Annotated in this window: 101 protein-coding genes (2 of these 101 only partly in view); 41 read left to right on the forward strand and 60 right to left on the reverse strand. The window is 74.4% G+C overall.

From position 1 onward, the window contains the following. The 6 genes from WCD41_RS18725 to WCD41_RS18750 all read right to left on the reverse strand — a co-directional run. Positions 1–9: the beginning of a TetR family transcriptional regulator gene (locus tag WCD41_RS18725; protein WP_337715123.1), read on the reverse strand. The gene continues 687 nt to the left of window position 1, outside the view; 9 of the gene's 696 nt are visible here — the first part of the coding sequence; the start codon lies at positions 7–9; its stop codon lies off the left edge, out of view. Positions 10–101: 92 nt separating this feature from the next. After that, positions 102–236, reverse strand: coding sequence for a hypothetical protein (locus WCD41_RS18730; RefSeq protein ID WP_337715125.1), 135 nt, complete (start codon positions 234–236; stop codon positions 102–104). Between the two features lie 429 nt (positions 237–665). Continuing rightward, complete coding sequence (locus tag WCD41_RS18735) at positions 666–1910, reverse strand: serine hydrolase domain-containing protein (protein WP_337715126.1); 1245 nt, start codon at positions 1908–1910, stop codon at positions 666–668. Between the two features lie 8 nt (positions 1911–1918). Then, positions 1919–2791: an alpha/beta fold hydrolase gene (locus tag WCD41_RS18740; protein WP_337715128.1), complete on the reverse strand. Its 873-nt coding sequence runs from the start codon at positions 2789–2791 to the stop codon at positions 1919–1921. Positions 2792–2824: 33 nt separating this feature from the next. Then, positions 2825–4102 carry an FAD-dependent monooxygenase gene (locus WCD41_RS18745; RefSeq protein ID WP_337715130.1) on the reverse strand — a complete coding sequence of 426 codons (1278 nt, stop codon included), beginning with the start codon at positions 4100–4102 and terminating at the stop codon, positions 2825–2827. A 111-nt stretch (positions 4103–4213) separates the two neighbouring features. Continuing rightward, positions 4214–5023 (reverse strand): phosphatase PAP2 family protein, encoded by an 810-nt coding sequence (locus WCD41_RS18750; RefSeq protein WP_337715132.1) that lies wholly within the window; start codon positions 5021–5023, stop codon positions 4214–4216. A gap of 115 nt (positions 5024–5138) precedes the next feature. On the opposite strand from WCD41_RS18750, the gene WCD41_RS18755 reads away from it, so the two are divergent. Continuing rightward, entirely contained in the window at positions 5139–5999 is an 861-nt protein-coding gene (locus WCD41_RS18755; protein ID WP_337715135.1) for a hypothetical protein, read from the forward strand. A gap of 57 nt (positions 6000–6056) precedes the next feature. Here WCD41_RS18755 and WCD41_RS18760 read toward each other — a convergent pair whose 3' ends face one another. Both WCD41_RS18760 and WCD41_RS18765 read right to left on the reverse strand, forming a co-directional pair. Beyond that, positions 6057–6230, reverse strand: coding sequence for a CsbD family protein (locus WCD41_RS18760; protein WP_337704471.1), 174 nt, complete (start codon positions 6228–6230; stop codon positions 6057–6059). Positions 6231–6299: 69 nt separating this feature from the next. Next, a complete protein-coding gene (locus tag WCD41_RS18765; protein ID WP_337715137.1) occupies positions 6300–8048 on the reverse strand; it encodes an MFS transporter in 1749 nt (582 codons plus the stop codon). Between the two features lie 59 nt (positions 8049–8107). Between WCD41_RS18765 and WCD41_RS18770 the strand changes: the two genes are divergently transcribed. Further along, on the forward strand, positions 8108–8482 hold the full coding sequence (locus WCD41_RS18770; RefSeq protein WP_337715139.1) for a VOC family protein: 375 nt from the start codon (positions 8108–8110) through the stop codon (positions 8480–8482). Between the two features lie 28 nt (positions 8483–8510). Here WCD41_RS18770 and WCD41_RS18775 read toward each other — a convergent pair whose 3' ends face one another. Genes WCD41_RS18775 through WCD41_RS18785 form a run of 3 tightly spaced genes read right to left on the reverse strand, consistent with a single transcriptional unit; the run spans position 8511 to position 10859 of the window. Next, complete coding sequence (locus WCD41_RS18775; RefSeq protein ID WP_337715141.1) at positions 8511–9404, reverse strand: LLM class F420-dependent oxidoreductase; 894 nt, start codon at positions 9402–9404, stop codon at positions 8511–8513. Positions 9405–9439: 35 nt separating this feature from the next. Beyond that, on the reverse strand, positions 9440–10147 hold the full coding sequence (locus tag WCD41_RS18780; protein WP_337715142.1) for a VC0807 family protein: 708 nt from the start codon (positions 10145–10147) through the stop codon (positions 9440–9442). Between the two features lie 55 nt (positions 10148–10202). After that, positions 10203–10859 (reverse strand): MerR family transcriptional regulator, encoded by a 657-nt coding sequence (locus WCD41_RS18785; protein ID WP_337715144.1) that lies wholly within the window; start codon positions 10857–10859, stop codon positions 10203–10205. 85 nt (positions 10860–10944) lie between these two features. Between WCD41_RS18785 and WCD41_RS18790 the strand changes: the two genes are divergently transcribed. Then, the gene (locus WCD41_RS18790) at positions 10945–11442 is read left to right on the forward strand and encodes a DUF4188 domain-containing protein (RefSeq protein ID WP_337715146.1); all 498 of its coding nucleotides are present in this window, start codon (positions 10945–10947) and stop codon (positions 11440–11442) included. 2 nt (positions 11443–11444) lie between these two features. On the opposite strand, the gene WCD41_RS18795 is transcribed toward WCD41_RS18790, so the two are convergent. From WCD41_RS18795 to WCD41_RS18845, 11 genes are read right to left on the reverse strand one after another with little or no spacing between them, the layout of a single operon-like run. Further along, positions 11445–12785 carry an acetyl-CoA carboxylase biotin carboxylase subunit gene (locus tag WCD41_RS18795; protein WP_337715148.1) on the reverse strand — a complete coding sequence of 447 codons (1341 nt, stop codon included), beginning with the start codon at positions 12783–12785 and terminating at the stop codon, positions 11445–11447. Positions 12786–12787: 2 nt separating this feature from the next. Then, positions 12788–13330 carry an acetyl-CoA carboxylase biotin carboxyl carrier protein gene (locus WCD41_RS18800; protein WP_337715150.1) on the reverse strand — a complete coding sequence of 181 codons (543 nt, stop codon included), beginning with the start codon at positions 13328–13330 and terminating at the stop codon, positions 12788–12790. Further along, positions 13327–15042 carry an acetyl-CoA carboxylase, carboxyltransferase subunit beta gene (gene accD, locus WCD41_RS18805; protein ID WP_337715152.1) on the reverse strand — a complete coding sequence of 572 codons (1716 nt, stop codon included), beginning with the start codon at positions 15040–15042 and terminating at the stop codon, positions 13327–13329. The genes WCD41_RS18800 and accD overlap by 4 nt, the downstream gene beginning before the upstream one ends. Further along, positions 15042–16835 (reverse strand): acyl-CoA dehydrogenase family protein, encoded by a 1794-nt coding sequence (locus WCD41_RS18810; RefSeq protein ID WP_337715154.1) that lies wholly within the window; start codon positions 16833–16835, stop codon positions 15042–15044. Before WCD41_RS18810 ends, accD begins: the two co-directional genes overlap by 1 nt. After that, positions 16832–18370 carry an acyl-CoA dehydrogenase family protein gene (locus tag WCD41_RS18815; RefSeq protein ID WP_337715156.1) on the reverse strand — a complete coding sequence of 513 codons (1539 nt, stop codon included), beginning with the start codon at positions 18368–18370 and terminating at the stop codon, positions 16832–16834. Before WCD41_RS18815 ends, WCD41_RS18810 begins: the two co-directional genes overlap by 4 nt. Then, positions 18370–19938: a PfaD family polyunsaturated fatty acid/polyketide biosynthesis protein gene (locus WCD41_RS18820; protein WP_337715158.1), complete on the reverse strand. Its 1569-nt coding sequence runs from the start codon at positions 19936–19938 to the stop codon at positions 18370–18372. Before WCD41_RS18820 ends, WCD41_RS18815 begins: the two co-directional genes overlap by 1 nt. Beyond that, entirely contained in the window at positions 19935–27020 is a 7086-nt protein-coding gene (locus WCD41_RS18825; protein ID WP_337715160.1) for a beta-ketoacyl synthase N-terminal-like domain-containing protein, read from the reverse strand. The genes WCD41_RS18820 and WCD41_RS18825 overlap by 4 nt, the downstream gene beginning before the upstream one ends. A gap of 26 nt (positions 27021–27046) precedes the next feature. Continuing rightward, positions 27047–33277: a beta-ketoacyl synthase N-terminal-like domain-containing protein gene (locus tag WCD41_RS18830; protein ID WP_337715162.1), complete on the reverse strand. Its 6231-nt coding sequence runs from the start codon at positions 33275–33277 to the stop codon at positions 27047–27049. A gap of 23 nt (positions 33278–33300) precedes the next feature. Beyond that, a complete protein-coding gene (locus WCD41_RS18835; protein ID WP_337715163.1) occupies positions 33301–34164 on the reverse strand; it encodes a thioesterase domain-containing protein in 864 nt (287 codons plus the stop codon). After that, positions 34161–34433 carry an acyl carrier protein gene (locus WCD41_RS18840; protein ID WP_337715165.1) on the reverse strand — a complete coding sequence of 91 codons (273 nt, stop codon included), beginning with the start codon at positions 34431–34433 and terminating at the stop codon, positions 34161–34163. Before WCD41_RS18840 ends, WCD41_RS18835 begins: the two co-directional genes overlap by 4 nt. Beyond that, positions 34430–35761: an NAD(P)/FAD-dependent oxidoreductase gene (locus tag WCD41_RS18845; RefSeq protein ID WP_337715167.1), complete on the reverse strand. Its 1332-nt coding sequence runs from the start codon at positions 35759–35761 to the stop codon at positions 34430–34432. Before WCD41_RS18845 ends, WCD41_RS18840 begins: the two co-directional genes overlap by 4 nt. A gap of 350 nt (positions 35762–36111) precedes the next feature. On the opposite strand from WCD41_RS18845, the gene WCD41_RS18850 reads away from it, so the two are divergent. From WCD41_RS18850 to WCD41_RS18865, 4 genes are read left to right on the forward strand one after another with little or no spacing between them, the layout of a single operon-like run. Beyond that, entirely contained in the window at positions 36112–36858 is a 747-nt protein-coding gene (locus WCD41_RS18850; RefSeq protein WP_337715169.1) for an SCO6745 family protein, read from the forward strand. A 25-nt stretch (positions 36859–36883) separates the two neighbouring features. Beyond that, on the forward strand, positions 36884–38275 hold the full coding sequence (locus tag WCD41_RS18855) for a flavin-containing monooxygenase (RefSeq protein ID WP_337715172.1): 1392 nt from the start codon (positions 36884–36886) through the stop codon (positions 38273–38275). Between the two features lie 38 nt (positions 38276–38313). Further along, positions 38314–38664 carry a hypothetical protein gene (locus WCD41_RS18860; RefSeq protein ID WP_337715174.1) on the forward strand — a complete coding sequence of 117 codons (351 nt, stop codon included), beginning with the start codon at positions 38314–38316 and terminating at the stop codon, positions 38662–38664. Between the two features lie 11 nt (positions 38665–38675). Continuing rightward, entirely contained in the window at positions 38676–39050 is a 375-nt protein-coding gene (locus tag WCD41_RS18865) for a hypothetical protein (protein ID WP_337715176.1), read from the forward strand. A gap of 25 nt (positions 39051–39075) precedes the next feature. On the opposite strand, the gene WCD41_RS18870 is transcribed toward WCD41_RS18865, so the two are convergent. After that, positions 39076–41187, reverse strand: coding sequence for an AfsR/SARP family transcriptional regulator (locus tag WCD41_RS18870; protein ID WP_337715178.1), 2112 nt, complete (start codon positions 41185–41187; stop codon positions 39076–39078). Positions 41188–41469: 282 nt separating this feature from the next. On the opposite strand from WCD41_RS18870, the gene WCD41_RS18875 reads away from it, so the two are divergent. Next, a complete protein-coding gene (locus WCD41_RS18875; protein ID WP_337715179.1) occupies positions 41470–42033 on the forward strand; it encodes an RNA polymerase sigma factor in 564 nt (187 codons plus the stop codon). A gap of 22 nt (positions 42034–42055) precedes the next feature. On the opposite strand, the gene WCD41_RS18880 is transcribed toward WCD41_RS18875, so the two are convergent. The 5 genes from WCD41_RS18880 to WCD41_RS18900 all read right to left on the reverse strand — a co-directional run bounded on the left by WCD41_RS18880 (position 42056) and on the right by WCD41_RS18900 (position 49380). Next, a complete protein-coding gene (locus WCD41_RS18880) occupies positions 42056–43561 on the reverse strand; it encodes a DHA2 family efflux MFS transporter permease subunit (RefSeq protein ID WP_337715181.1) in 1506 nt (501 codons plus the stop codon). A gap of 73 nt (positions 43562–43634) precedes the next feature. Continuing rightward, the gene (locus WCD41_RS18885) at positions 43635–44414 is read right to left on the reverse strand and encodes a TetR/AcrR family transcriptional regulator (protein ID WP_337715183.1); all 780 of its coding nucleotides are present in this window, start codon (positions 44412–44414) and stop codon (positions 43635–43637) included. 187 nt (positions 44415–44601) lie between these two features. Further along, positions 44602–45750 (reverse strand): acyl-CoA dehydrogenase family protein, encoded by a 1149-nt coding sequence (locus tag WCD41_RS18890; protein ID WP_337715185.1) that lies wholly within the window; start codon positions 45748–45750, stop codon positions 44602–44604. Further along, complete coding sequence (locus tag WCD41_RS18895) at positions 45747–47720, reverse strand: acetyl/propionyl/methylcrotonyl-CoA carboxylase subunit alpha (protein WP_337715187.1); 1974 nt, start codon at positions 47718–47720, stop codon at positions 45747–45749. The genes WCD41_RS18890 and WCD41_RS18895 overlap by 4 nt, the downstream gene beginning before the upstream one ends. 115 nt (positions 47721–47835) lie before the next feature. Further along, the gene (locus tag WCD41_RS18900; protein ID WP_337716072.1) at positions 47836–49380 is read right to left on the reverse strand and encodes a carboxyl transferase domain-containing protein; all 1545 of its coding nucleotides are present in this window, start codon (positions 49378–49380) and stop codon (positions 47836–47838) included. A gap of 126 nt (positions 49381–49506) precedes the next feature. Here WCD41_RS18900 and WCD41_RS18905 point away from each other — a divergent pair, with 126 nt between their 5' ends. Both WCD41_RS18905 and WCD41_RS18910 read left to right on the forward strand, forming a co-directional pair. Next, a complete protein-coding gene (locus tag WCD41_RS18905) occupies positions 49507–50064 on the forward strand; it encodes an SACE_7040 family transcriptional regulator (protein ID WP_337715189.1) in 558 nt (185 codons plus the stop codon). A gap of 76 nt (positions 50065–50140) precedes the next feature. Next, positions 50141–50530: a YbjQ family protein gene (locus WCD41_RS18910; protein ID WP_337715191.1), complete on the forward strand. Its 390-nt coding sequence runs from the start codon at positions 50141–50143 to the stop codon at positions 50528–50530. On the opposite strand, the gene WCD41_RS18915 is transcribed toward WCD41_RS18910, so the two are convergent. The 4 genes from WCD41_RS18915 to WCD41_RS18930 form a co-directional block, all read right to left on the reverse strand. Then, positions 50527–50964 carry a hypothetical protein gene (locus WCD41_RS18915; RefSeq protein WP_337715193.1) on the reverse strand — a complete coding sequence of 146 codons (438 nt, stop codon included), beginning with the start codon at positions 50962–50964 and terminating at the stop codon, positions 50527–50529. The two genes, WCD41_RS18910 and WCD41_RS18915, sit on opposite strands and share 4 nt — an antisense overlap. A 169-nt stretch (positions 50965–51133) precedes the next feature. Next, the gene (locus WCD41_RS18920) at positions 51134–52678 is read right to left on the reverse strand and encodes an acyl--CoA ligase family protein (RefSeq protein ID WP_337715195.1); all 1545 of its coding nucleotides are present in this window, start codon (positions 52676–52678) and stop codon (positions 51134–51136) included. 39 nt (positions 52679–52717) lie between these two features. Beyond that, complete coding sequence (gene gdhA / locus WCD41_RS18925; RefSeq protein ID WP_337715197.1) at positions 52718–54073, reverse strand: NADP-specific glutamate dehydrogenase; 1356 nt, start codon at positions 54071–54073, stop codon at positions 52718–52720. Between the two features lie 58 nt (positions 54074–54131). Beyond that, on the reverse strand, positions 54132–54971 hold the full coding sequence (locus WCD41_RS18930) for an Fpg/Nei family DNA glycosylase (protein WP_337715199.1): 840 nt from the start codon (positions 54969–54971) through the stop codon (positions 54132–54134). Positions 54972–55065: 94 nt separating this feature from the next. Between WCD41_RS18930 and WCD41_RS18935 the strand changes: the two genes are divergently transcribed. The 4 genes from WCD41_RS18935 to WCD41_RS18950 all read left to right on the forward strand — a co-directional run bounded on the left by WCD41_RS18935 (position 55066) and on the right by WCD41_RS18950 (position 58450). Continuing rightward, positions 55066–55497 (forward strand): nucleoside deaminase, encoded by a 432-nt coding sequence (locus tag WCD41_RS18935; protein WP_337716075.1) that lies wholly within the window; start codon positions 55066–55068, stop codon positions 55495–55497. Further along, positions 55494–56468 carry an isopenicillin N synthase family dioxygenase gene (locus tag WCD41_RS18940; protein WP_337715201.1) on the forward strand — a complete coding sequence of 325 codons (975 nt, stop codon included), beginning with the start codon at positions 55494–55496 and terminating at the stop codon, positions 56466–56468. The genes WCD41_RS18935 and WCD41_RS18940 overlap by 4 nt, the downstream gene beginning before the upstream one ends. A 13-nt stretch (positions 56469–56481) precedes the next feature. After that, positions 56482–57882: a purine-cytosine permease family protein gene (locus WCD41_RS18945; RefSeq protein WP_337715203.1), complete on the forward strand. Its 1401-nt coding sequence runs from the start codon at positions 56482–56484 to the stop codon at positions 57880–57882. 154 nt (positions 57883–58036) lie between these two features. Further along, positions 58037–58450 (forward strand): DUF6069 family protein, encoded by a 414-nt coding sequence (locus WCD41_RS18950; RefSeq protein WP_337715205.1) that lies wholly within the window; start codon positions 58037–58039, stop codon positions 58448–58450. Here WCD41_RS18950 and WCD41_RS18955 read toward each other — a convergent pair. Next, positions 58434–59120 carry a TetR-type transcription factor C-terminal domain-containing protein gene (locus tag WCD41_RS18955; RefSeq protein WP_337715207.1) on the reverse strand — a complete coding sequence of 229 codons (687 nt, stop codon included), beginning with the start codon at positions 59118–59120 and terminating at the stop codon, positions 58434–58436. The genes WCD41_RS18950 and WCD41_RS18955 overlap by 17 nt on opposite strands. Positions 59121–59204: 84 nt before the next feature. On the opposite strand from WCD41_RS18955, the gene WCD41_RS18960 reads away from it, so the two are divergent. The 10 genes from WCD41_RS18960 to WCD41_RS19005 all read left to right on the forward strand — a co-directional run bounded on the left by WCD41_RS18960 (position 59205) and on the right by WCD41_RS19005 (position 71397). Continuing rightward, positions 59205–60704, forward strand: coding sequence for an acyl-CoA synthetase (locus tag WCD41_RS18960; protein WP_337715209.1), 1500 nt, complete (start codon positions 59205–59207; stop codon positions 60702–60704). 38 nt (positions 60705–60742) lie between these two features. Next, complete coding sequence (locus tag WCD41_RS18965; RefSeq protein WP_337715211.1) at positions 60743–61924, forward strand: acyl-CoA dehydrogenase family protein; 1182 nt, start codon at positions 60743–60745, stop codon at positions 61922–61924. After that, complete coding sequence (locus WCD41_RS18970; protein WP_337715213.1) at positions 61921–62778, forward strand: TIGR03084 family metal-binding protein; 858 nt, start codon at positions 61921–61923, stop codon at positions 62776–62778. Before WCD41_RS18965 ends, WCD41_RS18970 begins: the two co-directional genes overlap by 4 nt. Before the next feature lie 83 nt (positions 62779–62861). Further along, positions 62862–64400 (forward strand): acyl-CoA carboxylase subunit beta, encoded by a 1539-nt coding sequence (locus WCD41_RS18975; protein WP_337716077.1) that lies wholly within the window; start codon positions 62862–62864, stop codon positions 64398–64400. 81 nt (positions 64401–64481) lie between these two features. Further along, complete coding sequence (locus WCD41_RS18980; protein WP_337715215.1) at positions 64482–66443, forward strand: ATP-binding protein; 1962 nt, start codon at positions 64482–64484, stop codon at positions 66441–66443. After that, positions 66440–68251, forward strand: a complete 1812-nt coding sequence (locus tag WCD41_RS18985) for an acyclic terpene utilization AtuA family protein (RefSeq protein ID WP_337715217.1) — start codon at positions 66440–66442, stop codon at positions 68249–68251. The genes WCD41_RS18980 and WCD41_RS18985 overlap by 4 nt, the downstream gene beginning before the upstream one ends. Continuing rightward, complete coding sequence (locus WCD41_RS18990) at positions 68248–69300, forward strand: TIGR03617 family F420-dependent LLM class oxidoreductase (protein ID WP_337715219.1); 1053 nt, start codon at positions 68248–68250, stop codon at positions 69298–69300. The genes WCD41_RS18985 and WCD41_RS18990 overlap by 4 nt, the downstream gene beginning before the upstream one ends. Continuing rightward, positions 69301–70443 carry an acyl-CoA dehydrogenase family protein gene (locus WCD41_RS18995; RefSeq protein WP_337715221.1) on the forward strand — a complete coding sequence of 381 codons (1143 nt, stop codon included), beginning with the start codon at positions 69301–69303 and terminating at the stop codon, positions 70441–70443. Positions 70444–70498: 55 nt separating this feature from the next. After that, a complete protein-coding gene (locus WCD41_RS19000) occupies positions 70499–70981 on the forward strand; it encodes a GNAT family N-acetyltransferase (RefSeq protein ID WP_337715223.1) in 483 nt (160 codons plus the stop codon). A gap of 14 nt (positions 70982–70995) precedes the next feature. Continuing rightward, positions 70996–71397 (forward strand): hypothetical protein, encoded by a 402-nt coding sequence (locus WCD41_RS19005; RefSeq protein WP_337715225.1) that lies wholly within the window; start codon positions 70996–70998, stop codon positions 71395–71397. Positions 71398–71400: 3 nt separating this feature from the next. On the opposite strand, the gene WCD41_RS19010 is transcribed toward WCD41_RS19005, so the two are convergent. Beyond that, the gene (locus WCD41_RS19010) at positions 71401–71634 is read right to left on the reverse strand and encodes a metallothionein (RefSeq protein ID WP_337715227.1); all 234 of its coding nucleotides are present in this window, start codon (positions 71632–71634) and stop codon (positions 71401–71403) included. An 87-nt stretch (positions 71635–71721) separates the two neighbouring features. Between WCD41_RS19010 and WCD41_RS19015 the strand changes: the two genes are divergently transcribed. Together WCD41_RS19015 and WCD41_RS19020 are read left to right on the forward strand one after the other, a co-directional pair. Next, positions 71722–73035 carry an O-acetylhomoserine aminocarboxypropyltransferase/cysteine synthase family protein gene (locus WCD41_RS19015; RefSeq protein WP_337715229.1) on the forward strand — a complete coding sequence of 438 codons (1314 nt, stop codon included), beginning with the start codon at positions 71722–71724 and terminating at the stop codon, positions 73033–73035. Then, positions 73032–73499 (forward strand): CoA-binding protein, encoded by a 468-nt coding sequence (locus WCD41_RS19020; RefSeq protein ID WP_337715232.1) that lies wholly within the window; start codon positions 73032–73034, stop codon positions 73497–73499. The genes WCD41_RS19015 and WCD41_RS19020 overlap by 4 nt, the downstream gene beginning before the upstream one ends. 12 nt (positions 73500–73511) lie before the next feature. Here WCD41_RS19020 and WCD41_RS19025 read toward each other — a convergent pair whose 3' ends face one another. The 9 genes from WCD41_RS19025 to WCD41_RS19065 all read right to left on the reverse strand — a co-directional run bounded on the left by WCD41_RS19025 (position 73512) and on the right by WCD41_RS19065 (position 81596). After that, positions 73512–73913: a hypothetical protein gene (locus WCD41_RS19025; protein ID WP_337715234.1), complete on the reverse strand. Its 402-nt coding sequence runs from the start codon at positions 73911–73913 to the stop codon at positions 73512–73514. A gap of 70 nt (positions 73914–73983) precedes the next feature. Further along, positions 73984–75639 carry an Hsp70 family protein gene (locus tag WCD41_RS19030; protein WP_337715237.1) on the reverse strand — a complete coding sequence of 552 codons (1656 nt, stop codon included), beginning with the start codon at positions 75637–75639 and terminating at the stop codon, positions 73984–73986. Continuing rightward, positions 75636–76001 carry a hypothetical protein gene (locus tag WCD41_RS19035; RefSeq protein ID WP_337715239.1) on the reverse strand — a complete coding sequence of 122 codons (366 nt, stop codon included), beginning with the start codon at positions 75999–76001 and terminating at the stop codon, positions 75636–75638. Before WCD41_RS19035 ends, WCD41_RS19030 begins: the two co-directional genes overlap by 4 nt. Beyond that, entirely contained in the window at positions 75998–77821 is a 1824-nt protein-coding gene (locus tag WCD41_RS19040; protein ID WP_337715241.1) for a dynamin family protein, read from the reverse strand. The genes WCD41_RS19035 and WCD41_RS19040 overlap by 4 nt, the downstream gene beginning before the upstream one ends. Next, complete coding sequence (gene grpE, locus WCD41_RS19045) at positions 77818–78159, reverse strand: nucleotide exchange factor GrpE (RefSeq protein ID WP_337715242.1); 342 nt, start codon at positions 78157–78159, stop codon at positions 77818–77820. The genes WCD41_RS19040 and grpE overlap by 4 nt, the downstream gene beginning before the upstream one ends. A gap of 14 nt (positions 78160–78173) precedes the next feature. Further along, the gene (locus WCD41_RS19050) at positions 78174–78518 is read right to left on the reverse strand and encodes a hypothetical protein (protein WP_337715244.1); all 345 of its coding nucleotides are present in this window, start codon (positions 78516–78518) and stop codon (positions 78174–78176) included. 163 nt (positions 78519–78681) lie between these two features. Further along, entirely contained in the window at positions 78682–79515 is an 834-nt protein-coding gene (locus tag WCD41_RS19055; protein WP_337715245.1) for a serine/threonine-protein kinase, read from the reverse strand. A gap of 18 nt (positions 79516–79533) precedes the next feature. Beyond that, on the reverse strand, positions 79534–81045 hold the full coding sequence (locus tag WCD41_RS19060; RefSeq protein WP_337715247.1) for a dynamin family protein: 1512 nt from the start codon (positions 81043–81045) through the stop codon (positions 79534–79536). Further along, entirely contained in the window at positions 81042–81596 is a 555-nt protein-coding gene (locus WCD41_RS19065) for an RNA polymerase sigma factor (RefSeq protein WP_337715249.1), read from the reverse strand. The genes WCD41_RS19060 and WCD41_RS19065 overlap by 4 nt, the downstream gene beginning before the upstream one ends. A gap of 326 nt (positions 81597–81922) precedes the next feature. Between WCD41_RS19065 and hrpA the strand changes: the two genes are divergently transcribed. Next, entirely contained in the window at positions 81923–86002 is a 4080-nt protein-coding gene (hrpA, locus tag WCD41_RS19070) for an ATP-dependent RNA helicase HrpA (RefSeq protein WP_337715250.1), read from the forward strand. Positions 86003–86034: 32 nt separating this feature from the next. On the opposite strand, the gene WCD41_RS19075 is transcribed toward hrpA, so the two are convergent. Next, a complete protein-coding gene (locus WCD41_RS19075; protein ID WP_337715252.1) occupies positions 86035–86325 on the reverse strand; it encodes a DUF3040 domain-containing protein in 291 nt (96 codons plus the stop codon). 92 nt (positions 86326–86417) lie between these two features. On the opposite strand from WCD41_RS19075, the gene glsA (WCD41_RS19080) reads away from it, so the two are divergent. Genes glsA (WCD41_RS19080) through WCD41_RS19090 form a run of 3 tightly spaced genes read left to right on the forward strand, consistent with a single transcriptional unit; the run spans position 86418 to position 88614 of the window. Next, complete coding sequence (gene glsA / locus WCD41_RS19080; protein ID WP_337715254.1) at positions 86418–87419, forward strand: glutaminase A; 1002 nt, start codon at positions 86418–86420, stop codon at positions 87417–87419. 18 nt (positions 87420–87437) lie between these two features. Further along, positions 87438–88427 (forward strand): glutaminase A, encoded by a 990-nt coding sequence (glsA, locus tag WCD41_RS19085; protein WP_337715257.1) that lies wholly within the window; start codon positions 87438–87440, stop codon positions 88425–88427. Between the two features lie 4 nt (positions 88428–88431). Next, on the forward strand, positions 88432–88614 hold the full coding sequence (locus WCD41_RS19090) for a DUF1707 SHOCT-like domain-containing protein (RefSeq protein ID WP_337715259.1): 183 nt from the start codon (positions 88432–88434) through the stop codon (positions 88612–88614). Here WCD41_RS19090 and WCD41_RS19095 read toward each other — a convergent pair. Continuing rightward, positions 88583–89440: a slipin family protein gene (locus tag WCD41_RS19095; RefSeq protein WP_337715260.1), complete on the reverse strand. Its 858-nt coding sequence runs from the start codon at positions 89438–89440 to the stop codon at positions 88583–88585. The two genes, WCD41_RS19090 and WCD41_RS19095, sit on opposite strands and share 32 nt — an antisense overlap. Positions 89441–89524: 84 nt before the next feature. Further along, positions 89525–89704: a PspC domain-containing protein gene (locus WCD41_RS19100; protein ID WP_133828514.1), complete on the reverse strand. Its 180-nt coding sequence runs from the start codon at positions 89702–89704 to the stop codon at positions 89525–89527. 226 nt (positions 89705–89930) lie between these two features. On the opposite strand from WCD41_RS19100, the gene WCD41_RS19105 reads away from it, so the two are divergent. From WCD41_RS19105 to WCD41_RS19135, 7 genes are all read left to right on the forward strand, one after another. Next, positions 89931–91115, forward strand: coding sequence for an inositol-3-phosphate synthase (locus WCD41_RS19105; protein ID WP_337715265.1), 1185 nt, complete (start codon positions 89931–89933; stop codon positions 91113–91115). 11 nt (positions 91116–91126) lie between these two features. After that, complete coding sequence (locus WCD41_RS19110; protein WP_337715267.1) at positions 91127–92044, forward strand: hypothetical protein; 918 nt, start codon at positions 91127–91129, stop codon at positions 92042–92044. Beyond that, positions 92041–93210 carry a class I SAM-dependent methyltransferase gene (locus tag WCD41_RS19115; protein WP_337715270.1) on the forward strand — a complete coding sequence of 390 codons (1170 nt, stop codon included), beginning with the start codon at positions 92041–92043 and terminating at the stop codon, positions 93208–93210. The genes WCD41_RS19110 and WCD41_RS19115 overlap by 4 nt, the downstream gene beginning before the upstream one ends. Further along, positions 93204–94181: a Gfo/Idh/MocA family protein gene (locus tag WCD41_RS19120; RefSeq protein ID WP_337715272.1), complete on the forward strand. Its 978-nt coding sequence runs from the start codon at positions 93204–93206 to the stop codon at positions 94179–94181. Before WCD41_RS19115 ends, WCD41_RS19120 begins: the two co-directional genes overlap by 7 nt. Continuing rightward, positions 94172–95002, forward strand: a complete 831-nt coding sequence (locus WCD41_RS19125; protein WP_337715273.1) for an MBL fold metallo-hydrolase — start codon at positions 94172–94174, stop codon at positions 95000–95002. Before WCD41_RS19120 ends, WCD41_RS19125 begins: the two co-directional genes overlap by 10 nt. After that, complete coding sequence (locus WCD41_RS19130) at positions 94999–96498, forward strand: YcaO-like family protein (protein WP_337715275.1); 1500 nt, start codon at positions 94999–95001, stop codon at positions 96496–96498. The genes WCD41_RS19125 and WCD41_RS19130 overlap by 4 nt, the downstream gene beginning before the upstream one ends. Positions 96499–96598: 100 nt before the next feature. Further along, positions 96599–97522, forward strand: coding sequence for an IclR family transcriptional regulator (locus tag WCD41_RS19135; protein ID WP_337715277.1), 924 nt, complete (start codon positions 96599–96601; stop codon positions 97520–97522). Here the strand turns inward: WCD41_RS19135 and WCD41_RS19140 are convergent. From WCD41_RS19140 to WCD41_RS19205, 14 genes are all read right to left on the reverse strand, one after another. Then, complete coding sequence (locus WCD41_RS19140; protein ID WP_337715279.1) at positions 97503–99362, reverse strand: sigma-54-dependent Fis family transcriptional regulator; 1860 nt, start codon at positions 99360–99362, stop codon at positions 97503–97505. The genes WCD41_RS19135 and WCD41_RS19140 overlap by 20 nt on opposite strands. Before the next feature lie 160 nt (positions 99363–99522). Beyond that, positions 99523–100059 (reverse strand): bifunctional nuclease family protein, encoded by a 537-nt coding sequence (locus WCD41_RS19145; RefSeq protein WP_337715282.1) that lies wholly within the window; start codon positions 100057–100059, stop codon positions 99523–99525. A gap of 11 nt (positions 100060–100070) precedes the next feature. Continuing rightward, positions 100071–100337: a hypothetical protein gene (locus tag WCD41_RS19150; protein WP_337715284.1), complete on the reverse strand. Its 267-nt coding sequence runs from the start codon at positions 100335–100337 to the stop codon at positions 100071–100073. Beyond that, on the reverse strand, positions 100334–100939 hold the full coding sequence (locus WCD41_RS19155; RefSeq protein WP_337715286.1) for a hypothetical protein: 606 nt from the start codon (positions 100937–100939) through the stop codon (positions 100334–100336). Before WCD41_RS19155 ends, WCD41_RS19150 begins: the two co-directional genes overlap by 4 nt. Then, complete coding sequence (locus WCD41_RS19160; RefSeq protein WP_337715287.1) at positions 100936–101577, reverse strand: hypothetical protein; 642 nt, start codon at positions 101575–101577, stop codon at positions 100936–100938. Before WCD41_RS19160 ends, WCD41_RS19155 begins: the two co-directional genes overlap by 4 nt. A 34-nt stretch (positions 101578–101611) precedes the next feature. Further along, on the reverse strand, positions 101612–102322 hold the full coding sequence (locus WCD41_RS19165) for an iron-sulfur cluster assembly protein (protein WP_337715289.1): 711 nt from the start codon (positions 102320–102322) through the stop codon (positions 101612–101614). Continuing rightward, the gene (locus tag WCD41_RS19170) at positions 102319–103365 is read right to left on the reverse strand and encodes an amidohydrolase family protein (RefSeq protein WP_337715291.1); all 1047 of its coding nucleotides are present in this window, start codon (positions 103363–103365) and stop codon (positions 102319–102321) included. The genes WCD41_RS19165 and WCD41_RS19170 overlap by 4 nt, the downstream gene beginning before the upstream one ends. A 45-nt stretch (positions 103366–103410) precedes the next feature. Then, a complete protein-coding gene (locus WCD41_RS19175; RefSeq protein ID WP_337715293.1) occupies positions 103411–104439 on the reverse strand; it encodes an NAD(P)-dependent alcohol dehydrogenase in 1029 nt (342 codons plus the stop codon). 37 nt (positions 104440–104476) lie between these two features. After that, positions 104477–106165: a chaperonin GroEL gene (gene groL / locus WCD41_RS19180; RefSeq protein ID WP_337715295.1), complete on the reverse strand. Its 1689-nt coding sequence runs from the start codon at positions 106163–106165 to the stop codon at positions 104477–104479. 123 nt (positions 106166–106288) lie between these two features. After that, entirely contained in the window at positions 106289–106609 is a 321-nt protein-coding gene (locus tag WCD41_RS19185) for an MmoB/DmpM family protein (RefSeq protein WP_285649280.1), read from the reverse strand. A 56-nt stretch (positions 106610–106665) separates the two neighbouring features. Next, complete coding sequence (locus WCD41_RS19190) at positions 106666–107856, reverse strand: ferritin family protein (RefSeq protein WP_337715298.1); 1191 nt, start codon at positions 107854–107856, stop codon at positions 106666–106668. A 2-nt stretch (positions 107857–107858) separates the two neighbouring features. Further along, entirely contained in the window at positions 107859–108911 is a 1053-nt protein-coding gene (locus WCD41_RS19195) for an NADH:ubiquinone reductase (Na(+)-transporting) subunit F (RefSeq protein ID WP_337715299.1), read from the reverse strand. Between the two features lie 162 nt (positions 108912–109073). Continuing rightward, entirely contained in the window at positions 109074–110726 is a 1653-nt protein-coding gene (locus WCD41_RS19200; RefSeq protein WP_337715301.1) for a ferritin family protein, read from the reverse strand. Between the two features lie 114 nt (positions 110727–110840). Next, positions 110841–111443, reverse strand: a complete 603-nt coding sequence (locus WCD41_RS19205; RefSeq protein WP_337715303.1) for a helix-turn-helix domain-containing protein — start codon at positions 111441–111443, stop codon at positions 110841–110843. A 260-nt stretch (positions 111444–111703) separates the two neighbouring features. Here WCD41_RS19205 and WCD41_RS19210 point away from each other — a divergent pair, with 260 nt between their 5' ends. The 4 genes from WCD41_RS19210 to WCD41_RS19225 form a co-directional block, all read left to right on the forward strand. Further along, complete coding sequence (locus tag WCD41_RS19210) at positions 111704–112567, forward strand: sugar phosphate isomerase/epimerase family protein (RefSeq protein ID WP_337715305.1); 864 nt, start codon at positions 111704–111706, stop codon at positions 112565–112567. After that, positions 112564–113808: a glycosyltransferase family 4 protein gene (locus WCD41_RS19215; RefSeq protein ID WP_337715307.1), complete on the forward strand. Its 1245-nt coding sequence runs from the start codon at positions 112564–112566 to the stop codon at positions 113806–113808. The genes WCD41_RS19210 and WCD41_RS19215 overlap by 4 nt, the downstream gene beginning before the upstream one ends. 67 nt (positions 113809–113875) lie before the next feature. Beyond that, complete coding sequence (locus WCD41_RS19220; protein WP_337715309.1) at positions 113876–114628, forward strand: PIG-L deacetylase family protein; 753 nt, start codon at positions 113876–113878, stop codon at positions 114626–114628. Next, positions 114625–115343: the 5' portion of a spore photoproduct lyase family protein gene (locus tag WCD41_RS19225; protein WP_337715311.1), read on the forward strand. Its footprint extends 337 nt past the window's final position; only the first 719 of its 1056 coding nucleotides appear in the window; its start codon is at positions 114625–114627; its stop codon lies off the right edge, out of view. The genes WCD41_RS19220 and WCD41_RS19225 overlap by 4 nt, the downstream gene beginning before the upstream one ends.

The raw sequence follows: 115343 nt of genomic DNA on the forward strand, positions 1-115343 counted from the left end.
GTCGGACATCGGCGGCCACGGTAGCGCGACGTCCCTTCACCCACGCGCAGTACACGGGCATTCGTCCAACCTCGGACGATCCCGTGGAGGGAAGGCGCTGGTCAGCGCCGGACGGGTGGCGGGTCGCCCCCCTCGCCGATCAGCCCGAGCATGTCGAGCAGCTCGCGGCAGTCCTCGGAGTCGAGGGAGTTGCGCGCCACCGCGATCCGCGCGCGGTGCACCTGGTCGTCGCTCACCCCGTACACGTCCGCCGCGGTGCGCTGCGTGGGGACCGACGGCTCCTCGGCCGTCGTCCGCTCCGGATGAGGTCCGTTCGGTCGTCGCCGAGGTCCCGACGTCGCATTCATGCTGGCTCCCGGTGGCCGCCTCGTCCCGACCCGCTGCCACACCACACGCGGCGGGATCACTCGCTACGGGGACACGACCGGTCACGGTGCGTGCCCGGGGACGTCCCTCGTCCGAGTCGCGCCGACGCTACCCACACGACCGCGCTGATGCAGCCCCCTTCCCGAGTGACGACCCCTCGGTTCTCAGGCAACCCTCATCGCCCTCGATCGGTCACGGAACGTGAGAGCCCTCGGCTGAGGGGCCGTCGCACGGGACCGCCGGACGTGCGCGGTCCGGCGGACGGGCACGGAGCGAACGGGCCAGCCGGTGCGGCCCGGTCAGTCCACCAGGGCCTGGTACACGAGGCCGCGCAGCTGCGTCCGGATCGGATGGGCGCTCGAGGGCACCAGCTGGGTGAAGAACATCGTCGTGATGCGCTCGACCGGGTCGACCCAGAACGCGGTGCTCGCGGCCCCGCCCCACGACATCTCGCCGACGCTCGCGAGGGTGCGGTAGCGCACCGGGTCGAGCACCACCGCGACGCCGAGACCGAAGCCCACGCCGTCGAAGGGCATCTCCGCGAACAGCGGCCGCCCGACCTGCTCGAGGTCGAGCCCGCCCGGCAGGTGGTTGCGGCCCATGTAGTCGACGGTGCGCGAGCCGAGCAGGCGGACACCGTCGACCTCGCCGCGACCGAGCAGCAGCTGGGTGAAGCGGTGGTAGTCGGCGGCGGTGGAGACGAGCCCGCCCCCGCCGCCGAGCCACGTCGGGGCCAGGACCTCGCGGGCCAGCGCCCCCATCCCGGCCGCCTCGGCGCCGACGTAGCGGCCGGTCGCCGGGTTGTTGAGGTAGAGCGTCGCCAGCCGGTCGGGGTCGTCGACGACGAATCCGGTGGCCGTCATCCCGAGCGGCGCGAAGATCTCCTCGGCGAGGAACGTGTCGAGCGGCTTGCCGGACACGACCTCGATCAGCCGGCCGAGCACATCGGTCGAGTGCCCGTAGTTCCACTCCGAGCCGGGCTGGAACACCAGGGGCAGGCCCGCCCACGTCTCGACGTGCGTCGCGAGGTCACCCTGCTCGGGGGCGGACCACTCGAAGCCCTTGGCCCGGTACATCGCGTCGACGGGGTGGGCGTGCTGGAAGCCGTAGGTGAGCCCGGCGGTGTGGGTGAGCAGGTGCCAGACGCGGATCGGCTCGGTGGCCGGCTCGGTCAGCGGCTTGCTCGACGACCCCTTGACGTAGACGCGCGGGGCGGCGAACTCGGGCAGCCAGCGGCTGATCGGGTCGGTGAGCTCGAAGGCGCCCCGCTCCCAGAGCATGAGGGCCGCGACCGAGGTGATCGGCTTGGTCTGCGAGTACATCCGCCAGCGGGTGTCGTCGGTGACGGCGAGGCCGGCGTCGACGTCGCGGTGGCCCGCCGTCGACGAGTGCACGACGCGGCCGTCGCGGGCCACCACGATGTGCCACCCGGCGAGCCGGCCGTCGTCGACGTAGCGGGCGAAGTGATCGTCGATGCGGGACAGGCGGGCCGGGTCGAAGCCCAGCTCCTCGGGATCGGACTCGACCTTCAGCGGGCTGCTCACTTCCGCCACTATGCCTCCGCGAGGAACCTCCGCAACTCGTCGACGACCTCCTCGGGCCGCTCCTCGGGCACGAAGTGGGCGCACCGCTCGATTGCCCGGCCGCGCACGTCGTCGGCGTACTCCCGCCACAGGTCGAGCATCGGCAGCGTCTGGCCCATGACGCCCTCCGCGCCCCAGAGCGCGAGCAGCGGCTGGGTCAGGCGGCGGCCCGCCGCGAAGTCGGCCTCGTCGTGCTCGGCGTCGACCGGGTCGGCGCGGTAGTCGTCGAACCCGCAGCGCAGCGCCCCGGGCTGGGAGAAGGCGCGGACGTACTCCGCGACCGCGGCGGGCTCGAGGCCCTCGCGGGCGTAGGTCCACTTCTCGAGGAAGTAGCGCAGGTAGCCCTCGACGTCGGCGCCCGCGAGGCGCTCGGGCAGGTCGGGCTGGAGGTGGAAGAGCCAGTGCCAGTACTTGGCGCCGAGCGCGGCGTCCATCCGCTGCCAGGTGGCCCGCGTCGGGGCGATGTCGAGGACGGCGAGGCGCGTGACCTCGTCGGGCCGGTCGAGAGCCCAGCGGTGCCCGACGCGCCCGCCGCGGTCGTGCCCGACGACGGCGATCCGCTCGTGGCCCAGCCACCGGACGAGCGCCGAGATGTCCGCGGCCATCGTGCGCTTGTCCATGCCGCCGGTGGGCTTGTCGCTGGCGCCGTAGCCGCGCAGGTCCGGGACGATCACGGTGTGGTCGGCGGCCAGCGCGCCGGCGACGTGGCGCCAGCAGTGCCCGGTCTGCGGCCAGCCGTGCAGCAGCACCACCGGCGGGCCGGAGCCGCCGGCACGGAAGTGCAGCCGCACCCCGTTGGCGACGACGGTGTCGGGGGTCAGCTCAGGCACGGAGGCAGTCACGTCGGCCGATCCTGCCCGTTCGGGCCACGGAGGTCAGCCGGCGATGTGTCCGGCGGACCCGTCGGGCCCGGGCGGCATCTCGTGGGCGGCCACGACGCCCGGCCGCGGGGACGTCGGGGGCATCGGGACCCCGGGGCGGTGCCCGTCGCCGTCGAGGGCGGACGCCGGGGACGGGACGCGGGCCGCGTCGACGATGGCCGCGGTGGCGTCGACGGACGTGGTGCGCCACAGGCGGTCGCGCATCCGGCGCACGAGGCCGTCGGCGTGGCAGAGGAGCGCGAAGTCGTGGGCTCGGCGGGCCACCGCGGCGCGGGGGTGCTCGCGCACGTACGCGTACTCCTCCAGCGCCGGCACGATCCGCCCGTCGGCGTGGTCGAAGGCGCGCCCCAGCGTCGCGGCGTCGAGGATCTCCATCGCCACGGCCTGGGCGGTGTGCGGCAGCATCGGCTGCGCGGCCCCGCCGACGACGGTCATGCGGTGCCGGGCGCCGCGCTCGAGCGGGGCGTGATGGCGGTGCACCCGCGAGGGCGCGGCGACGATGTCCTCGCCGACCGCGGCGCGGACCTCGGGGGCGCTCGCGGCCAGCAGCCGCGCGACGACGGCCGCCACGCCGTCGCGGTGCATGTCCTCGACGGCGTCGACGCGCACGGTCATCGACACCTCGCCCCCGTCCCGGCCGACCGCGGACTGGGTGACGTGCAGCGTCGGCGACGACCAGAGGCGCAGCACGTCGTCCGGCGGCGGCGGGCCGGGGCCGCGGTAGACGAGGTAGGGGCTGGAGAGGGCGTGGCCGCCGCCGAGGTAGCCCCGGACCCGGCTGCCCGGGCCGTCGGCGCCGACGACCGCCTCGGCCCGGTAGCGCCCGTCGCGGTCGTCGGTGACGAGCACGGCGTCGCCGAGGTCCTCGACGGACGTCGCGCAGCGCCCGTAGGAGACGGTGACCATCTCGTCGGCCTCGCACGCCGCGACCAGCTGCGCCCGCAGGACCGCGTGCGGCACGAGGAGGTAGGGCCGGCCGAACCGGGCGCGCACCACGGGCCCCAGCTCGGCGACACGCAGCACCGTGCCGCTGTCGGCGTCGGCGTGCGCGAGACGTCGCGGTTCCCACGACGCCGCCGCGAGTGCCTCGGCGAGCCCCAGGGCGGCCAGCTCCCGCAGCGCACCCGGTGTGAGCACGGCGAGCCCGCGGTCGACGTCACCGGGACGGTCGCGCTCGAGGACGTGGACCGGGAAGCCCTGGTGGGCGAGGAAGAGCGCGCTGGCGAGCCCGGCGAACCGGGCGCCCAGCACGAGCAGCGGTACGGCAACCACGGCTCACCTCGTTCACCCGGGCGGACGAGACAAGCGTAGGCAGATCATCTCGGACGGAGCAATCGGGCACCGTTCTGTATTCACACAGCGCGCTGACCACCCGAAAGGTGGTCACTCCGGAGAATGAGCAGCGTCCGGACGACTTGACGGAGCAGGGTCGTCGCCCAACTGCGCGCGGGCGTCGAGCACCCGGGCGAGCGTCAGGCACGTGACGGCCAGCGCGGTGCCCACACACCACCCGGCGAGGACGTCGGTGGTCCAGTGGACGCCGAGGTAGACCCGGCTCGCGCCGACCAGCAGGGTGCCGAGGGCCGCGAGCCCGATCGCGATCCCGCGCACGAGCCGCGCATGGGGCATGCCGACGGTCAGGGCGACCACCGCCGCCGCCGTGAGCGTCAGCCCGAGCGCGGCCATCAGCGCGTGCCCCGAGGGCAGCGACGCCGTGGTCTCCTCGGCGAGCCGCAGGGCCTCCGGTGGGCGGGGGCGCTCCGCGGCCAGCTTGACCAGCCGGATCGTCACGGCCCCGGCCAGGACGCCGAGCACCCAGATCAGGGCCGTGCGCCGGTGCCCGCGGGCAAACAGCGCCACCGCGGCCACCACGGCGAGCCCGCCGGTGCCCGCGGTCCCGCCGATCAGCGACACGGCCTCCGCCGCGCTGGTCAGGCCGGGTGTCCGGACGCCGAGCACCCACCCGAGCACCGGGGCGTCCGCGTCGGCCAGGGCCTCGTCGGAGGCGACGAGGGCGAAGACCGCCCCCGCGGCGAGGACCAGCACCGCCACGATCGCGGTGTCGCGCAGAGCACCCGGCACGACGGCGAGCGCGCCCCCGGCCACCCGGTCGGCGACCACGGCGATCCCGATCAGCAGGCCGAGGACCAGCAACGACACGGCGGTGGCGTCGAGGGCCATCCCGGCAGCCATGGTGCCTCCATCGGTTCGTCGAGCGGTGGGGCGTCGGGCGTGGTGTCGGGCGGAGCACCGCGACGCGCCGGGCTTCCCGATGCCCGTCGCGATCATCCCAGGGCAGACTGGCCGGGTGCTCCTCCTGGGGCTGCTCGCCGCGCTCGCGTCGGCGGGCGCCAACGCCGGTGCCGCCCTGCTCGAGGCGAGTGCCGCCCGCCGCGCCAGCCGCGCCGCCACGGTGGTGCTGCACCCGATGTACCTCGCCGGGCTCGCCCTCGACATCGGCGGCTGGGTGCTCACGGTGCTCGCCCTGCGGTACATGCCGATCGTGGCGGTCCAGGCGATCGTGGCCGGGCAGGTGGGCATCACGGTCGTCGCGTCGCACTGGGTCTTCGACACCCCGCTGCGCCGGATCGACCTCGCCGCGGCCGGCGCCAACATCGTCGGGCTCGCCCTGATCGTCGCGAGCGCGAGCGTGGACGACGCGGCGGTGACCCCGTCGACGGCGGGCGAGGTCGCGCTCGTCGTCACCTTCGGGGTGCTGCTGGTGGTGTCCGTGCCGATCGCGATCCGCAGCAAGCGCGCGATGCTCGTGTCGTTCCTCGCCGGGCTCGCCTTCGGCGGGACGGCGGTGGCGGTGCGCATGGTCGACCTGCGGGGCTCGCTCGGCGAGATGGCGCGGACCGCGGCCACCGACCCGGTGGTCTGGGCGCTGCTCGGGTTCGCGGCCCTCGGGCTCGCGCTCTACACGGTGGCGCTGGGTCGCGGGGCGGTCGGGCCGGTGGTGGCCGTCCTGGCCGTGACCGAGACGCTCGCACCCGGCCTGCTCGGGCTCGTCGCCCTGGGCGACTCCGTCCGGCCGGGCTGGACACCGTGGTTCGTGGTGGGGCTGGTGCTCGCGCTGGGCGGGGTGGTCGTCCTGGCCCGCTCGCCCGCGCAGGCGTCGCTGTCGGGTGACGACGGCGTCGCGCCGCCGCCCCTCAAGCGCCTCTGAGCGAGGCGCCGCACCGAGGGACGGCGGCGCGCAGGTGTCGATCGTCGGCGGACCGGATCAGTCGCGGAACGCGTCCTTGACCTTCTCGCCGGCGTTCTTGAGGCTGCCGACGGTCTGGTCCTTCTTGCCCTCGGCCTCGAGGCTCTCGTTGCCGACGGCCTTGCCGACCGACTCCTTGGCCTTGCCCTTGAGTTCCTGGATCTTGTTGTCGGCCTTGTCCTCGCTCGCCATGTCGGCCTCCTCCCCGGCGCGCCGGTCCCGGGCGCCTCGTGGAGGGCCAGTACCCCCGGTCCCGGGTGGTCAACCCGCCGTCGATCGCTCCGGCACGTCGAGCACCACCTCGAGCACCACGTCGCGCACGACCCGCGCCTCGTCGGGGACGTCGACCCACGCCACCGCCGGGCGGTGGCCGTCCGCGCGCGTGACGAGCTGGAAGCGGCCCGGCCCCGGGACGAGGCGGTACCCGCCGTCGGGGTCCGCGGCGGTGGTCGCGGCCTCGTGACCGTCGGGGTCGACGAGGGTGAGGGTCGCGCCGGGTACCGCGTCTCCGGCGGTGTCGGTGACGTGGCCGGACAGGCCGTGCGCCTCCCCGGCCGGCGCGGGCGCCTCGGCGATCGCGGGCGCGTCCCCGGCGGCGGGCCGCCGACGGCGCCCGAGCAGCAGGTCGACCACCCCGAGAACGAGCGCGAGCACCACGAAGGCGACCGCGCCGACGAGGCCGCGGCTGATCGCGAGGGCCCAGTCGCCGCCGGTGCTGGTCAGCTGGCCGAAGAAGACGGCGCCGACCGCCGAGATGCCGACCGCCGACCCGACCCGCTGTCCCGTCTGCAGGACACCGGCCGCCGTCCCGCCCTCGCGGGGCGGCACCTCCTCGAGCGCGAGCGTCTGGTTCGGGGCGATGACGAACCCGCTCCCGACGCCGGCGACGAGCAGCGGCAGCGCGATCGCCCAGCCGACCTGCGCCGGGTCGAGGCGCAGGACGACGTCGACGGCGACCAGGCCCAGCGCGACCAGGACGAGCCCGCCGACGACCAGCGGCTTGCCCAGCCGGGACACCAGCCGCCCGCCGATCGCCGACGACACCGCCGACCCGAGCGCGAACGGGGTGAGCGCGAGCCCGGCCTCGAGCGGGGTGTAGGCGCGGCCGTTCTGCAGGAAGAGCGTGACCACGAAGAAGATCGCCGTGAAACCGGCGAAGTAGAGCAGGCCGAGCGAGGTCCCGAGCGCGTAGCTGCGGGTGCGCAGCAGGCCGAAGTTCACCAGCGGGTGGCCGTGGGTCCGGCGCGCGCGGCGCTCCCAGAACACGAAGACGACGAGCAGGACGACGGCGACGCCGATGAGCCACCAGGGCGCGCCGGACCGGTCCTGCTCGGAGAGCACCAGCGGGACCATGACCGCGACGACGGCGCCGCCGAGCAGGATCGCGCCGATCGCGTCGAGGGGCCGCTTCTCGCCGTCGGTCGCGGTGTCGCGGGGCAGCAGGCGGGCGCCGAGGACGAGCGCGGCGACCCCGATCGGCGCGTTGACGTAGAAGACCCAGCGCCAGCCGTCGGTCTCGCCGCCCCACTCGAGCAGCAGGCCGCCGAGCAGCGGACCGATGGCCGTCGAGATCCCGATCGCGGCGCCGAAGAGGCCGAAGGCGCGGCCCCGCTCGCGGCCGGTGAACAGCTGCTGGATGAAGCCGATGACCTGCGGGTTCAGCATGCCGCCCGCGGCGCCCTGCAGGAGGCGGAACACCACGAGCCACTCCGCGCTCGGGGACAGGGCCGCCGCGACGCTGGTCAGCGTGAACAGCGCCAGCGAGATCATGAACATCTTCTTGCGGCCGCGGTCGTCACCGAGGCGCCCGGAGGCGACGAGCACGAGACCGAACGCCAGCGCGTAGCCCGACACGACCCACGACAGCTCCGCCGACGACGCGCCGATGCCGCGCTGCATGGCGGGGAGGGCGACGTTGACGATGCTGACGTCGAGCAGCGTCATGAACCCGGCGATCAGGCACACCGCGAGGGCGCGCCACCGCCGGGGATCGGGCTCGGGAGAACTCACCTCGGGGAGTTTCCCCGAGTCCGGCCGCCGAATCGTGACACGAGACGAAGGGAACGAGCGTGGAGATCCTGTCGAGCCGCGTCCTGGTGCGCCCCCGCGACTGGGAGGTCTCCCGGCGGTTCTACGCCGAGTCGCTCGGGCTCGCGGTGGCCCGGGAGTTCCCGGGCGGTGTCGTCTTCTTCCTGGGTACGGGCTACCTGGAGCTCTCGAAGGCCGGGGCGGTGACGATCGGCGACGACGCGCTGTGGCTGCAGGTGCGCTCGCTGCCGGACGCGGTGGACACCCTGCGCGGCCGGGGCGTGACCATCACCCGCGAACCGCAGCGGGAGTTCTGGGGCCTCGACGAGTGCTGGATCGCCGACCCGGACGGCCGCGCGATCGTGCTCGTCGAGATCCCTCCGGGCCACCCGATCCGCACCGACCTACGTGAGTGAACTTCGGGGCTATAGCACCGAAGTTCGCTCACATGGAGAGGGCGCGGGCCAGCTCGCGGAGGTGCTCGCGGGGGTCGGCCATCGGGTTCTCGCCGAGGGCCTGGACCAGGACGTGGTCGGCGCCGGCGTCGAGGTGCGCGGTCACCGACGCCGCGATCGTGTCGATGTCGCCCACGCCGACCAGGGCCTTCTTGAGGCGGTCGGAGCCGCCGCGGGGCATGTCGGACTCCTCGAAGCCCTGGCGCAGCCACGAGTTCCGGTAGTTCGGCAGGCCCGAGTAGATCTCGAGGTGGGTGTGCGCCCGGCGCATCGCGTCGTCGGCGTCGCCCCCGACCGCCACCGCCTGCTCGGAGACGACCCACTTGTCGGGGCCGAGGGCCTCGCGCGTCACCCGGGTCTGCTCCGGCGTGACCAGGTACGGGTGCACACCGTCGGTCTCGGCGCCGGCGAGCTCGATCATCTTCGGGCCCAGCGCCGCGACCAGCCGGGCCGGGCGCCCGACGCCGGGCTCGATCTGCTCGGGCACGGCGGCCATGCGCTGCAGGTAGTCGCGCATCGTCGCCAGTGGCTTCTGGTACGTGCCGCCGCGCCCGCGCTCGACCAGCGGGGCGTGGCTCACGCCGAGGCCGAGCACGAAGCGCCCCGGGTACAGCGCGGTGAGCGTGCGCCCGCCGCTCTCCGCGGCGATGGGGTCGCGGGCGTGGATGTTGGCGATGCCGGTGCCGACGACGAGCCGCTCGGTGGCGGCGAGGAACGCGCCCGCCTGGGTCAGCGTCTCCTTGCCGTAGGCCTCGCCGTAGAACAGCGAGCCGTAGCCCATCGCCTCGATGTCGCGGGCGGCCTGCTGGGCGTCCTGGATCGACCAGGTGTCGCTGGTCCACCAGACGCCGATGCGGGACGGGAAGTCGATGCGAGCAGCCATGATCGCGGACGCTAGCCCAGCGGGGCGCAGCCCGCTCAGACGCTGACGTGCTCCCCGGCCCACGCCGAGGCCCGCCGGCTCTGGCGCACCGCGTAGGCGACGTTCCAGACGGCGAGCCCGGCGTTGGTCGCGATCAGCAGCGCGGCGGACACCCCGACCATGACCTCGACGGGCAGGGCGTAGACCAGCGGGATCCGCGCCACCGACTCGATGAGCAGGCCGAGGCCCCACACCAGCGCGCTGACGCGGAAGAGCCGTCGCACGACGGGGTTGGTGCGGTAGTACTCGTCCATCTTCCCGGCCTCGCGCGGCTTCCAGGTCTGGAACGCCGAGAGCGTCAGCGGCTTGCCGACGACGAGGCTGCCCAGGAAGCCCAGCGCCACCACCGAGGTGGTGAACGAGTCGCTGAGCAGCATGAACCGCGGGTCGTCGCTGGCGAAGGCGAGCGCGAGACCCAGCCCGAACATGCCGAGCATCACCGCCGCGAACCACGTGATGCGCCGCGTGCGCACCGCGACCCAGCACAGGCGCAGGCCCGCGGCGACCGTCGCGACGAGCAGGGCCACCCAGTCCGACGTCCCGAGCAGGTGCAGGACGTAGTAGCCGAGGACGGGGATGCCGATGTCGAACAGCAGCCCGGTGAGGGCGCCGAGGCCGCCCCGCGTCTCGGGAGGAGCGGACTCGGACGGCGTGCTCGCCTCGGGGGTCTCGGGGGCCGAGACCGCGGTGCCGGGGGTGCTCATGGTGCGCTCCTTCGAGAGGGTGCTACACCCAGTCTCGCCTGTTACACCCGATAATTCAACGATCCGCGGCAGATTTGTCCGTTCCGTCCTCCCCGAGCAGGCGGGCCGACGCGTCCGCCTGCGCCATCACCCGCAGCGCGAGCAGCAGCGAGCCGCCGAGCACGGTGCCCGTGACGGCCCCCTCGACAGCGCGCTCCCGGCCGTCATCGCTGCCGCTGGCGAGGACCGACTCGACCTCGCGCCGGGCGAGCTGCTCCATCGCCTCGGCGTAGTCGTCGATCGCCTCGCCGAACTGCGGCCAGCCCAGCCGGGTGTACGCGGCCAGGACGTCGGCGGCCGCCCGGCGCCCCGGGTTCTCCTCGGTGACGCTCCAGCCGCGGCGCGCCACGAGGTCGTCGACCCGCGCGCGGGCGGTCGACGACGCCTCGTCCTCGGCGCCCTCGGGCACCGACACCAGCGCGTCCTGGGCCGCGCCGAGCGCCTCGTAGAGCGACACCTCGCCGTCGACGGCCGCGAGCACCTCCTTCGCCGCGGCCACCGAGAGGCCGCCGACGTCGAGCAGCGCCCGCACGAGACGCAGGCGCCGCACGTGGTCCTCGCCGTAGTCCGCCTGGTTCGGCCCGGTCCGCTCGCCGGCCGGGAGCATGCCCTCGCGCAGGTAGTACTTGATCGACGGGACGCTGACGCCCGACCGCCGACTCAGCTCACCCACGCGCACGGGGACACCTCCGTTTGACAACAACGGATAGTAGGACTATCCATAGAGGGACAAGCACTACACCGTCCGGGAGGACGCCGTGAACCATCGTGTCACCGCCGAGATCGACGGTGAGTTCGTCGTCTTCGTGCTCGGGATGCACATCAACCGGCCGGCCCGGATCCACGAGTGGCTCCCCGTCGTCGGCGCGATGCGCCCGATGGTCAAGGAGCTGCTGCGCCACCCGGAGCTCGGGCTCCTGCACGCCGAGCAGGGCTGGATGTTCGGCGGCCCCGCGCTCGTGCAGTACTGGCGCTCCTACGACCAGCTCATCGCCTACGCCCGCAACACCGACGCCGCGCACGTGCCGGCGTGGCGCGCGTTCAACAAGGCCGCGCGCCGCACCGACGCGGTGGGCGTGTTCCACGAGACCTACCGCGTCGCCGAGGGGACCTGGGAGACGATCTACAGCCACATGCCGGTGATCGGCCTGCAGAAGGCGTCACGGGGGCAGGCGGTCGGGGCGTCGAGCACCTCCGCGACCCGCCTGGGCGACCGCCACGAGGACACCGCGCCCGTCCCCGTGGCGGCCGGCTGAGCTCAGCCCCGGGACGCGAGCAGACCCGTGTCGTGCTCGCCGCGGCGGAAGCGCGGGTCGTCGAGCAGCTCGCGCTGGAAATCCGTCAGCACCGCCATCCCCGGCCCCCCGATCCGCGTCTCGTCGAGCGCCCGCGCCATGCGCGCCAGCGCCGCGGGACGGTCGGGCGCCCACGCGATCACCTTGGCGATCATCGAGTCGTAGTGCGGGGGGACGACGCTGCCGACCTCGCAGTGCGAGTCGAAGCGCACCCACGGCCCGCCGGGCGGCGTGCACACGTCGAGGCGGCCGGGCGTCGGCGCGAAGCCGCGGGCCGGGTCTTCGGCGTTGAGGCGGCACTCGATGGCGTGGCCACGCAGCCGGACGTCGGACTGGCGGATCGAGAGCGGCTCGCCCGCCGCGATCCGGAGCTGCTCGGCGACGAGGTCGACGTCGGTGACCATCTCGGTGACCGGGTGCTCGACCTGGATCCGCGTGTTGCACTCCATGAACCAGAACTCGCCGCTCTCGTCGAGCAGGAACTCCATGGTCCCGACGCCCCGGTAGCCGACGGCGAGCGCGCCCGCGACGGCCGCCTCGCCCATCCGCGCCCGCAGCTCCTCGTCGACCGCCGGGGACGGCGACTCCTCGACGAGCTTCTGGTTGCGCCGCTGTACCGAGCAGTCCCGCTCGCCGAGGTGCACGCCGTGGCCGTGGTCGTCGCACACGATCTGGACCTCGATGTGCCGCGCCGGGTCGACGCGGCGCTCGAGGTAGACGGTGGGGTCGCCGAAGAGCATCTGCGCGTCGTCGCGGGTGCGCCGGAACGCCGACTCCAGGTCGCCCGGGGCGTCGACGACGGTGATGCCGCGCCCGCCGCCCCCGGCCGACGCCTTGATCATCAGCGGGAAGCCGACCTCGCGGGCCGCGTCGGCGGCCTCCTCGGCGGTCGCGACCGGCGCCGACCCCGGCAGCGTCGGGAGGCCGGCCGCCGCCATCAGCGAGCGGGCGGTGGCCTTGTCGCCGAGCTGCTCCATCACGCCGGGCGGGGGCCCGATGAACGTGATGCCGTGCTCGGTGAGGATCTCGGCGAACCACGGGTCCTCGGAGAGGAAGCCGTAGCCGGGGTGCACCGCGTCGGCGCCGCTCTTGATCGCGGCCCCGACGACGTTCGGGATGTTGAGGTAGCTCTCGCGCGCCGGCGGGCCGCCGATGTGCACCGCCTCGTCGGCGAGCCGCACCGCCGCGGAGTCGGCGTCGGCGGTCGAGTACACCGCCACGGCACGGGCGCCCACCTCGTGGCAGGCCCGGATCACGCGCACCGCGATCTCCCCGCGGTTGGCCACCAGGATCGTGTCGAACATGGCTAGTCCCCGTCCGCGATGTGGTCCAGCTCGACGAGCACCTGTCCGAACTCGACCATCTCGCCGTCGCTGACGCGCACGGCCGTCACCACGCCGCCCCGGTCGGCGTGCACGGCGTTCATCAGCTTCATCGCCTCGACGATCGCGACCTGCTGGCCCGGGTGGACGGTGTCGCCGACGGCGACGAACGGCGGCTCCCCCGGTGACGGCGCGCCGTAGAAGGTGCCGACGAGCGGCGCGACGATCGTGACCGCGGGCCCGGCCGGCACCGGGGCCGGCGCGGACGCGGACGCGGGAGCCGGCGCCGGTCCCGGAACGGCGGCCGGGGCGGGGGCAGGGGTCGTGGGTGCGGACCCGGCGGGCTCACCGCCCGTCCCCCACTCCACCTCGATGCTCTCCGTCCCCGACGCGACGCGGATGCGGGCGGGCCGCTCGGGCAGCGCGCCGGCGAGCGACACCGCGGTGTCGCGCAGGGCCTCGAGCCCCTGGCCCGGATCGCCGCGGTGCTCGTCCACCGGCGAGACACCGTTCCTGTGCGTGATCACGACGCCACCTCCGTCACGAGAGCGGTCCCGGGGGCCCCGAAGCGGGCGAACCGGGCGTGCCGGTCGGCCACCACCTCCTCGGGGGGCAGCGGCACCAGTTCGGCGAGGGCGTCGGTCACCGCGGCGCGCACGGCGTGCGCCGTCGCCGCCGGGTCGGCCGCCGCCCCGCCCGCCGGCTCGCCGACGACCCGGTCGACGACGCCGAGGGTGTGCAGCTGCGGGGCGGTCAGGTGCAGCACCTCGGCCGCGGTGGAGGCCGCGGCGGCCTCGCCCCACAAGATCGTCGCGCAGCCCTCCGGGCTGATCACCGAGTAGTAGGCGTTCTCGAGCAGCAGCACCCGGTTGCCGACGGCGAGCGAGAGGGCGCCGCCGCTGCCGCCCTCGCCGGTGACCAGCGCGACCGTCGGCACCTCGAGGCGCGACATCGCGAGGATGCACTCGGCGATCGCGGTGCCCTGGCCGCGTTCCTCGGCCTCGGCGCCGGGGAAGGCGCCGGGGGTGTCGACGAAGGTCACCACCGGCACCCCGAGGCGCTCCGCGAGCGTCATCATCCGGCGCGCCTTGTGGTAGCCGCCGGGCTGCGGCATGCCGAAGTTGTTCTCGACGAGCTCGGTGGGCGTGTGGCCCTTCTGGGTGCCGACGGCGACGACGGTGCGCCCGTCGAGGCGCGCGAGGCCGCCGACGACGGCCTGGTCGTCGCCGGAGAGGCGGTCGCCGTGGAGCTCGACGAAGTCGTCGAACACCGCCCGGCAGTAGTCGCGGGCGGTGGGCCGCTGGAGGTTGCGCGCGGAGCGCACGACGTCCCACGCCGAGCCGCCGGCCGCCCCTCCGAGGGGCACGACGGGCGCGCTCCCCGACGCGTCCACCGTTCCGGAGGCCGCGCCGTGCGGGTCCCCGAGCAGGCACAGGAGACGGGCCAGGGTGCCGCGCTGCGCGGGCCGGGGGACGACGAGGTCGACCATGCCGCTCTCGGCGAGGAACTCCGCGGTCTGGAAGCGGTCGGGCAGCTTCTCGCGGATCGTCTGCTCGACGACGTCGGGTCCGGCGAAGCCGATCCGCGCGGCCGGTTCGGCGACGACGACGTCGCCGAGCATGGCGAACGACGCGGTCGCGCCGCCGTAGGTGGGGTCGGTGTTGAGGTTGATGCACGCGACCCCGGCCTCGCGCAGCCGGGCGATCTCCTGGCTGGTCCGCGCCAGCTGCATCAGCGACAGCGCGCCCTCCTGCATGCGGGCGCCGCCGGAGGCGCACACCACGAGCAGCGGGATCCGGCGGGCGAGCGCGGTGCGCGCGGCCAGGCAGATCTTCTCGCCGGTCGTGGCGCCGATGCTGCCGCCGAGGAACCGGAAGTCGAGGGCGGCGACGACGAGCGGGTGGCCCTCGATGGTCGCGGTGCCGCAGCGCACGGCCTCCTGCGACCCGGTGCGGCGCCGGGCCGCCGCGACCCGCTCGGTGTAGGGCTTGGTGTCGACGAAGTCGAGCGGGTCGTCGGAGGCCAGGTCGGCCCCGATCTCGGTGAACGAGTCGGTGTCGAGCAGGGCCGCGAGGCGCTGGTCGACCCCGATCCGCCAGTGGTGGGAGCACTCGGGGCACACGTGCTCGTGGCGCTGCAGGCGGCGCAGGTAGATCGCGGCGCCGCACGAGGGGCAGTGGGCCCAGTGGACCTCGCCCTCCGTGCCGGGCCACGCTGCGCGGCGGTCGTCGGCGGTCATCACGCCACCTCCCGGGCGTCGGGTGCGCCGGCCGGCTTGGCCAGCGCGAACTGCCGGTAGCCGAAGGAGCGCCCCTCGGCGTGGCAGGTGAGCAGGACCCGGGCGGCCGCCTCGACGTCGTCGGGGGTCGCGACAGGGTCGAGCGGGTAGAGCCGCGCCCACAGCTGGTGCAGGCACATCAGCAGCGGTGCCGCGCCGTCCATCGGCGTGGCGATCCAGTCCGAGGACAGGGCGCGGTGGGCCAGGCACGTGGCGACCGCGTGCAGGACGCAGAACCGCTCGGCCAGCGTGAACAGCTCCGCCGACGACCCGTAGGCGCGCCCGAGGCGCTTCTGCAGGGCGGCGCACTCCGCGCGCATCCAGTCGAGCTCGTCGCCGAGGTGGCGGCCCAGCTCCGCGCAGCGGCGCCAGCGGTCGGCCTCGACGGGGTCCTCGGTCGCCTCCGCGCGGCGGGCCAGCGCGGCGATGGCGTCGGGCAGCACGTGCAGGGCGTCGTCACCGGTACGGCCCGCGGTCTGCGCGGCCCAGGGGGCGATCGGCGGGAGCTCGGCGTCCCAGTCGAACAGGGCGCGGGCCCGCTCGCGGGCCGCGGCGGTCGCCGCGTCGCCGGCCGGCGCGAGCAGGCTCGGCAGCGCCGTCGCGACGTTCTTGAGGTTCACGACGGTGTTGCCGTCGGCGAAGTTCGCGACGAGCAGGTCGCGGCGCGCCTTCTGGAACATCCCGTACCGGTGGTGGCCGCGCAGGTAGTGCCGGGCGCCGAGCACCACGCCGAGCTCGGCGACGGTGCGGTCGAGCACCGTCGGCACGAGGTACTTCGCGACCGACGACCACACCGCGCTCTGGTCCGGGCTGGTCTGCAGGCTGCGGGCCGCGCAGTTCGCGAGCGTGTCGGAGAGCAGCAGGTCGGCGTGGGCCTCGACGAGCTTGCGCCGCGAGTAGGGCACGTCGACGACGGTGCCGCCGAAGATCTCGCGCTGGGTGGTGAAGTCGAGCGCGAGGCGCAGCGCGGTGTCGGTGCACCCGAGCGCGATCCCCGTGATCATGACGCGGACCGGGTGCGAGCCGGTCAGCGCGATCTCCAGGCCGTGGCCCTCGGGCCCGATGCGCGCGGAGTCGGGGATGAAGCAGTCGGTGAGGCGCAGCCCGCTCATGTCGATGCCGCGCAGGCCGTGCAGCTGCTCGTCGGGCAGCGCGCTGATGCAGTGGGCGGGGGTCGCCCTGCGGTCGAGCACGAGGATCGAGAACCCGGCGGGCCCGGCGCGCTCGCCGGTGCGCACGAACAGCACGACGTAGTCGGCCTGCGTGCCGTGCCCGATCAGCCACTTCTCGCCGTCGACGACGTAGCCGCCCTCGACGCGCCGCGCGGTCATCCCCGTGGCCAGCACGTCGCTGCCGTGCTCGCGCTCGGTGAGCCCCCAGGCGAACTTCGCGCCGCGGTGCACCGCCTCGCCGTAGCGGGCGCGCTGCTCGTCGTCGCCGCCGACCCAGATCGGCAGGTAGGCGAGCATCGTGATCGACAGCGCGGTGGCCAGCGTGGCGTCGCGCCGGGCGATCGTGGTGCCGAACGCGACGCTGTCCTGGGTGGCCACGCCGCGCCCACCGGCCGAGACCGGCACGCCGAAGTCGTGGCACCCCCAGGCGCGCAGGACGTCCAGGCCGCCGTGGGGGTACTGCTCGCGCTCGTCGAGGTCCAGCGACGTCGCGAACGACACCGGGCCGTCGGCGTCGTGCGGATCGCCGAGATGGCGCTCCAGGTCCTCGGTGAGGGCGCGGAGCTCGTCGACACGGGTCATCGGGTCACCTCCGGGTGGGTGCGGTCGTGCGATGCGTCTGGGGTGCGCCGGGTCCCCGCGGCGCGGGCGCGCAGCAGGTCGGTCGCGGCGAGGAGCCGGGCGCGCGGCTCGTGCGAGCCGCTCGCGGCCACGTGCACGCACGCGGCGGCGGCGTGCAGGAACGCGCCGCGGGCGGCGAGGGTCGCAAGCTGCGGCGGGGCCAGGCCGGGCACGGCGATCGCGGCGAGCAGCGCGCGGACGTCGGCGTCGGTCGCCTCGGCGCGGGCCAGCAGCTCCGGGTCGCCGCCGCCGGCGCGCAGGGCGTCGACGAGGGCGGGCAGGCCGTCGAGCAGCATCTCGTCGCGGCCCGCGAGCGCCGTGCCGGCCGGGTCGAACGCCGGCAGCGCGGCGCCGAAGGTGACGGCCGCGGCCAGCTCCTCCCCCGGGTTCCGCGGCCCGGTGGGGCGCAGGGCCAGCCGGCGCAGCGCCGCGGCGAGCAGGTCGAGGTTGGCGTGCGGGTCGGTGTCGACGTAGCGGGCGAGCGCGGCGTCGCGGCGCGCGATGGCGAACGGGCCCGCGAGCACCGCGGAGAAGCCGAGGACGTCGGCGGCCCGGTCGAACACCTCGTCGGTCAGCTCGGTGACCACCCACTTCACCGCGCTCGACCCCAGGGCCTGCTGGCCGGGCGCGGTGTGCAGGGCCCGGGCGGCCACCCGCGCGTGCACCTCGGCGGCGGTGGCCGCGACGGCCGCGGCCTCCAGCTCGGCCGTCGCCACGGGGCCGGCGGCGCCGTCCTCGCGGGCGACGCGCAGGGCGAGGTCCATGGCGCCGAGGCCGGCGGCGGTGCTCGTCACCCGCACCACCTGCATCGCGCGCAGCATCAGCTCGATCCCGCGGCCGACCCCGTCCGGCCCGCCGACCACGTCGTCGGGGGACACCGCGACGTCGTCGAAGGCCAGGTCGGCGAACGCGACCCCGCGCCAGCCGTCGGCGCCGCGGTCGGCGACCCGCGCGGCCCGCAGGGCCGGGTCGCGCACGACCACGAGGCTGAACGCGGCCGGGCCGCGGCCGCCGGTGCGGGCGAGCACGAGCGCGGCGGTGGTGTGCGGGCCCGTGCCGACCCGCCACTTCCTCCCGCGCAGCACCGGCCCGTCGGGGGTGTCCACGAGCGCGCAGGTGCCGGCGAGCGGGTCGGCGTCGTGGTCGCGCTCGGAGACCGCGAAGGCCACCGTGCGCCCGGCGCCGGCGAGGTCGACGACCTCGGCGCGCTGCGCGGCGGTCCCGCCGATCAGCACCGCCGTCGTCGCCGTGATCCCGAACATCGTCGCGGGCATGACGGTGGCGTCGCGGCGGGCGGCGGCCCGGGCGAGCGCGAGGGTCTCCTCGAGGCTCGCGAGCGTGCCGCCCGCGGCGGCGGGGACGAACGACAGGCGCAGGTCGGGCCCCGCGGCGGCGGCGAGCGCGGTGACCGTGCCCTGCTCGTCGCGGCGGCGCAGCGCCTCGTCGTCGGGCGGGCCGAGGCGGCGTTCCAGATCGTCGGCCAGCAGGGTGGCCATCACGCCGCCTCCTCGATCGGGACGGGCCGGTAGGTGGTGGCCGCCGACGGGAGCCGCACGCCGGACAGCCGCAGCTGCCAGACCCGCGCCTCGTAGGCGGCGCCGCGCAGCAGGTGGGTGGCGACGTCGCCCACCGTCCGGTTCTCGGGGGGCGCGAGGTAGGTGCCGCGCACCCAGTCGTTGAAGCTGCCCATCGCCGGTCCGCACCAGATCTGGAAGTCGCCGGCGCGCTCGGTCTCGCCGGTGACCGCCCAGCGCGAGGCCATGCCCAGGTACCAGCGGAAGACCAGGGCCATGCGGCGGCGGGGGTCGTCGGCCGCGCGCGCGAGCTGCTCGGGGTCGCGCCGGGTGAAGTAGGCGACGACCTCGTCCCACACCTCGTCGACCGAGCGCCGGAACACCTTCTTCTCGAGGGTCTCGCGCTCCGCGTCGGGCAGGGCGTCGAGGCCGTCGTAGCGGCGGTAGAGCTCGAGCAGGCTCTTGGCGCGCATCGGGAAGAACGTGCCGCGCCGCAGCACCTGCAGCTCGACGCCGAGCTCGAACATGTCCGCGGCGGGGGCCATCTCGCAGTCGGCGATGCCGGCGCGCGCGAGCATCTCGCGGGCCTGCGGCGACGTCCCCGACTCGACGCAGGCCTGGTTCACCGAGCCCGTGACGACGTAGTCGGCGCCCAGCGCGTAGGCGGCGGCGACGGCCGCGGGCGTGCCGAGCCCGCCGGCCGCGCCGACGCGCACGGCGTGGGGGTAGCCGTGCTCCGCGGCGGTCGCGTCACGCTGGGCCAGCACGCCGGGCAGCAGCGCGGTCATCGGGCGACGGTCGGTGTGCCCGCCGGAGTCGGCCTCGACGGTGATGTCGTCGGCCATCGGGACGCGCGCGGCCAGGCGGCGCTGCTCGGGGGTCACGAGCCCGTCGGCGACGAGGGCCTCCACCATCTCGGGCGGTGGCGGGGCGAGGAAGTGGGCGGCGACCTCGGGCCGGGAGACCTTGGCGATCAGGCGGTTGTCGGCGACGACGGCGCCGGACGGGTCGGTGCGCAGCCCCGCGACGCGGTAGCGCACGACGTGGCGGGTCAGGCCCATGAACGCCGACGCCTCGACGCAGCGCACGCCGCGGCGCAGGTAGAGGTCGACGGCGTCGCGCTCGAGGGCGTCCTCGCTGGGGCTGTGGATGAGGTTCGCGGCGAACGGCAGACCGGGCGCCTCGGCGGCGATACGCCCCAGGGCGGTGTCGATGTGCGCGGGCAGCATCCCGGCCGCGCCGAACGACCCGAGGACCCCGGACCGGGCCGCCGCGACGACGAGGTCGGCCGACGCGATGCCGCCCGCCATGGCGCCGCACATGTAGGTGTGGCGCACGCCGTGCGCGGCGCGGAAGGCGGGCGCGCCGAGGCGCTCGGGCGGCAGCGGCGGGGCGACCGCGACGACGGTGCCGTCGTCGGCCGGGCGCTGCGGGGTCAGGCCCAGCCCGCCGTCGGGGTCGCGGACGACGTAGCAGGGGTCGTCGAGACGTCCCAGGACGTCGCGCACGGCGGCCGCGGCGCGGGCCGGCACCGGGGTGGTCACGGTCATCGCTGCTCCTCGGTGACGGTGGGGGTGGTGCGGGCGGTGCGGGTGTCGCGGACCTCGATCGCGACCGCGGTGAGCTCGTAGATGCGCAGGGGCTCGCCGTCGGCGGGGACGCGCCAGACGCCGGCGTCGGCCACGACGACGACGCGGTCGCCGTGGTCGTGCACCTCGCGGACGTGGGCGTCGGCGAGCATCAGGGGGTCGTCGCGCAGGATCTGGCCGCGGTAGCGCCAGCCGGTCGCGACGTCGGTGGGCACCGCGAACACGGGGTCGGCGAACCGGGCGGAGAGCCCGCTCTCCCGCGTCCAGATCTGCAGCGCCTGGAGCACGGCCTCGACCCCGAGCGAGCCGGGCATGACCGGGTCGCGGTGGAAGTGGCAGGAGAAGTACCAGTCGTCGTGGTCGATGCGGCGGCTCGCTCGGACGTAGCCGCGGCCGTGGTCGCCGCCGCCCTCGACGAGGTCGACGGCGTCGACGAGGCGCAGGTGGCCGTCGCCGAGGGCGGGCGCGGTGGTGAACCAGTCCTCGTCGCGGTCCAGGTGGCGGACGCCCTCGAGCGCCTCCTGCCGGTCGAGCCACGGCGCGACGCGGCGCCCGTTGTCGAGCCCGACCTGGGTGGCGAGGGCCTCGGGCGGGAAGTAGCCGAACAGCGACTCGCCGCGGTGGAACACGACGCCGTCGACCGAGAGCTCGTAGCGGAACGACTGCAGCACGGTGCCGCCGGCGGAGCTGCTCGAGAGCATCTCCGTGTGCTGGCGCACGGTGCGCCCGCGCAGGTCGACGTCGGCGACGTAGGAGGCCGAGCCGTCGAGGTTGCGGATGCACAGGTCGGCGTCGGGGTGCTGCAGCGTCGCCCCGAGGTAGTAGCCGAGGAAGATCGCCGCCTGGAGCGAGCTCTCGAGGACCACGCAATGCGGCGTGCGCCCGCCCGGCGCCTCGGCGAGGTACCACGCCTCGGGCGGGACGTCGTACTCGCTGATCATCGTGGCGCCCGGCCGCAGCTGCCCGCGAGTGCCGTCCATCGCGACGATGCGGTCGACGAAGCGGAAGTCGCCGTTCGGGATGTGCGGTGCCCGCCGGCCGGCGTAGATCTCGAACTCGGGGCCCATGGTGACCGCGAGGTCGCCCTTGGCCGCGTGCGCGAGGTGCAGCTCGTTGACGAACGTCGCCTCGCCGGTCGGCGTGCGGCGCCCGAGGAACGGCGGGACGCCGCCGGGGCCGGGGCGGAAGTCGGTGCCCGGCTTCTCGCGGACCTGGATGCCGAAGTCCTGCACCGAGATGATCGGCTTGTCGCCGTCGTAGATCGTCAGGTCGGCGACCACCGCGGGCCGCGGCAGCATCGTGACGTCGGTGATCTCGGCGCGGTAGGTGATCCGCGGGGTCCCGGGCGTGATCTGACCCCGGACCTTGATCTTCGTGGTGAGGTCCGGGATCGCCTGGAACTCGGCGTCGGGCAGCACGAGGTGCAGGCCGAGGTACATCGCGTAGACCTGCAGCAGCTGCACCCCGCCCTCGGCGACCAGCGAGCCGGCGAGCACCGGGTCGCCGGTGAAGTGGCACGCGAAGTACCAGCCGTCGGGGTCGAGCTCGGTGGTCGCGGTGAGCTCGCCGAGCCCGCGGGGACCGCCGAGCCGGTCGATCGCGGTGATCTCGTCGATCATGCGCAGGCGCTCGTCGGGCAGGCGGATCGACGGGTTGCAGCCGTCGGCGTGCTGGTCCCAGGCCGGCCCGAACACCTCGGCGAGGCGGCCCCGGGAGAGCAGCCGCAGGTCCTCGGCGCCGAGCGCGGTCCGGTCGGTGCGGGCCAGCGGCTTGAACCACGCCGGGGTCATCGCCGCCCGCCGGCGCCGGTCGACGACGGTCTCGACGACGCCCAGTGACGCGTCGAGCTCGGCGGCGTTGAAGAAGCCGGCGCAGGCGTCGGTGAGCTCCAGGCACAGCTCGCCGTCGGCGAAGCACCGGTAGGAGAAGAAGAACAGCAGCGTCCCACCGTCGCGCACGAACCGGTCGATGCTGATCTCGTAGCGCAGCGTCTGCCCGGCCCGCGGGAGGCCGGTGACGAAGCGCAGCGTGCTGTCCAGCAGCCGGTAGACCCGCTCGCCGCGGCTCTCGAAGTCGATGCCGAGGTAGCTGATGAGCAGGAGGTCGCACTGCCCGGCCTCGACGGTGACCGCGGTCGGCGCCAGGCCGTCGACGGTGAACCAGGCGTCGGCGGGGACGTCGAACTCGGTGGTGATCGTCGACGGCTCGAACCGCCCGGTCTCGCCGTGCAGATCGGTGACCCGGCTGACGAACAGGTACGGCGGCTCGGGCAGCCGCACGCGGTAGTCGTAGGTGTCGACCTCGGCGAACCGCTCCCCGAAGACGTTCGCGACCTTCCCGCGGGCGAACTCGAGCATGTCGTGCTCGTCGAACAGGACGTCGTCGCGGCGCGGGGGGCGCGGGGGCGGAGCCGGGAGCTCCGGCGGCGGGGTGTCCCCGGCCAGGAGCGTCGCCACCGCCTGCCCGGCCGCGGCCTCGTGGGCCCGGACGGCGGCGCGGTGCGCGTCGGCGACCGCGAGGGCGAGCCGCACCTGGCCGCCCGACGGTGGGCCGGCCGGCACGGAGGTCGGCGCCGGCGGGGCCTCCTCGCGCCGCGGCAGGAACACGAACGGCTCGGCCTCGAGGACGATCGGCTCGTCCTCGGGGGACTCCTGCGGCGTCGCGGGCACGGCCGCCTCCTCCTCGGTCGGGAACTGGGGGACGGCCCGCTCGGTGGGCGCGGCGAGGACGTCGGTGGTGGCCCGCGCGACCTGCTCGACCACCGACTCCGCGCCGTTGACGACCGTGAAGGTCATCGCCGGGCGGGCGGGGGCGGCCTCCGGGGCGGGCGGCAGGAGGACCTCGAGGGCGACGGGCACGCCGTGCGCGGCGAGGCGGGCCAGCGCGGACGCCAGGCCCTGCGCGGTCCCGGCGCCGCGCCGGTCGGCCGACACCGCGACGTGCGGGGCGTCGGCGAGCGTCTCGCCGACCCAGCGGGTGCACGTGGCGCCCGGCCCGACCTCGACGAAGTACCGGAACCCGCGGTCGTGGGCGGTCCGGGTGAGGCGGACGAAGTCGATCTCGCTGGTCAGCGTGGCGGCGATCCGCTCGGCGAGGTCGTGGCGGTCGCGGACGTCGACGCGGTCGTGGTCGAACGCCGAGAGCAGCTCGAGCTCGGACGGGGGCTCGCCGAGGGCGTAGCTGTTCAGCCCGGCCAGCGCCTCGCGCACCGGGGCGACGACCGGGTTGTGCATGACGTGGTTGGCGGGCGCGCGGGCCGACTTCCCGCCGACGGCGGCGACGAGCTCCGCGCACTGCGCCGGGTCGCCGGCCACGACGACCTCGCGCGGCGTGTTGACGTGGGTGAGGAACACGCGGTCGCGTCCGGCGAGGGCGGCGCGGACGTCCTCGACCGGGGCGAGCACGACGTAGGTGGCCCAGACGGCGTCGTCCGCGACGTCGTCGGGGATGTCCCAGGCCCGGCGCACCAGCCCCTTGCGCCCGCGCAGCTGGTCGCGGAAGAGCGGCGAGCTGCGCAGCGCGACGTCGTCGCGCTCGGCGGTGGCCCAGACCCCGGAGGCGAAGAGCATGCTCGACTCGCCGAGGCTGTAGCCGAAGCCGCCGTCCGGGGCGACGCCGAGCACGTCGCCGAGCAGGCGGGTGTGCAGCACGGCGAGCGTGGTGCCGGTGGCGAGCACGGTCGGGATGTCGTCGATCAGCTCGGCCTCGTGGCGCATGAGGTCGCGGCGCCCGAGCCGCGCCCGGCCCGCCGGGAACAGCGCCTCCAGCTTGAGGGCGCCGCGCGGGCTCGGCACCTCGCGCTCGAGGCCGCGGCGCAGGCCCGGGAACAGCCGGAACAGGTCCTGCCCGGCCTCCGGGTAGGTGGTGAACGCGCCGGGGTAGACGAACGCGATCCGCCCGTCCGGGCCGATGGGGCGGGTCGTGGCGTAGCTGCCGGTCGGCGTCATCCACTCGCCGCGTTCCGCGACGGCGGTCCCGAGACCGCCGAGGGCCGCCTCCAGCTCACGCCGGAGCGCGGCGGCGTCCGGCGCGACCAGGACGGCGGTCGCGGGGCCCGCCGTGAACGCGGCGGTGGCCTCCCGGACCAGACCGGCGACGTCGGCGCCCGCGGCGAGCTCGTCGCGCCGCGCGGTGATCGCGGCGAGCAGGGCGTCGACGCCGTCGCCCGCGAGCGGGAGCAGCAGCGGGCCGTGCGCGGCGGCCCAGTCGGCGCCGGGGCGGTGCTCGCCGTGGTCGGTCGGGCCGTCGGGGGCGCTGGAGAGGACGAGGTGGGCGGCGGGCCGCCCGATCGGGCCGCGGTGCCCGACGGTGCTCAGCGCGGCGAGGCGCGGGCCGCCGCCGAGGCGGCGCAGCCACGGGCGGCGGCTCGCCGGCACGCGCAGGGCGGACCCGTCGAGCGCCGGGGTGGCGGCGGCGTCGAGGACGACGCCGTCGGGGGCCGGCGGCAGCTCGGCGAGGCGCAGGCACGTCGCGACCTTGACCAGGGCGGCCAGGACCGAGGCCCGCTGCAGGTCGCCGGTGAGGTCCGACAGGCGCCCGACGAGGCCGCCACGGTCGTGGCGGATCGAGTCGTCGGCGGAGCGGTAGACCTCGGCGAGCCCGGCGTGCTCGGCACGCTCCGCGGCGCCGCCCGGCGCGCCGAGCTCGAGGTGGTCGATCTCCTCACCTCGGCGGCCCGCGGCCGTGAGCGCGTCGCGCGCCGCCGCGGCGACCGCCGACCGGCCGCCGACGCCGGTGTCGAGCACCATCGCGTCGACCGTGGCGTGGTGGCGGGGGAACCCGGTGACGTCGCGGGGGCGCGTGACCACGACGGCGGCCGCGCCGTCGCCCAGCGGCGGCACGTCCTCCCCGTCCTGCTCGGCGACGCGCCGGCGGGCGAGCACGTTCTCCGCGCCCGCGGCGAGGTCGACCCCGCCGACGAGCACGGCCTCGAGCGACGGGTCGCGCAGCAGCAGCGTCGCGACGTCCAGGGCGCGGGCCCCGGCGGTGGTGTCGGCCGAGACCGTGAACGACGGCCCGGTGAAGTCGTGCGCCGCGCAGACCCGGCTCGCCATGACGTTGCCGATGTAGGAGAGCACCTCGTTGGCGCCCAGGTCGGGGTGCACGGCACCGCGGGCGGCGTTCTCGAGGCGGCGCACGTCGGCCTCGTCGAGGGCGACGCCGGCGCGGGCGAGGTCGGCGCGCACGTGGGCGCCGATGTCGAAGCGGGCGCGGTGGGCGTTCGTGTGGGGCTCGGCGTCCATGGCGACGACGACGGCGATCCGCCGCGGGCCGTCCGGCGCGTCCTCCCCGGTGAGTCCCGCGTCGGCGAGGGCCTGCTCGGCGGCGTCGAAGAACGCGGCGTGCTGCGGGTTGGCGTGGCCGAGCTGGGCCGGCGGGATGCGGTAGGTCCGCACGTCGACCTCGACGTCGTCGAGGTGGCCGCCCTCGGGCGGCGCGGAGCCGACGGCGTCCTCCAGCCCGTACCACCGCTGCGCCGACGCCGGCCCGAGCCGCGGGGTCGCGGTGCGCACGGCGTCGTGCAGGTCGTCGACGCCGTGGATCCCGGCGGCGCGGACGCCCAGCCCGACCAGCGCCACGGGGTCCGACGCCCGGCGCGGGGGGACGCTGCGGCGCGCGCCCTGCACGGACTCGACGGCCGGCTCGGTGGCGGGACGGTCGGCGAGCACGACGTGGGCGTCGGTGCCGCCGAACCCGAAGGCGGAGACGCCGGCGAGGCGGCGGCGCTCGGCGGAGCGCTCCCAGGCCAGCGGCGCGCGCACGACCCGCTCGCCGAGGCCCGGGTGCTCGCCGTGCGGCAGCGCGACGGTCTCGCCGACGCCGGGCGTCGCGGGCAGCTGCCCGTGGCGCATGGCGAGGACGACCTTGAGCACGCTCGAGAGCCCGGCGACGGTGAGCAGGTGGCCGAGGTTGGCCTTCACCGAGCCGAGGCGCGGGACCTCGGCGCCGCGGGCGGTGAAGAACTCGGCGATCCCGGCGAGCTCGGTGGTGTCGCCGAGCGGGGTGCCGGTGGCGTGGCACTCGACGTAGTCGACGTCGCGGGGGTCGACGCCGGCGTCGTCGTAGGCGCGGCGGTAGGTGTCGAGCTGGCCGATGACGTTCGGGCTGAGCAGGTGGCGCCCGGCGCCGTCGTTCGACAGCCCGAGCGACTCGATCACGGCGTGCACCTCGTCGCCGTCCCGCCGCGCGTCGGAGAGGCGCTTGAGCACCAGCAGCCCGGCGCCCTGCCCGGTGACGATGCCGCGCGAGGTCGCGTCGAAGGGCTGGCTGACCCCGTTGTCCGGGTAGGCGCCGAGGTCGGAGAACGACAGGTGGATGAGCAGCGGGTCGGGCGCGCAGACCGCGCCGGCGAGCATGACGTCGGCCCGCCCGGTCTCGAGCAGGTCGCGGGCGAGCGCCATGCCGTAGAGCGCCGACGAGCACGCCGCGTCGAGCGACAGGCCCGGCCCGCCGAGACCGAGGGCGTCGGTGACGACCGTGACCGGCTCGCCCGCCGACCACAGCTCGTGGGGGTCGGGGGCGCCGTCCGCGGCATCCGGATCGGGGTCCGGGGCCGGGACGCCTCCGCGGCGCAGGCCCTCGCGGACGGCGTCGCGGACGAGCGGGAGGGTCAGGGCGCTCGACGACGCCGTCGGGAACGAGTAGTTGCCCAGGGCGATCCCGGTGCGGGCGAGGCGGGGGTCGCCGGGACGCAGTCCGGCGTCGGCGAGGGCCTGGCGCGCGGTGTGCAGCGACCAGCGCACGACCCGGTCGCGCCCGGCCAGCGTCTCGGCGGGCAGGTGCAGGCCGGTCAGGTCGACGTCGGGCTCGGTGACGAACCCGCCGCGCACGGCCGTGACCCGGTGGGCGTCGTCGCCCCAGCCGCCGGGCACCGACGGGTCGGTGCCGAACCGGTCGTGCCCGCCGTCGGTGCGGCGGTCGGCGCCGTCGCGCAGCGTCTCCCAGAACTCCACGGGCGTGTGGGCGCCGGGCAGCAGGCAGGACAGGCCGACGACGGCGACGGGCTCGCGGTCGGTGGCGGTGGCGGTGGGCGCAGTGGTCACGGTGGTGTCCTCCGGATCGCGGGGGCTCAGGCCGGGACGGAGCCGGTGGTGGGGACGGCTCCGAACTGCTCGGCCAGACCGGGCGAGCAGACGACGTCGACGTCGCGCAGCGCGACGAGGACGCGTCCGTCGGGGGCGCAGGCGGTGACGTCCCCGCGGAGGGCGTCACCGCCGCCGGTGAAGCCCGTGGCGACGACGACGAACGGCGTGTCCGCGGGCAGCGGGGCGTGCAGGTCGACGCGCCCGATACCGGTCGGCAGGCACGGGCGGCCGGCGTGGCGATGGACCCGGACGAGCGCGGCCTGCAGGAGCAGGTCGGCGAGCACGGGGCTCCACGCAGGGGTGGACCAGCCGCCCCCACCGATCTCGCCGATCTCGCCGATCTCGCCGGCGGCCAGCTGCGCGGCGAGCACGAGCCGGTCGGCGTCGTCGGTCAGCACGCCCGTCAGGCCCCGCAGCGCCGGGCCGTGGAACAGGGCGCCGTCGGTGTAGGCGGTGAGCGCCGTGGCACCCGCCGGATCGGGCAGGCCGGTGACGTCCGGGACCGCGTCCAGCGCGGCCGCGGCGAGGGACGCCCGGTAGCGGGGCACGCCGCGGTCGTCGTGCACGAGGACGTCGAGGGCGCGCTCGTCCCCGTCGAGAGCCAGCCGCAGCGAGCGCGGCGTGGCGGGGTCGGTCGGGTCGAGGCGCAGGCCGCGCAGCACGCCGAAGCGCGTCACGCTCCGCGGGGCGGCCATCCGCCCCGAGCGCACCGCGACCTCGAGCACCGCGCCGAGCGCGGCCGTCGCCGGCAGCACCGGCACGCCGCCGAGGGTGTGCGCGGCGAGCACGGGGTCGTCCCGCAGCCCGCCGAGGTCGCGCACGACGGTCGTCGTGCCGGAGTTCCCGTCCCGCTCGGGGGCCGAGAGGGGCGAGGTCGGGCCGAGCACGCACACGACGTCGTCGCCGTGGGCGGCATCGAACTGCTCGACGAACATCCGGACCCCGTCCGCGACGGGGACGAGGACGACACCGCGCTCGGCGAACATCGCCGCGAGCTCCGGGGTGACCATCCCGCCCTCCCAGGCGCCCCAGTTCAGCGCGGTCACCCGCGCGTCCGGGACCGCCCGCTTGAGCCCGACCGCGACGCGGTTGAGCGCCTCGTTGGCCATCGCGTAGCCGGCCTGGGCGCGGTTGCCGAAGAACCCGGCTACCGACGAGAACAGCAGCACGTGGCGCAGGCGGGCGAGCTCGAGGGCGTGCAGCACCGCGGCCAGCCCGTCGATCTTCGGGGCCAGCACGCGGGCGAGGTCGTCGCCGCTCGTGTCGACGACGAGCCGGTCGGCGAGCACCCCGGCGCCGTGCACGACACCGGTGACCCGCTCCGCGAACGGGGCGAGCACCCGGGCCGTCGCGGCCGGGTCGGTGACGTCGACGTCGAGGTACTCGGCCTGCGCGCCCCCCGCCCGGATCGCGGCCAGGGTCGCCCGGATCTCGCGCTGGGCGACCTGGCCGTCGGCGAGCCGCGCCACCTCGCGCGGGACAGGCTTCTCGCCCCGCTCGCGCAGGGCGGCGGCCGCGGCGGCGCGCAGGCCGTCGTCGGCGACACCGGTGGCCCAGGAGGGCTCGTCGCCGAGCGCGGTCCGGCCGAGCAGCAGCAGGCCGGTGCGGTGGCGGGTGGCGAGCCCGACCGCGCACGAGGCGGTGACCCCGCGCGCGCCGCCGGTGACGACCAGCAGGTCGTCGGGGCCGGGCTGCCCGCCGGGGACGTCACCGGCGGGCAGCCCGTCGTCGGGGCGGCGCAGGTCGGCGAGCCCGACGGTGCACCGCGCGCCCGCCGGGCCGAGGCCGACCTGGGTGAGGTCGCGGGCCACGTCGTGCAGCTCGTCGACGATCCGCGCCGCGCCCTCGTCGTCACCCACGGCGGGGTCGAGGTCCAGGGCGCGGCAGAAGAGTGCGGGGGCCTCGACGGCGAGGGTCTTCACGAGACCCGGGACGCCACCGAGGACCGCGCGGGCCCGGGCGACGCCGTGGCCGAGGCCCAGCGCACCGTCGAGACGGGTGACGGTGACGAACGCGGCGCGCCCGTCCCCGGCGGCGGCCTCGAGGGGCCGCTGGGTCGTGCGGGCGAGCCCGAGGGCCGCGGTGAGCGCGGCCGTCGGGGTCGCCGCGGCGTGCTCGTCGACGACCTGGAGCGCGAGGTCGAGGACCCCGCCCAGCTCGTCGAGCGAGCGGCCCACCGTCCACCCCGCACCGGACAGCGTCCGGTGCAGGGCGTCGGTGAGGGGCCCGGCCCCGGCGAGCAGGGCCCGCCGGGTGCCGAACGCGCCGTCGATCACGTCGATCGTGGGCAGGGGCGCGAGACGCGCCTGCATCCGGCCTACTCCTGCTCGGCCGGACCCGCCCTCACGTGCTTTTGGGTCGGCGCTCACCTCGCCCCCGGCCGCCGCGGCCACGAATCCGGTGATGTCGTCGAGGGTGCGCAGCTCGGCCAGCTCCTCGGGGCTGGCCGACTCGGCGCCCGGGAACTGCTCGCGCAGGGCGCCCATGATCTCGACCCGCTTGATGGAGTCGATGCCGAGGTCCGACTCGACGTCCATCGTGGCGTCGAGCATGTCGGTCGGGTAGCCGGTCTTCTCGGCCACGAGGTCGAGCAGGGCCGTGCGGACCCGCGTGACGACGGCGTCGTCGACGGCCGGCGCGGCGACCGCGACCGGGGCGGCCGGGGCGGCCGGGGCGGCCGCCGGGGCCGGTGTCGGGTCGGGCGGTGTGGGTGTCGGTGCGGGTGGCGGCGGCGGTGCCGGGGCCGCCGGGGCCGCCGGGGCAGCCGGCGCTGCCGCGGCCGGGACGGACACCGTCGGTGCCGTCGCCCCGGGCTGCGGGACGGCCGGAGCGGCGACCTCCGCGACGACCTCGGCGACGACCTCGGGGGTCACCTCCGGGACGACCGGGGCGTGGCCGTTGGTGCCGTGCCCGTTGGTGCCGTGGCCGTTGGTGCCGTGGCCGTTGGTGCCGTGGCCGTTGGTGCCGTGCCCGTTCGTGCCGTGCCCGTTCGTGCCGTGCCCGTTCGTGCCGTGGCCGTTCGTGCTGTGGCCGTTGGTCGGCACCGGCGCCGGGCGCACCGGCTCCTCCGGCAGCGGCAGCGGCGCGACCGGCTCGCTCGGGGCGAGCCCCCCGTCCATCTCGACGAGGCTGCGCAGCACCTGGCTGGCGTGCACGTGGCTGCGCCCGATGGCGAGGCTGTGCTCGGTGACCGAGGTGATGCCGCCGATGACCTCCGGGTCGGGGGTCTCGGCCTGCGCCTGCTGCGCCAGCACGGCGGTGAGCTGCTCGCCGATGCGCAGCTGGCCCGCGAGGTACTCCTCGTGCATCGCGAGGTGGCTGCGCAGGACGTCGCCGGTGTCGGCAGCGGCGCCCACGGCGGCGGGCACTCCGACCGGCGCCGGCTCGGGAGTCGGAAGAGTGGGCTCGGGCGGGCCGTCCTGGCCCGCGGCGGCCAGGCGTTCGTGGTACGCCCGCCGCTCGTCGGAGATGTGGTTCACCCCGGTCATCGCGATCCTCATTCCCTTGGTCGGTGCCGGCGTGGCCGGCGGGGCGGTGAACTGGTTGAAGCCGGACAGGGGCAGCCCGAGGACCGCCAGGCGGGCCGCGGTGTGCTTGAGCGCGCGGTCGCCGTCCCCCCGCGGACCGGCGTCGGCGGAGAGCAGGACGACGTCGTCCCGCCCGCGGAAGGTCGCGCTCGCCAGGCCGGCGAGCACCGTGCGGGGGCCGAGCTCGACGAACACCCGGAACCCGTCGGCGTACATCTGCTCGAGCCGCGGGGCAAAGGCCACCGGGGAGAGCAGCTGGTCGGTCAGCACGCCGCGGTTCGCCGCGACGTCGCTGCCGTAGGCGGCGCCGTCGGTGTTCGGGTAGACCGCGATCCGCGGCCCGCCGACGGTGACGTCGCTGATCGCCCGGCGGAACCCGTCGACCGCGCCCGCGACGTGCCGGGTGTGGAATGCGGCGGCCACCGGCAGCAGCGAGGCCTTCACCCCGGCGGTCGCGCAGGCCGCGACCAGCGCCTCGACGGCGGGCGTGGACCCGCCGACGACGACCTGCTCGGGGCTGTTGACGTTGCAGACCGCGACGTCGGGGTGGTCGGCCAGCAGCCGCGCGGCCTCGGCCGGCCCGACGGGCAGGGCCGCCATGGTGCCGGGGTCGTCGCCGCCGGCCGCGGCCATCGCCGCGCCGCGCGCGGCCGACAGGGTCGCGAAGTCGGCGTCGGAGAGGCTGCCCGCGCACCACAGCGCGGTGAGCTCGCCGTAGCTGTGCCCGAGCGCGCCCTCGGGGGTGAAGCCGAGCGCGGACAGGTAGCGGAACTGTCCGGCCGACACCGCCCCGATCGCGGGCTGGGCGTGGTCGGTCGCGCGCAGCCGCGCCTCGCGGGCCGCGTCCTCCTCGCCGGCGGACAGCGGCGGGTAGAGCGCGGTGGCCAGGGACGGCGTGAGCGCGGTGGCCCGGTTCGCCTCGTCCAGCGCCTCGCGCGCCGGGGGGACGGCGAGCGCGGCCGTGCGCCCCATGCCGACGTACTGGCTGCCCTGGCCCGCGCACAGCACGGCGACGCGACCGAGGGCGTCGGCGGCGCGGGGGCGGTACGAGACCCCGGTGGGCAGGTCGAACGCCGCCCCCGGGTCCTGACGCAGGCGGGTCGTGCCGGCCTCGCGCAGCCGGGCGAGCTCGTCGGCGTCCCGCGCGACGAGGGCGAGACGGGCGTGGTCGGCCGGGACCGGTGTGCTGTCGTCGAGCCCCTCCGGGTCGGCCTCGACGGCGGCGAGCAGGGCCTCCGGGTCGGGGGCGTGCCAGAGGTGCACGCGCGTGACCGGGTGGCGGACCTGCAGGTCGGCGGGCCGGCTCTCGTACTCGGAGAGCACGCAGTGGAAGTTGGTGCCGCCGAACCCGAACGACGACACCGCGGCACGCCGCACGGGACGCTGCGGGTCGGCGACCCACGGCCGCGCGGTCGGGCTGATCTGGAACGGGGAGCCGTCCAGGCCGCGCGCCGGGGTGTCGACGTTGATCGTCGGCGGCAGCACCTTCTGGTGCAGGGCCATCGACAGCTTGATCAGCCCGGCGGCACCCGCGGCGGCCTTGGTGTGCCCGATCTGGGACTTCACGCTACCCGCGACGACGGAACCGGGTGCGGCGCCGGCCTCCTCGTAGACCTCGCGCAGGGCGGAGAGCTCGGTGTGGTCGCCGACGGGGGTGCCGGTGCCGTGGCACTCGACGAGCCCGATCTCCTCGGCGCCCACCCCGGCGTCGTCGTACGCGCGGCGCAGCGCGACCTGCTGGCCCGAGGCCTGCGGGGCGTAGATGCTGGCGCCGCGGCCGTCGCTGGAGCTGCCGATGCCGTGCAGCACCGAGTAGACGCGGTCGCCGTCGCGTTCGGCGTCGGCGAGCCGCTTGAGCGCGAGCATCCCGATGCCCTCGCCGATCAGCGTGCCGTCGGCGCCGCTGTCGAACGGCCGGATGGTGCCGGACTTCGAGAACGCGGGCGTCTTCGAGAAGCACAGGTACATGAAGATCGTGTTCTCGGCGTCGCAGCCCCCGGAGAGCATGAGGTCCGCGCGGCCGGCGACGAGCTCCATCGCCGCGGTGTGCACGGCGGCCAGCGAGCTGGCGCACGCCGCGTCCACGGTGCAGTTCGTGCCGCCGAGGTCGAAGCGGTTGGCGATCCGCCCGGCGACGACGTTGCCGAGCATGCCGGGGAACGAGTTCTCCTCCCACGGCGCGAACGCGTCGGCGAAGCCGTCGGCGAGCCGGTCTGCGGTCTCCTCGTCGAGCCCGCAGTCGAGGGCGACCCGGCGCAGCGTCGGTGTCTGCAGGCGCGAGGCCAGCGGCTGGGTCAGGGAGTTGGCGCCGGTGACCCCGAGGACACAGCCGGTGCGCGCGGGGTCGTAGCCCGGCACGTCGGCGAGGGTCTCCTTGGCCACCACGAGGCTCAGCAGCTGCAGGACGTCGGTGACCTCGAGCGTCGAGGGCGGCAGCCCGAACTCCATCGGCGGGAAGTCGACCGGCGGGACGAAACCGCCGCGGTGGCAGTACGTCTTGTCCGGCACGGTCGGGTCGGGGTCGTAGTGGTCCTCGACGCTCCAGTGCGACGCGGGCACGTCGGTGATGCAGTCGTTCGCGTCGGCGACGTTGCCCCAGAACTCGCGCACGTCCCCGGAGCGGGGGTAGAGCCCGCCCAGGCCGACGACGGCGATGGGGGTGTCGGCGAGTCGTGACGGTCCGTCCATGGTGAGCCCCTCGGGTGTCCGGGTCAGGCGATCCGCGCGGGGCGCGGCGCCTGCTCGAGGGCCTCGACGACGGTCGCGGCGAACAGCGCCGCGGTCCGGTCGGAGGCCAGGGTCGTGTAGTGGTCGCCGGGGCAGGTCAGCACCGTCGGGTCGGTGACGAGCCGCTCCCAGCCCAGCGCGCCGGGCCGGGTGACGAGACCCCGCTCCGGGCGCAGCAGCGTCAGCGGCACGTCGGTCGGGCGGGCGGTCCCGGCGCGGACCAGCCGGTTGTTGCGCACGAGCCCGTCGCGGTAGGTCTCGAAGACCTTCCGCAGGCCGGCGACCGGGGTCCCGGGGCGCAGCGCCCCGCCGGCGATCCCCGCCGCGAGGACCCGCGCGAGCCCCTCGTCGGGGGGCAGCACCGCCAGCTCGTCGCGGTCGACCGCCACCGGGGCGCCGCGCTTCGCGCCGAGGTAGCCGGCGAACCACCCGAGCACCACCCCGCGGTCGAGGCCGTCGGACTCGTCGGCGGTGTACTCCGGCACGGGAGCGAGCGCATCGATCACGACGACCCGCTCGGGACGCCCCCCGGCGGGCAGCCGGTCGAGCATCGCGTGGGTGATCACGCCACCGAACGACCAGCCGGCGAGCACCCACGGCCTCGTGGGGGTCCCGGTCGCCCCGAGCACCACGTCGGCCAGCGCCTCGATGCTCGTGTCGGTGCGGCCGCCGGTCAGCGCCGCTCCGTAGTACGCGGGCACCTGCTCGAGGTCGACGACGACGAGCCCGGTGCCCGCGGGCAGCGCGTCCGCGAGCCCGCGGTACGCGCCGGGCGCGATCGCCCCGGGGTGGACGAGCACGACGTGCGTCCCGCCCTCCCGGAGCGTCCGCAGCAGCGGCGGGGTCACGCCGCGTCCTGACGCTCGACGATGTAGACCGCGAGATCGCCGATCGTCGGGTGGTACCAGAGCGCGGTGGTCTCGAGCTCGAAGCCGAGCCACGCCTCGAGCTCCCCGGCGAGGACGAGCGCCTCGGTGGAGTCCAGCCCGAACTCGTCGAAGTACTTCGCGGTCTCGACCGTCCCGGCCGGGACGCCCAGGCGCTGCCCGATCTTCTCGGTCAGCCAGCGGGTGACCTCCTCGACCGAGAGGGCGCCGCGGTGGGTGGACTGGGTCATCGGACTCCGCCTTTCGTGGTGACGAGCTCGGGGCTGCCGGTGGTCGTGGGGAGGTCGCGGACGACGCACTCGGCGGCGGACCGCCCGGCGCCGACGGCGGTGTCGTGGTTGCCGAGGGAGTCCGGGCCGAAGGACCGGGAGTGGAAGTACGAGCCGGCGAACTTCACCGGCGACCCCTCGTTGATGGCGTCGATCTCGAACTGGACCTGCCGCGCGGGCAGGTCGAACGTGGGGTGGGAGTAGGGGATCTCCGAGATCACCGTCTCGTCGCGCGGGGCGATCGGGCTCTCGACCGACACCAGGTAGTCCGTGGTGGCGTCGAGGCGGTGCAGCTGGTTGAGGTGGTAGACGACCCACGGCAGCGGCTCGCCGTGCCGGGTGATCCGCCCGTAGTTCCAGCTCCGCCACCGGTCGCGGTCGGCCGGCATGACGGCCGGGTCGGTGTGCAGGATCGCGGTGCTCGGGTGGTAGCGGATCGTGGAGAGCAGCCGGCGCTGGAGGTCGGTGGGCTCGTCGAGCACCGCGAGCGCCTGGTCCGCGTGCGTGGCCACCACGACCTGGTCGAAACGGCGCGATCCCCGTGCCGTGCGCACCTCCACGCCGGACCCGTCGGGCTCGGTCCGCACCCCGTGCACCGGCGTGCGCAGCTCGAGGGAGCCGCCGGCGGCCCGCAGCTCCTCCACGGCGCGGCGGACGTAGGTGATGCTGCCGCCGCGCACGGTGCGCCAGGGCACGCCGCTGCCGCCGAGGGGCTGCGACCCGTGCGCCATGAAGAAGGCGATGATGGTCGCCGCCGGCATCTCCCAGATCTTCTCGGCGGGCACGACCCAGGCCGTGGAGCACATCATCACGACGAAGCCGTGACGGAACTCCTCGCTGTAGCCGTTGCGCTCGAGGTACTCCCCCAGCGGCATGTCCACCCTCCGCCGCACGAAGTCGCGCGCGGACTCGCGGTGGAAGCGCTGCGCCTCGCGCCAGAGCCCCAGGAACTCGGGCGGGCAGGTCCGGCGGACCTCCTCCTCGGTGAGGGTGAAGTCGTCGGAGACGTAGCAGCTGCCGGTGTCGAGGTCGTAGAAGCTGAAGCGGCCCGGGTGCTCGACGCCCTCGACCCCGAGGTCGGTGAACAGCCGCATGAGCTCGGGGTAGTTGGGCTCGTTGTAGACGATGAACGCCGTGTCCAGGCCGAGCACGCGGCCCGCGTCGGACACCTCCACGGTGTGCGCGTGCCCGCCGGGACGGTCGGCGGCCTCGTAGAGGGTCACCGTCGCGTGCTCCCGCAGGTTGTGGGCCGCGGACAGACCCGCCGCCCCGCTCCCGATGACTGCCACCTCTGGGGCCACGTCAGCCTCCCGCCGCCTGCCGATCGCTCGGCCTCGGAAATCCTTCTCACCGATGACAGTGGGCCGCCGAGAGCGCGGAGATACACGTGATAACGAAAAAAATAGATGCTCGCGGTCGGCGTCTCCCGGATACATGAACACGAGATCAATATGAGGTGTTCCGATGAACGGACAACGAGATCCATGTATCCGGATCTTGCGCCGATCGATCGGGGAATGCCCTGCTCGACGGGGTTGCCAGCGCTCAGTTACACCTGATAACTTCCCGGCTCGACGACATCGACCGTCATCCACAGCGCCATTCGCAGGCGGGCCCGCGGGGCCGACGGGAGTTCTCCATGGAATCGCAGGAATGCGCGCGCGAAATGCGCGAGGTGATCGTCCATCGCGGCGGTCGCTTCATGGCGTCGCCGCAGCTCGCGACCCACGAGCGCCGTCTCGGCGTGCCCCCGCGCTCGCTCTACTTCCGCGGGCGCTCGGCCGTACTCGGCGACCCGCCGGCCGGTGTCGTCGCCGATCTGTTCGGCATCTTCCCGGGGTGGCTGGTCGACCTCGCGCTCGGCGCCACCGCGGCGGTGCCGGCCGGCGAGGCGGTGGACGAGTTCGCCGGCGCGTGCGCCGACTGGGCCGAGGAGCACCTCGGGGCCGTCGACGATCGCGACCGTCTCGCCGACCACCTCTACGCGGTCGCCGACGCCGCCGACGCGAGCGCGCTGCCGCTCTTCTCCGGGTGGCGGGCGACGACGCGCCCGGACGGGGACACCGCCCGGCTCGGGCACGCGATGCTCGTCGTGCGCGAGCTGCGCGGCGGGCTGCACTTCGCCGCCCTGCGCGCCGCCGGCATGGGCGTCGTCGACGCCGTGCTCGCCGACCCCGAGGTCGGCCCGGACCGCCTGCGCCAGACCGGATGGCGCCCCCAGGACGTCGACGACGCCGTCGCGCGCCGTGCCGACGACCCCGACCGTGCCGCCACCCGGCGGGCCGAGGCCGAGGAGCGCACCGACGCGGCCTTCGGCGCCTGCCTCGACGTGCTCGGGGCCGACGGGCGGGCCGAGCTCGCCGCCGGCCTCGCCCACGCCGCCTGAGACCACCCGACCGAGAGGCCGTCCCATGACACCGACATCACCGGGCACGCAGCCGGGAACGCAGGCGGGGACGCACTGCGTCATCGGCGCGGGCTTCGCCGGCCTCGGCGCCGCGCGCGCCCTGCGCGACCGGGGCGTCGACGTCGACGTCGTCGAGGCCCGGCACGACGTCGGGGGCAACTGGCTCGACGGCGTCTACGACTCGACGCACCTCATCACCTCGCGCGCCAGCACCGGCTTCGCCGAGCACCCGATGCCCGCCACGCTGCCGGACTTCCCGCACTGGACCGACCTGCTGGCCTACCTGCGCGACTACGCCGAGCGCTTCGACCTGCGCCGCCACATCGCGTTCGACACCGAGGTCACCGCAGTGGAGCCCGCCGGGCGCGCCGACGGCACCGACGGCTGGCTGGTCACGACGCAGCACGCCGGGCGCACCGCGACCCGGCACTACGCCGGCGTGGTCGTCGCCAACGGCCACCACTGGGACCCGTTCGTCCCCCAGCGCCCCGGCCACTTCACCGGCCGCCAGCTGCACGTCAAGGACTACAAGCGCCCGGCCGACCTGCACGGCGAGCGGGTGCTCGTCGTCGGCGGCGGCGTGTCCGGCTGCGACCTCGCCGTGGAGGCGGCCCGCGCGGTGGGCCACGCCGACCTGTCGATGCGCCGCAGCCACCACTTCCTGCCCAAGACACTCTTCGGCACCCCGATCACCGACCTCAACAATCCCTGGATGCCGGTGGCGGTGCAGCGGCTCGTCACGGGGTCGGCGCTGCGCCTGATCCACGGGCCGCTCACGAAGTACGGCCTCCCCGAGCCCGAGCACCGCCTGTTCGACGAGCAGGTCACGATCCACAGCCAGGTGCTCTACGCGCTGCGCCACGGCCAGGTCTCGCCGCGGCCCGACATCGAGCGCTTCGACGGCTCCACCGTCCACTTCTCCGACGGGACCGCCGCCGACTACGACACGGTGATCTGGGCGACGGGCTACGCCGTGAGCTTCCCGTTCCTCGACGACGACCTCTTCACCTGGGAGCACGGGGTGCCGCGCCGCGTGCTCGGGATGCTCCCGGAGCAGGCCGCCGGGCTCTACGTCTTCGGCCTCATGCAGCTGCGCGGCGGCGCCGGCCCGATGCTCTCGCGCAGCGCCGAGCTGCTCGCCGACCTCGTCGAGCTCCAGGCCGGCGCGCCGCGTCCCGTCGCCCGCGACCTCGCGCGGCTGCGCCCGGCCGACGCCCGCTTCTACGTCTCCGTGCCCGCGATGACCCGCCAGGTCGCCCTCGAGCGCGCCGCGGTCGGCGCGCTGCGCCGCGTCCAGCGCGTCCGCGGCACCCAGGCCCCCGCCGCGTCCGCGGCCGTGGGCGCCCCGACCACCGTGCCCCGGCCGGCGCCGCTCCCCGCGCCGGTCGCGGGCTGACCCGCCCGTCCACCGCCAGCACCGCCCCGGAGGCCGACGTGACCGTCCTGCTCTCCCTGCTCGTGATCGTCCACCTGCTCGGCATGGCCGGGTTCGTCGCCGCCTGGGCCGTCCAGCGCCAGCGACCGGCGGGCACACCCCTGATCTCCCTGTGGGCGTGGTGCGTGCTCGTCATGAGCCTGTCCGGCTTCGCGCTCATCGGCGTCGGGATCGCCGCGGGCGAGGAGAACGGTCACATCAAGATGATCATCAAGGGCACGCTGATGACCGTTCTCGGCGTCACCGTGCTCGTCTACTACTTCCGCCGTCGCGGGGTGACCCCGACGCTGCCCGCCGCCCTGGCCGGGATCGTCGTCGCCGAGGTCGCGGTGTCGGTGCTGATGGACTGAGGGGAACCGTCATGTCCGCCTTCGGCGACGCCACCTTCACCGTCGTCCTCGTCCTGCACCTCGTCGCCGTGGTCGGCATGGTCGTCGCGGTCGGGCTGCAGCTCTCGGTGGCCCCCGCGGGGCCGCTCAAGATCTTCAAGTGGGTGTGGCTGCCGACCGTCGGCGGCGCCGCCCTCACCGGCCTGCTCCTGTGGGGGCTCGCCGCCCTCCTGGCCCTCGACGAGGATCCGCTCAAGATGGCGGTCAAGGTCGGCGCGGTGCTCGTCGGCTCGGCGATCGCGGCGAGGTACCACGCCGCCGAGCGGGTGGACACCCCGCGCTGGGCGATCCCGGCGATGGCCACGGTCGTCGCGGCCGAGGTCGTGCTGTCGTTCGTCTGGCGCTGACGCCCGACGGGGTCAGCGCACGGGGTCAGCGCACCGCGCGACGCCGGCGGGCGGGTCGCCGGCGCAGGTCCCGCGCCCGTTCCGCGAGCTCGCGCCCCGCGTCGTCCTGGGTGCTCTCGGCGAGCCGGGCCAGCTCGTGCAGCGCCGTCTCCTCGGTGGCCACCCACCGCCGGGCCGCGTCCTCGTCGTCGAGCGGCGGCAGCGGGCGGGCGCCGGCGTCCGCGCCCTCCGCCGGGCCGGCCGGCTGCGCGTCGAGGGCACGGACGGCCGCGGTGACCGCCTGGCGGTAGTAGTCGACGAGCCGGGCGACGGCCGCGGGCCGCTCCGGGTCGTCGGCGATCCGGTGCCGGCCGTGGAGCCGGACCAGGTCGTGGCGGCGCCAGCGACCCGTCGGCCCCTCGACGAGCAGACCCGCCCGCGCGAGGTCCTCGAGGCGCTCCCGGGCCCCCTCCGGGGTGGTGTCGAGCAGCGCCGCGACCGCGAACCGGTCCACCACCAGGCCGGGGTGCAGGCCCAGCAGGTCGAGCGCGCGGGCCGAGGCGGGCGGCACCGTCGCGGCGGTCGCGGCGACGAGCGCCCCGACGCCGTTCTCCCGGGTCACGAGCAGGGCGCACCGGGTGTCGTCGTCGGCGATCGCGTCGGCGAGCTGCTGCGCGTCCCACGTCGGGTGCGTGATCAGCGAGGTGACGGCGAGGCGCAGCGCCAGCGGGAGCCCGCCGCAGCGCGCCGCCAGGTCACCGAGCGCGCGGGCGTCGGTGCCCTCGCCGACACGGGCGTCCGCCCGCGCACCGGCGCCGAGGGCCGCGGCGAGCAGGCCGGTCGCCTCGTCGGTGCCCAGCACGTCGAGCTCCACGTGCGCGGCGCCCTGCTCGATGACCAGGGCGTCCATGCGCCGCCGGCTCGTCACCAGGGTCAGGCAGTCGGGCGCGAGCAGCGGGCGGACCTGCGCGGCGTCGCGGGCGTTGTCGAGCACGACGAGCAGGCGCCGGCCCGCGGCCAGGGAGCGGAACTGCGCGGCCAGCCGGTCGGTGGGGACACCCGAACCGCGGGCGTCATCGGGTGCACCGAGCGCGTCGAGGAACCCGGCGAGCACCGCGTCCGGCCCGACCGGACCCGCCGCGTCGCCCCCGCCGAGGTCGGCGTAGAGCTGCCCGTCCGGGAACTCGCCCGCGATCCGGTGCGCGTGGCGCAGCGCCAGCGCGGACTTGCCGACGCCCACGACGCCGTGCAGCACCACGACCGCGCCCCCGGAGCCCGCCGGGGCGTGGGCGTCGAGGCGGGTGAGCTCGGCCTCGCGTCCGTGGAAGCCGGCGTCGCGGGCCGGGAGCTGCGCGGGGACGGGACGGGCCGGGGCCGGCGGCGGGGGCACGGACGGCGGCGCGGGCGGGGTCGCGGCGGGCCCGGTGTCCTCCGGGGCGCCGGAGACGAGCTGCTCGTGCTCGCGGGCCAGCGACTCCGAGGGCTCGACGCCGAGCTCCCGCTGCAGCGCGGCCTCGGTGCGGCCGAACACCTCGAACGCCGCCGCCCGGTCGCCGGCGCGGTCCAGGGCCTGCATGGCCATCGCGGCGAGGTCCTCGCGCAACGGATCGGCCAGCAGGTGGTCCTGCAGCAGCGCCGCGGCGTCCTCGGGACGGCCGAGGTCGAGCAGCCGGCGGGCCAGATCGCTCACCACGCGCCGGTGCGCGTCGACGAGCCGGACCGCCGTGGCGTCGAGGTGCAGGCTGCTCGCCACGCCGGTGAGCGGCGGCCCCAGCCAGAGCCCCAGCGCCTCCCGGAGCAGGGCGACCGCCTCCTCGTCGGCGGCCTGCCGGGCGCGGTCGGCGAGCTCGGTGAACCGCAGGGCGTCGACCGCGCCGTCGGGCACGATGAGCTCGTAGCCCGAGCCCCGGCTGGTCAGGCGCGCCGCGTGCGGCGCGAGCAGCTTGCGCAGCGCGGAGACGTGGCCGTGCAGTGCGGTGCGCGCGTGGGTGGGGGGCTCGTCGCCCCAGACCCGGGTGACGAGGGTGTCCGCGTCGACGACCTGGTTCGCGGCCAGCGCCAGCACGGCGACCACGGCGCGGCGCTTCGGCGCCCCGGGATCGACGACCGCACCGTCGGCGGTGACGATCTCGACGGCACCGAGGACCCGGATCTGCACTCCGCCTCCCCGCCCACCGCCTCACACACGGAACGAGAGCGGATCGTCGCCGAGCGTCACGCTACCCGGTGAACGGCTCGACAGGAACCGACTGCGCTCCGGTGACGGATCGGTGACGCTTCGCGCCCCGGCCGTCCTTCTTAGCCACCCGTTAGAGAGACGTTAAGCGCTTGCCGCACCGTTTGGACCCACACGATCCGGTGACGCACCACCGGGTCCCGCCGCCCGGGGCCGCGAGGCCGTCCGGACGACCGGAGGGAGGGGTCGCCCGTGGAGCGAGCGATGACGAGACCCGGCACGTTCGGGGCGTCCGGCGAGGAGCTCGCGGCGCTCGTGGAGCGCTGCCGGGAAGGCCATGCGGAGGCGTGGCGGACCGTGGTCGACCAGCTGACCCCGTCCGTCGTGGCGGTCGGACGATCGCTGGGCCTGAGCGGGCGCGACTGCGAGGACCTCTGCCAGTCGACGTGGGTGCACGCCGTGCGCGCCGTCGACGTCCTCCAGCAGCCCGAGCGGCTGCGCACCTGGATCGTCACGGTCGCGCGCCGCGAGGGCATCAAGCAGATGCTCGCGGTGTCGCACCAGATCCCTACCGAGGGCGTCGAGGAGGACCGCGAGGCCCTCGACTCCGGCCCCGAGGAAGCGGTGCTGGCGCGGGCCGAGGACGGCCGGGTCCGCAGCGCGGTGCGCCGGCTGCCGCCGCACCACCGCGAGCTGCTGGCGTTGCTCCTCGCCGAGCCGGCGCCGAGCTACGACGAGATCGCCGACCGGCTCGACATCCCGCGCGGCTCGATCGGCCCGACCCGCGGTCGGATCCTGCGGCGGCTGCGGTCGCTGCTCGAGGGGTGACCGCCCGGCGGACCCGCCCGGCTCAGGCCTGCGCCGAGGGCACGGGCTCCCGGTCTGCTGCGTCCTCGTCCTCGTCGGTGGCACCGCCGGACGGCGCCGGACGGTCGAGGTCCTGCCGCTCGCGGCGGGCGAGCAGCACCCCGAGCCCGGCGCCGAGCAGGACCACGAGCGCCCCCACGCCGAGCACCGGCGAGAGCCCGGCGACGAACCCGACGTCCGGGTCCGGCCCGGCACCCGCCCGGGACACGGTGAACACCGTCGTCAGGATCGCTACGCCCAGCACACCGCCGATCTCGGCCGCGGTGTTGCGGTAGGCGGCGGCCATGTTCTGCTGGTCCTCGGGCACCGAGCGCATGGCCACCTCGTTGGTCACCGCGAACTCCATGCCCATCCCCGTGCCCGCCACGACCATGGCCGGGACGACGGCGAGCCACGGCAGGTCCGGCGCCGCGATGAGGGCGATCCAGCCCAGCCCGATCGCCTGGAGCACGGCCGCGACGGCGAGGACGACCCCGGCGCGGACGCGGGCGAGCAGCAGCCCGGTCAGCGGCGCGACGAGCAGCGGCATGCACGTCCACGGCAGCGTGCGCACCCCGGCCTCGGCGGGGCTGTAGCCCATCGGGCCCTGCAGGTACTGCATGAGGAAGAAGACCGACCCGAAGACCCCGAAGTAGAGGGTCAGGCAGGCGAGGTTCGACAGCAGCAGCTGGCGGTTGCGGTAGAACGAGAGCGGCAGCAGCGGCTGGGTCGTGCGGCGCTGCCACCACACGAACACGAGCAGGCACGCGGTCGCGCCCGCCAGCGCGGACAGCGGGGACGGCGAGAGCCACCCCAGGCGCGGCGACTCGGAGACGGCCCACACCACGAGGGCGATCGCGCCGCCGAGCAGCGTCATCCCGAGCAGGTCGGGCGGGCGGGTGCCGCGCGGGCTGCGCCGCAGCACCAGCAGCACGAGCGGGACGGCGACGGCGGCGACGGGCAGGTTCATCCAGAAGATCCAGCGCCAGTTCAGGCCGCTGGTCAGCGCTCCCCCGATCACCGCGCCGGCCGCGAGCGCCAGGCCCGCGAGCCCGCTCCAGAGACCGACCGCGAGCTTCTGCTTCGCGGCGGGGACGGAACCGACCAGCAGGACCAGCGACAGCGGCACCACCGCGGCCGCGCCGACGCCCTGGACGATGCGCCCGGCGATGAGCACCGCCGGGTCGGAGGCCAGCGCGCACACGGTGGAGGCGCCGGCGAAGAGCAGCACCGCGGCGAGGTAGACCTGCCGGTTGCCGAGCCGCGCGCCGATCGCCGCGGCGGCGGGCAGGCCGGCCGCGAACACGAGCGCGTAGGAGTTGAAGAACCACTGCAGCACGTCGAGCCCGACCCGCAGGTCGGCGCCGATGCTCGGCAGCGCGCCGGTCATGACCAGGTTGTTCATGGTCACGGTGAACATGGGGACCACGCAGGCCAGCAGGGCCAGGGTGAAGGCGTGCCTGCCGGTCGTGCGGGGCGGCGGTGGCGTCGTCGGCTGGGCGAGGCTCATCGGGTGCCTCCGGGGGCCGTGACGTCGGCGGTGTCGGCGACGTCCGTGCGGGGTGCCGGGGACCCGGTGGGGCTCAGGTCCTCCGGTCGGCGTCCGTGGATCGGGCGGGGAGCCCCTCGTGTCCGAGCAGGCGCGCCATGGCGTCCAGCTCCTGCTCGAAGACCGCGGCCGCGTGCTCGCCGAGGGGCTCGAGCTGGCCCATCGTCGCCATGGAGACCGAGCCGTAGAGGCGTACCCAGCACTGGACCGCGATCGGGGCGACGGCCGCTTCCAGCTCCACCCCGGTGGCGGCGCAGTAGCGCACCATCGCCTCGACCGCCGCGGGCGGCGGCGTCGGGCTGGGCGCGACCATCGTCTCGGGACGGGCGGCGTCGGCCAGCAGCGAGAGCATCACGCCACCGAACTCCCGCCGCGCACGCAGCTGGTCGGACTCCACCGTCGGGTCCCCCGTCGAGTGGACGAGCATGAACTCGAACTCGTGGGGGTGGGCCAGCGCCCAGCCGCGCAGCGCCCGGCTCGCCGCGACGAGCGGGACCAGCGGGTCGTCCGGGGAGTCCGCCTCCGCCGCCGCGGCGCGCAGGTGCGCGCTCAGCTCGTCGAAGAGCTCCGCCAGCAGGACGTCCTTGAGCTCCTCGTGGCTGGCGAAGTAGCGGTAGAGCGCCGGCGAGCTCATCTGCATCTGCCGGGCCACGGCGCGCGTCGTGAGCCCCGTGTGGCCGAGGTCGACCAGGAGCCCCCGCGCGACGGTGAGGATCTCCCGGACGGTCAGGGCGCGCATGCGGTCGCGCCGGGTCGGAGCCCCCTCGGGGGTCGTGCCCGATGCGGCCGACGTCGTCCGTGCGGCGCTGCTCATCCCGCCTCCCTGCTCCCGAGACCTGCCTGGTCCATGCCCTCAGGATCAGGGGCGTCGGGATCGGGCCACCGTAGCCCCTGGCGTGTGGCATGCAGGTTCCCTCCACGGCGCATCCGCTTCCGTCGATCGCAGACGTTACACGTGATAACTCTGCGAACGCCAGTAGGAGTGCCGTGGCCGGGCGGGACTACAGGCCGAGGTGGCGCGCGATGAGGATCTTCTGCACCTCGCTGGTGCCCTCGCCGATCTCGAGGATCTTGGAGTCGCGGTAGTGGCGGGCCACCGGGTACTCGTTCATGAACCCGTACCCGCCGAAGATCTGGGTGGCGTCGCGCGCGTTGTCCATCGCGGCGTTGGAGCTCACCAGCTTCGCGACCGCGGCCTCCTTCTTGAACGGCAGCCCGGCGGCCATCTTCGCCGCGGCGTCCTGCCAGGCCAGGCGGGCGCACACGGTGCGCGCCTCCATCTCGGCGATCTTGAACTGGATGCCCTGGTAGGTGCCGATCGCGGCGCCGAACGCCTCGCGCTCGCGGGCGTAGCGCAGCGATTCGTCGACGCAGCCCTGCGCGGCACCCGTCGAGAGCGCGGCGATGGCGACGCGGCCCTCGTCGAGGATCGACAGGAACTGGGCGTAGCCGCGGCCGCGGGTGCCGACGAGGTTCTCCTCGGGCACGCGGCAGTCGTCGAACGCGAGCTCGTGGGTGTCCGAGGCGTTCCAGCCGACCTTCGAGTAGCTGGGCGCCACGGTGAAGCCCGGGGTCCCGGACGGGACGAGGATCGCCGAGATCTCCTTCTTGCCGTCGCTCTGCTTGTCCGTCACCGCCGTGACCGTCACCAGCGACGTGATGTCCGTGCCGGAGTTCGTGATGAACGCCTTGGTCCCGTTGATCACCCAGCCGTCGCCGTCGAGCGTCGCGGTGGTCCGCGTGGCGCCGGCGTCGGACCCGCCGCCGGCCTCGGTGAGCCCGAAGCCGCCGAGGTGACGGCCGGTCGCGAGGTCGGGCAGGTACCGCTGCTTCTGCGCGTCGGACCCGAACCGCAGCAGCGGCATGATCCCCAGCGAGACGCCCGCCTCGAGCGTGATCGCCACCGACTGGTCGACCCGCCCGAGCTCCTCGAGGGCGACGCACAGCGCGACGTAGTCGCCACCCATGCCGTCGTACTCCTCGGGCACCGGCAGGCCGAACAGGCCCATCTGCCCCATCTGGGCGACGAGGTCGTACGGGAACTTCTCGGCGATGTAGTACTCGCCGATGACCGGCGCGACCTCCTTCTGCGCGAACTCCTCGACCGTGGCGCGCAGGGCCTCGTGCTCGTCGGACAGCTGCATGATCATTCTCCTGGGTCGGGCACGACGGTGACCAGCGGCGCGTCGAGGGCGACGGCGGCGCCGGCCTTCGCGGCCAGGTCCTTCACGACGCCGTCGACGGGCGCCGACACCACGTGCTCCATCTTCATGGCCTCGACGACGACGAGTCGCTGGCCTGCAGTGACGTGGTCGCCCTCGGCGACCTCCACGGCGGTGACCGTGCCGGGCATCGGCGCGGTGAGGGGGCCGTCCTGGCCCGCGGCGGCGGTGCGCGCGGCACGCAGGCGCTCCTGCTCGCGCAGGGCCCAGACGCCGCCCTCGCGCCCGAGCCAGCGGACCCCGCCCGCCATCGCGGCGCGGAACCGGCGGGTGGCGCCGTCGAGGGTGAGGACGAGGTCGGCGCCGTCCCTCCGGGCGGCCACGGCGCGAGGGGTCCCGTCGGTCCCGATCGTCACCGTGGCGGCGTGCGGCGGGCCGGCGACGGCGACGTCCACCGGGTCGCCCGTGGCGCCGGCCGCCGGCACGACCCGCCAGCGGGCGGGCGCGGGGTCGGCGCCGAGGCGCCAGCCGCCGATGCGGTCGAAGGGGGCGTCGCCCGCCGGCAGGTCCAGGAGCCCCGCGAGCGCCGCCGCGGCGAGGACGTCGTCGGGGAGGTCGTCCGCGGGCACGGGCAGGCGCGCGATCAGCCCGGTGTCGAGCCGCCCGGCGCGCACGTCGTCGTCGGCGATCAGGGTGCGCAGCCAGGCGAGGTTGGTGCGCACGCCGAGCACGGTGGTGCCCGCGAGCGCGGCGTCGAGGCGGGCGAGGGCGGCGGCCCGGTCGGGGCCGTGCGTGATGATCTTGGCGAGCATCGGGTCGTAGCGGGACCCGACCTCGGTGCCGGTGGCGACGCCGGCGTCGACCCTCGCGTCGGCCGGCCACTGCACGTCCAGGAGGCGGCCGCCGGTCGGCAGGAACCCGCGGGTCGGGTCCTCGGCGTAGAGGCGGACCTCGACGGCGTGGCCCTCGAGCGTCACGTCGCCCTGGTCGTAGCCGAGCTCCTCGCCGGCGGCGACGCGCAGCTGCTCGGCGACGAGGTCGAGCCGGCCCCCGCGAACCCGGACGACCTCCTCGGTCACCGGGTGCTCCACCTGCAGGCGGGTGTTCATCTCCAGGAAGAAGAACTCGCTCGCGTCGGCGTTCGTCACGAACTCGACGGTGCCGGCGCCCACGTAGCCGCAGGCGCGGGCGGCCTCGACCGCGGCCTGCCCCATGGCGTGGCGCTGGGTCGCGTCGAGCACCGCCGACGGCGCCTCCTCGACGACCTTCTGGTGGCGGCGCTGCAGCGAGCACTCGCGCTCGCCGAGGTGCACGACGGTGCCGTGCGCGTCGGCCAGCACCTGGATCTCGACGTGGCGGGGGTCGGTGACGTAGCGCTCGACGAGCAGGGTGTCGTCGCCGAAGCTCGAGCGCGCCTCGCGGCGGGCGGCGGCGATCGCGTCGTCGAGGTCGCCGTCGCGCTCCACCACGTGCATGCCCTTGCCGCCACCGCCGGCGCTGGGCTTGAGCAGCACGGGGAAGCCGATCCGTCTCGCCTCCGCGGCGACCTGGTCGTCGGACAGCCCTGCACCGTCGGACCCGGGCACGAGCGGGACCCCGGCCGGGCCGACGGTGGCCTTGGCGCGGATCTTGTCGCCCATCGCCTCGATGGCCGCGGGCGGCGGGCCGATCCAGGTCATCCCGGCGGTCTCCACGGCGCGGGCGAACCCGGCGTTCTCGGCGAGGAACCCGTAGCCCGGGTGCACGGCCTGCGCACCGACCGAGCGGCCGGCCTCGACGATCGCGGCGCCGTCGAGGTAGTCGGGCACGCGGACGGCGACGTCGGCGGCCGCGACGTGCGGGGCGCCCGCGTCGGGGTCGGTGTACACCGCGACGGCACGCAGGCCCCGCGCGTGCAGGGTCCGGGTGATCCGGACGGCGATCTCGCCGCGGTTGGCGATCAGGACGCTCGAGAACATGCCCACTCCTCCGTCCGGCGCAGCGTGCGTGTCAGCGGCGTGGCGCCGCAGACGTTGAGCGTCCGTATCGCCACGCACTCGATTCCGGCGGTCGGCGCAGTGCCCATCACGTCGCTCACATCCGGAAGACGCCGAAGTGCGGCGGGTCGAGGGGGGCGTTGGCGCACGCGGACAGCGCGAGGCCGAGGACGGTGCGGGTGTCGGCGGGGTCGATGACGCCGTCGTCCCACAGCCGTGCGGTCGAGTAGTAGGGGTGGCCCTGGTGCTCGTACTGCTCGCGCACACCCTCGGCGTCCGACGACCCGACCGTGCCCAGCACCATCGCCGCCTGCTCCGCGCCCATGACGCTGATCCGCGCGTTCGGCCACATCCACAGGAAGCGCGGCGAGTAGGCCCGCCCGCTCATCGCGTAGTTCCCGGCGCCGTAGGACCCGCCGATGACGACGGTCAGCTTCGGGACCCGCGTGGTGGCGACGGCGGTGACCATCTTCGCGCCGTCCTTGGCGATGCCGCCCGCCTCGTACTCGCGGCCGACCATGAAGCCGGTGATGTTCTGCAGGAACACCAGCGGGATGCCGCGCTGGTCGCAGAGCTCGACGAAGTGCGCGCCCTTGAGCGCCGACTCGCGGAACAGCACGCCGTTGTTGGCGACGATGCCGACGGGGTGGCCGTGCAGCCGCGCGAAGCCGGTGACGAGCGTGGTGCCGTAGTCGGGCTTGAACGGGGTGAACACGCTGCCGTCGACGAGGCGGGTGATCACCTCGTGGACGTCGTAGGCGGTGCGCCCGTCGACGGGGACGACGTCGTAGAGCTCGCTCTGGTCGTGCTCGGGCTCGACCGTCGGCCGCCGCTCCCACGGCGGGGCTGCACCGTTCCTGCGCGGCCCGAAGGTGTCGACGATGTCGCGGACCATCGACAGGGCGTGGGCGTCGTCGTCGGCGAGGTGGTCGACGACCCCGGAGGTGCGGGCGTGCAGCACGCCGCCGCCGAGCTCCTCGGCCGTCACCTCCTCGCCCGTCGCGGCCTTCACCAGCGGCGGGCCGCCCAGGAAGATCGTGCCCTGGTCGCGGACGATGATCGCCTCGTCGCTCATCGCCGGGACGTACGCGCCGCCGGCGGTGCAGGAGCCCAGGACGGCGGCGATCTGCGGGATGCCGAGCCCGGACATCGTCGCCTGGTTGTAGAAGATGCGCCCGAAGTGCTCGCGGTCGGGGAAGACCTGGTCCTGCTCGGGCAGGAACGCGCCACCGGAGTCGACGAGGTAGAGGCACGGCAGCTTGTTGTGCAGCGCGACCTCCTGGGCGCGCAGGTGCTTCTTCACCGTCATCGGGTAGTAGGTGCCGCCCTTGACGGTGGCGTCGTTGGCGACGATGACGCACTCGCGCCCGGCGACGCGTCCGATCCCCGTGATGATCCCGGCGCCCGGGGCGGCGTCGCCGTACATCCCGGTGGCGGCCAGCGGCGACAGCTCGAGGAACGGGCTCGACGGGTCGAGCAGCGCGTCGACGCGGTCGCGCGGCAGGAGCTTGCCGCGCTCGACGTGGCGCTGTCGCGAACGCTCCGGGCCGCCGAGGCGCGCGGTCGCGAGCCGCTCGCGCAGGTCGGCGACGAGCTCCCCATGTGAGCGAACTCCGGTGCTATAGGCCCGAAGTTCGCTCACATGGTCGGTGCTGGGCGCGGCCACGCTCGACCTCCTCGTCGTCTCGCTACGTTAACGCTCATTCACGTTAGCGACCGTTCACACGCCCTGGCAAGAGGCGTTAGTGTGCCGAGGGTGCCGGTCACCATGTCGCGACGCGACCAGATCCTCAGCGAGGCCGCGCGCCTGTTCGCCCGCCACGGGTTCCACGGCGTGTCCATCGACGGGATCGGCGCGGCGGTCGGCGTCAGCGGCCCGGCGCTCTACCGGCACTTCCCGTCGAAGGAAGGCCTGCTCGCCGAGATGCTCGTCGGCATCAGCGAGCACCTGCTCGCCGGCGGCCAGGAGCGCGCCGCCGCGCACACCGACCCCGTCGACCTGCTCGACGCGCTCATCGCCTTTCACACCGACTTCGCCCTGCGCCAGCCCGAGCTGATCACCGTGCAGGACCGTGACCTCGCCAACCTCCCCGACGACGCGCGCCGCAGCGTGCGCGGGCTCCAGCGGGCCTATGTCGAGATCTGGGTCGGCGCGCTCGTGCGGGCGGGGCTCGCCGACGGCGAGGACGCCGCGCGCGTCGCGGCCCACGCCGCGTTCGGACTCATGAACTCGACGCCGCGCAGCGCCACCCACACCCGCGCCGACGTCGCCGCCGGCGTCCTCGCGGCCATGACCCGGGCGGCGCTGCACGCGCACCCTGCGTGAACGGGCCTGTCCGACCGGCGACAGCACCGCAGGAAGTCGTACCGCGCTACGCCGTCCGCCGCTACGCTCCGCGTCTGTGAACCAGCCGCAGCAGCAGGGCCAGCAGCCGGGACAGTTCCAGGGCCAGCGCTACCCGATCCTGCTCTCGACGATGAACGACCTCCCGGGCTACGAGGTCGTCCGCGTGTTCGGCGAGGTCTTCGGGCTCACCGTCCGCAGCCGGAACATGTTCTCGACCATGGGTGCCGGCTTCAAGGCGATGGCCGGCGGCGAGCTCAAGGGCCTCTCGAAGCTGCTCTCCGACTCCCGTCACGAGGCGCTCGGGCGGCTCTCGGAGGAGGCGATGGCGTTCGGCGCCAACGCCGTGCTCGCGCTGCGCTTCGACTGCAACGAGATCGCCCAGACCGCGAGCGAGATCGCCGCCTACGGCACCGCGGTGTACGTCGTGCCGCACACCCAGCGCTAGGGACGGCCGGTGGCGGCGCCGAGCTGCTGCTCGGTACCGAGCAGGCGGTTGCGCCGCATGGTGGTCTCCTCCAGGCGGGCGCGGACGGCGCGCTGGCGCGAGAGCAGCTCGCGGACGTAGTCGTCCCGGCCCTCCTCGGTGGCCTGGTGGATCTGCTCGCTGAGTTTGGCGTCGAAGCGCTCGAACACGCCCACCTGCTGGTCGGCCTCCCGCCGGCGCCGCACGGCGTCGTCGTACTGCGCCCGCGTGACGACGCCGACGGGCGTGGCCGGCGCGGGCCGTCCGTAGCCGGCGGTGCCGTGGCCCGGCGCCCCGGGCGGCGGGTCGTAGGCGCGGGGCGCCCCGATGCCGGTGTAGGCGGGCGGCGCGGTGTCGGCCGTCCGGTCGTCGTGGTCCCGGCGTCCGAAGAACCGGCCCAGTCGTGAGGTCGCCATGGCGATCCCTCCTCACCCGCGGTGACTCCCCCTCACTGTGCACCGCACGCAGCAGGGACGGAAGCGGACACCGACGAACGGGCTAGCGCCCGATCGAGCCGCTCCATGATCGGGGGGCCGATACGGACGCCCAGTGTCTGCGGTGGCCCACCGCTGACACGGGGGCCCGCTACTCCGTCTGCGTGCGCAGGACGTTCTTCTGGATCTTCCCGGTCGAGGTCTTGGGCAGCTCGCCGAACACGATCCGCTTCGGCGCCTTGAACCGCGCCAGCTGGGTCCGGACGTGCTCCACCAGCACCTCGGGCTCGACGTCCTCGCTCACCGTCACGAACGCGACGGGCACCTCGCCCCACTGCTCGTCCGGCGCGCCGATCACCGCGGACTCGATCACCGCCGGGTGGCTGTCGAGCACCCGCTCGACCTCCACCGACGCGATGTTCTCGCCCCCGGAGATGATCACGTCCTTGCTGCGGTCGCGGATCTCCACATACCCGTCGGGGTGGATCACGCCGAGGTCGCCGGTGCGGAACCAGCCGTCGGCATCGACCTCCGCGGTCGCCTCGGGGTCGCGGTAGTAGCCGAGCATGACGTCGTTGCCGCGCAGCACGAGCTCGCCGAGCGTCTCGCCGTCCCACGGCACGTCGGCCCCGGCCTGCTCGTCGATCACCCGCAGCCGCTGCGCGACGACGTTGCCGACGCCCTGGCGCGCCTTGAGCCGCGCCTGCTCGTCAGGATCGAGGTCGTCCCACTCGGGGTGCCAGTCGTTCACGGCGGCAGGCCCGTACGTCTCCGTGAGGCCGTAAAGGTGGTTGACGTCCATCCCCAGCGTCGCCATCCGCGCCAGCAGCGTCGGCGACGGCGGGGCGCCACCGGTCGCGACCGTGACGCGCTCCGGGGCGGGTCCCTCCGCGGCGGCCTCGGCGTGCGCGATCATCGTCAGCACCGTCGGGGCCGCGCAGTAGTGCGTGACGCCCTCGGTGCGGATGAGGCGCCAGATCTCCTCGGGGTCGATCGCGCGCAGGCAGACGTGCAGCCCGCCCGCCGCGGTGACCGCCCAGGGGAAGCACCATCCATCGCAGTGGAACATGGGCAAGGTCCACAGGTAGCGCGACGCGGGCGTGAGGCGCAGGTGGAACGCCATCGCCAGCGCCTGGAGGTTCGCGCCGCGGTGGTGGTACATCACGCCCTTGGGGCGCCCGGTCGTCCCCGACGTGTAGTTGATCGCGAGCAGGCCGCGCTCGTCGGCGACGGGCACGACGCGCTCCGGCGCCTCGGCGACGAGGCCCTCGTAGCGCTCGCCCTCCTCGATCAGCGCCACCCCGGTGCGCTCCGCGACCGCGCGGGCGTTCTCCACCAGCTCCCGGGTCGCGATCAGCAGCTTCGCGCCGGAGTGCTCGACGATGTGCACGATCTCGTCGACCGAGAGCCGGGTGTTCAGCGGCACGAGCACCGCGCCGGCGTAGGGCACGCCATGGTGGCACTCGAGCATGACGTGGCTGTTGGTGGCGAGCGCCGCGACGCGGTCGCCGGGCTCGATCCCCTGCTCGTGCAGCGCCCCCGCGAGCCGCCGCGACCGCGCGCCGAACTCGGCGTAGGTGAAGCGGACGTCCCCGTCAACGACCGCGTCGCGGGTGGCGAACACGTGGGCCGACCGGTCCAGGAAGGCCGTGGGGGTGAGCTCGGCGAAGCTGAACGGTGCCGGGGTGACGGACATGCCCGGAGGTCTACCCGATCCCCCGACACGACGCGCCCCTCACACCACACCCAGCGCCGTCATCGCCTCCGCGACGCGCAGGAAGCCGGCGGCGTTGGCGCCGTTCTCCAGGTCGGTCGGGTCGCCGTGGTAGCGCTCGGCGGCGTCGCGGGCCCGGTCGTAGGCCTCGGACATGATCGTGGCGAGGCGCTCGTCGACCTCCTCGGCGCTCCAGCGCTCGCGCCCCGCGGCCTGCTGCATCTCCAGCGCCGACACCCCGACACCCCCGGCGTTGGCGGCCTTGCCGGGGCCGAACGCGACGCCGCCCTCGCGCAGGATCTCCCGCGCCTCCGGGGTGACCGGGCCGTTCGCGCCCTCGGCGACCGCCCAGCACCCGTTCCCGACCAGCGCGCGCGCCACTTCCGGGCCGATCTCGTTCTGCGTGGCACAGGGCAGCGCGACGTCGCACTCCTGCGTGAACGCCGAGCCCTCCGAGGTCTGCGCGTTCGAGCGCTTGCCGGCGTAGTCGGCGACCGACCCGCCCTGCCCCTTGACCTCGCGCAGCAGGTCGACGTCGACGCCGTCGGGCTCGGCGACCGACCCGCGCGAGTCCGAGCAGCCGACGACCGTGCCGCCGGAGGCGATCACCTTGTCCATCGCGTGGAGGGCGACGTTGCCGCTGCCGGAGACGATCACCCGGGCACCGTCGAGATCACGGCTCTGCTCGGCGAGCATCCGCTGCGTGAAGTAGACGGTGCCGTACCCGGTGGCCTCGGGCCGCAGCGCCGAGCCCCCGAGCACCGCGGGCTTGCCGGTGAACGCGCCGGGCTCGTGGTAGCCGATGAGGCGCTGGTACTGCCCGTAGATCCAGCCCACCTCGCGGGACCCGACGCCCATGTCGCCGGCGGGCACGTCGACGGCCGCGCCGACGTGGCTCGCCAGCTCGGTGGCGAACGACTGGCAGAACCGCATGAGCTCGGCGGGCGAGAGCGTCTTCGGGTCGACGTCCGCGCCGCCCTTGCCGCCGCCGATGTCCTGGCCGGTCAGGGCGTTCTTGAACACCTGCTCGAAGCCGAGGAACTTCAGGACGTCGAGGTCGACCGTCGGCGCGAAGCGCAGGCCGCCCTTGTACGGGCCGAGCGCGGAGTTGAACTGGACGCGGAACCCGCGGTTGACCCGGACGTGCCCGGCGTCGTCGGTCCACGGCACCCGGAAGGCGATGATGCGCTCGGGCTCGCAGAGCCGTCCGACGACGTCGGTGTACTCCGGGTGCTCGGTGAGCACGGGGCCGATGCTGCGCAGCATCGCGCGGACGTCGGCGTGGAAGAACGCCTGGTGCGGGTCGCGGCGCAGGACGTCGCGCCAGACCTCCCGCAGCACGACGTTCTCGGGCTCGTCCGTGCGGTCGTGCGTCATCGCCGTCCTTCCGGAGCATCGCTGGTCCGGTCGGCCTGGTACCCCGCGCTGATCCTTCTCAGTCGGCCTGCTCGGCCGAGCACCACCACGTCGTCCGGCCGCCGACGGTGCCGCGCTCCATCGGCGCCCCGCAGCGGGGGCACGTCTCGTCCTTCGCGCGGTGCGGGATCACCTCGCCGGTGTGGACGCCGCCGCGCTTGATCGCGTCGCGGGCGGCCTTGCGGAGGGTCGTGCGGAGCGCGTCGAGCTCGGCGACCGAGAACTCGCCCGCGGGCCGCGACGGCGAGACCTTCGCCTCCCACAGCGTCTCGTCGGCGAGCAGGTTGCCGACGCCCGCCAGCACCGACTGGTCGAGCAGCTTCGCCTTGATGGCGACGACGCCCTTGCCGACGCGGGCGCGGAACTCGTCGCGGGTGATCTCGGCGGCGTCCGGGCCCAGCGCGTCGACGTCGGGCTCGAGGTGGACGCGCCCGAGGCGCCGCTTGTCGAACAGCCGCATCTCGCCGCCGTCGTCGAACGTCATGCGGAAGCGGTCCCACTCGGGCTTGTCGGGCCGCTCGTCGGCCTTCTTCGGCATGCCCCCGACGTGCGGGTCGCCGCCGGCGTACAGGCTCTCGGCGTCCCCGGACGGGCCCGTGACGAAGATGCGCCCGCCCATGCCGAGGTGGATGCCCAGGGACGGGCCGTCGGCGCCGTCGGCGGTGACCGTGTCGCACCACATCGTCTTGCCCCGCCGGTGCGCCGCCGTGAGGCGCCCACCCTTGAGCGCCTGGTCGATCTCGCCCGGCCCGTGGGGGCGGCAGACGAACTCGTCGGTGTCGTCGATGCTCGCGATCACCCGGTCCAGGGCCTTCTCGACGACCTGGCGCGCGTTCTCGACCTCGGGCAGCTCCGGCACCCGTCCAGTGTGCAGGCTTAACGACGGCGTCACCTGGACGAGGGGCGGAGCGGCGCAGGGTGGCACCGTGACCGCCGTGCTCAGTCCCACCGCGATGCTCGACGTCGCACTCGAGGAGGCCCGGATCGGCGCGGCGGCCGGGGGCGTGCCGGTCGGTGCCGCCCTGTTCGGTCCCGACGGCGAGGTGCTCGGGCGCGGCCACAACCGCCGCATCCAGGACGGCGACCCCGCGACGCACGGCGAGACCGCCGCGTTCCGTGCCGCCGGACGCCGCCCGCACTACCGCGACACGACGATGGTCACGACGCTCTCGCCCTGCTGGTTCTGCGCCGGGCTCATCCGCCAGTTCCGCATCCCGCGCCTCGTCGTCGGCGAGGCGGAGAACTTCGGCGGGCAGCACGTCTGGCTCGCCGACCAGGGCGTCGAGGTCGCCGTGCTCGACGACCCCGCGTGCGCGGCCCTGATGCAGCGCTTCGCCGCCGACCACCCGGAGGCGTGGCTGGAGGACATCGGGGGGCCGGAGTGAGCGGCTCGCCCGTCCCGCTGATCGACCTGGAGCCGTGGTTCCACGGCGCCGCGGCCGACCGCGCGGAGGTGGCACGCCGCACCGACGAGGCCCTGCGGACGTCCGGGTTCCTCCTCGTCACCGGCCACGGCGTGCCGAGCCCGGTGCGCGCGGCCGCCCGCGCCGCGGCGCGGCAGTTCTTCGCGATGCCGACCGAGGTCAAGGCCGCCTACACCGTGGGCGTCGGCGGCCGGGGCTGGCTCCCGCCGGGTGCCGAGGCGAACGCGGGCGCCGAGGGCGCGGACGTCGCCGCTACCCCTCCCGACCTCAAGGAGAGCTGGACGTGCGGCGCCGACGCACCCACCGGCGACCCCGCCGTCGACGAGGTGTGGTTCGCGCCGAACGTCTGGCCCCACGAGGTCCCGGCGCTGCGCTCCGCCCTCACCGAGCACCTCGCCCACATGCGCGCGCTCGCCGACGAACTGCTCGTCGTCGGGGCCCGTGCGCTGGGACTGGACGAGGACTTCTTCACGCGGCACACGGGCCACCCGTCCTACACCCTCAACATCAACCGCTATCCCCCGCTGACCGAGACCGGCGAGCCCGCCGAGGGACAGTTCCGCATTGGCCCCCACACCGACTTCGGGACGGTGACGGTGCTCGACCGCGAGGTCGGCGCCGGCGGGCTGCAGGTCGACGTGCCCGGGTACGGCTGGGTGGACGCTCCGCACGAACCGGGCGCCTTCACGATCAACATCGGCGACCTGCTGTCGCGGTGGACCGGGGAGCGTTGGCGCTCCACCCGGCACCGCGTGCTCCCCCCGCAGGACGTCGCCCCCGAGGAGGACCTGGTCTCGCTCGTGTACTTCTACGAGCTGGACCCGGACACGACGGTCGAGGCCCTCGGCCCGCCCGTCGGACACGTGGCCGCAGCACCGGTGCGCGCCCGCGACTACCTGGCCGCGAAGTTGGCGGCGATCACCGTGCACTAGGGGAGGCCGAGCGATGTCGATCGCCCAGGATCCGTCCGACGTCGTCGTCCGCGAGGGGGAGTACGGCGACAAGGTCGTCGCCGTCGAGCCCGGCGGCGCCGAGTTCATCCCGCTCGCCGAGCGGCACGGGCGCCCACGTCAGTTGTTCTGGACGTGGTGCTCCCCCAACCTCGAGTTCGCGACGATCTTCGTCGGCGTGCTGGCCGTCAGCGCCTTCAGCCTGTCGTTCTGGGGCGCCGTGCTCGGCATCGTCGTCGGCACCGCCCTCGGGTCGCTGACCCACGGCCTGCTCTCGTCGCGCGGGCCCGGCGCGGGCGTACCGATGATGGTGCTCTCACGGCTCGGGTTCGGGTTCCGTGGCAACGCGCTGCCCGCCGGGCTCAACGCCGTCGTCGGCGGCATCGGCTGGTTCGCGGTCAACAGCGTGTCCGGGGCACTCGCCCTCGCGACGCTGACCGGCATGCCGGCCTGGCTCGGCCTGCTGATCGTGGCGGCGGTGCAGATCGGGGTGGCGCTGCTCGGCCACAACCTCATCCACGGCTTCGAGAAGGTCGTCCTGCCGGTGCTCGCGGTCGTCTTCGCGATCACGTCCGTGGTGATCCTCTCCCAGGTCGATCCCGCGTTCGTCCCGACCGACGGCCAGCCCGCGGGCCCCGTCGCCGGGTTCCTGCTCACCGTCGGCGCCACCTTCGGCTACGCCGCCGGCTGGAACCCGTACGCCACCGACTACACGCGCTACCTGCCTCCGACGACGAGCCCCCGCGCCACCGGCTGGGCCGCCGGGCTCGGCATCTTCGTGCCCTGCGTGATCCTGGAGACGGTCGGCGCGGCCTCGGCGACGCTGGTGAGCGACCCGGACGCCACCCCGACCGGCGCGTTCACCGAGCATCTCCCGGGCTGGCTCGCCGCGCTGACGCTGCTGTGCATCGCGGTCGGGGCCGTCGCGGCGAACGCGATCAACATCTACTCGGGGGCGATGTCCTTCGTGGCGATGGGCGTCAGGATGCCGATGCACCTGCGGCGCGCCCTGGCCGTCGGTGCCTTCGGGGTCCTCGGGTTCGTGGTCGCGCTGTTCGGGCTCGCCGACGCCGGGCACGCCTACGAGAGCTTCCTGCTGATCATCGCCTACTGGATCGGGCCGTGGCTCGCGGTGATCTTCGCCGACTGGTGGCTGCGGCGGGGATCGGACGTCGAGGGGCTGTTCTTCGACGCCACCCACCGCAACGTCGCCGGACCGGTCGCGATGCTGACCGGCATGGTCGTCTCGATCGTGCTGTTCGCGAACCAGGTGGCGTTCACCGGCCTGATCGCGGCGGCGATCCCGGGGATCGGCGACATCTGCTTCGAGGTCGGCTTCCTCGTCAGCGGCGCCGTCTACCTGCTGATGCACCGGGGAGCCCGCGCGCCCCGCTAGGACCATCTCCCCCGCCCCGCCCGCGTCGGTCGTCCGGCGCGGGCGGGCGCATCCAGGGGTCGCGGGAAGAATCTTCGCGGGGTGTGTCGAAACCGGTGACCGCCGTTCGACCTGGGGGCAGAACATCCCGCTGGCACCCCACCCGGAGGTCACCATGTCCGCCATCACCGCCCCCGCCGCCGCTGCCCGCATCTCCCCCACCGTCAGGACCCGCGGCCTCGCCGTCGTCGGCGCCGGGGCCGCGGCCCTCGCCGGCTGGACGGTCGGGGCGCTGCTCGGCGCCGACTACTGGATCACCGACTCGATGGGCTCCGCGCGGGTCGACATCCCCGCCGCGGTGGGCACCACGATCATCACCGCGCTGCTCGCCTGGGCCCTGCTGGCCGTCCTCGAGCGGGTCGCCACCTGGGGCCGCACCGCGTGGACCTACCTCGCCGTCGGCGTCCTGGCCGTCTCGATGACCCCGATCGGGCTGGTCGAGGCCACCGCGTCGACGCGCATCGGCCTGATGATCGCCCACCTCGCCGTCGCCGCCGTCGTCATCCCTGCCTTCACCCGGGTGCGCTGACGCACACCTCCGCGACGCAGCGGGCCACCGGGCCGTGCGGGTCGGCCGCGAGCGCGCCCAGGTCGTCAGGGACTCCGAGACCGCGCAGCAGCGTGCGGCAGAACTCCGCGGCCACGTCCTCGGGGCGCAGGCGGCCGTCGGGGTCGAACCAGGTCCACATCCAGTGCAGCGAGCCGAACATCTGCAGGCTGCGCAGCCGGGCGTCGCCGGGCACGAACACCCCCGCCTCCTCGCCGTCGCGCAGCGTGGCGACGACGAGGTCGCGGTAGGCGTCGCGCTGACTCCGTGCGGTCTCCATGCCGGGCTCGTCGGTGAGGCGCACGACCTCCCGCTGGAACGCGACGGTCGTGGCGGGCTCGAGGGTGGAGTAGCGCACGCCGGCGTGGACGAACGCGGCGATCCGCTGCTCGGGGCCCGGGAGCCGCGCGAGGAACGCGTGCGCCTCGTCGAGGCGGCGTCCCATGTAGCGCTCCTGCACCTCGGCGAGCATCCGGTCCTTGGTGCCGAAGTGGTGGACGATCGTGCCCTTGCTCATCCCGAGCTCGGCGGCGACGTCGCCGAAGTTGGCGCGGTCGTAGCCACGGTCGGCGACGTGGCGGGTGAACGTCGCGAGGATCTCGTCGCGCCGCCCGCCGCGCGGACGACCCGGTGCCACCGCCGGACCGGTCACGACACCCCCTTGAAAACTGACCGCACGTACGGGCAGAGTAGCGCACGTCACGGCGTCGTGGGTCAGCATCGAGAGGAGCCGGCGATGGACGGTGGGATCGCCGACTGGATCGCCCGGCGGGCGGAGCGCCGCCCCCGCGCGACGGCCGTGGTCGACGTCGCCACCGGCGCCCGCCACGACTACGCCGAGCTCGACCGTCGCGTCGGCGCGCGGGCCGCGGCCCTGGCGGGGCTCGGCGTCGAGGCCGGCACGCGCGTCGCCCTGCTCGGCGAGAACTCCGGCGCCTACCTCGAGTGGCTCTTCGGCGCGGCGCGCATCGGCGCGATCGCGGTGCCGGTGAACCATCGCCTCGCGCCCGCCGAGGTCGCGCACGTGCTGCGCGACTCGGGGGCGACGGTGCTGGTCGGCTCGGCCGCGTTCGAGACACTGGCGAAGGGCGCGCTGGACGAGCTGGACAACCCGCCGGTGCTCGTCCCGCTCGGCACCGAGCCGGGCGACGGGACCGTCGCGGCGCACCCGGCGGCGGGCGACGACCCCTGCGTGATCATGTACACCTCGGGCACCACGGGCGTCCCGAAGGGCGCAGTGCTCACCCACGACAACATGCTGTGGAACGCGATCAACATGGTCACGGCGGGCGCCGGCATCGGCGGCACCGACGCGACGATCGCGGCCGCGCCGCTGTTCCACATCGGGGCGCTCGGGCTCTCCGCGCTCCCCCTGCTCTACGCCGGCGGCACGGTCGTCGTCGTGCCGTCGTTCGACCCCGCGGCGTTCGCCGAGCTCATGGCCGCCGAGGGCGTCACCACCCAGTTCCTCGTGCCCGCGATGTGGGCGGCGCTGACCCGGCTGCCCTCGCTGCCCCCGCAGCCCGCCCTGCGCTGGGCGATCTCGGGCGGGGCGCCGTGCCCGGTCACCGTCATCGAGCACTTCACCGGCCTCGGCTGGTCGTTCACCGAGGGCTTCGGCATGACCGAGCTCTCGCCCGCGGCGCTCTTCCTCGACGCCGACGACGTCCTGCGCCACGCCGGCTCGGTCGGGCGCCCGTTCCTCCACGTCGACGCGCGGCTGGTCTCCGAGAGCGGGGACGAGGTCGGGGTCGGCGAGGTCGGCGAGCTGGTGCTGCGCGGCCCGACGGTGTTCGCCGGCTACTGGCAGCGGCCCGAGGCCACCGCCGAGGTGATGCGGGAGGGCTGGTTCCACTCGGGCGACCTGGGGGTCCGCGACGCCGAGGGCTTCGTGACGCTCGTCGACCGCAAGAAGGACATGATCATCACGGGTGGCGAGAACGTCTACCCGATCGAGGTCGAGCAGGTGCTGCACCGCCACCCGGCGATCGCCGACGTCGCCGTCGTCGGGGTCGGCGACGCGCAGTGGGGCGAGACGGTGCTGGCGGTGGTCGTCGCGTCCGGGTCGCTGGACCCCGACGAGGTGATCGCCTTCGCCCGCGAGCGGATCGCGCACTTCAAGGCGCCCCGGCGCGTCGAGGTCGTCGAGGAGCTGCCCCGCAACGCCACCGGGAAGCTGCTCAAGCGTGTCCTGCGCGAGCAGTTCGCCGGCCAGGCCGAGGCGGTCCGCCGGTGACGGGCGCTCCTGTTCCGAGCGAGGGGCTCCCTGGGTGCGTGGGAGGCAGCGAAGGTCACCCTTGCTCCACCGGTAGTGCCCACGACGCGTGGTCGACCCCGGAGCGGCGGGCGCTGCGCGAGCTGGTCGCCGACTTCACGGCGCGCGAGATCGTGCCCCACCTCGCCGCGTGGGAGGACGAGGGCGCCCTGCCCCGGGAGCTGCACGAGCGCGCCGGAGCCCTCGGGCTGCTCGAGCTGGGGTTCCCCGAGGCCGCGGGCGGGGTCGGCGAGCACCTCGACGCCTGCCTCGTCGCCGAGCAGCTGATCCTCTCCGGTGGCTCGAGCGGGGTCTGCGCGGGCCTGTTCACCCACGGCATCGGGGTGCCGCACATCGCGAACGCGGGCGACCCCGACCAGATCGCGCGCTTCGTGAAGCCCGCGCTCGCCGGGCAGATCGTCACCTCGCTCGCGATCACCGAGCCGGAGGCGGGCTCGGACGTCGCCGCGATCGGCACGCGCGCCCGTCGCGAGGGCGACGAGTACGTCGTCGACGGCGCGAAGACGTTCATCACCTCGGGCACGCGGGCGGACATCGTCACGACGGCCGTCCGCACCGGCGGCGAGGGGCACCGCGGCATCTCGCTGCTGGTGATCGAGACCGACCGGCCCGGGGTGTCGCGCTCGCGGCTGCGCAAGATGGGCTGGCACTGCAGCGACACCGCCGAGCTGCGCTTCGACGGAGTCCGGGTGCCGGCCGCGAACCTCGTCGGCGCCGAGGGCACCGGCTTCCGCCAGATCATGGTCAACTTCGCCGCCGAGCGGCTCTCGATGGCCGTGCAGGCGTACGCGACCGCGCAGCGCTGCGTCGACCTGACGATCGACTGGGCCCGCTCGCGCCAGACGTTCGGCGCACCGCTCGCGCAGCGCCAGGTGGTGCGCCACCGGATCGCCGAGATGGCGCGCGAGGCGACGGTCGCGCGCACCTACGTCCGGGACGTCCTCGCGCGCTGGCAGGCGGGAGCCGACGTCGTCACCGAGCTCGCGATGGCCAAGAACACCGCGGTCGCGGCGTGCGACGCCGTCGTCGACCGGGCCGTCCAGCTGCACGGGGGCATGGGCTACATGCACGGCGTGGAGGTCGAGCGCCACTACCGCGACGCCCGGATCCTCGGGATCGGCGGCGGGGCGACCGAGATCATGGACGAGGTCGTCGCCGGCCGGCTGGGGCTGGACGGATGAGCCCGCAGGAGACGCAGCGAAGCGGAGCTCGACCCGGTCCCTCGGTCGACGAGCTGCTGGACGACCTCGACGCCGAGCGCGCCGCGGTGATGGCCCTGGTCCGCGAGCTCCCTCGGGCGTCGTGGACGCTCCCGACCCGCGCCGAGCCCTGGACGGTCCGCGACCAGATCGCCCACCTCGCCTGGTTCGACGGCGCGTTCGCCCGCGCCGTCTCGACGCCGGCGGAGTTCGAGGCCGAGCGCGACGCGATCACCGACGTCGCGGACTTCATGGACCGGACCCTGCGCGAGGTCCCCGAAGTCGGACCCGCGGCGCTGGCGTCCTGGCAGGACGCGGCCCGGGCGTTCGACCGCGCCGCCCGCGCGTGCGACCCGTCGGCGCGCCTGCCCTGGTACGGGCCGTCGATGTCGCTGCGCTCGGCGATCACCAGCCGGATGATGGAGACCTGGGCGCACGGCACGGACGTCGCCGACGCCCTGGACGCGCGCCTCGCCCCGAGCGAGCGGCTGCGCCACGTCGCCGACCTCGCCGTGCGGGCGCGGCCGCAGGGCTATCGCGTGCGCGGCCTGCCGGTCTCCGAGACGCCGGTGCTCGTCACCCTCACCGGCCCCTCCGGCACCGCGTGGACGTGGGCTCCCGGTGTCAGCGGCGTGGCGTCGCAGACATCCAGTGTCCGTAACGCCACGCAGACGAACTCGGTCGTCGGCGACGCCGAGGAGTTCTGCCTCGTGCTCGCGCGCCGACGCCACGTGGACGACACCGCGCTCGAGGTCTCCGGCGACGCCGCGCGCGAGTGGATGGAGATCGGCCAGGCGTTCGCGGGGACGCCGGGGAAGGATCCGGTACGCACGTGACCCTCCAGGAGATCACCCCGAGCGCGGTGCTGGGCTCGCGGCTCGACCCGGCGTCGCCCGAGTACGCCGCCGACCGCGCGGCGATGCTCGACGCCCTGGCCGGGGTCGACGAGGTCGCCGCGACGGTGCTCGCCGCCGGCGGCGCCAAGTACGTCGACCGCCACCACGACCGCGGCCGCCTCACCGCCCGCGAGCGCGTCGACCTGCTCCTCGACCCCGACGCCGCGTTCCTCGAGATCGGCGCGCTGGCCGGGGCGCACGAGCCCGACCTCACGACGCCGGGCGCGGGACTCGTCGTCGGGATCGGCACGGTCAGCGGCGTCGAGTGCCTGGTCGTCGCGAACGAGCCCACGGTCAAGGGCGGCTCGATCACCCCGATCGGCGTCACCAAGCAGCTGCGCGCCCTCGAGATCGCCGAGCGCAACCGGCTGCCGGTGGTCGCGCTCGTCGAGTCCGGGGGCGCCGACCTGCCGCGCCAGGCCGACCTGTTCGTCCCCGGGGGGCGCACGTTCCGCGAGATGACCCGCCTGTCGGCGCAGGGCATCCCGACGATCGCGGTGGTCTTCGGCTCGTCGACCGCCGGCGGCGCCTACATGCCGGGGATGAGCGAGTACACCGTGTTCGTCCGCGGCCAGGCCACCGTCTACCTGGGCGGGCCGCCGCTGGTGAAGATGGCGATCAACGAGGACGTCGACGACGAGACGCTCGGCGGCGCGGAGATGCACGCCCGCGAGTCCGGCCTCGCCGACCACCTCGCCGCCGACGAGCGCGACGCCCTGCGGATCGGGCGGCGGATCGTCGCCGACCTGGGGTGGCGGAAGGCGGGGCCCGGACCGTCCCTGCCGGCGTCGGCGCCCGTGTTCCCCGCCGAGGAGCTGCTCGCCTGCGCGGCGTCCGACCCGAAGCGTTCGGTGGAGGTGCGCGACGTCCTGGCCCGCGTGCTCGACGGCTCGCGGTTCGACGAGCACAAGCCGCTCTACGGCACGACGCTCGTGTGCGGCTGGGGCTCGATCGGCGGCTTCCCGGTGGGTGTGCTCGCGAACAACGGGATCCTGTTCTCCGAGGAGTCGCAGAAGGGCGCGCAGTTCGTCCAGCTCGCCAACGCCCGGTCGATCCCGTTGCTGTTCGTTCAGAACATCACGGGGTTCATGGTCGGCTCGGCCTACGAGCGCGGCGGGATCATCAAGGACGGCGCCAAGTTGATCAACGCGGTGTCGAACTCCGAGGTCCCGCACCTGACGCTCATGGTCGGCGCGTCCTACGGGGCCGGGAACTACGGGATGTCCGGGCGCGCCTACGACCCGCGCTTCGTCTTCACGTGGCCCAACCACCGCATCGCGGTCATGGGCGGCGCCCAGCTGGCGGGCGTGATGTCGATGGTGCAGCGGCGCTCGGCCGAGCGGGCGGGGCGTCCCTACGACGAGGACACCGACCGCGCGACGCGCAAGGCGATCGAGGACGGCGTCGAGGCCCAGTCCAACGCCGTCTACGCGTCGGGGCGGATGTGGGACGACGGGGTCATCGACCCCCGCGACACCCGCACCGTCCTCGGCCTCGCCCTCTCCGCCGTCCACTCGGCCCCGATCGCCGGCGCGACCCGCTTCGCGCCGTTCCGGATGTAGGCGCGTGGTGCTCGGGTCTTGTCAGCCTGGCGGCCACGCTGACGCTCAACGTCAGGAAATCCCCCATCTCGAGGTGAGCCGGTGATCAGCACGCTGCTCGTGGCGAACCGCGGCGAGATCGCGCGGCGGGTGATCCGCGGCGCGCGGACCCTCGGGATCCGCACGGTCGCGATCTACTCCGCGCCGGACGCCGACGCCCCGCACGTCGCCGAGGCCGACCGGGCCGTGGCGCTGCGCGGCTCGACGAGCGCCGAGACCTACCTCGACGCCGAGCAGGTCCTCGCCGCCGCGCGGGCCACCGGCGCCGACGCCGTGCACCCTGGCTACGGCTTCCTGTCGGAGAACGCCGCGTTCGCGCGCCGGGTCGCCGACGCCGGCCTGACGTGGGTCGGCCCGGACCCGACGTCGATCGAGGCGATGGGCGTCAAGCACACCGCCAAGGCCCTGGCGCGCGAGGCCGGCGTCCCGACGCTGCCGGACGCCCTGCTCGACACCGACGACCCCGACGACTGGACGCGGGCCGGCGAGCGCGTCGGCTTCCCGCTGCTGGTCAAGGCCAGCGCGGGCGGCGGGGGCAGCGGGATGCGCGAGGTCCGGTCGCCCGACGAGCTGCCCGACGCCGTCCGCTCCGCCCGCGCCGAGGCCGCGCGGAGCTTCGGCGACGACACCGTCTTCCTCGAGCGCCTGCTCGACGCCCCGCGCCACATCGAGATCCAGGTGCTCGGCGACCAGCACGGGCACGTCGTGCACCTCGGGGAGCGCGAGTGCTCGATCCAGCGCCGGCACCAGAAGGTCGTCGAGGAGGCGCCGTCACCGGTGGTCTCGCCGGAGCTGCGCGAGCGGATGGGCGCTACGGCCGTCGCCCTGGCCGAGAAGCTCGGATACGTCGGCGCCGGAACCGTCGAGTTCCTGCTCGAGGATGCGGATTTCCTGACGTCTGACGTCAGCGTGGCCGCCACGCTGACACAGGCGAGCTACTTCTTCCTCGAGATGAACACGCGGCTGCAGGTCGAGCACCCCGTCACCGAGGAGGTGTACGGCGTCGACCTCGTCGCGCTGCAGTTGAGCATCGCCGACGGCGAGGCCCTGCCGTTCACGCAGGACGACGTCGTCCCGCGCGGGCACGCGATCGAGGTGCGGCTCTACGCCGAGGACCCCACGGCCGGCGACCGTCCGAGCCCCGGGACGCTGCACCGCTACGCGCACGACGACACCCTCCGCTGGGAGGACGCCCTCGGCGAGCACGGCGAGGTCAGCGCCTTCTACGACCCGATGATCGCCAAGGTGATCGCGCACGCCCCGACGAGGTCCGCCGCCGCCCGACGCCTCGCCGCCGGCCTGGCGCAGGCCGAGATCCACGGCCCGGCGACCAACCGCGACCTGCTCGTCGCCGTCCTGCGCGACCCCGACTTCCTCGCCGGCGAGACCCGCACCGACTTCCTCGACCGGCACGCCACGCTGCGCACCCCGGACCCCGCGACCCCCCGCGCCGTCCACCTCGCCGCCGCGGTCGCGTGCACGAGCGCGGCCCGGAGAGCCCACGACCCCCTCAGCGACCTCGCCCCGCCCGGCTGGCGCCTGCTCCGGGGCGCCCCGCGGCCTGCGATCACCTGGGCGGGCCCGGACGGCGAGGTCACCCCGGACCTCGACGGTGTCGGGCTGCGCGATGTCACCCCGCACGGCGCCCGCGTCACCCTCGACGGCGTCGAGTACCGGTGCCGCGTCGCCCACCACGACGGACGCGCCTTCGTCGACGACGGCGAGGGCCACAGCACGTGGCGCGAGGTCCCGCGCCTGCCCGCTCCCGACGCCGCGGCGGGCGGGGCTGGGCCGGTCAGCGAGGTCCCGGGCACCGTCGTCGAGGTCCTCGTCCACGAGGGCGAGCACGTCGTCGCCGGCCAGAAGCTCGTGGTGCTCGAGGCGATGAAGATGGAGCACCCCGCCCTCGCCGCCGCCGACGGCGTCGTGGAGACCGTGCACGTCGCGGTGGGCCAGTACGTCGAGGCGCACGCCACGCTCGTCACGTTGGGGACCCCCGAGTGATCGCCATCGCCAATGTCTCCGGCTTCTACGGCGACCGCCTGTCCGCCGCCCGCGAGATCGTCGACGCGCACCTCGAGGGCCGGGTGCACGTCGACGTCCTCACCGGCGACTGGCTCGCCGAGCTGACGATGGGCCTGCTCGCCAAGCAGCGCGAGCGCGGCAAGGGCGGCTGGGCGACGACGTTCGTGCGCCAGATGCAGGACGTGCTCGCCGACTGCCTCGACGCCGGCATCCTCGTCGTCGCCAACGCCGGCGGGCTCGACCCCGCCGGGTGCGCGGCCGAGATCGCGGCGATCGACGACCGCGCCCGCGTCGCCTGGGTCGGCGGCGACGACGTCACCGACGTCGTGGTCGGCCTGCCGCCCGAGCAGACCGCGCACCTCGAGACCGGCGAGCCGATCCCGGAGAAGCCGCTGGTCGCGAACGCCTACCTCGGGTGTCGCGGCATCGTCTCGGCGCTCGAGGCCGGGGCGAACGTCGTCGTCACGGGCCGGGTCACCGACGCCGCGGTGGTCGTCGGGCCCGCCGCCTGGCGTCACGGGTGGGCTCCCGACGACGTCGACGCCCTCGCCGGCGCGGTCGTCGCCGGGCACGTCATCGAGTGCGGCGCGCAGGCCACGGGCGGCAACTTCTCGTTCGCCGGCGAGCTCACCGGCACCGAGCACGTCGGCCTGCCCGTCGCCGAGATCGAGGCCGACGGCTCCGCGGTGATCACGAAGGCCGCGGGGACGGGCGGGGCGGTCACCGTGGAGACGGTCACCGCGCAACTGCTCTACGAGGTCGACGGCCCGCGCTACCTCACCCCCGACGTGGTCGCCCGCCTCGACACCGTCACGCTCACCCAGGACGCCCCCGACCGCGTCCGGATCACGGGGACCCGCGGCGAGGCCCCGCCGGCGACCGTCAAGGTCGGCGCGATCGTGCCCGCGGGCTGGCACAACGAGATGACGTTCGTGATCACCGGGCTCGACGTCGAGGCCAAGGCGGAGCACGCGCTCGCCGCGCTCTGGGCCGGTGTGCCCGGCGGGCGCGACGCCTTCGACCGCGTCGCGACCCGCCTGCTGCGCGCCGACCGGGACGACCCGGCGCGTATGACCGACGCCGTCTCCCTGCTCACCGTGGCCGTCGCCGGCAGCAGGGACGCCTGCGCGCGGCTGTCCCGGGCGGCCGTCGAGACGGCGCTGAGCGGCTATCCCGGCTTCTTCGCCACCACCCCGCCCGGTCCGGGCAGCGCCGCGAGCGTGTTCTGGCCGCTCCTGCTGCCCGCCGCCGACCTGCCCCAGCTCGTCGGCCTCGCCGACCGCACGTGGACGGTGCCCCCGCCGAGCCCGTCCTCGTGGAGCGAGGGACTCCCTGAGTGCGCGGGAGGCAGCGAGGGCGTCCCTCGCTCCACCACCGGTATTGGTGGCCTCGCGAGCGAACGGGGACTTCGCGCGCCTAGAAGCAGCGAACAGCGCGTTCGCTCCGGCAGTACGGTGCCCGTGCCGCTCGGCCGCCTCGTCGGCGCGCGCTCCGGCGACAAGGGCGGCAACGCGACGCTCGGGCTCTGGGCGCGCGACGACGCCGCCCACGCGTGGCTCGCCGCGTGGTGGGACGACGAGCACGTCGCGTGGCTGCTCGGTGAGGACGCCGCGGGGTGCGGGCGGCGGCTCTGGGCGTTCCCGAACCTGCGCGCGGTCGGCGTCACCGTGGTCGGATTCCTGGGGCGCGGGGTGGCCGACAACCTCGCGCTCGACCCGCAGGCCAAGGGGCTCGGCGAGTTCGTCCGGGCCCGTCACGTGGACATCCCCGAGGAGCTGCTGCGATGAAGGTCGACGCCACCGTGGTCACCGGTGGGCTCGCCGCGTTCGCCGACGACGCCGTCACCGCCGAGAAGGCGGGGTACGACGCCGTCTGGGCGTCGGAGACCCAGCACGACCCGGCCGTGATGATCACCCTCGCGGCCACGCGCACCGAGCGCATCACGCTCGGCACCGCGATCACCGTCGCGTTCGCCCGGACACCGATGACGACGGCGATGACCGCCAACGACCTGCACGAGGTCACGGGCGGGCGCTACATCCTGGGCCTCGGCACGCAGATCAAGCCGCACGTCACCAAGCGGTTCTCGATGCCGTGGTCCGAGCCGGCGCGGCGGATGCACGAGTACATCCGCGCCGTCCGCGCCATCTGGGACGCCTGGGCGACCGGCGAGCGCCTCGACTTCCGCGGCGAGTTCTACACGCACACGCTGATGACGCCGTTCTTCTCGCCCGGCCCGAACCCGTACGGGAACCCACCGATCCACCTCGCCGGCGTCGGCCCGCGGATGACGGCGGTGGCGGGCGAGGTCGCCGACGGCTTCATGGCGCACGCCTTCTCCACCGAGCGCTACCTGCACGAGGTGACGCTCCCGGCGCTGCGCGAGGGCTTCGAGCGCGGCGGCAAGGACGGCGAGGGCTTCGAGTTCTCCGCGACCGCGCTCATCGCGACCGGCCACACCGAGGAGGAGTTCGAGGCGTCCGTCACCGACGTCCGCCGCCAGGTCGCGTTCTACGGCTCGACGCCCGCCTACCACCCGGTGCTCGAGCTGCACGGCTGGGGCGACCTCGCGCGCGAGCTGAACACCCTGTCCAAGAGGGGCGACTGGGACGCGATGGGCGAGGCCGTCGACGACGAGGTCCTGCACACCATCGCGATCGTCGCCGAGCCCGACCAGGTCGGCCCGGCCCTGGAGCGACGCTTCGGCGGCGTCGCCCAGCGCATCCCGCTCTACGCCCCGTCCGGCTCGCAGACCGACCGTTGGGGCCCGGCGCTCCAGCACCTCCAGGGAGACGCAGCGCAGCGGAGCTCGACCTATCGACGAGGAGTGAAGTAAGTGGTCGCGTTCACCGAGGAGCACCAGGCGTTCCGCAAGACCGTCCGGACGTTCGTCGAGCGGGAGATCGACCCGTACGTCGACCAGTGGGAGCGCGACGGGCGCATGCCCACCCACGAGCTGTTCGCCAAGCTCGGCGAGCTCGGCTTCCTGGGTCTCGAGTACGACCCCGCGTACGGGGGTGGCGGCGCCGACCACCTGTTCGCCGTGGTGCTGGCCGAGGAGATCGGGCGCGCCGACGCCGCCGGGGTGGGCATGGCGATCGCCGTCCAGACCGACATGGCGACGCCGTCGCTGGCCCGTTTCGGCAGCCACGAGCTCAAGGAGACCTACCTCGCGCCCGCCATCCGCGGCGAGCACGTCACGGCCATCGCCGTCACCGAGCCCGACGCCGGGTCCGACGTCGCCGGCCTGCGCACCCGGGCCGTCCGCGACGGCGACCACTGGGTGATCCACGGCTCGAAGCTCTACATCACCAACGGCGTGCAGGCCGACTGGCTGTGCCTGCTCGCGCGCACCTCCGACGAGGGCGGCGCGCGCGGGATGTCGCAGATCATCGTGCCGACGGACACGCCCGGGGTGTCGGTGTCGCGCACCCTCGACAAGCTCGGGAACCGTTGCTCGGACACCGCGGAGCTGTCGTTCGACGGCGCCCGGGTCCCCGTGGGCAACACCATCGGGCGGGAGGGCCGCGGCTTCCAGCAGCAGATGGCGCAGTTCCAGAACGAGCGGATGGTGGCCTGCTATGGCCGCGTCGCCGCCTGCGAGCGCGCGCTCGACCGCACCGCCACCTACCTGCGCCAGCGCGAGGCGTTCGGCGGGAAGCTGATCGGGAACCAGTACCTGAGCTACCAGCTCGCCGAGCTCTACGCCCGCGTCGACATGTGCCGGCACTACAACTACGCGTGCGCCGAGGCGTACATGCGTGGCGAGGACACGTCGCGGTTCGCGACGGTCGCCAAGCTCGCCATCGGCCGGCTCTGCGAGGACGTCTCCCGGACCTGCCTGCAGTACCACGGCGGGCTGGGCTACATGGAGGAGACGTGGACGGCGCGCTTCGTGCGCGACATGCGGATCACCTCGATCGGCGGCGGCGCCGACGAGGTGATGCTCCAGGTGATCGCCAAGATGCACGGCATGTAGGGCCGTTCGGCGTATGTGAGCGATTTTCGGTGCGATAGCACCGAAAATCGCTCACATGGGAGTCGAGGTACGGCCGCTGCCGCCGGAGCAGGCGGTCACGCTGCTCACGGAGCCGGAGGCGTTCACCGAGCGCTTCGGACTCGCGCTCGTCGAGGGCTACCTCGCCTTCCCCGACGCGCTCGAGCCCACCGTCACCGCGCTCGAGGGCGGGGTCGACCCGCGGTGGTTCGCGCACCTCATCGTCGAGGGCGACGACGTCGTCGGTCTCGGCGGCTTCACCGGCCCGCCGACCGACGGCGAGGTCGAGATCGGCTACTCGGTCGCGCCGTCGCGCCAGGGCCGCGGGGTGGCGACGGCCGCGGTCGGGCTGTGGCTCGAGCGGGCCACGCGGGGTGGGGTCCGACGCGTCCGCGCCCACACCCGGCCCGAGGAGAACGCCTCGGTACACGTCCTGCGCCGCCACGGGTTCGTCCGGGACGGCGAGGTCACCGACCCGGACGAAGGCACCGTGTGGCGCTGGGTCCGCGACCTGCCCTGACCTACGGTGTCGCCGTGACCCCGCCGACCTCCGTGCAGCGCTCCTTCCAGCTCTGGATCGCCGCGGTCGTCGTCGGGGTCCTCGGCAGCGTGTTCTCCCTCGCGACGTCGGCTACCGTGCCGAACGGCTACCTGGCCGCCGGCGGCATCGTCGGCGTGATCATCGGCCTGCTCTTCCTCGCCGCGCTGGTCTACCTCGCGCTGCGGATGCGCGGCGGCGACCACTGGGCCCGCGTGGCGCTCACCGTCCTCGGCGGCGTGTCCGCGGTGTTCACGGTCGTCGGGGTGCTGCTCACCGCGGGGCTGGGCGTGAGCCCCGGCGGCGTGTCGACGATCGTCAGCCTCGTCCAGGCCGCGCTCATCGTCGCCGCGATCATCTTCTCGTTCCAGGCGCCCGCGAACCTGTACTTCCGCTGACGGTCAGGCGTGGTCGACCGTCGACGCGCCCTGCGACGCCGACGCGCAGTGCGCGCAGCAGAAGAAGCGCCCGTCGACCTGGTGACCGTGCCCGACGATCATCACGCCGCAGTGCTCGCACCGCGGGGCCATCGTGTGCATCGCGCACTCGAAGCTGTCGAACGTGTGCGTCACGCCCTGCGCCCGGATCTCGAACGCCATCTCGTAGTCGTTGCCACAGGTCTCGCAGACGGCCACGTCGTTCCTCCTTCATGGGATGCAGATCGCGCAGGCCTTCCCACCCGTGCGCACCCGGCAATCCCTCGGGTGGGGTAGAACGGCGGGGTGGCAGGAGATGACCGTCCCTGGGGCTTCCGCACGCGCGCGGTGCACGCCGGCGCCGTGCCCGACGCCGCCACCGGGGCCCGGGCCGTACCGATCTACCAGTCGACGAGCTTCGTCTTCGAGGACACCGCCGACGCCGCGAACCTCTTCGCGCTGCAGAAGTACGGCAACATCTACAGCCGGATCGCGAACCCCACGGTCGCGGCCCTGGAGGAGCGCCTCGCGAGCCTCGAGGGCGCCCTGGGGGCCGTCGCCACCGGTTCGGGACAGGCCGCGGAGTTCCTGACGTTCGCGACGCTCGCCGGCGCCGGCGACCACATCGTCGCCTCGTCGGCCCTCTACGGCGGGACGGTGACCCAGCTCGACGTCACCCTGCGCCGTTTCGGGGTCGACACGACGTTCGTGCCTGGCGACGACCCCGCCGACTTCCGCGCCGCGATCACCGACCGGACGAAGTTCGTGTTCGCGGAGATCGTGGCCAACCCGTCGGGCGCGGTCACCGACGTCGCCGCGCTCGCCGAGGTCGCCCACGAGCGCGGCCTGCCGCTGATCATCGACGCGACGATGGCCACGCCCTACCTCTGCCGCCCGATGGAGCACGGCGCCGACATCGTCATCCACTCGGCGACCAAGTTCCTCGGCGGGCACGGCACCACCATCGGCGGCGTGATCCTCGAGTCGGGCCGCTTCGACTGGGGCAACGGCAACTTCCCGCAGATGACCGACCCGATCCCGTCCTACGGCGGCCTGACGTGGTGGGGCAACTTCCAGGAGTACGGCTTCCTCACCAAGATCCGGTCCGAGCAGCTCCGCGACATCGGTGCGACCCTGAGCGCCCACTCGGCGTTCCTGCTGCTGCAGGGCGTCGAGACGCTGCCGCAGCGCATGGACGACCACGTCGCCAACGCCCAGCGGGTCGCGGAGTGGCTCGAGGCCGACGAGCGCGTCGCGTGGGTCAGCTACGCGGGGCTGCCGAGCCATCCCCACCACGACCGTGCGCGGCGCTACCTCCCGAAGGGCCCGGGCGCCGTGTTCAGCTTCGGGGTCCGCGGGGCGTCCGACGACGAGGACGCCGCCCGCGCCGCCGGGCGGAAGTTCATCGAGTCGGTCGAGATGTGCAGCCACCTCGCGAACATCGGCGACGCCCGCACGCTCGTCCTGCACCCGGCGTCGACCACCCATCAGCAGCTCACCGCCGACCAGCTGCGCGAGGGCGGCGTGCGCCCCGATCTCATCCGCATCAGTGTCGGCATCGAGGACCCCGAGGACATCCTCTGGGATCTGGATCAGGCTCTCACGGAGGCGACGAAGTGACCTGGACGCGACCGTCGGCGCAGGAGCGCCAGGCCATCCTGCGCAAGACCCACTCGGTGGCGATGGTCGGCGCCTCGCCCAACCCGGCGCGGGCGTCGAACTTCGTCGCGACCTACCTGCTCTCCACCGACTACGACCTGTACTTCGTCAACCCGAACGCCACCGAGATCCTCGGGCACCCCGTCTACCCGTCGCTCGACGCGCTGCCGGTGACGCCCGACCTCGTCGACGTCTTCCGCCGCCCCGAGGACCTCCCCGAGGTGCTCGACGCGACGATCGCGGTCGGGGCGTCGACGTTCTGGCTGCAGTTCGGCCTCTACGACGAGGCGCTGGCCGAGCGCGCCGAGGCGGCCGGACTCTCGGTCGTGATGGACCAGTGCCTCAAGGTCGAGCACGCCCGCTTCCACGGGGGCCTGCACCTGGCCGGGTTCGACACGGGGGTCATCAGCGCGAAGAGGCGCTGACCCGGAGCGACGTCAGCGCGCGGTCGGCGCGAACGACCACACGGCGACGAGGACGGCGCCGACGGTCAGCACCATCGCCCCGGGGATGTGCACCAGCAGCGGCCCGTGGCTGCCGACGTAGGCCTGCACGAACGTCAGGACGAACACGACCGCGGCGACGACCGTCGGCCACAGCGCCGCCCCGGCCCGCCACAGCAGCGCCGCGGCGATCATCGTCAGCCCGGACACGACGTGCAGGACGATCGCGCCGGTGGCGTGCAGCTCCTCGGCGCCCTCGCCGCCGGGCTGGCCGACGAACCCGCCGGCGGTGAGGAACTGGAAGAGCAGCACGAGCACGGTGAGCACCGCGGTGACCCGCAGCGTGGTGACGAGCGCGGGCGCCGCGGCGGGTCGTGCGGTCGCGGTGTGGGACATGGGGTCCTCCGTGGTGGTGGGAGCGACGCCCCCTCGCCACGGATCCGATCACGATGAGCCCGATCGCGCCTCACAGCGCCGCGAGACGCTCCGCGAGGTCGTCGAGCCGGGTGAGGGCCTGACCGAGCGCGCCGAGCTCGGCCCGCCCCTCCCGCAGGACCTGCAGCGCCACCTCGGGCGGCAGGCCGGGGAACGGGGTGTGCCGGCTCCCGATCGCCACGCCCACCCCCTCGACGGCGGCGACGAGCGGGCGCCGGACGGCCGCCGCGGTGTCGCCCGCCCGCACGGTCGGGGAGACGGCGTTGACCAGGTCCGACACCCCGGCCGCCTCCGCGATCGCCGTGATCTCGCGGGCGAACCGTGCCGCGGCGTCACCATCGAGGGCGGGCCCCGGTGTCGGGACGGAGTCCTGCTGGTGGTGGCGGCCCGCGCGGACGGTCAGCCCCTCGTCGCGGGGCGTCCGCGCCGGCCCGCTCGCGGTCCGGCGCACGGTCTTCGTCGCGTCCGCGGCGGGCGTCGTCGCCGCCGTCGGCACGGCGAAACCCACGGGGGTCAACGGCGGTGTCGGCTCCGCCGGGGGGTGGCCGGGCTCGCGGCCGGGATCGTGGCGGCGCGGGGGGAGGCGCACGTGCTGGGTGGCGCTGACCGAGCCCGGGATCGTGGACAGCGCCCCGAGCACGACGACGGCCTTCGGGTCGTCGCGCATCCCGGGGACGTGGCCGAGCAGGTCGGCGAGCAGCGTGCTGATCCGCGGGGTCCGGCTGGTGCTGCCGGTGAGGTAGACGTCGACGAGACCGTCGGGCGTGGTGCCCGCCCGCGCGACGGTGTCCTGCAGCTCGGCGACGCTGCGCGCCAGCAGCGGCTCGACCGCCCGCTCGTACTCGCGGCGGGTCACCCGGATCTCGTCGTCGTAGCCCGCCACCCACAGGTTGACCGCCGGCAGCCGCGACAGCGCCTCCTTGGCCTGGGTGACGTCGCGGCGCAGCAGCGTGCGGTGGCGCTCGGCGACCCGCCCCTCGGCCTCCCAGAGCTCGTTCCACCGGTCCGGGTCGAGCGCCTCGGCGTGCTCGGCGAGGATCTCCATGAACGCGGCGTCGAGGTCCTCGCCGCCGAGGGCCACGTCCCCGCCGGGCGAGCCCGCGATCTCGAAGCCGTCGCGGCGGCGCCGCAGCACCGCGGTGTCGAACGTGCCACCGCCGAAGTCGTAGACCCCGATCATGCCGCCGTCGGGCACCGCGTCCCCGGTGCGCACGTAGTGGTGGGCCGCGGCGACCGGCTCGGCGACCAGGTCGGGCTCGCCCAGTCCCGCCCGCTCGGCGGCCTCGGTCAGCCGGCGCAGCTCGATCCCGCCGGCCTGCCACCGCGCGGGGTGGGTCAGCACGACCCGCCCGGGCGGTCGCCCGGAGAAACGGCGGGTCGCCTCGCCGGCCACGCGGGCCAGGACCGCCGCGACCAGGTCCACGGTCGCGACCGTGCGCTCGCCCAGCAGCACCTGCTCGGAGGCCACGAGCGCCCGCTTGGGCACCCGCTCGGTGCGGTCCGGGGCCATCGCGGCCTCGTTGACCGCGTCCCGGCCGGTCAGGATCGTGCCGTCGTCGTCGACGCACACCAGGGACGGCACGTACTTCGACCCGTCGATCTCCAGGACCTCGGCGCGCCCGCCCGCGAGCGTGGCCGCCGTCGTGAACGACGTCCCGAAGTCGACCGCGAGGTCCCAGCCGGTCACACCGCCCCGCCGTCCCAGTCGTGGGCGTCGTGGCTGTCGTGCACCGGGTCGGCGAGCGGGTCGTCCGGGTCGTGCGCCTCGACGGTGTGTGCCGGGTCGTCGCCCCAGCCGCCGTCGTCCAGCGGGTCGGCGGCGGGGTCGTCCGGGGCGGTCTCGTCGGTGTCGTCGCTGTCGTCGCCCGTGTCCCCGGTGACGACGGCGAGCATGTGCTCCCAGACGCTGTCGGGCAGCTCGCCCTCGTCGACGGCCAGGGCCGAGGTGAGCAGGCCCTGGTCCGCCGGCGACAGCACGGCGTCCGGGTCGGTGTCGGGGTACCGGGACATGTCCAGCCAGGGACCCCCGGCTTCCTGGGGCGCGGTCACGACGACTCCTCTCCACGGACCGACGGCAGCCGTCCGGCCAGCTTCTCCGCGGTCTCCCGCAGCTCGTTGCGCTTCTTCAGGCGGGCGTCGACCTCCGCCTTGCGACGGGCCAGCGCGGTCTTCTCGCTGGCCAGGTTCTTCTCGTGCTCGGCGAGGCTCGCGGTCAGGCGTTCCTTCTCCGCGGTCAGGGCGTCCGTGATCTGCCGGCCCAGCACCTCGCGGGCCCCGGCGACCGACTGGGCGATCACCGGCGGGATCTCGTTGTTCAGGCGTGTCGCCACCTCGCCGAGGTAGCGGCGGGCGTCCTCGCGGCTCCGGGCGCCCCGCTCCTTGCTCCAGCGCCGCCAGGAGAAGAACCCGACGGCGCCGATCCCGGCGAGGATGCCGATCGGCGGCGCGACGACCAGGGCCACGAGGTGCCCGAGCCCCATGCCGAGGCCCGCGGCCATGATCCCCTGCTCGGCGAAGCTCGTGCTGCCCGCGCCCCGCGCGGCCTCCGGGAGCTGCGCGAGGCGCTCCGGGGCGTCGGGGACGACGCCGGCGAGGTCGACGTCGACGCCCTCGAGGTCGACGAGCAGCGCCTCGCCGAGCGCGGTGAGCTCGCGGCGCAGCAGGGTGTCCAGCTCGATCCACAGGGCCTGGGCACGGGGCGGGAGGTCGGTGGCGACGGCGTCGAAGACCTTGCTGGTGCCGGAGGCGATCTGGTCGCCGACCTCCTTGCGCAGGTCCTCGAGGCGGCGCGCCAGCTCGGTGCGCATGCGCTGCTCGAGACGGGCCGAGCGCTCGCCGAGGGTCTGGCGCCACGTCGCGTTCTGGCTCGACAGCGCGGTCAGGGCGTCCTTCTCGCGCTTGACCGACGCCGCGAAGTCCGGGCTCAGCGACAACGACAGCGCGCGGCGCACCTGCAGGGCCGACAGGCGCTTGGCCAGCGCCCCCGCCTGGTGCAGCAGGTTGCCCAGACGCAGCCCGTCGGCGCCCTCGGCGAGGCCCGCGAGGTGGTCGGACAGCGGCCCCATCCCGCTCGCCGCCCACTCCTCGGCGGCCTCCTCGGGCTCGCCGTCGGCCTCGGCCGCGAGCGCGTCGGCCGCCGCGCGGCTCGAGACCCCGAACCACGGCGCGTCCGCGTACCGCGGGGCGTGGCGGGCGATGAGCTCGACGTTGCGGGCCCGCACCTCGTCCCACGCCGGGAACTGGTCGATCTTGGTGAGGGCGAAGGCGACGGTGGCGATGCGCTCGGTGGCGCGCTCGAGGAACGCCAGCTCGGACGCGGTGATCTCGCTGGAGCCGTCGAGGACGAACACCAGGGCGTCGGCGCGGTCGAGGGTGGCGAGCGTCAGCGCCGCGTGGCCGGCCACCAGGCCGCCGACGCCCGGGGTGTCGATCAGCTCGAGCCCGCCGGCGAGCAGCGGGGCCGGCACGCGGACCTGGACCTGGCTGACGTCCTCGTGCTCGGGGGCCCGGGCGCCGGGGTCGAGCGCGGCGTACTCGGCGAGGGCGTCGAGCGGCACCTCGCGACCGGCGCTCCCGCCGCCCTCGACGACGGTGACGCCGTCCGGGCCGTGGGAGACGATCACGTGCACGCAGGTGGCGACGTCGGCGTCGACGGGCAGCAGGCCCGGACGCCCGATCAGCGCGTTGATCAGCGAGCTCTTGCCGCGCTTCTTCTCCCCGACGACCACCACGGCGGCCGCACCGCGCGCCACCCGGGCGACGTCGCCGTCGAGGGCCTCCGCGGCGGCGGCCTCGTCGTCCTCGACCGCGGCGGCGCGCACGCCGGCCACCAGCGCCAGGACCTCGTCGGTCAGCGGGTGGGTGCTCATCGGTCGTCTCCGGTGTCGGTGGTGCTCTGCAGGGCGTACACCACGACCTCCGGCCTGCGCAGGAGGAGACCGTGGTCGAGGTAGCCGGCGCGCTCGGTGCTCGCGACCGTCCGGTCGCGGGCGGGCTCGGTGGTCGGCTCGCGGTCGACGGCGTCGTGGTGCGTGCCGTCGAACGGCTGCCCGTCCGGCTCGATCGCGACCACCCCGACGTCGGCGAGGCCGCGGTGCACCCGGGCCCGCAGGCCGGGCGCGGTGGTGCGCAGCCGGTCGGCGAGGTCGATGCACAGCTCGACCAGCACCGCCCGGTCGGTGGCGGGTGCCGTGGGGGGCGCCGACATGATCGGTGTGCGGCTCAGAAGCCGGCGGGGTCGTGGGCGGTGGTGTCGGCCTGCCCGTCGTGGTCCGTGTCGACGGCCGCGGTGTCGTAGTCGCCGTCGCCGTCGGTGTCCAGCACCATCGTGTCGTAGTAGCCGTCGGCGTCGGTGTCGACGATGCCGGTCTCGAACGAGCCGTTGTGGTCGGTGTCGGCCACCGAGGTGTCGAGCACGCCGTCGCCGTCGGTGTCGGTGGTCACCAGGTCGACGGTGCCGGCCTCGTCGGTCTCGTAGGTGCCGATCATCGTGCCGGACGCGTCGTACACGCCGCCGTCCGCGCTGAAGTACATGTCGCCCGCGGTGGTGTCGGTCGTGCCGCTCATGTCCTGCTCCCGATGACCCGGGCCCGCCACCGTCGGCGGGCTGTTCGGGACTGTGACGACGCGGGTGGGCACGGATGTTCCGGGGCCGGGCGAATTTCCCGGGCGAACTTCTCGGGCGGATTTCCCGGGCGGGTTTCTCGGGCGGATTTCTCGGGCAGTGTCCTCAGCCCAGCGCCGCCCGGGCTCCCGCCGCGAGGGTCCCGACGGTCGGGGTGCGCTCGGCGGGGGTCTTGGCGAGCGCCCCGGCGATCACGGCGTCGAACGCGGCCGGCACACCGGGGCGCTGCTCGGAGGGCCTGGGGATCGGGCTCTCGAGGTGCCCGCGCATGCGCTCCGGGAGGCTGCGGCCGGGATAGGGCCGCGCGCCGGTGAGGCAGGTGTAGAGCACGCAGCCCAGCGCGTAGACGTCCTCGCGGTGGTCGGTCGCGCCGCCGCGGAAGCGCTCGGGGGCGGTGTGGTCGAGCGAGAGGCCGTTGCGGGAGACGAGCCCGAAGTCGCCGACGCGGACCTCGGTGGCGGCCGGGTCGGCGAACAGCAGGTTGCCGGGCTTGACGTTGCGGTGGGCCAGCCCGCGGGCGTGGGCGGCGGCGAGGGCCCGCGCGGCCTGCTCGACGACGGCCACGGCGCGCGCCGGGTCGAGCACCTGGTCGCGGTGCAGCACCGCGGCGAGGTCGGGCCCGGCGAGCAGCGGCGTCGCGACGAACAGGCGCCCGCCGGTCTCGCCGAAGTCGAGCACCGGCAGCACGTGGGGCTCGCGCAGTGCGCGGGCGACGGCGCACGACCGGTCGAAGCGCGCGCGGTACTCGCGGTCGGCCGTGTCGGGCGCCAGCAGCTTGAGGGCGACGACGCGGTCGCGCGCGGTGTCGTGGGCGCGCACGACCTCGCCCGAACGCCCGCGGTGGACGACGTCCTGCACCACGTACGGCCCGAGGACGGCCCTCGGCGGACCGGCGCGGGGCGGCACCCCCACCGCGGCCTCCTCCCCGAGGGTCGTCATCGGCACATCACCGGCACATCATCGGCTCGGTGTCCGAGCCTGCCAGGTCGGCGGCGCGGGCGCGCCCGCACCGAACAGGATCGCCTCGCACAGCTCGCGGGCGGTGCGGACGTGGCGCTGCAGCACGCGCGACGGGCGGGCCTCGAGCCGGCGCCACTGCGGGATCTGCGCGGTCGCCGCGGCCGCGACCGCCGCGGGTCCCGCGTCGGCGTCCAGTCCGAGCATGCGGGCGGGGTCGGCCCCGGTCGCGAGGTCCCGCAGCCGGGCGACGTCGTCGTCGCCGAGGCGCATCCGCCCGGCCTCGAGGTCGACGAGCGCGGCGGCGAGCTCCACCTGGCGCAGAGCGGGTTCGAGGCGCAGCCGGTCGAGCTCGGACTGCAGCGTGAGCAGGGCGCGGCGGTCGGCCTCGTCGGGGGTGTCCCACCCGAGGTGCTCGAGCGCGGCGATGCCGGCGCTGGCCCGCAGCCGGTCGGCGCCCGCCACGAAGACCGTCTCGATCCGCTCGAGCACGGCCTCGATGCCGGAGCGCTCCGCGAACCCGTCCAGCAGGGCGGGGGTGGAGCGACGGCCCTCGTCGAGGAGCTCGAGGCCCACGCGGATGCCGTGCAGGCCGAGCAGGTCGAGCAGCCGCTCGCGGGCGTCGTCGGCGAGCGGGCACTCCTCCCAGCCCCGGAAGCGCTGCACGGTGCGCAGCTTGCGGAGCACCCCGCCGCGGTCGGCCCCGGCGAGCGTGCGCAGCGCGCGGGCGTCGGACTCGGAGAAGTCGGGACCGCGGGCGGTCTCGGCGAGCAGCCCGGCGACGGGCACGACGTCGGAGAGCACCGCGCGCAGCTCGCCGGCGTAGCGCTCCGCGACGCGGCGGGCGGTCGGCCAGGGGTCGTCGTCCCCGGAGAGCGTGTCGATCCGGGACAGCACCCCGAGCATGTTCGCGGCGCCGAGGCGCAGCCCGCCGGTCCAGCCGCGCACCGCGTCGATGGCCTCGACGTCGCGCTCGCCGGGGTGCGGCATGAGGTAGACGACGGCGTCGGCGTCGCCGAGGGCGGCCAGCGAGTCCGGGTCGAGCTTGGACAGCGAGTCCATGCCCGGCGTGTCGATCAGCGTGTGCCGGGTGAGCGCGTCGTTGGGCGTCTCGACGGTGAGGTGGGAGATCTCCTCGCCGGCCGTCCCGACCGTGGCGCCGACACCGTCGCCGGGGACGAGGGGCACGAGCCGGTCGGTGCCGTCGCGGTGGTGCACGCGGATGCGCGCCTGGTGGCCGTGGCGGAACCAGGTCACGAGGCGGGTGGTCTCGGTGGCACCGGTGGCCGCAAGCCGTTCCTGGAGCAGGGCATTCGCGAGCGTCGACTTCCCGGCGTTCATCCGCCCGCCGACGGCCACGCGGATGCGGGGCTCGGACAGCCGCCTCACGAGCGCGTCGAGACGCTCGCGCAGCTCGGGGGTGCGCAGGCGGTCACGCGTGCCCGCGCACAGCGCGACCAGCCGCGAGGTGACGGGGCCGACCGGACTGCCGGGCGGTGGATCACCGCTCATGCCGTGCGCGCGGCGGGGTGATCGGAGAGCAGCTCGACGAGCGCCTGGCGGCCGCGGGAGAGCTGCGACTTCACGGTCTGGACGGGGATGTCGCGCAGCTCGGCGATCTCGGTGTACGAGAGGTCGCACAGCTCGCGCAGCACGACCACCGCGCGGTACTGCGGCGGCAGCTGGGCCAGCGCGCGGTCGACGTCGAGGCGGGCGACCACCCCGCCGTCGGCGCCGCGGGCGGGCGTGGGCTCCGGGACGGCCTCGGCGGGCTCGGGGGCGCGCTTGCGGCGGCGGACCTCGTCGATGGCGGCGTTGGTGGCCACGCGGTAGAGCCAGGTGCCGACCGCGGAGCGGCCGTCGAACTCGCCGAGCCGCTTCCAGGCGATGATCATCGTCTCCTGGAGCGCCTCCTGGGCGTCCTGGTCGTGCGTGGTCACCCGCCGGCACACCGCGTACAGGCGCGGGCGGTGACGGGTCATGAGCTCCGCGAACGCGGCCTGGTCGCCACCCGCGGCGAGCACCGCGAGCTCGGTGTCCGGCCGACCGTCCACTGCGGTCATGTCCCCTCCCCTCCGACGTCCACCCGCCGATGTCACCCCGGGTAGCCGGAGTGCCTGACCTCGGAGCCAGACGTTACGTTCCGTCGACGTGCACCGCGACCACCGTCGCTCGAACAGCCTAATCTTGGTTTCGCTGAGTGACCAGACCGGTCGGGAACAGCCCGGGCGGTGCGTGCGCTGACAATGGTGGACGGGAAGTCCGTGGACCGGGCAGTGACCATGGTCCCGACCACGTCCCGCCGGTGTCCCCCCGCCTCGGGACACCCGCTCGGGACCGGCCACCCGCCGTCCCACCCCGCACGTCACCTCCCGGAGGAGCCCGACCGGTGCCCGCAGCCACCGACCCCGCGACCGTCGACGACACCGCCGACGACACCGCCGACGGCGCCGCCGCCACCGCCGGGGACCTCGAGGCCCGCGTGGCCGCGCTGGGTCCCGCGGACGCCCACCGCCTGCACCGGCGGATCAGCGGCGCACGGCGCATCGACGACGCCGGGCGCCGCGAGGGCACGCTCGCGAAGATCGCCGGCGACGTCACGGCCGCCGAGGAGCGCCTGGCGCGCCGCCGGGCCTCGGTGCCCGCCGTCTCCTACCCCGAGGTGCTGCCGATCACCGACCGCGTCGGCGACATCCGCGCGGCGCTGGAGTCGCACCAGGTCGTCGTGGTTGCGGGCGAGACCGGCTCGGGCAAGACCACCCAGCTCCCGAAGATCGCGCTGGAGCTGGGACGCGGGATCCTCGGCACGATCGGGCACACCCAGCCGCGGCGCATCGCCGCCCGCACGGTGGCCGAGCGCGTCGCCGAGGAGCTGGGCACCACGGGCACCGACACGGTCGGCTACCAGGTGCGCTTCACCAGCCGGGCGAGCGAGGACACGCTGGTCAAGCTGATGACCGACGGCATCCTGCTCGCCGAGATCCAGCAGGACCGGCTGCTGCGCCGCTACGACACGCTGATCATCGACGAGGCCCACGAGCGCAGCCTCAACATCGACTTCCTGCTCGGCTACCTCGCCCAGCTCCTGCCACGCCGGCCCGACCTCAAGGTCATCATCACGTCGGCGACGATCGACCCCGAGCGCTTCTCGCGGCACTTCGGTGACGCCCCGATCATCGAGGTCTCGGGCCGCACCTACCCCGTCGAGATCCGCTACCGCCCGCTCCTCGACTCCGAAGGCGAGCAGCGCGACCAGGTCGACGGCATCGTCGAGGCCGTCGACGAGCTGCGTCGCGAGGGACCGGAGGGCGACGTCCTCGTCTTCCTCTCCGGCGAGCGGGAGATCCGTGACGCGGCGGACGCCCTGACCGAGCACGCCGCGCAGGCCCACGTCGAGGACCTCGACGTCCTGCCGCTCTACGCGCGCCTGTCCGCCGCCGAGCAGCACCGGGTCTTCGAGCCGTCGAAGGGCGGGCGACGTCGCGTGGTGCTCGCGACGAACGTCGCCGAGACCTCCCTGACCGTGCCGGGCATCCGCTACGTCGTCGACCCCGGCCTCGCGCGCATCTCCCGCTACTCGCGGCGCACGAAGGTGCAGCGGCTGCCGATCGAGCCGATCTCGCAGGCGTCGGCCACCCAGCGCGCGGGGCGCTGCGGCCGCGTCGCCGACGGGATCTGCATCCGGCTCTACGCCGAGGACGACTTCGACGCGCGCCCCGAGTTCACCGATCCCGAGATCCAGCGCACCAACCTCGCGTCGGTGATCCTGCAGATGGCCGGCGCGAAGCTCGGGCCGGTCGAGGAGTTCCCGTTCGTCGACCCGCCCGACCGGCTCGCGGTGCGCGACGGCGTCCGGCTGCTCACCGAGCTCGGCGCTGTGGTGGGTGGTGACGCCACCCGGCTCTCGGACACCGGCCGTCGGCTGGCCCGCCTGCCCGTGGATCCCCGGATCGCGCGGATGGTCCTCGCGGCCGACGAGCTGGGCTGCCTGCACGAGGTCACGGTCATCGCCGCGGGCCTCTCCGCGCAGGACCCGCGGGAGCGGCCGGCGGAGAAGACCGACGAGGCCGACGCCGCCCACGCGCGGTTCACCGACCCGCGCTCGGACTTCCTGTCGTGGGTGCACCTGTGGGAGCACATCCGCACGGGCCGTCGCGAATTGAGTGCGAACCAGTTCCGCAAGCGCTGCCAGTCGGAGTTCCTCAACCACCTGCGCATCCGCGAGTGGCAGGACCTGGCCGCGCAGCTGCGCCAGCTCGGCGACGAGCTGGGGCTCACCCGCAACGAGCCGGGCCAGGAGATGACCAAGGAGCTGGCCCAGCGCGTCCACCAGGCGATGCTCACCGGGCTGCTCTCCCAGATCGGGCTGGCGACGGACACGCAGCGAAGCGGAGCTGGACCATCGGGGAAGGAGCCGCCGAAGGACCCGCGGACCGGCAAGCCGCGGAAGCGCGCGCTCGTCGAGTACGAGGGCTCGCGCGGCGCCAGGTTCGCGATCTGGCCCGGCTCCACGCTCGCCAGGCGACCGCCGACGATGGTCATGGCCGCCGAGCTCGTCGAGACCTCGCGGCTGTGGGCCCGAACCGTCGCGGGCGTCGACCCGGCGTGGGTCGAGGAGGCGGCGGGCGACCTCGTCACGCGGACCCACTCCGAGCCGCGCTGGTCGAAGCGCCGCGGCACGGCCGTCGCCACCGAGCGGGTGTCGCTGTTCGGGGTGCCGCTCGCCATGGACCGCACGATCGACTACGCGAGGATCGACCGCGAGGTCGCGCGCGACCTGTTCGTCCGGCACGCGCTCGTGCTGGGCGAGTGGAACACCCGCCACGCGTTCGTCGTCCGCAACCGCGAGCGGCTCGAGCAGGTCGCCGAGATGGAGCGCCGGGCGCGCCGCGAGCTCGTCGTCGACGAGGACACGATCCTCGCGTTCTACGACGCGCGCGTCCCCGCCGACGTCGTGTCGGTGCGCCACTTCGACCGCTGGTGGCAGAAGGCGTCGCGGCGCGACCCCCACCTGCTCGACCTCGACGTCGAGGCGCTGCTCGCCGGGGAGGCGCCGACGGCCGAGCAGTACCCCGACACCTGGACCTCGGGCGGGCTGACGCTGCCGCTGTCGTACGCCTACGAGCCCGGCGCCGAGAGCGACGGCGTCACCGTCACCGTGCCGCTGGCGGTGCTCGGGCAGGTGCGCGCCGAGGACCTCGCGTGGCAGGTGCCGGGCCTGCGCGAGGAGATGCTCACCGCGCTGGTGCGCTCGCTGCCGAAGAACCTGCGCCGCTCGTTGGTGCCGGCGCCGGACAGCGCGCGGGCCCTGCTGGCCCGTCTCGCCCACGACGGCCGTCCTCGGGCCGACGAGCCGCTGCTGCCGGCGTTGTCGGAGGCGGTCCGGCGGCTCTCGGGTCTCGACGTGCCCGTCGACGCCTGGAACGTCGCCGGACTGCCGTCGCACCTGCGCCTGACGTTCCGGGTGACGGACGACGACGGCTCGACCGTGGCCGAGGGGCCGGACCTCGGCGCGCTGCGCCGCCGGTACGCGGCGGCGACGCGGGCGGCGGTGGCCGCGGTCGCCGACGGGGCCGAGCGGCGGGGACTGACCTCCTTCGACGAGATCGGCGAGCTGCCCCGCACCCGCGAGCAGCAGCGCTCCGGCGGCACGGTCACCGCGCACCTGGCGCTGGTCGACACCGGCCGGGCGGTGGACATCCGGGTGTTCGACTCCGCCTTCGAGGCCCGCGACGCCATGCGCGCCGGTACGCGCCGCCTGCTGCGGCTCGCGATCGCCTCGCCGGCGCGCTCGCTCGTGCGGTCGCTCGACAACCGGGCCGTGCTGCGCCTGCGCGGGGCGATGACGTCCGGCGGCTACCGCGACGTCGACGCCCTCGCGGAGGACTGCGTCGACGCCGCGATCGACGCGCTCGTGGCCACCGGCGGCGGGCCGGCGTGGGACCCGGCGGCGTTCGAGAAGCTGCGCGCCCACGTCGCCGCGCGCCTGCCCGCCGCGGCGGCCGAGGTGCTCTCCCGCGCCGAGACCGTGCTGGGCGAGGCCGGGCAGGTGGCGCTGGCGCTCGACGAGCTCGGCAAGCGTCCCGGTGGCCTGCTCGCCGACGCGCTCGACGACGTCCGCGAGCAGCTGCGGGTCCTCGTCGGCGAGCGCTTCGTCGCCCGCACCCCGGTGGCGCGCCTGCCCGACGTCGCCCGCTACCTGCGGGCGGCGCGCCGGCGCCTGGAGAAGCTGCCGACCGCGCCGGTGCGCGACGCCGAGGCGATGACGACCGCGCACCGCGTCGACGGCGCCTACCGCGGGCAGCGCGCCCGCGCCGCCGCCGAGCCGCGCACCTTCGACCGCGACGCCTACGACGCCGTGGCGTGGATGGTCCAGGAGCTGCGGGTGAGCCTGTTCGCCCAGGACGTCGGCACCCCCGGCCCGGTCTCCGAGCAGCGCGTCACGAGGGCGCTGGCCAAGCTCATGTGAGTGAACTTGGGGCCTATAGGCCCCAAGTTCGCTCACATGGGCCGGACGGGTGGGTCGCCCTGGTGCATGGCCCAGGCGATGAGGGCGACGGGCACGACGAGGAGCACGGCGGTGGCCACGGCCGCGAGCACGTAGACGCCCGGGACGACGAGCAGCGCCACCCCGATCACCGCCAGGGCGCCGACCACGAGCCACGCCACGCCGCCCCCGCGCCGGGCCGGGAGGCCGTCCATCCGACGGGCGAAGGCCGGGTCGGCGCCCGCCTCGCGCGCGGCAAGCTGCGCGAGGAGTTCCTGTTCCCGACGGGTGAGCGGGCGTTCCATGGCGGACCTCGGAGGTGCTCGTCGAATGCCGACGAGCATGCCGGGGATCCCCGCGCGGCGCACCCACCCGGGGAAGGTGAGAATGCGCGACCGTGGTGAGCGACGCCGAGGAGGCACTGGTCCAAGAGCAGCTCGAGCAGCTGCACGACCACCACGCCGACGAGCACGAGGAAGACATCGTCTCGATCGCCCTGCCCGCCGCGGAGGGCGAGGAGGACGTGTTCGGCTTGGCCGGGACGTCGGTCGACGGCACCCAGTGGACCGTCGGCGACTGCGAGTTCCGCTTCCCGCTGCAGTCGATCTCGAAGGTCGTCACCTACGCCCTCGCGCTCGAGGACAACGGCCGCGAGACCACCCTGCGCCACGTCGGCGTCGAGCCCTCGGGCGACCCGTTCCACTCGATCACCTTCGACGACGAGCACCAGCGCCCGCACAACCCGATGGTCAACGCCGGTGCGCTCGTCGCCGCCTACCTCGTGCACGGCGAGTCGGCCGACGAGAAGATCGCCAGGATCCTCGCGCGCATGCGGGCGTTCGCCGGCGCCCCCGACCTCGAGGTCGACCAGGAGCTCCTGGCCGACCAGCTCGCCGCGGCCGACCGCAATCTCGCGATCAGCTACCTCATGCGCTCGCTGGGGATGCTCACCGGCGACATCGAGGAGAACCTGCGGGTCTACCTGTCGATGTGCTCGGTCCGGCTGACCACCTGCGAGCTCTCCGCCCTGGGCGCCACCCTCGCCAACGGCGGCCTCAACCCGCTGACCGGCGAGCGGGCCCTGAGCGCCGGGCACGTCCGCGACGTCGTCAGCGTGATGATGACCTGCGGGATGTACGACGCCGTGGGCGAGTGGGCCACCGACGTCGGCATCCCGGCCAAGAGCGGGGTGTCCGGCGGGATCGTCGCCGTCATGCCCGGACGCCTCGGGCTGGCGACGTTCTCGCCGGGGCTCGACGAGCACGGCAACTCGGTGCGCGGCCAGGCGGTGTTCCGCGAGCTCTCACTGCGCTACGGGCTGCACATGTTCGCCTCGCCCGACCAGACCCGCTTCGGGCGGCTCTACCGGACCGGAGGACCCCGCCTCACCCGGGCCTGACAGGGCAGAATGTCGCCCGTGGTCGCCGTCGGGGAACGAGAGCTCGTCCGCCAGCAGCTCGACGAGCTGCACGCCAAGTACGGGGGGTACGGCGAGGACGAGGTCGTCAGCTACTACCCGGAGGACGCCCCGGAGGAGCAGCGCCACCTCTTCGGGCTGGCGGGCACCAACATCGACGGGACGCAGTGGCAGGCCGGCGACTGCTCGGTGCCCTTCCCGCTGCACTCGGTGTCGAAGGTCTTCACCTACGGGCTCGCCCTCGAGGACAACGGCGCGGAGGCCACGCTCGCCCGCGTCGGCGTCGAGCCCTCCGGCGACCCGTTCAACTCGATCACCTTCGACGAGGTCCACCACCGGCCCCACAACCCGATGATCAACGCGGGCGCGCTCGTCGCCGCGAACCTGGTCAAGGGCCGCGACGTCGACGAGAAGGTCGACCGCATCCTCGAGCGCTACCGCGCCTACTCCGGCAACCCCGAGCTCGCCGTCGACCAGCGGATCCTGCGCGCGCAGCTGCGCAGCAACGACCGCAACCTCGGGCTCTGCTACGTGATGCGCTCGCTGGGCATGATCACCGGCGATGTCGACGAGGTCGTCGAGACCTACCTCTCGGCGTGCTCGATCACGGTCACGGCGGCCGACCTCAGCGTCATGGGCGCCACGCTGGCCAAGGGCGGGGTCAACCCCGTCACCGGCGAGCGGGCCGTGGCCCGCGAGCACGTCCGCGACATCGTCAGCGTGATGATGACCTGCGGGATGTACGACGCCGCGGGCCAGTGGGCCAACGAGGTCGGCATCCCGGCCAAGAGCGGGGTGTCCGGCGACATCGTCTGCGTGCTGCCCCGCTACTTCGGCTTCGGCGTCTACTCGCCGGGTCTCGACGTGCACGGCAACTCGGTGCGCGGCGTCGCCCTGTGCCGCGAGCTGTCCGAGACGTTCGGGCTGCACGTGTTCGCCGATCCGGCCGATTCCCGCTTCGGCCGCGTCGCCCAGCCGACGGCAGAATGAGGACGTGCGTGACGTCCGAGCCTCCGACGCCGAGCGCGAGCTCGTCGTGGAGCGCCTCCACCGCGCCGTCGGGACCGGCCGGCTGACCGTCGAGGAGTTCGAGGAGCGGGCGGCGGCGGCCTACGCCGCCACCACCCGCGGCGAGCTCGCGGAGCTCACGAAAGATCTGCCTGGTCACCTCTGGTGACCGGCTCGGCGGCCGCGTCGATGGCCCGCCGCACGGCCTCGGGATCGGCAGCGGCCCCCGACGAGGACGACCCGGTCGCGTTCTCAAAGAACCGCAGCAGCTCCACCGGCAGCGGCATCACCAGCGTCGAGTTCTTGTCCGACGCGACGTCGGTGACGGTCTGGAGCAGGCGCAGCTGCAGCGCTCCGGGCGCGGCGCTCATGCGCTCGGAGGCCTGGGTGAGCTTCTCGGACGCCTCGAGCTCGCCCTGCGCCGCGATGACGCGGGCCCGGCGGTCACGCTCGGCCTCGGCCTGGCGCGACATCGACCGGCGCATGCCCTCGGGCAGGGCGATGTCCTTGATCTCGACGCGGTCGATGCTCACGCCCCAGTCCTCGGTGGGCGCGTCGATGACGGCCTTGAGCTCGCCGTTGATCGCGTCGCGGTCGGAGAGGAGCGTGTCGAGGTCGGCGCGCCCGATCACCGAGCGCATCGACGTCTGGGCGACCTGCGAGGTGGCCCGGAGGTAGTCGTCGACGTTGATCACCGCGCGGACCGGGTCGGCGACACGGAAGTAGACGACGGCGTCGACGCCGATGGTCACGTTGTCGCGCGTGATCGCGTTCTGCGACGGGACGTCGAGCACCGTCGTCTGCACGGGGACCTTCCGCATGCGGTCGACGAACGGGACGATCACGCGCAGGCCGGGCTGGCGCACGGCCGGCAGCAGCCGGCCGAAGCGCAGCACGACCCCGCGCTGGTACTGCTGCACGGCCTGCACGGCCGCGCCCCCGGTGATCAGCGCCAGCAGCACGACCACGACGGCGACGACCAGGAGCGCCTCCATGCGCGCCTCCTCACGACGGGTCCCGCCCAGGGTGCTCGCCGATGCTGATCATCAGCTGGCCGTGGCCTGAACGACTCCTGAGCGTCACCGCTTCGGCATGATCACCCACAGCGCGAGGTAGATCACGAACTGCGGGCCGGGCAGCAGGCACGAGAGCACGAAGAGCAGGCGCACGACGCCGGCGGACATGCCGAAGCGCTCCGCGAGCCCGGCACACACCCCCGCGATGACCTTGTTGTACTGCGGCCTGGTCAGGGTGGCCATGGGTGCCTCCACATCGATGGACGAGCTGTACCCCTCCGACGTTCCCGCACCGTGCGGTCGGGGTCCCCGGTGCCGCACCCCGGACTTTTCCAGGGTGACCGTGATGCCGCTCACCGAACCCTGCCGACCGTTCGTCGTGGGTCGGCGGTTTCGAGCAGGAGCAGCCGGTGGTACGTCGGCCGGGGTCCGCACCGGGCCGGCAGCGACCAGGTCGAGGAGGACCACCGTGGAGGAAAGCGCACGTACGGGCGTGGCGATCGTGGGGCTCGGGGGCGCCGTCGCCACCACCGCCGTCGCCGGCGTCGAGATGATGAAGCTGGGCAGCGCCGGCACCGACGGCCTGCCGCTGGCCGACGTCGGCGGCCTGGTCCCCTACACCTCGCTCGTGTTCGCCGGCTGGGACGTCGAGGGCGACGACCTCGCCAAGGCCGCCCAGGTCCACCGCGTCCTCGACGACCGGCAGATCACCGCCGCCGGGCAGGCGCTCGCCGGGATCGCGCCGTGGCCGGCCGTCGCCGATCCCGAGTACTGCCGCAACGCCCGCGGCACCAACCTCGTCGCCGTCGAGGGCCTGCGCGACCGGGTCGCCCACATCGCCGACGACCTGCGCCGCTTCCGGGAGGAGCAGGAGCTCGACGCCCTGGTGGTCGTCAACCTCGCCTCCACCGAGCGCTGGCCCGACCTGACGCTGCCGGCCCTGGCGAGCGCCGACGGCTTCGAGAAGGCCCTCGACGCCGAGGACGACGCGATCAGCCCGGGCATGCTCTACGCCTACGCGGCGATCACCGAGGGCTGCCCGTACGTCAACTTCACCCCGAGCGCGGCCGCCGACGTCCCCGGCCTGCTCGAGCTCGCCGAGCAGCGCGGCGTGCCCGTCGCCGGCAAGGACGGCAAGACCGGGCAGACGATGATGAAGACGGTGCTCGCGCCGGCGTTCCGCTCGCGCGCGCTGACCGTCGACGGCTGGTACTCGACGAACATCCTCGGCAACCGCGACGGCGAGATCCTCGACGACCCCGACTCGCTGTCGAGCAAGGTGGCGACCAAGGGCTCGGTGCTCGACGACATCCTCGGCTACGAGGTCGGCGACCACGTCGTGCGCATCGACTACTACCGGCCCCGCGGTGACGAGAAGGAGGCCTGGGACAACATCGACCTGACCGGCTTCCTCGGCCAGCGGATGCAGATCAAGGTCGACTTCATGGCCCGCGACTCCGTGCTCGCGGCCCCGCTGGTGCTCGAGCTCGTCCGCCTGACCGTCGAGGCGCAGCGCCGCGGCGAGGGCGGCGCGCAGGAGCAGCTCGGCTACTTCTTCAAGGCGCCGACCACCCGCGACGGCCGCCGTCCCGAGCACGCCCTGCACGTGCAGGAGCGCGTGCTGCGCGAGTGGATCGCCGCGGGCGCCGCGTGACGACGGCCCCGATGACGGCTTCCGTGGCGCCCTCCGCCCGGTACGCCGCGGTCCCCGGGCTCCTGCGCGAGATCGGCGACCTCAAACGGGTGCGCACCGCCGACGCCGAGTCCTCGATGGCGTCGCGGGCGTTCGTCCGGGCGTGGTCGGCGCTGGTCGCGGGCGCCGACCCCACCGAGGTCGCGGACGCCGAGGCCGCCGCGGCGGTGGCCGGGGCGCGCCTGGCCGGCATCGACGCCGGGGTGCTCGCCGCCGCCGGGCTCGACGCGGGGCAGGCGCAGGACGTGCTGCGGCGCGCGGTCGACGAGGTCGCCGAGGGCGTCGTGCACCCCGCGACCCTCGAGCGGTTGCGGTCGGCGCCCCCGCCGGCCGTCGCCACCGTCGGGGCACCGGCGTTCGTCGACGCCCTGTGCCGCCAGCCCCGCGCCGGGGCGACCGCGCCGGGGCGGGCGCGCCTCATCGCCGAGCCGCCCGAGGACCACGGCGAGCACTGCTGGGCCGTGGCCGTGTACGGCGCGCTGCTCGCCGAGGACCACGGCGCCGACCGGGGCGAGGCGTTCCTCCTCGGCCTCGCCCACCACCTGCACAACGCGGTGCTCCCGGACGCCGGGTTCGCGGGCGAGACGCTGCTCGGCGAGCACCTCGACGGCGTCGTCGACCGGCTGACCGAGGACGCCCTCGCGACGCTGCCCGACGACCTCGCGGTGCGCGCGCGCCTCCTGCTCGCGGCCCGCGCCGACGCGGACACCCCGCTCGGCGCGACGTTCCACGCCGCCGACGTCCTCGACCGCGTGCTCCAGGTGCACCACCACGCCCGGGCCGCGGCGTTCACGGTGCGCGAGGCGCTCGACGACCTCGAGCTCGTGCACGCCTCGCCGGTGCAGGAGCACCAGAACGCGGTGCTCGCCGCGGCGGGGCTGCTGCCGTGAGCGCCGACCCGGGGCTCGCGAACGCGGACTTCGCGCGCCTAGAAGCAGCGAACAGCACGTTCGCTGCACCAGCGGCGGGCCTGATGAGCCCGGCGAACGGCGCCGGGCTGCACGCCGACTCGCCGCACAGCCTCGCCGACGGGGCGACGCGCTGGCCGGTGCTCGACGGCATCCCGTACCTGCGCGCCGGGCGGGAGGAGGTCCGGGCCGCCGCGCTCGCCGCGCTCGACGACGGTCGCCCGGACGACGCCGCGGCGGTGCTGCTCGCCGACAACGACGACTGGTGGGACCAGCCCCCGCCGCCCGCCGACCAGCTGCGGGCGACGCTCGCGGCACCCACGCTGCGCGAGGCCGTGGCGGGTCTCGGGCTGGGGCGGGTCGGCGACTACTTCCTGCACCGTGACCACGACCCGTCCGGGCTCGCGGTCCTCGCGCTCACCGCGGCGCACCCGCCGGCCGGGCGCCCGGTCCTCGACCTCGCCTGCGGCGCCGGGCACCTGCTGCGGCGCCTGGCCCAGCACGGCGAGCGCGACCTCACCGGCGTCGACGTGGTGTTCGCCAAGCTCTGGCTCGCGCGCCGCTTCGTCGTGCCGGAGCACGTGGCGCTCGTGTGCGCCGACCTCGCCCACCCCTGGCCCGTCCCGGTCCGGCGCGACGCGTACGTCGCCGCGCACGACGTCCTGTACTTCCTCGACGACCCGGCCGCCGTGCTCGCCACCGCGGCGCGGCACGCCGGGGACGGCGGGGCCGTCGTCGCCGCGCACTGCCACAACACCGGTCAGCCCGGTCACCCGCGACCGCCGGAGGCGTGGGCCGCGCTGCTGCCCGGCGCGTCCTGCTACGGCGAGGAGGAGCTGACCGCGGCGACACTGGAGCGCCGGCTCCCGCGGTCGGCGGCGGCCGAGGACCTCGCGGACACCGAGGCCGTGGCGCTGGCCCGGGACGCCCTCGCGGCGCCGGACGACGCCCTGCTCGACCCCGCGCCCGGCGCGGACCTGCGTCCCAACCCGCTCTACGCCGACGGCGCCCGCCGGTGGCCGAACGACGTGTGGGCCGACGAGTACGGACCCCGGGCGGCGACGTACCTACCGCCGACCTGGCCCGACCCCCTGCCCCCCGACGCCGCGGCGCGCCGCCTGCTCGTCGACCTCCCGGGGGCGTGGTGACGGGCTGGGGCGTGGTCGGCGCCGGCTGGGTCGCGCGCGACTTCGTCCTCCCCGCCGTCGACGCCGACCCGCGCGCCCACCTCGTCGGCGTCCACGACCGCGACCCCGCGGCGCTGGACGGGCTGTCGCCCACGTTCACCCGCCTCGAGGACCTCCTCGCGGCCCCCGGCCTCGACGCCGTCTACGTCGCCACGCCGAACCACACGCACGCACCCGTCGTGCGGGCTGTGGCGGACGCCGGCGTCCCCGTGCTCTGCGAGAAGCCGATCGCCCACGACGTGCCGACGGCGAAGGAGATGGTCGCCGCCACCGACGGCCTGCTCGCCGGGATCGCCTTCGACCAGCGCTTCCACCCCGCCCACGAGGCGATGGCCGGGATGATCGCGGCCGGCGACCTCGGCGTCGTCACCACCGTCCGGATCGTCTACGGGTGCTGGCTGCCGGCGGACTGGACGAGCCCCACCGGGGAACGGGACAACTGGCGCGTGGACCCGGCCCGGGCCGGCGGCGGGGCCATGATCGACCTCGCCCCGCACGGCGTCGACCTGACCGGCCGCCTGCTCGGGGAGGACCTCGTCGACCTCGTCGCGCTCACCGCGACCCGCGTGCACGACTACAGCACCGACGACACCGCCGTCCTCGCCGGCCGCACCGCGAGCGGCACGTTGCTGACACACCATGTCAGCTTCTCCACCGCCGACCCGCTGCCGCGGCGGCGGCTCGAGGTCGTCGGCACCCGGGCCCAGCTCGTCGCCACCGACACCCTCGGGCAGGACCCCGGGGGCACGCTGACCCGCATCGACGCGGTCACCGGCGCCGCGGGACCCGTCGGGTTCGACGCGCAGAGCGGCCCGTTCGCCCGCCAGCTGGCCGCGTTCGGCGCCGCCGTCCGCGGCGAGGCGGCCTGGCCGTACCCGCTCGAGCGCGACCTCGCCCTGCACACCCTGTTGCTGGAGGCAGCATGCCCCTGAGCCCCTGGACCTGCACGAACTGCGGGCACTGGCAGCGCTGGTTCGACGTCCCGCCGCAGTGCCCGGTGTGCGTCGACGTCCGCAACGCCCTGCCCGAGGACGGCTGGGAGTTCCGCTCCTTCGCCGACCTCGCCGCCGGCCGCGAGGCCCGCTGGGAGGAGGTGACCCCGGGCGTCACCGCCTTCTGGTGCGAGCCGCAGGTGGGGCTCGGCACGTGCGGCTGGGTGATCGAGACCGAGACGGGCCTGGTCGGCTGGGAGGCCGCCGGGTTCTACCCCGACGCGGCGATCGCCGAGCTGCGCCGGCGCGGCGGGCTCGCCGCCCTCGGCGCGAGCCACGTGCACGGTTACGGCGCGCTGTTCCAGCTGCAGGACGCCCTCGACCCGCCGGTGCTCGGGATCGGCGTGCGCGACCTGGAGTGGACGAAGGCCTTCCGCGTGACCTGGCCCCTCGACGACCGGCACGCGTTCGCGCCCGGCCTCGTCGCCCACCGCACCGGCGGGCACTTCGACGGCCACAACGTCCTGCACGACGAGCGCCGCGGCATCCTGTTCTGCGGCGACATGCTCAAGCCGGACCTCGACGCCGACGGCACGACGGTCGGGCTGTCGGCCCACAAGGCCTACCACGCGCAGATCCCGCTCTCCCACCAGGAGATCCGCGACGCCTACGCCGTCATCGAGGCGCTCGACTTCGAGGCGGTCGCGACGCCGTTCGAGTACGCCCCGCACATCTCGACCAAGACGGTCCTCGCGCTCTACGACCGGCTGCTCTCGGCGCAGCCGGTCGCGGGCCCGATCCCGCTGGACGAGCTCGGATGAGCACCACCCACGACGACACCACCCACGACGACGTCACCGCCGGCCTCGACGCCGCGCTGCCGCCGGGCGAGGTCGGCGACACCGAGCTGGCGGCCGCCGACCGCACCGGCGTCGCCGTGGTCTCCGCCGACCACGCCGACCCGGCGGGCGAGTGGCCGCGCAGCGGCGCGTTCGGCTACGGCCTGTCGACCGGGCGGGCCCGGGTCGCGGCCCACGCCGAGCTGGCCGAGGAGATGCTGCTGTCCCGGCGGCTGCGCGAGCTCACGCCGGTGCGCGACTCCTACACCGCGCTGCGGGCCGTGCGCGGCGCCGACCGCGTCGTCGACCCGGTCTCCCTCGTCCTGCCCGCGGGGACGACCTACGACCCCGACCGCCCCCGCTGGTGGCTGCCGACCACCCGCTGGCGCACCGGCGAGGAGGTGCTCGTGCCGGCCGAGTTCGCCGCGGCGTACCCCGTCGACCTCGCCTGGCAGCCCGCCGACGAGCGCCTCGTCACCGTCATCACCAACGGCTGCGGCGCCGGGGACACCGTCGAGCGGGCGGTCGGGCACGCCCTGGGCGAGCTGCTGCAGCGCGACGGCAACGCCACCGCCTTCCGGGCGCTCGACCGCGGCGTCGTCATCGACACCGACGGCGTCACGGACCCGGACACGCGCCGGCTGCTCGACCACCTCGCCGACGCCGGGATCACCGTCGTCCCCAAGCTCGCGTCGACCGCGTTCGGCGTCACCGACCTGCACGTCGTCGGCCACGACACCGACCCCGCCGACGCGCCGCACCCGATCTCGGTCACCGCCTGCGGGGAGGCGGCCCACCCCGACCGCGAGGTGGCGCTGCAGAAGGCGCTGCTCGAGTTCTGCGCGGCGCGCGTGCGCAAGCTCGTGGCCCACGCCGACCTCGACACCGTGCGGCCCCTCTTCGACGCCCGCTACTGGGACCGCGAGCTGGCCCACCCGCTGCCGCCGCAGGAGCGCCGGGCGTTCACCGCGATGGCCGACTGGACCGCCCGCGGCGCCGCCGAGCTGCGCGACCTGCTGGCGCCGACGGTGCTCGCGGCCCGGGAGACCGTGGCGTTCACCGACCTCCCCCACACCCCCGGGCTCGAGGAGCCGGGCGCGCTGCTCGACGACCTGCTCGCCCGGCTCGACGGCTTCGACGTGCTGACGGTGGTCGCCGACGCGGGGTCGGCGGTGGCGGCCAAGGTCCTCGTGCCCGGGCTCGAGGTCGAGACGATGTCCTACGGGCGGATCGGGGCCCGGGGCGTCGAGCGCCTGCTCGAGCGCGGCAGCGACCTCGTCGGCCTCGGTGACCCGCCCCGACCGGGGGCGGAGCCCGTCGCGCTGACCGCGGAGGGCCGGGAGCGGCTGGGCGGTCCGGCGTGGCTGGACCGCGCCACGGTGGCCCGCGCGGTGGGCGATCTCTACCCCCTCTACCGCGAGCCCACCCGCCACGCCCTGGCGCGCGTGGCCGCCGGGGAGGCCCCGGACCTGCGGTGATGCATCCATCCGCGGCCGAAGATCGCTTCCGGGGGTCCGGTCGCCGAGCCGTCTCACACTGAGACAGGCGTCACGACGCGATGGTCCTACCGTCGGGACCGTGGACGACGACGTGGTGCCCGCGGGCGGTGGGTCGCGGTCGCTCAAGACCGCGGCGACGGTCCTGCGCGCGCTGCGCCTGCTCGGGGACCACCCCGGCGGCCTGTGCGCGGCCGACCTCGCCGCGGAGCTCGGCAAGAGCGCCGCGACCGCCCGATACATGATCAACACGCTGTGCGAGGCCGGCTACGCGGAGCGCGACGGCTCGGGCCGGTGCCGGCTCAGCGACGCCCCGCCGTGGGGCAGCTGGGGAGCGCCGGCCGAGGCCGAGGCCGACCCCGGTAGCCCCGTCCCCGGCGACCCGGACCCCGGCGCGATCCTGGCCGAGGCCACCACCGAGCTCTACCGGCGCACGCGCCAGCGGTCCTACCTCGTGCGCCGCACCGGCACCGTGGTCGCGACCGTCACCGACACCCGCGGCCACCAGGGCCTCGCGAAGCACCCGGGGCTCGGCACCCACGTCCCGCCGTCCCACGCGCACGCCCTGGCCCTGACCAAGGTCCTGCTCGCGACCTCTGCGGAGTACGTCGAGGCCGTCGACGAGGAGGGCGAGCCGCTGGAGCGACTCACCGACTCCTCGCTCACCGACCTGGCCGCGCTGCGCGCCGAGCTCGACGAGGTGCGCCGCCGGGGCGTCGCGCTCGACCGCGAGGAGTTCGCGGCCGGCTTCGCCACCATCGCCGCGCCCGTCGTGTCGCCGTCGGGATCCGCCACGGTCGCCCTCGGCCTGTCCTGCTCGGCCCGCCGCCTGGCCCTCGACGAGGACGAGCTGGTCGACGCGGTCCGCGCGGTGGCCGCGCGGGCCAGCGCCCAGTGGGCCGGCGAGATCGGCGCCCGTCCGGTCGGGATGCCGCCCGCGCGGCCGAACGAGACGGTGGAACGGGGCGAGGCCCTGCTGAGCGGGTTCAGCGCCCCACGTCGGTGATCCCGAAGGCCCGGAGCCGCCGGTAGAGGGTGGCCCGGCCGATCCCGAGTGCGCTGGCCGCCTGCGAGCGGTTGCCGTTCGCCTCGACCAGCGCGGACACGATGAGGTCGCGCTCGGCCGTCTCGAGCGGGGTCAGGCGCCGCCGGGTGCCCGTGACCGCGAACTCGGCGGGCAGGTCGGCCGCCTCGACGTCGCCCGCGGGCCGGGCCGCCAGCGCCCGGCGCAGCACGCCGAGGAGCTGGGTGACGTTGCCGGGCCAGCGCGCGCCCGTGAGCAGCGCGGCGGTCTCCGGGGTGCACCGGGCCCGGCGGGACGGCGCGAGCCGCTGGAGCAGGGCCGCCGCGATCGGCGGCACGTCGTCGGGGCGCCGGCGCAGCGGCTCGACGAGCACCGAGGTGGCGAAGCCGGCCAGCACCGCGCCGATCGGGCCCTCCTCGGGCGTGCGCTCCGCGGTGAGGAGCCCGACCACCCACCAGGACGGCGGGACCTCGCGCAGCAGCGCGGTGAGCGCACCCGCCCCGGCGTCGTCGAGGGCCTCGGTGTGCCGGACGACGACCGTCGCGGCGCCCGCGCCGTCGGTGGACGCCTCGGCCGCGTAGCCCGCGAGCGTCACGCCCGCCTCCGGGTCGGTGCCGTCGACGACGATCCACCGCGCCCCGGACCGGACCTCACCGTGCACGGCCCGGACGGCGGCGGCCTTGCCGGTGCCCGGCTCGCCGAGCACGACGGTGCTGCGGGCCGCGCCCGCCGAGGCACGCAGGGCACCGGCCACGGTGCGCCACGGCCGCGAGTCGCCGGCGAGCCCCGGCAGGGGCCGTTCCCCGGCCGACGCCGGCGGCACCCAGGTCGAAGACGACCCGGTGGAGGGCGGCGGCGCGGGCAGCTCGCCGGTGCGCGGACCGTTCCGGCCCGCGTCGTCGCCGCCGGCGAGGCGCAGGCTGCTGCGGCTGGGGACGACCTCGACGACGACGCCCACCGGGCGCTCCGCCGGCACCGGGGTGATCATCAGCCGGGCCGGGCCGTCGGCGAGGAGCACGCGGTCCTGGTGGGGGCGTCCGCCCACCCCCAGCTCCAGCGCGCGCGTGGTCACCCGGTCCTGGTCGAGCGGGCGCAGGGCGCGGGCGGCCCGGTTGGCCATGACGAGGTCGTCGGTGAGCGCGAGGACCGGGCCCCGCGTCCGCGCGCAGGTGGCGCGGAAGGCGGCCATGACGCGCCGGATGCCGACGCCGCCGCGCTCGCGCAGCACGTCCTCGATGTCGGTGGCCGCCTGCTGGGCCAGGAACCGCATGAGGTCGTTGGCCTCGGAGCGCAGGCAGGTGACGTCGAGGATCCCCGCGAGCGCGCCGTCCGGGCCGCGCACCGGCGCGCCCGCGCAGGCGAAGGCCTGGAGGCGCTCGCTGAAGTGCTCGGCGCCCACGACCAGCGCCGGGATCGCGCCCTCGAGGGACGTGCCCACCCCGTTGGTGCCGGCGAACTCCTCGGCGTAGCTGAACCCGGGGGCGAGGGAGATGGCGTCGAGGCGGCGCTGCAGCTCGCCCTCGCCGACGCGGCGCTCGAGCACCCGGCCGTCGGCGTCGGTGAGCACCACGGCCACGGACATGCCCGAGAGCCGGTCGGCGAGGTCGTCGAGCACCGGGCGGGCGCAGTTGGACAGGCTGCCGTCGAAGTCGAGGTCGGGCTCGTAGGGCAGGTCGAGCTGCGTCGCGTCGACCCCGGCGTTGCGCGAGCGCTCCCAGGAGTCGACGATCTCGGGGCGGACGATGCCGGAGGCGCTCACGGAGCCCCGGTCGACGAAGAACTCGCGCGCCTGACCGAGGGCGCTCTGGGCGCGTCCGTCCATGGGCCACCTCGCCATCTCCCACCACCGCGAAGTGACGGGTAACACGGCATGTTACGGCCCCGGAGCGCTCCGTAGGACCCCCGGAATGTCTCGGATCGAGACGCGCCGCGATGACGAACCGCAGGTCAGGACAGTTCGGGCGGGATCTCGGGGGTGTGCGTCAGGCCTGGTCGGGGCCTGACGATCTCTCCTCCCCCGCCTCCGGCGGGCGCGCGAAGTCCTGCGGCGTGGCCTGCTCGAGGAACGCGCGCATCTCCTCCACCTGCTCGGCGGCCGCGCGTGCCGGCTCCTGGCGGTCGCCCCCGAGCTCGCTGTAGGACTGCCCGACCGCGTCCACCACGGCGTCGGCCACCTCGATGCGCAGGCCCTCCCGCACCGCCACCGCGAGCACGTCGCTCGGGCGCGCGGGCAGGCGTGTCCCGTCGTCGAGCACCAGCTCCGCCCGGAAGCGGTCGTCGACGAGGTCGACGATCTCGCCCCGCTCCAGGCGGTGGCCGAGCAGCCCGGCGAGCTCGCCGATGAGGTCCTGGGTGAGGCGCTCGTCGTCGTCGGGCGCGGGCGCGCGTGGACCCCGGTCGATGATCTCCGCCTGGGGTCCCCGCACCGAGACCACCACGCACCGGTCGGCGTTCTCCTCCACGAGCAGCGCGAGCGGCTCGCGGGTCATCCGGTGCACCACGAGCCGCGCGAAGCGCATCGCGACCACGGTCAGTCCCGGGAGTCGGCTCGATCGACCGGGCCGGAGTCGACCGGGTCGTACGCCGCCCGCAGCGCCGCGAGGTCCGCCCGCACGCGCGCCGCGTCCTGCCCCTCGCCGTGGGTGGGGTCGCCCGGCTCGACGCCGAGGGCGCGCAGCAGCTGCGCCGCGGCCTCCGAGGGGTCGCCGGACTCCCCCAGGACCGGGTGCAGGCCCTGGTCGGCCAGGTGCTCGAAGACGAGGTTGACGACGGTCCAGGGGTTGAACCTCTCGATCACTCGTCACCTCCGGGCGTGTCGGTCAGCTCCACCTCGTCCAGCGTCTCCAGCTCGGTCGGGCTCAGGGCGCGGGCGCCCTCGAGGACCGTGCCCTGGTGCTCGGCGATCCGCTGGTCGACGCGCTGGCTGAGCTGGTAGGCGATCGCGCCGGTCTGGTGCACCGAGATGGTGTCCGGCAGGGCCTGCCGCGTCGAGGTGATGGCCACGCCCTGCGGCACGCCGTCGGCGACGGCGACGCCGACCTCGAAGGTCTCGCGGGGGTTCTTCGCCGGGTCGGCGTAGTGCTTCTTGAGCTGGCGCAGCATCTTGTGCCAGCCGAGCACCTCGCCCTCCAGCTCGAGCGAGGAGACGTCGTCCTCGGTGAGGTTCATCCCGCGCTCGCCGGGCGCGAAGCACCGCGAGTACGACAGCAGGGCCGTCGTCCACAGCGACTCGACGACGACCGGGTCGGGCTCCGGGACGTTGAGCGCGGTGACGAGGCGCTCGCAGCACAGCAGCACGGTCTGCAGGTCGTCGAAGATCGCCGCCAGGTCGGCGAGCGCCACCGCGGCCGGCGATCCGATCCGCCGGACGGTGCGCGGGGTGTCGCTGGGGGCGCTCATGCGACGAGCTCCTTCATGACGATGGCGGTGTCGATGGGGGCGGGTGGGGGCGGTGGCGTCGCGGCGGCGGGGGCGGGCGCGTCGTCGAGGACGGCGTCGAGCACGCTGTCGAGCAGGGCGACGAGCACGATGTCGCGCTCGGGCGAGCCCGGTGGGCCGGCGACGGCGACCAGCGCGTGCACCGCGGCGACGAGCTCGTCCAGCGCGGCCAGCCCGCACCCCACCACGGCCCAGCGCGGGAGGCGGCGGACCAGCGGGCCCGGCAGCGCGGTGCCCCACAGCCGGCGCGAGCGACGGGCCCGGGCGAGGCGCCGCGTGGCGCCGCGGTCGTGCGGCCGGACGACGAGCGTGGCCTCGGCGGTCAGGCCCACGAGGCGCCAGGTCAGCGCCGGGTCGTCGCTGTCGGCGCGGGCGAGCGCCTCGGCCCGCCCGAGCAGCGCCGCCCGGCCCTCGTCGGAGCACCGGTCGTTGACCTGGGTGGCCAGCGCGGCCACCGCGGGGTGGGTGCACCGCGGCCAGGCGCGGAACGACTCCCCCGCCAGCATCGAGACGTGCTCCATGAGACAGCGCCCGGACCCGGGGTCGTCGTGGTTGCCGGGATCGAGCCGCACCGGGTCGCGGTCCCCGTGTCTCGGCATGGCGGAGCTCCTCTCGAGCTGGGTGGACGGCGCTCTACAGCCCGTAGCGGGCGGCGAGTTGTCCGCGGCAGATGCTGGTGTTCGCGTCGACACCGACCTGGTACGAGCGCGCCTTGCGCAGGTGCAGCGGCAGGGCCTCGAGGCCCACCGTGCGGCCCACGGGGTCGACGACCAGGGGCGCGTCGTCGTCGGCGGGGATCCCGAGCTCGCGGCGGCGGGCGCGCAGGCGGCGCAGGTCGTCGCTGCCGGGGGCGTCGGCGAGGGTCATTCCGGCGACCTGCTCCGGGGTCGCCCCGGCGCGCATCAGCGGGCGCACGACGAGGTCGGTGCCCGCCATCATCGCTCGCTCGGTGAACGACCGGCGCAGGTCGTGCAGCTCCTCGACGGCCTCGCCGACCTCGCTGCCGGCCATCGAGGTGACGAAGCCGGCGCGCGCCGCGACGCCGGAGTTGATGGCGTCCGAGGCGAAGTGGTCGATGAGGGCGACGTCGACGTCGGTGAGTCCCTCCACCTGCGACACGGCGTCCCAGGCGTCGGCGACCATGAGGAACGCGAAGTTGGGCGCGCAGAAGTAGGTGGGCAGGCGCAGGCGCACGCACGCGACCCCGTCCTCGGAGACCGAGCACTCGGCCACGAAGTCGAGGCTGACGACGTCGTTGTCGAGCTCGGGGTCGCGCACGGTGCGCAGCGCCTCCCACACCCCGCCGACCACGGTGGCCGGCGGGGTGTCGGAGACGGCCGTCATGCCTGGGCCACCTCGCGCTCGTCGACGAGCTGGGCGCCCTCGCCCTCGGTGATCCGGCACTCGGCCGGCACGTCGATGCCGTAGAGCTTCGCCGCGTTCAGGCCGAGGATCTTCTTCTTGCCGTTGGTGTCCAGACGCGGGTAGTCCGCGAACTGGTCGTCGTCGGGCATCGTCCAGTCGACAAGGCCCTCGATCTGCCACTTCGGCGTCCAGATGTTGTAGTCCGAGCCGAAGGTCATCTTGTCCTCGCCGACCCAGAACAGCAGCTCGCCCATGACCTTGGCGAAGAACTTGGGACGGGCGTGCATGAGGCCGCCGATGACCACGGAGAGCCCGGCGTACACGTTGGGCTCCTGCGTCGCCATGAAGCAGAAGTCCTCGATGCGCGGCAGACCCACGTGCTCGACGATGAAGTTCAGGTTCTGGAAGTCCGTGGCGGCGTGGTCGACGTCGGAGACGTCGAACGCGTCCTTGTCCAGGGGCCAGATCGTCGGGCCCTTGTGGACGTGGATGTTCTTGACCCCGATCTCCTCGGCCCGCTGCAGGAACCGGTAGGCCTCCGGGTCGGTCAGCTTGTAGCCGCGGGAGTCACCGTTCCACTCGGCGGTGTAGAGCTTGGCGCCGATGGCCCCGTACTTCTTGGTGTTCTCCTCGAACTCGCGCATGCCGGCGTCGCCGTCGCGCGGGTCGAAGCGGGTGTTCACGATGAACTTGTCCGGGTACTTCTGCGCGAGGTACCCGTTCTGCTCGGTCGTGTTGAAGCCGTTGGTGTACCACTCCTTGAGGTACGTCGACTGGAAGATCGCGACGTCGACGTGCCCCTCCTCGAACTCCTCGCGCATCAGCTGCTCTTCGGAGACGTGCTGGAACTCCTCGAGCGGCTGGTGCGTGTCGGCGGGGCCGAGTCCCTGGTAGGCGTGGAAGCACTCGATCCAGCCCTTGGCGTACTGCTCGGCTCCCGGCACCCAGTTCTGCGGCGACGCGTCCCAGAAGTGCATGTGGGAGTCGACGATGAAGTACTTCTCGCCGTCCTTCTCGTACATGTGGTGGTGTCCTTCCTGTACTGCGCCAGAGAACCTGGGGCCGTCTTACGGGACGAGGATCGCCCGGCCGCGGACCTTCCCCGCGTCCAGGTCGTGCAGGGCGTCCAGCGCCTGGTCGAGCCGGTACTGCACCGTGTGCAGCGTGACCTTGCCCGCCTGGGCCAGGACCATGAGCTCGGCGAGGTCGTTGTAGGTCCCGACGATGTTGCCGATGATGTTCTTCTCGCCGGCGACGAAATCGAGCGTCGGGGCGCGGAACTCACCGCCGTAGCCGAGGTTGAACTGGTAGCCGGCCGGCCCGGTCATCTGCCAGGCGTCGAGCTCGGCACCCTGCTCGGCCACGTAGTCGAAGACGACGGTCGCGCCGCCGCCGGTGAGGTCCTGCACCGCGGCGACCTGGTTGCCGTCGGCGACCACCGTCTCGTCCGCGCCGATCTGCTTGGCCAGCTCCAGGGCGGCGGGGTTCTTGTCGACGACGATGATCTTCGTGGCGGTCAGCGCGGCGAGGGCCTGGATGCCGATGTGACCGAGCCCGCCCGCGCCCTGCACGACGGCGGTGGTGCCGGGGTACAGGTACGGGACCGCCTTGCGCACGGCGTGGTAGGCCGTGAGCCCCGCGTCGGCGAGGGCGGCGACGTCGGCCGGCTGGGTTTCCGGGTTCAGCTTCACGCACGCCCGGGCGGTGGTGCGCATGTACTCGGCCATGCCGCCGTCGTTGTTCGACAGGCCGGGGAAGAACGCGTCCCCGGTGCACTGCATGTCCCGCCCGGCCCGGCAGGCCAGGCAGAGCCCGCAGGAGGGCTGCGGGTGCAGGATCACCGTGTCGCCGACCTTGACGTTGGTGACCGCGTCGCCGACCTCGTGCACCCAGCCCGCGTTCTCGTGCCCGATGACGTAGGGCAGGTCGGGGTTCTGGATGTCCGCCCAGTCGCCGTCGACGATGTGGAGGTCGGTGCGGCAGACCCCCGCCGCCCCGATCTTCACGATGACGTCGAGCGGCCCCTGGAGCTTCGGCTCCGGGATGTCGTCGATGCTCGGATCCTGCTTGTACCCGTGGACACGGACGGCCTTCACGACGAGCTCCTCACGGTGGTCACAGTGGTCACGACGGTCACCCCATCGACGGGCCGAGGCCCATCGACTGGGGCGTGCTCGAGTCGGGCGCCGGCTGCGGCAGGCCTTCGTCGAGCTGGCCGAACTCTGTCATGAGGGACTTGTTCCAGGGGGTCTGTTCCTCGGCGACGAGCGAGTTCGTCGTGAGGATCAGGCCGGCGACCGAGGCGCCGTTCTGGAGCGCGGACCGCACGACCCGCAGCGGGTCGATGATGCCGAGCTCGACCATGTTGCCGAAGCGACCCTCGAGGGCGTCGAAGCCCTCGTCGACGCCCAGGTCGCGCGTCTGCTTGACGACGTCGCCGCCCTCGAAGCCCGCGTTGCCGGCGATGAGGTTGGCCGGCTCGGACAGCGCCGCGCGCACGATCTCGGCGCCGATGCGGCCGTCGCCGGTCAGCCCGTCCAGGTCGGCGAGCGCGGACTCGGCGTGCAGCAGGGCCGAGCCGCCGCCGGCGACGATGCCCTCCGCCATGGCGGCGCGGGTCGCCTGCAGCGAGTCGTCGACGCGGTGGCGGACCTCCTTGAGCTCCGCGTTGGTGGGCGCCCCGACCTGCAGGATCGCGGCCTTGCCCGACAGCCGCGCGATGCGCTCGGAGAACCAGTCCTCGTCGGTGCCGATGGTCGCGCGGTCCATCTCGGCCCGCAGCTGCGCGAGGCGCGTCTCGCGGACCGTCGGGTCGCCGAGGCCGCCGATGATGGCCGTCTGCTCGCTCGTGGCGCGGACCTGCGTCGCGCGGCCGAGGTGCTCGGCGCCCATCTGCTCGAGGCCGAACGCCGACGCCTTCGAGTACACCTTGCCGCCGCAGAGCGCCGCCATGTCCTCGAGGAGGTGCACCCGCTTCTCGCCGAAGCCGGGGGCCTGGATGGCGGTGACCTTGAGGTGCCCGTTGACGTGGTTGTGCACGAGCATCTGGAGGGCCGAGCCCTCGACCTTCTCGGCGACGATCACCAGCGGGCGGGGGTCGCGCATGATCCGCTCGAGCACCGGCATGAGGGAGCGGACGTCGGTGATCTTCTCGGCGGAGAAGAGGATGTACGGGTCGTCGAGGACGGCCAGCATCGAGCCGGGGTCGGTGACGAGGTACGGCGAGACGTAGCCGTTGTCGAACTCGAAGTCCTCGACGAAGTTGACGTGCAGGCCGAGCATCGGGCCGTCGTCGACGGTGATGACGCCGTCGTCGCCCACGGTGTGCAGGGTCTGCGCGACGACCCGGCCGATGGCGTCGTCGTCGTTGGCCGAGATCGCGGCGACCCGGGAGAGCGCCTCGACGTCGTCGACGGGGTGCGCCACCGTCGCGAGGTGGGCGACGACGCGGGCCACGGCGGCGTCGATCCCACGCTTGACGAGCACGGGGTTGCCGCCCTGACCGATGGCCTTGAGGCCCTCGCGGACGATCGCCTGGGCGAGCACGGTCGACGTGGTGGTGCCGTCACCGACCACGTCGTTGGTCTTGACGGCGGCCTCCTTGAGGACCTGCGCGCCCATGTTCTCGAACTGGTCCTTGAGGTAGATCTCGCGGGCGATGGTCACACCGTCGTTGGTGACCTCCGGCGTCCCCGTGATCTTCTCGAGGATGACGTTGCGTCCCTTGGGCCCGAGCGTCGATTTCACCGCTTCGGCGAGCTGGTCGACTCCAGCCTGGAGAGCCCTGCGCGCGTCGGCGCCGAATCGCAGTTCCTTGGCCATGTCCTCACTTCTCCGGTGCTCTGGGGCGCGAACGGGGAGTCAACGGTTCTCCACTGGCGCGGCACCGGGTCGTCGCACACCCGCCCCGTGCGGGTGTGCGACGACCCGTGTACCGACGTACTACTACTTGTTCACCACCGGGGGAAGCATGTCGCCGATGAACTCGGCCGCCTCCTCGAGGTTCCCGAACATGATCGTCCGGTCATCCATGTGGATCATCTTCCCGTAGTGGGTCGACATGTTCTCCTCGAACTCGGCGGCGTTGTAGAAGTCGGGCTCCTCGCCCAGCGCCTCGGAGATCTCGGAGTACACGAAGTCCATCCGGCCCTGACAGTCCACGCGGATCATCGAGGGCAGGTGCTTGACCGTCACGTTCTCCTGACGGTCCATCACCTCGGCCACCACGACGCCGACCTGGTTGTTCATCAGGGTGACGCCGGCCATGCCGGACTCGGTGTTGTCCTGCTTGAAGGGGCTCTCGGCCGTCTTGAAGGACTTGGTCACTGGTTCAGCTCCTTCGGGGCTTCGAGTCCGAGGTCGGTGAGGATTCCGGCGAAACGGCTCTTGGCGCGGTCGAGGCTGTCCTCGAAGCGCGGCGGCTTGGCGTCGGGCTGCGACCACAGCGGCTGCATCGTGCGGGCCGCCTCGAGCGCCTTGGGCACCCACTTGGCGACCCAGCTGTTGAACAGCTGCTTGTTGTGGTCGGCGAACTCGCGGTCCTGCGTCAGCGGGGCGAAGGCCGCCACGGTCCAGCGCAGGTCGCGCTGGGCGTAGTCGTACTCGCCGGCGCCCATGACAGTCGGCGTCACGTAGTCGCCGTTGCCGGCCGCCGACTGCATGACCAGGTTGGAGCGGAAGAGCTCGCCGAGCAGGGGCTCGAAGACGATGTTGGTGGCGAAGATCATCTCGCCCCAGTCGTCCTCGATCGCCGTGATCTCCTCGGCGACCTTGCGGACGCCCTGCCACTCGGCGTCGTTGTTCCACGCGTCGAGGTGGGCGGTGCCGTCGAAGCCCTCGATCTCCTCGGTGAGGGTGAGGTTGTAGAGGGCCAGGTCCTGCGCGAACCGAATCTTGTGCTCGCTGTTCACGGCCATCGCCGTGTTGTGCATGTTCGTCGGGCCGGAGCGGTTGCAGCCGGCGAAGACGTACAGGCCGAAGATGTGCTCGATGTGCATCCAGGCGCCGACGTTGCGCTCCACGAAGCGCACCCAGTTCGGGGTCCACTGGTCGAACGCCTTCGCGTTGCGGGCGTTCTCGACGTTCTGGGTCACCTGCCGGACAACGTTGGCGTTGTACCGGTACATCGTGAGTTCCCACTCTTCGTTGGGATCACGGAACTCGTGCCAGCCGTGGGCGGGCCAGTTCTCGACCGGCTTGCCGCCGGAGCCGGGGCCGCGCTCGGGCTCGGGGTCGTCGACGCCCCACGCCTTCAGCTTGGTCCAGGTCAGCGGGTAGCCGCGCGAGCCGTCGGCGAAGCCGTAGATCCAGCCCTGGGCGAGGTAGTGCCGCGGGTCCGGCTGGACCTCGACGGTGACGTCCTCGTAGTGGGTCTGCTTGCGCTTCGCCGGCTTGAAGTAGTTGTAGCGCCGGGCCGAGGCCCCGGAGTCCGGGAACTCCTTGGCGCCCGCCTCCGCGTCGGTGAAGACGGGCTTCGGAACGCTCCGCTCTGGACGTTCTTCGGTGCTTGTCATGGTCAGCCCTCGTCCTCCGGCTCTCCGGTGGTGGTGAACTTGTCGTAGTAGATGTGCTGTTCGTCCATTCCGCGCTGGGTCAGCAGGGCGATGGCCGCATCCACCATCGGCGGCGGCCCGCAGACATAGGCATCCATCCCTTCCAGGGCGGGCTCGTTGGCCCGGACGACCTCGGTGATGAGGCCCGTCTCGCCGTCCCAGTCGTCGCCGTCGTGCTCCGAGAGCGCCGGGACGTAGCGGAAACCGGGAATCTTCTCCTCGAGGGCACGCAGTTCGTCCTCGAAGCACAGGTCGGCCCGGGTGCGGGCGCCGTAGTAGAGGCGTGCCTTGCGCTCGCCGTCCTTCTCCGCGAGGGCACGCAGGAGGCCGAGCAGCGGGGCCATGCCCGCGCCGCCGCCGATGAAGACGATGTCCGAGGTCCGGTTCTCGCGCAGGGTGCAGGTCCCGAAGGGGGCCTCGACCTCGATGCGGTCGCCGATCGAGACCTTCTTCTCCAGGAACTGCGAGAACGCGCCGTCGGGGTAGATCTTGATGACGAACTCGAACACGCCCTCGCGGTTCGGGAGGTTCGCCATCGAGAACGACCGGACCTCACCGGTGTCGGGGACCGTCAGGTCCATGTACTGGCCGGGGAAGAACTTGATGTCCTCGCCGGCGATCTGCTTCACCACGAGGTGGCGCATGTCGTGGGTGACGGGGTCGTTGGCGAGCACCTCGACGGTGCCCTTCCGCAGCGGGAGGCCGCTCCGGATGATCTCCTCGTCGTAGTTGAGGAGCTCGATGACGAGGTCGTCGTAGGCGTGGGCCCGGCACAGGAGCGTCTGGCCCTCCTCGCGCTCCATGTCGGGCAGGGCGAAGGTCGAGTACCTGTCGAGCTCGATCTCGTCCATGTCGCCCTCGAGGACGAACGACTTGCACGCCGCGCACTGCCCTTCCTTGCATCCGTGCATCAGCTGGATGCCCTGCTCCGAGGCGGCTCGCAGGATCGTCTGGTCCTCGTCGACCTCGATCTCGATGCCCACCGGTTCGAATCGGACCCGGTGCTTGTCACCCATCGATGGCTTCTCCGTTCGGGAGGGATGCGGTGCCGGAAATCCGGACGAAACTCCTCGGCTTCGTCCGGATCTGGGCGTGAGGGATCGAGGGAGGGCCGGGTTGCCCCGGCCCTCCCTGTCACCTCACCGAACTTGCTGGGTCGTGCTCGGACCAGCCGGCTGCTAGCTGGTCACGTCGGCCGGACGACCAGCCGGGCCCTGCTTGTTGTAGTCCTCGACGAACGCCTGACGGTCGGCGTCGCTCATCTCGTTGAGGATGACGTTGGGGCTGGCCACGTGCGGCATGCGCCGCAGGTGGTCGAGCGTCCACATCTTCTTCGGGTCGAGATCGAGGTGCGGCTGCGCCGTCATGGTCTTGCCGTCGTCGCGGACGAAGCCCATGTCGGAGACGACATCGGCCCAGTTCCAGCCGTGGTAGAGCGTCTCCCACTCGCGGTGACCCACGAGCTTGCCCATGTTCGGGGTCTCGCGACCCTGGTACGTGGGCCGGAAGGCCTCGGCGTCGGTCCAGCGGCAGGCCTCGTGGCAGTAGGTCCGCCACTGGCCGTCCACCTTGTCGACGACCATGTCCTCGCGCACCAGGCAGGGGACCATGCAGGTCCAGCAGCGGTGCGGGTACACGTAGTCGACGTCCTCGGCGACGATCGGGTGGTGCCCGTTCGGCTTCGCCAGGCGGTTGTAGTTCTCCCACCACTTGCCGTACTTGTCGTACCAGCCCGGGTACTTGTACTCGAACCACTCGAAGTCATCGTCGGTCATGCCGTCGATGCGCCAGTAGTTCGCGAGCCACCCGGTGGCGAAGAACTGCGCGACCTCGTGGACGTAGCCCTTGTTCCAGATCTGGTTCCAGGACTCCTCGACCAGGTCGTGCGGGATCACGAGGCCGTACTTCTCGAGCGGCAGCAGGTACGCCCGGTAGTAGTCGTCGTAGATCCAGCGGCGCCACATCTCGGCGTAGGACTCGCGGTCCTTGCGCCGGTCCTTGGTGCCGTACTCGATGAACGTGCCGATGGCGGCGTCCACCACGCGGTGGTTGTTCCACCACGCGTAGCGCAGGTCGCGCTCGAGGAGCTGGCGGTTGTCCTCGTCCGACAGCGCCATCAGCAGCGTGGCGTAGCCGTTCGAGATGTGGCGCGACTCGTCGGACTGGACCGAGTGGAACACCGTCGGCAGCAGGTAGTCACCGTTGGCCGCCGCCTCGGCCGGCATGGCCACGAACAGGGTGTTCGTGAACGCCGTCTCGGCGACGATCGTCAGGTAGATGCTGGCCGCGGTGATCGCGTCACCGGTGATGAAGCCCTCGGCGAACTGACGGCCGATGGTGCCGCAGTAGTCCGAGTGGAAGTTCCGGAGGGTGTTGTTGAAGCCCGCCGGGTCGATGTAGTTGTTCATGTACAGCCGCTTGAGGTTCTGCTGGATCGTGCTGTGCCGAACCTCGTCGATCATCTGGATCGCCTGGCCGTTGTGCAGCTCCGGGTTCGGAACCGCCTGGAACAGCATCGGCATCGACCGTGCGGCCGAGATCTCCGGCAGCGGGATGATCGACAGGAACAGCTTCTGCCACTCCAGCCACCGCTCCTGGACCTGGCGGAACATGTTCCCGCGGATCGCACCGTCGGACGCGCCGTAGACGCGGTTGTCCTTCTCCTCCTGCATGGGGAAGTAGGACCGGAGGACCTGCTTGAGCGGGTCCTTCTTGGCCGCCTTACGGAACGTGTAGTCCGTCCCGTACTTCATGTACGGCTCGTGGTACTGCGGCTCCCAGGAAAGTTCCTGGATCTTCTGGTGAGCCTTCGCCAAACTCTGACGGCTCATCTCTTCTCCTTGTGGAGTTCCAGCTCGGCCTACGGGGTTCCGCAGCCGTGGTCGTGGTGGTGGCCGCCGGGCGCCGATGAGCGCTGGTGGCGGCACGGCCGGTGTCGGCCCGCGTCAGTGCCCGGGGGGCACGGGGTCGGCCGGCAGCGGTGGCGGGAGGTCCGATGCGGACACCCGCCAGCCGCGCGGGGCGGTCGCAGCGACGTCGTGGAGGACGCCGGTGAGCTCCTCCGCGTGCGCGGCGCCGTGCCGCGCAGACGGGGAGATGGCGGTGCCGGCGGCGACCTGCCCGTCGGGGGCGGTCGGCGCACCGTGGCACGAGCAGTCCCGGACGTACGCCTCGCGGTCCGCGGCGTGGGCACGCCGACGGACCCGGGCACGCTCGAGGAACGCGATGGGGGCCGTGGTCAGCTCGGGGAGCTCGGAGGGCCCGAGGGCATGGGGGGCCTCGGCATCACCCCAGGCGTCGCCCCACGGCGGGTTCTCCTGGAGCCGGAACGTGCCGGTCCGGCGGTCGCGCAGCGCGAACCCCTCCTGGCACAGGGTGTTGAGCAGGTAGCGGGCCGTGGCCGCGCTCTTGCCGAGCTCGGTGGCCAGGGCCTCCGCGGTGACGCCGTCCTCGGCGGCACCGAGGAACCGCAGCGCCGCCAGCGCCTCGGCAGCGGTCTTCAGGGAGCGACCCCCGCCGACGCCGCGGCTGTGACGCGCTGCCGTCATGGGTGCCCTCCTCCCGCCGTCGGTCGGTCCGTACTGCTCCGATCGGCCCCTCGCCCGCCGTCGTGCGAAGGTCACTGAACGCGTCGGCGACCCTTGTGGTCAACATCACTGTTTCCGCGTGCAGATACTGCACCCGCCGCTGGCCGCAGCGGGTCGACCGCTCCACCCGGTCGATCTTGGGGAGAGTCGCGCCGAGTGGCGGGACGAGCGGTCGCGCCGGCACGGGTTCCGGCGGGCCCGCCGGTGGTACCTCGGCCGGGATGTCCGAGCCGCCCGCACAGCCCGAGCACCGGCTGCGCTACGCCTACAACACCAACGGGCTCACCTCGCACCGTCTCGACGACGCGCTCGCGCTGCTCGCCGACTGCGGCTACGACGGTGTCGCCCTGACCCTCGACGTCGCCCACCACGACCCGTTCGCCCCCGAGCTGGGGCGGCGCACCGCCCTGCTCGCCGAGCGGCTGGCCGGCCTCGGGCTCGGCAGCGTCGTCGAGACGGGCGCGCGGTTCCTGCTCGACCCGCGCCGCAAGCACCAGCCGACCCTCGTCACCGAGGACCCTGCCGGCCGGGCGCGCCGCGTGGACTTCCTGCGCACGTGCGTCGACGTCGCCGCCGACCTCGGCAGCGAGGCCGTGTCGTTCTGGGCCGGCGTGCCCGCCCGCGGCCTCGACGCCGACGAGGCCTGGCGATGGCTGGTCGACGGGGTCCGGGAGGTCGTCGTCCACGCGCGCGACCGCGGCGTCGTGTGCGCGGTGGAGCCCGAGCCCGGGATGCTCGTCGAGGACTGCGACGACTGGATGCGCCTGGCGCTCGACGTCCCCGAGGTCACCCTCGCGCTCGACACCGGCCACTGCATCGTCTCCGGCCGCTTCGCCCCCGAGCAGGCGGTGCGCGAGTTCGCGCCGCTGCTCGGCGCCGTCGCGGTGGAGGACATGCCCCGGGGCGTGCACGAGCACCGCGCCCCCGGCGAGGGCGACATGGACCTGCCCGCCGTGCTCGGCGCGCTGCGCGCGGTGCGCCACCCGGGGCTCGTGTCGTTCGAGCTCTCCCGCGACGCCCACCGCGCCGACACGCTCGTGCCCGGCGCGCTCGAGACCATCCGGAGGATGGAGATGTCGACGTGAGGATCTGCTTCGTCTCCCGCCGCTACTGGCCCGCGGTGTCGGGCATGAGCGCGTACGCGGAGAACCTCCTGCGCCACCTCGTGCGCGAGGGCCACGACGTCACCCTGATCTCGCAGTACCGCGGGGACCCCGTCGGGCGCGGCGTCTACGGCGGCGGCCCGCCCCCGCCCGAGCGGGTCCCGGACGGCGTGCACGTCGTCGCCCTCGAGGCGCACGGCGAGCAGGAGGTCGTGGACGGGCACCCGGCGGACTTCGAGGCCGACGTCGCGACCATGCGGGACACCATCGCCACGGAGCACGCGCGTGCCCCGTTCGACCTGCTCCACGCCCAGTACGCCTACCCCAACGGGCTGGCCGTGCTGCGGGCCGCGCACGACCTCGGCCTGCCCGCGGCGGTCAGCGTGCAGGGCGGCGACGGGCACTGGGTGGGCACCTGCTGCGACACCCACCGGACCCTCGTGCGCGCCGTCTTCGCCGGGGCGCCGGCGCTCGTCATCGGGTCGTCGTCGTTCGCGGCCGAGGTCTCGGAGCGCCACGGCGTCGACCCCGCCCGCTGGACCGTGGTGTCCGGCGCGACCGACACCGAGCGCTTCCGCCCGGCGCGCGAGCCCGGCACCCTCGCCGACCCGCCCGTCCTGCTCTACCACGGTCGCGTCGACGCCAGGAAGGGCGTGCTCGACCTGCTCGACGCCGTCGCGGACCTGCTCGGGCGCGGCCGGCGGCTGCGGCTGGTCGTCTCGGGCATCGGGCCCGACACCGCCACCGTCGCGGACCGCGTCACCGAGCTCGGGCTCGACGAGCACGTCACGCAGCTCGGCTACACGGCCTACGAGGACGCCCACGAGGTGTACCGGCGCGGCGACGTCTTCGTCAGCCCGACCTACGCCGAGGGCTTCTCGAACACCGTGCTGGAGGCGATGGCCACGGGTCTGCCGGTGGTGTCGACCGACGTCGTCGGCGTGCGCGACTGCGTCCGCGACGGCGAGAACGGCCTGCTCGTGCCGCCGAAGGACCCGGGGGCGCTCGCCGACGCGATCGTGCGCGTGCTCGACGACCCGGACCTGCGCACGGGCCTCGCGACCCGTGCGCTCGACGAGGTCCGGGCGCGCTGGTCGTGGCCGGTGATCGCCCACCGCCTCACCGACGTCTACGACGCGGTGCGCGACGTGGCGGTCCCGGCGATCCCCGACGTCCCCGTCGACCCCGACTGCCGCTTCCGCGCGGCCCCCCACCTGCTGTGACCCGTGTCAGCGGCGTGGCGTCGCTGACGCTGAGCGTCCGTATTCTTCCGTCGATCATGGAGCGCGCGTGAGGATCGTCGCGGTCAGCCCGCACCTCGACGACGCCGTGTTCTCCGCCGGCGGGACGCTCGCCCGCCTGGCCGCGGCCGGGCACGAGGTCCTCGTGCTCACGGTGTTCACGGGCTCGGTCGCCGCGCCCACCGGCTTCGCGCTCGTCTGCCAGACCGACAAAGGCCTCGCGGCCGAGGTCGACTACATGGCCCTGCGTCGCGACGAGGACGCCGACGCGCTGGCCCGGCTCGGCGTCCGCGGGGAGCACCTCGGGCTGCTCGAGGCACCGCACCGCGGCTACGGGTCCCCCGCGGCGCTGTTCGCCGGACGCCGCGAGGACGACGACGTGGCGACGGCGGTGGGCGACGCGGTCCGGGACCGGGTCGGTGCCGCCGACCTCGTCCTCGGTCCGCAGTCCGTCGGCGACCACGTCGACCACCAGGTGGTGACGGCCGTCGTCGCCGGGCTCGCGGACCCCGACCGCACGGCGTGGTGGCGCGACACGCCCTACGCCGTGCGCCACCCCGACGCCGCGGGCGCGCCGGAGGCCACCGGCACCGACGTCGCCGTCGGCATCGCCGACGTCCTCGCCGCGAAGGCGCAGGCCGCTGGCTCCTACGTCACCCAGATCGGGTTCCAGTTCGGCGGCCCGGAGCACGTGGCCCCGGGGCTCGCCGAGCTGGCGCGCCGTGAGGGCCACGGCGTGCCGGTGGAGCGGTTCCGGGCCGGTGCGACGGCCCGCGCGCTGATCGGCACCCTGGAGCCGTGAGTCTCCTCGAGGTCGCGACCATCCACGCCGAGCCGGCGTCGCTGGCCTCGGTCCGCGGCCAGGAGGTCCTCGCCCGGTTCCCCGACGCCGAGGTCGTCGAGATCGACTCGCACTGGGCGATCCCCGACCTGCACGGTGACGAGACCAACGTCGCCCGCTGGGTCCGCGTGAAGGCCGAGCACCTCGTCCTCGGCGAGAAGAAGTCGCTCACGGTCCGCCCGAACGGGCGGTCCGCGGACTTCATCGCGCCGTCGACCGCCAACGGCTGCGCGATGGCGTGCGCCTACTGCTACGTCCCGCGGCGCAAGGGCTACGCCAACCCGATCACGGTGTTCACCAACATCGACGGGATCCAGCGGACGATCGCCCGGCACGTCGCGAAGCAAGGCCGCAAGCCAGAACCGAACCAGTGCGACCCCGTCGACTGGGTCTACGACCTCGGCGAGAACTCCGACTGCTCGGTCGACGCCCGCGTCAGCGACAACGTGGCCGACCTCGTCGCCCAGTTCGCCCGCCTCGACGGGGCGAAGGCGTCCTTCGCGACCAAGCACGTCAACCGCGACCTGCTCGACCTCGACCCGCGCGGCGGCACCCGCGTGCGCTTCTCGCTGATGCCGCGCCGCGACGCCAAGCTGCTGGACATCCGGACGAGCACGATCGACGAGCGCATCGCCGTGATCGACGACTTCGTCGCCGCCGGCTACGAGGTGCACCT

Origin of the sequence: Actinomycetospora aeridis (assembly GCF_037400275.1) — a bacterium.
Taxonomy (GTDB): Bacteria; Actinomycetota; Actinomycetes; order Mycobacteriales; family Pseudonocardiaceae; genus Actinomycetospora; species Actinomycetospora aeridis.

Bases quoted from the DNA above. Each gene is read 5' to 3' on its own strand.
- WCD41_RS19110 (WP_337715267.1), top strand. From the start codon at position 91,127: ATGACGGCTTCCGTGGCGCCCTCCGCCCGGTACGCCGCGGTCCCCGGG.
- WCD41_RS18820 (WP_337715158.1), bottom strand. From the start codon at position 19,938: ATGACCGTGACCACCCCGGTGCCGGCCCGCGCCGCGGCCGCCGTGCGC.
- WCD41_RS19185 (WP_285649280.1), bottom strand. From the start codon at position 106,609: ATGGCCGGCGTCACCCTGATGAACAACCAGGTCGGCGTCGTGGTGGCC.
- WCD41_RS18920 (WP_337715195.1), bottom strand. From the start codon at position 52,678: ATGTCCGTCACCCCGGCACCGTTCAGCTTCGCCGAGCTCACCCCCACG.
- WCD41_RS18890 (WP_337715185.1), bottom strand. From the start codon at position 45,750: ATGATCATGCAGCTGTCCGACGAGCACGAGGCCCTGCGCGCCACGGTC.
- WCD41_RS18830 (WP_337715162.1), bottom strand. From the start codon at position 33,277: ATGGACGGACCGTCACGACTCGCCGACACCCCCATCGCCGTCGTCGGC.
- WCD41_RS19040 (WP_337715241.1), bottom strand. From the start codon at position 77,821: ATGAGCACCCACCCGCTGACCGACGAGGTCCTGGCGCTGGTGGCCGGC.
- WCD41_RS18970 (WP_337715213.1), top strand. From the start codon at position 61,921: ATGAGCCCGCAGGAGACGCAGCGAAGCGGAGCTCGACCCGGTCCCTCG.
- WCD41_RS19050 (WP_337715244.1), bottom strand. From the start codon at position 78,518: ATGAGCGGCACGACCGACACCACCGCGGGCGACATGTACTTCAGCGCG.
- WCD41_RS19125 (WP_337715273.1), top strand. From the start codon at position 94,172: ATGCCCCTGAGCCCCTGGACCTGCACGAACTGCGGGCACTGGCAGCGC.
- WCD41_RS18975 (WP_337716077.1), top strand. From the start codon at position 62,862: ATGCTCGACGCCCTGGCCGGGGTCGACGAGGTCGCCGCGACGGTGCTC.
- WCD41_RS19025 (WP_337715234.1), bottom strand. From the start codon at position 73,913: ATGTCCCACACCGCGACCGCACGACCCGCCGCGGCGCCCGCGCTCGTC.
- WCD41_RS18815 (WP_337715156.1), bottom strand. From the start codon at position 18,370: ATGGCCACCCTGCTGGCCGACGATCTGGAACGCCGCCTCGGCCCGCCC.
- WCD41_RS18865 (WP_337715176.1), top strand. From the start codon at position 38,676: ATGTCCGCCTTCGGCGACGCCACCTTCACCGTCGTCCTCGTCCTGCAC.
- WCD41_RS18960 (WP_337715209.1), top strand. From the start codon at position 59,205: ATGGACGGTGGGATCGCCGACTGGATCGCCCGGCGGGCGGAGCGCCGC.
- WCD41_RS18840 (WP_337715165.1), bottom strand. From the start codon at position 34,433: ATGACCCAGTCCACCCACCGCGGCGCCCTCTCGGTCGAGGAGGTCACC.
- WCD41_RS19200 (WP_337715301.1), bottom strand. From the start codon at position 110,726: ATGAGCCGTCAGAGTTTGGCGAAGGCTCACCAGAAGATCCAGGAACTT.
- WCD41_RS19155 (WP_337715286.1), bottom strand. From the start codon at position 100,939: ATGAGCGCCCCCAGCGACACCCCGCGCACCGTCCGGCGGATCGGATCG.
- WCD41_RS19195 (WP_337715299.1), bottom strand. From the start codon at position 108,911: ATGGGTGACAAGCACCGGGTCCGATTCGAACCGGTGGGCATCGAGATC.
- WCD41_RS19210 (WP_337715305.1), top strand. From the start codon at position 111,704: ATGTCCGAGCCGCCCGCACAGCCCGAGCACCGGCTGCGCTACGCCTAC.
- WCD41_RS19000 (WP_337715223.1), top strand. From the start codon at position 70,499: ATGGGAGTCGAGGTACGGCCGCTGCCGCCGGAGCAGGCGGTCACGCTG.
- WCD41_RS19100 (WP_133828514.1), bottom strand. From the start codon at position 89,704: ATGGCCACCCTGACCAGGCCGCAGTACAACAAGGTCATCGCGGGGGTG.
- WCD41_RS19165 (WP_337715289.1), bottom strand. From the start codon at position 102,322: ATGACGGCCGTCTCCGACACCCCGCCGGCCACCGTGGTCGGCGGGGTG.
- WCD41_RS18895 (WP_337715187.1), bottom strand. From the start codon at position 47,720: ATGTTCTCGAGCGTCCTGATCGCCAACCGCGGCGAGATCGCCGTCCGG.
- WCD41_RS19130 (WP_337715275.1), top strand. From the start codon at position 94,999: ATGAGCACCACCCACGACGACACCACCCACGACGACGTCACCGCCGGC.
- WCD41_RS19065 (WP_337715249.1), bottom strand. From the start codon at position 81,596: ATGACCGCAGTGGACGGTCGGCCGGACACCGAGCTCGCGGTGCTCGCC.
- WCD41_RS19095 (WP_337715260.1), bottom strand. From the start codon at position 89,440: ATGGAGGCGCTCCTGGTCGTCGCCGTCGTGGTCGTGCTGCTGGCGCTG.
- WCD41_RS19205 (WP_337715303.1), bottom strand. From the start codon at position 111,443: ATGACGGCAGCGCGTCACAGCCGCGGCGTCGGCGGGGGTCGCTCCCTG.
- groL (WP_337715295.1), bottom strand. From the start codon at position 106,165: ATGGCCAAGGAACTGCGATTCGGCGCCGACGCGCGCAGGGCTCTCCAG.
- grpE (WP_337715242.1), bottom strand. From the start codon at position 78,159: ATGTCGGCGCCCCCCACGGCACCCGCCACCGACCGGGCGGTGCTGGTC.
- WCD41_RS18775 (WP_337715141.1), bottom strand. From the start codon at position 9,404: ATGGCTGCTCGCATCGACTTCCCGTCCCGCATCGGCGTCTGGTGGACC.
- WCD41_RS18850 (WP_337715169.1), top strand. From the start codon at position 36,112: ATGGAATCGCAGGAATGCGCGCGCGAAATGCGCGAGGTGATCGTCCAT.
- WCD41_RS18880 (WP_337715181.1), bottom strand. From the start codon at position 43,561: ATGAGCCTCGCCCAGCCGACGACGCCACCGCCGCCCCGCACGACCGGC.
- WCD41_RS19145 (WP_337715282.1), bottom strand. From the start codon at position 100,059: ATGCGCTTCGCGCGGCTCGTGGTGCACCGGATGACCCGCGAGCCGCTC.
- accD (WP_337715152.1), bottom strand. From the start codon at position 15,042: ATGACCGCCGACGACCGCCGCGCAGCGTGGCCCGGCACGGAGGGCGAG.
- WCD41_RS19060 (WP_337715247.1), bottom strand. From the start codon at position 81,045: ATGAGCGGTGATCCACCGCCCGGCAGTCCGGTCGGCCCCGTCACCTCG.
- WCD41_RS18885 (WP_337715183.1), bottom strand. From the start codon at position 44,414: ATGAGCAGCGCCGCACGGACGACGTCGGCCGCATCGGGCACGACCCCC.
- WCD41_RS18990 (WP_337715219.1), top strand. From the start codon at position 68,248: ATGAAGGTCGACGCCACCGTGGTCACCGGTGGGCTCGCCGCGTTCGCC.
- WCD41_RS19170 (WP_337715291.1), bottom strand. From the start codon at position 103,365: ATGTACGAGAAGGACGGCGAGAAGTACTTCATCGTCGACTCCCACATG.
- WCD41_RS18875 (WP_337715179.1), top strand. From the start codon at position 41,470: ATGACGAGACCCGGCACGTTCGGGGCGTCCGGCGAGGAGCTCGCGGCG.
- WCD41_RS19055 (WP_337715245.1), bottom strand. From the start codon at position 79,515: ATGACGACCCTCGGGGAGGAGGCCGCGGTGGGGGTGCCGCCCCGCGCC.
- WCD41_RS19160 (WP_337715287.1), bottom strand. From the start codon at position 101,577: ATGCCGAGACACGGGGACCGCGACCCGGTGCGGCTCGATCCCGGCAAC.
- WCD41_RS18750 (WP_337715132.1), bottom strand. From the start codon at position 5,023: ATGGCTGCCGGGATGGCCCTCGACGCCACCGCCGTGTCGTTGCTGGTC.
- WCD41_RS18780 (WP_337715142.1), bottom strand. From the start codon at position 10,147: ATGAGCACCCCCGGCACCGCGGTCTCGGCCCCCGAGACCCCCGAGGCG.
- WCD41_RS19190 (WP_337715298.1), bottom strand. From the start codon at position 107,856: ATGACAAGCACCGAAGAACGTCCAGAGCGGAGCGTTCCGAAGCCCGTC.
- WCD41_RS18795 (WP_337715148.1), bottom strand. From the start codon at position 12,785: ATGTTCGACACGATCCTGGTGGCCAACCGCGGGGAGATCGCGGTGCGC.
- WCD41_RS18855 (WP_337715172.1), top strand. From the start codon at position 36,884: ATGACACCGACATCACCGGGCACGCAGCCGGGAACGCAGGCGGGGACG.
- WCD41_RS19140 (WP_337715279.1), bottom strand. From the start codon at position 99,362: ATGGACGGACGCGCCCAGAGCGCCCTCGGTCAGGCGCGCGAGTTCTTC.
- WCD41_RS18950 (WP_337715205.1), top strand. From the start codon at position 58,037: ATGTCCGCCATCACCGCCCCCGCCGCCGCTGCCCGCATCTCCCCCACC.
- WCD41_RS18915 (WP_337715193.1), bottom strand. From the start codon at position 50,964: ATGGCGACCTCACGACTGGGCCGGTTCTTCGGACGCCGGGACCACGAC.
- WCD41_RS18810 (WP_337715154.1), bottom strand. From the start codon at position 16,835: ATGACCCGTGTCGACGAGCTCCGCGCCCTCACCGAGGACCTGGAGCGC.
- WCD41_RS18760 (WP_337704471.1), bottom strand. From the start codon at position 6,230: ATGGCGAGCGAGGACAAGGCCGACAACAAGATCCAGGAACTCAAGGGC.
- WCD41_RS18945 (WP_337715203.1), top strand. From the start codon at position 56,482: ATGTCGATCGCCCAGGATCCGTCCGACGTCGTCGTCCGCGAGGGGGAG.
- WCD41_RS19075 (WP_337715252.1), bottom strand. From the start codon at position 86,325: ATGGAACGCCCGCTCACCCGTCGGGAACAGGAACTCCTCGCGCAGCTT.
- WCD41_RS18935 (WP_337716075.1), top strand. From the start codon at position 55,066: ATGCTCGACGTCGCACTCGAGGAGGCCCGGATCGGCGCGGCGGCCGGG.
- gdhA (WP_337715197.1), bottom strand. From the start codon at position 54,073: ATGACGCACGACCGCACGGACGAGCCCGAGAACGTCGTGCTGCGGGAG.
- WCD41_RS18905 (WP_337715189.1), top strand. From the start codon at position 49,507: ATGTCGCGACGCGACCAGATCCTCAGCGAGGCCGCGCGCCTGTTCGCC.